Raw genomic sequence first — 94,190 nt, 5'->3', positions numbered from 1 at the left:
CATAGACATCGAATCTGCAGGGATTGAGAGGGTCTTGAGTCACCTCAAAGATCAGGCAGTCTTTTTCCGCACGAGTTAAACGAATATGGGCATCAAGCTCGCTCTTGACTATCGCAAGCTCGGAGAGAGGCACAATAATAAATCCCTGTAAAATCACTTTGCCCATATTTTATCCCTGAGTTGTGGATATTTATAATAATTGAAAATTGGCTTTCGGCATGTTAACGAGATAATATACCTCACAATATTTTTATTAAATGCAAAGATTGCCTGAGTCGTAAATACTATATAAATATGTAACTAATGTTTGTTGGTTATATGTTTAATTATCATGGATTTAAACGATTCGGCACAAATGAATTAATTTCATGGTTCTAAAATGAATACTTTAATTCGGTTTTACATGTGGAAAACATCTCATTTTAGTTCAGACTTAATATCCATCCATGCTTTTTCAAGCACCTTTTGTGATTGTTCTTCAAGTGCAATACGATAGACATTTAAATCTTTAGTTGTACCGTCTTTTTTTACTGATTCAGAATACACATCTTTAATTAAAGATTTTATTATCTTAGAGTATTCTTTATTGGGGTCAAGCATTAGATGTATCTTTGTTCTGACAGAAATTAATTGGGAGTGATATTGATAAAACGATTCATTGTTTTGAAAATCATCATCCAAATTTTTCCTAACGGCAATCATTGCAGCTATGCTAATAAGATCAGATATGTTTTGTCGTAACTCATTTATCCATGCCTGCCTTAATTCTGCTTTTTTTGCTAGGTTTTGAGCCTGCTGATTTTGTCGGCTTATTCGGCCGACTAAGATAGAAGTAAAAATACTACCAATACCAATTAAACCGGTAATGATAATCATTGGCCAATCAGGAGAAATAGATAATAATATTTCGTGGTCACCACTTGATAATATTATTTTTTCTGCGTCCATTACTTTCCTCATAAGCTAAAGATAGGAGCTTACATTAAGTTATCACTAATAAGTTGTATGTATTTCTAGTTTTCATTTGAGGTCGCTCATATTTTCTATTCGAAACGCTACCGCCCCCAAGTTACAGTTCCCGGTGTGCTGCTTTTAACCCATGTTCTGCGGATAACTCCCTTCTGACAGCGAATGCTCATGGTGTGGCTCCGGAAGCAGCTTTGTGCCGCGCTACCATGATACCGATTGAAGCCGGTGGTGGAAGGGTAGAGGGGCGAGAATCAGTGCCGGATCAATAAATTAAAACAACTTGGGTGGCAGAAACGACAAGGCCCCCGAGGTTGGGGGCCTTGTGGTGGGGCCATCACTGGCTAGGCTGGGTAGGGCAATGCCGATCAGGGCAAGTCCAGGGTAAAGCGGGCGCCGCCGAGGGGGGATTCATCGACCCGGATCTGGCCGCCGTAGCTGTGGACGATTTCGGTCACCACCGCCAGTCCTATGCCCTGACCGGGTGAACTGTCTGCCCGCACGCCGCGCTGGAAGATCTGCTCCGATTTGGCCGGGTCGATCCCCGGGCCATCATCTTCCACTTCGATACGCAGCCGCTCGAGATGGCGGCGCACCGTCACCTTCACTTCGCTGATGGCAAACTTGCAGGCGTTGTCGAGCAGGTTGCCCATCAGCTCCATCAGGTCGCCCTGTTCGCCGTGGAAGAGGGCGTCATCATCGAACTTGAAGTGGGTTTGCAGCTTCTTGTGGCGATAGACCTTGGTCAGGCTGGCCAGCAGTTTTTCAATCAGCGGCACCGGCTCGGTGCCCTTGCTGGCAAGGCGCTGGCGGCCGGTCACGGCCCGTCTGAGCTGATACTGGATCATCTGATCCATGGTGAGGATCTGCTCGTTGATGTTGTCGTGGATCTCCCGCCCCAGCTTCACTTCGCGGGTGGTGATCTGGATCAGCGCCAGCCGGGTTTTCAGGCTGTGGGCGAGATCGTTGAGGGCGTGCTGGTAGCGCTGGGTCTGCTGGCGTTCGTTCTCCAGCAACTGGTTGATGGAGTCGGTCAGCGGGGCCAGCTCCCGCTCAAAATCGCTCGAGAGGTCATCGCGCTTGCCGGCCCGGATATCGTCGATCTGACGGGCGATGGTGCGCAGTGAGCTGAGGCTCCAGAAGGTGGTGAGCAGCAGCAGCCCGGCCAGCAGCATATAGGCGAGCAGTGCCTGTTTGGCGGTCTGGTAGAGATAGGTGCGGGACTCTTCGTGATAGCGTTTGGCCGAGTCGATCATCACCACGTAGTAGGCGGTGGTGCCGCTGCCGGGATTGCGGATAAACCGCAGGCTGTAGACGAAGTAGCTCTCGCCGTTCTTGATGGTGTGCTTCTTGAAGAAGTAGTCGAGATCCATCCCCCCCAGATACTTCATCAGATCGCCGCAGATGGTCTGTTTGGCCTTGATCACCTCTGGCATATGGAGGCTCGACCAGACCAGATCGCCATCGGCGCGGCAGATCAGGGTATCGAGGTTGCGATCCCCCGCACCACGGGATATCCGCCCCAGCTCGACGTTCGACCCCTTGTCATCCGGCTCGGTGGAGGAAAACAGCTTGGCCAGGTTCTCCTGCATCCGGGCGCTGGCCTTCTGGGTCTGCTCCTCGACGTGGCCAAGATAGAGGGCGTAGACGGCAAACCCCATGATCAGCGCGATGACCAGCAGCGAGCTGAGCAGCAGTTTGATGTGCAGTGAGCTGCGGATCATCTTGATGGGACGCGGCAGATGAAACTGCATCAGTTACAGGAGAGGTTGAAGATATAACCCTGACGCCGGATGGTGGAGATGGGTTGAATCGTCCCCTCCGGATCCAGCTTCTTGCGCAGGCGGCTCACCATCACCTCGATGGTGTTGGGGTCCCCTTCGCCGTCGCCGTAGAGCTGGTCGAGCAGTTGCTGCTTGGAGACCACCTGACGGGCGTTGCGCATCAGGTACTCCAGAATGAGGTATTCAAAGCTGGTGAGCACCGCCACTTCACCGGCGATGGTCAGCTCCTTGCGGGAGAGATCCAGCTCGTAATCACCGGCCTTCACCTTCGGCGAGATAAAACCGGCGCTGCGGCGCACCAGCGCATTGAGTCGGGCCAGCAGCTCATCTTTCTGGAACGGTTTGACCAGATAGTCATCAGCACCTGCTTCCAGTCCTTCGACCTTGTCCTGCCAGTTGCCACGGGCGGTCAGCACAATGATGGGGAAGGGGATCTGCCGTTCACGCAGTTGCCGGATCAGTTGCAGGCCGTCCATATCGGGCAGACCGAGGTCGATGATGGCCACATCAATGGGATAGTCGGCGGCGTAGTGCAGTGCAATCCCGGCCTGGTCGGTGCTGTAGACCTGATTGTCGGCTTCGGTCAGCAGAGAGGAGAGGTGGTGATTGAGCAGCTTGTCGTCTTCGACCAACAGAATTTTCATGATGTGAGCGGTCATAGGGATCCAGGCTGTCAATTAGAAAGTGTATGTCGCTTCGAGTCAATTCGAATCCTAATGCATCCCGGCTGTATCGGGACTGAATCAGCGGGACTTCAGAGTTCGCACCAACTGGTCGTTTAACCATGGTCCGGGTTGTCGATGGCATGCTGGTCGGCAGCCATGCTGCGAAAGGTTTGATGTGATGAGAGAGATGGCCGGGAGGCTGCTGGCGCGACTGCAACAGCGTGAGCGCAGCGACCTCCTCTATATTGTCTGGCTCTGCTGGGGGGCAGCCTTGCTGCTCTACGTGCTGGGGTCGCCCTGTTTTCTGTGGCCAGTGGCGCCGATGCCGCTGGTTCTGCTTGTGTGGTTGGTGGAGAGAGTACGGATGTTTGGAAGAAACAAAGGTGGTGCGGCTACTGCGTCGGCCGGGGCCACTGTGATTGCAGCCGGTGCCCGCTTCAAGGGCGAGTTGCAGGTGGAGGGGGATCTGGAGGTGCGCGGTCAGGTCAATGGCACCATCCAGCTCATCGGTGGTGTGCTGCGCATCATGCAGGGGGGGAGCGTTGAGGGGGAGGTAAGTGCGCCCCACGTGATCATCAATGGTCTGCTGGAAGGCACCTGTACCTCCGCCGAGGTGGAGATCCTGGAGAGCGGCAAGATGCAGGGGATCTTCAAGGGGGGCTGTCTCTCCATCTGCAAAGGCGGCAACTTTGTTGGCCAGTCCCAGCCCTCCGTGGCCGGCAAGGCCGATCCCGTGTTGCAAGCCTTGTCTGAAAACAGTTCGTCCGGGAGCAAGCAGCCGGAGAACAAGAGCAATGTGAAAAAGCTGCCGCACGAGCCGAAAGGCAAGCCGACCGAGGAGCTGGCCAAGCAGGCGTGATGCTCTTTGCCAGCGTGCTGTTCAGGAAATGCAGAGGGGGCCACAATGGCCCCCTCTGCATTTCCCCGTTACCCGTTAGCTGCGGCGCGGCGGCAGCATATTGGTGAGGGTGTTGTCTTTGAGAATATGGTGGTGATAGAGGGCCGCCACCGTGTGCAGGCCGATCAGGGCGTAACCGATATTGCCCAGCGTCTCGTGCACCTCCTTGATCAGTCCCTTGAGATCCGGACTTGGGGAAAGCAGGGCAGGCAGCTCAAGCCCGAAGAAGGGGATGGGCTTGCCCGCGGCGCTCAGCAGCAGCCAGCCAAACAGCGGGGTGAGAATAAGAAAACCGTAGAGGGCGAGGTGGGCCAGTTTTGCCAGTTTGTGCATGACTGGGGAGAGCTCGGGCACGATACGGGGCGTCGGGCTCATCCAGCGCAGGGCCAGTCTGACAAAGACCAGGGCGAAGATAAGCAGCCCCAGCATAAAGTGCCACTCCTTCATCAGATCCCGGCCAGGGTCCCCTTTGGGGAAAATATCGCGAAATTCGATCAGGGCGTAGACGGCGATCATGGCCCACAGGGTCAGCCAGTGCAGCCCGATATTCAGGGTGCCATAACGTTGTTCACTGTTCATCAGCATAGGTTTGTTCCTTCGAAGTGCTGTCACATCCGTGTGGTATCCCCGTACTCAAACGTGTCGGGGCGAGGCCAGATCCTTTGGCGGCAACAGGCTGGCTGCCATGCTTGCCATCAACCGGCAGCCTGCGGCTGACCTCAGTCAGAGAGGAGATGCCCTCTGCTGTCTGCATGGTATCACTGGCAACCGGGGGGATAGTCTGATCAATGCCACACAATTTACAGGCTCATTAAGCCCCTTGTGACGTGAAGAAGGCGTGAAATAGCATCAGTGATGTCGGCCCGCCCAGGTTCAGGCGGGCTCGATGGCCAGCACCACGCAATCCGGCTCGCTGATGCGAAAACGGACATTGCAGTCAAACAGCCGCACCCCGTACTCCTTCTCATCGGGCTTGCCCTTCTTGTAGGCGGGGCGCGGATCTTGTGCCAGCACTTCGCTCACCAGCTGGCGCAGTTCGGGATGGGCCTTGAGCCAAGGTTGCAACTGCTGCTCGGCCTCAACACTGAAGCTCACCGCCAGCGGCGGGGTGGGGGCGTCGGGGGCAAAGCCGCCACGGGCATCCGGCAGGCTGTCGGCATAGGGAATATAGGGTTTGATATCGACGATGGGGGTGCCATCGAGCAGATCCACCGCCCCCAGCTCCAGCCACAGCTTGCCCCGCTCGCGACCGACCCCGTGCAGCTCGACCACCGAGAGCCCTAGCGGATTGGGGCGGAAGGTGGAGCGAGTGGCAAAGACGCCGACCCGCTCGTTGCCGCCAAGGCGCGGCGGACGCACCGTCGGATGCCAGCCCTGCGCCATGGTCTGGTGAAAGACGAAGCTGAGCCACAGATGGGAGAACTGCTCGATGCCGCGCAGCACATCCGGCTGATCGTAAGGGGGGAGCAGCTCGAGGCGGGCGCGGGCCGATTTGACCAGTCCGGGCTGGCGGGGGATGGCGAACTTCTCCTTGTAGGGAGAGCGAATGATCCCGAGGGTGTCGATTTCGAACTTCATGGCGGATCCTGACTGAAAACCCCGGCAATTTAGCACAGGCGGCCCCAAAACGCAGGCTTGGCCTCAATACGCCCTTTTTTGCGGCGCTGCCGTGATCCCTGTCCCATCCCGGCCAGTCGGGGGCTGTGCCATACCGTCAAGTTGCGTAGGGTGGAGGCAACTGGCGTGTCAGGATGAAATGTGCGCACTCGCGCCGAAGGGGGAGGGAGAGGGATGAAACTGCTGATTATCGGTGGCACCGGCTTTTTGGGGCGCCACCTCACCGCGCTGGCACTGGATTGGGGCCATGAAGTGACCCTGTTCAACCGTGGCCTGCACCAGCATCCGGACTGGCGCGATCTGGTGCAGCTCACCGGCGACAGGGACAAGACCCTGAGCCCCCTGCAAGGGGCCGGGTTGCAGTGGGATCTCGTCATCGATACCTGCTGCTATCGCCCCGAGCAGGCGGCGAGCCTCTCGGCGGCCTTGCTCGAGTGCTGCGCACGGCTGATCTTTATCTCCACCATCAGCGTATATCGCGATTTCTCAATGCCCGGGATGGATGAATCTGCGCCGCTGCACCTTATCCCCGAAGGCGAAATGCCCACTGACTATGGCCCGCTCAAGGTGTTGTGCGAGCAGGAGTATCGCGCCCGCTGGGACGAGCGGCTTTGCATCCTGCGCCCGGGCGTGCTGTGCGGTCCCCATGATCCTACCGGGCGCATGGCCTGGTGGATTAAGCGGGTGCAGCAGGGCGGGCCCTGGTTGCTGCCGGGCAGTGGCGAGGATCGCTTGCAGTATCTCGATGTGCGCGACTGCGCCGAGTTTGTGTTGCGCGCGGCCGAGCAGCAGTTGGGGGGCACATTCAACTTGCTCAAATCCGGTATTACCTTGAGTGACTGGCTGGAGCGGCTGAGCGCCCGGTTGCAGCCAGCCCGCCCCATCCAGCCCGAGTGGTTGCCCTGGTCGACCCTGATGGCGGCTGGAATCGAACCCTGGCAGAGCTATCCCACCCTGCTGCCCTGCGCGCAGGTGGAATTTGCCGGTTACGGCTCTATAAGCGCCGAGGCGGCCATCGTTAAGGGATTGAACTTTCGGCCGCTGGAGGAGACCGCCGCCGACCTTGCCCACTGGCTGGCCATCGAGCCTGCCGTCGGGGGGGCGGAACATGCCATGACTCAGGCCGAGGAGACTTCGCTACGGCAGCAGTTGCTGGAGCCCAGTCTGCATTAGGAGGGGGGGCATCGAGCCGCTGCTGCGGAAAATTGCTGCGATAGCGCGAACACAACGAGAGAGGGCATCCCGCGGGATGCCCTCTCTGTCTATTCATACCTGATGGCTACTGAAGATCGGCTGACGCGATTCCCCATCCCATCGTTGTCGCTCGCCGAGTTAGCGGATGGCGGCGCCTGCGGCTACCAGCAGCTCTTTCAAGATGACGCGATGGCAGCGGGACTCCTGCTCGCAGTAGCAACCGACCGAGAGGTTGGTGGTATGAGAGAGGGCGGCCAGCAGCGCCAGATCGTGCCTGGCGGCAGGTTGCGCCATCTCGGCCTTGTACTGTTTGCCAAACGCTGCCCACTGGGCGGGTGTCTCGGCTGCCTGCCCCAGCTTCATGGTCTCGCTGCTGGGGGCCAGGTTGGGAAACCAGACATCGTACCAATGCTGGCTGGCAAATTCGCTCTTGGGTACGCCGCGGGGCGGGCGGCGCACCGTGCCGATCCGCAGCCCCTCATCGGGCAGGCGCGGGCTGCCAAGGCGAACGATAGCGAGGGCCATGACAGCGGGTTACTTCTCTTCGGCCACTTTCAGCGCCTGCCCGTAGCAGATCACCTGTTTCAGGCAGCCCGGGGTGTCGCTTAATTCGGCGCACTTGTCGATGGTGACCCCGTTGCCACCCATGTCGGCGGCACGGCGGCGGGCCAGGGTGCGCGCTTCACCTGCGTTGGGCACCGGCTGGTTGGCATCGGCCTGGCAGGATTCACCCTCGATGGTGCCGAGGTAGAGGTAGTTGAGGTCAGCCAGCTCATCCTGTTCATAGATGCGCACGCTACCGGGTTTGAAGTATTCGTCAAAGTTCTCTTTATCCAGATTGCTGTTGAAGGCGTAGTTGGCACAGCCGGAGGCAATCAGGGGCATCATCAGGATCAGGCGTTTCATCGTCTCGTATCTTGTGTCGGTGATGAGGACAGTAGAAATGCGCAGGCGCTCCATGTCGGCATCTTGTTGAATAATGAGGGGGACATTATAGGGGCCAGCCGCCTGCGGCGACCAGCCCCGTTTTGCGCCCGGTTGTCAGGGTGTGACCCCTATCAGCCCTGATATCAGCCTGATATCAAACCGGAGCCAGCCTCTGATAGAGGCTGCGGTAGTAATCATCCCCCAGCAGCTCGTCATGAGGGGCGCAGAGGCGGATCTGTCCCTCTTCCATCAGGGCAATCCGGTCCATCTGCTCCATCCCCAGCAAGCGGTGGGAGATGAGCAGCAAGGTGCGATCTGCCCCGAGCCGGAACAGCAGATCCATGATCTCCCGCTCGGTCTGACTGTCGAGCCCTTCGGTCGGCTCGTCCAGCAGCCAGAGCGGCGCATCGTGCAGCAGGGCGCGGGCGATGCCGATACGGCGACGCTCACCACCGGAGAGGGGGCGGCCGCCGTCACCGAGCCAGGCGTCGAGGCCCGCCTCATCTTCCAATAGATTGGCCAGCCCGACCTGGGTCAGTACCGCAATCAGCTGCTCGTCAGAGGCGGTCGGGGCGGCCAGTTTGAGGTTGCCCCGCAGGGTATCGGCAAACAGATGCACCCGCTGGCTCACCACCGAGATGGAGGCGCGCAGCGCCCCTTCGCTGTAGTCGGTGAGCGGCTTGCCATCGAGCAGGATCTTGCCAGCCTGCGGGCTCCACTCCCGGGTCAGCAGCCCCATCAGGGTCGATTTACCGCAGCCGGTCTGGCCCAGCAGCGCCAGCTTCTCACCGGCGTGCAGTTGCAGGGTGCAGCCACGCAGCACCGGCTGAGGGTTGCCGGGGTAGCCAAAATAGAGGTCATTGATCTGCAGCGCACCAGCGGTGGCGTGGGTCTGTTCGTCGCCCCACACGGGGGCTTTTGCCTCTTGCAGGATCTCGTTCAGGCGGCGTGCCGAGGTGAGGCTGGTGGAGAGGTGCTGGAAAGCCCCCGCCAGCGGCATCAGTGCCTCGAAGCTTGCCAGGGTGGCAAAGACCATCAGCGCGGTGATGGGGTCGGGCGCAGCACCCGCTACCCCATGACCGGCCAGCCAGAGCATCAGGGTCAGGGTCCAGCCGCTCAGCAGTTGCACCGAGAAGTTGGCCAGCCCGCTCACCTTGGCCATCCGGGCCTGCGCGACGAGCAGCGCCTGTTCGGCTTGTTGCAGCTCAACCAGCGCCTTGGGGGCGGCGGCAAACATCTGCAACTCGGCCTGACCATCCAGATAGTCCACCATCCGGGTGCGCAGGGTAGATTTTTCGGCAATCAGCGCCTGACCGGGGCGACGGCCGAGGAAGTAGAACACCAGCGGCAGGGCAATCATGCCAAACAGCAGAATGGCACCCAGGGTGAGGGCGAGGCGACTGTCGAAAAACGACAGGAAGAAGACCAGTCCGGCGGTGCTGAGCAGGGCCGCGCCTATGGGGGTGATCAGCCGCAGATAGACGTGGTCCATCGCATCGATGTCGGCCACCAGCCGGTTGAGCAGATCGGCCTGGCGAAAACCGGCCAGAGTACCGGTGGAGAGCGGCGAGAGTTTCTGCCAGAACCAGACCCGCAGTCGGGTCAATACCCGGAAGGTGGCGTCGTGGCTCACGACCCGCTCACCCCAACGACCGGCGGTACGGACGATGGAGAAGAAGCGCACCCCGCCCGCAGGGGTCATGTAGTTAAAGGCATGGGTCGTCGCAACTGTCATCCCTGCCACGGCGGCGGCGGAGAGGAACCAGCCGGAGAGGGAGAGCAGCCCCATGCCGGCGGCCAGGGTCACTAGCGCCAGCAGCAAACCAATGGTGAGGCTGAGCCAGTGTTGGCGATAGAGACGCAGAAACGGCAACAGATCACTCATCGAGAGAACCTCCGGAACGTTGGGAGAGCAGGCGGGCAAAATGCCCCTGCCCAGAACTAAGTTGCTGGAAGCTGCCTTGCTCCACCAGCTGGCCGTGGGCCAGCACCATTATCTTGTCCATCTTGGTAAGCTGGTCGAGGCGGTGGGTGATCATCAGCAGGGTCTGGCCAGCCATCGCCTGCTCGAGGGTGGTCATGATGGCGCGCTCGGAGTGGCGATCCAGACTGGCGGTCGGCTCATCGAGCACCATCAGCTGGGTCGATTTGAGCAGGGTTCGCGCCAGGGCAAGACGCTGAGCCTGACCGACAGAGAGGCCGCCGGCCTGATCGCCGACCGGATAGTCGAGCCCCTTCTCCATGGCAAATTCCCACGCCTGCGCCCGTTTCAGGGCATCTTCCAGCTCGGCATCGCTGGCCGTTGGTTTGGCCAGCAGCAGGTTGTCGCGCAAGGAGGCGTGGAACAGCTGCGGGTTTTGCGAGAGCCAGCCCAGTTGCAAGCGCCACTGGCTCATGTCGAGGGTGGCAAGCTCCTGCCCGTTGACCTTGAGCTCACCACGATAGGGGGCAAAGCCGAGCAGGGCGTTGACCAGCGAGCTCTTGCCTGCGCCGCTGACGCCGATGAGGGCGGTACGTGAACCGGCTTCCAAAGTGAAGTCGATGGGGCCGACCAGCACCTTGCCCTCGGCGCTCAGCACTTCAAGTCCTTTGGCTTCTACCTTGACCGGGCTGTCGGCATGGAACGGCGCCGTGCCTGCGGCCGGTTCGCTCACCTCGGCTTCGAGGAATTCAAGTAACTGCTCGGCAGCGCCGATGGCCTGCGCCTTGGCGTGGTAGTGGGCACCCAGTTCCCGCAGCGGGGCGTAGAACTCGGGGGCGAGAAACAGCACGAACAGGCCGGTAAAGAGGGTGACCTTTACCCCATAGCTACCAAAGTTCAGATGGTCGATATAAGAGAAGCCGAAGTAGACGGCAACCAGCGCTACCGAGATGGCGGCGAAGAACTCCAGCACGGCGGTGCTCAAAAACGCCAGGCGCAGCACTTCCATGGTGCGCTCGCGAAAATCTTCCGAGGCATCGCGAATGGCGTCACCTTCTGCCTGGGTACGCATAAAGAGTTGCAGGGTGCGCAGCCCCTTCAGCCGATCGAGGAAGTGGCCGGAGAGACGGGCCAGCGCCTGAAAGTTGCGGCGGTTGGCATCGGCGGCGCCCACACCTACCAGGATCATAAAGATAGGGATGAGGGGCGCAGTGCCCAGCAGGATCAGGCCCGCCGCCCAGTTGACCGGGAACACGGCCACCAGAATGACCACCGGAATAAAGACGGCGATGGCCATCTGCGGCAGATAACGGGAGAAGAAATCCTGCATGTTTTCAATCTGTTCCAGCAACAGGCTGGCCCAGCTACCGGCCGGACGGCGCTGGATATAGGCAGGGCCGAGACGACTCAAGCGAGTGAGTACCAGCTGGCGGATGGTTTGGCGCACCGCGCTGCCCGCCTTGAAACTGGCCACTTCGCGGCCATAGGCCAGAGCGGCCTTGCCAAGCGTCACCAGCAGCAGGGTAAGAAAGAACGTGATGGATTGCTCGGGCGTTGAGCCTTCGATGATGAAGCCGTGCAACAGGGTCGCCAGCAGCCAGGCTTGCGCCACCATCAGAATGCCCTGGCCAAGGCCAAAAGCGATGGATATCGTGATCCAGCGGCGACCGTGACTCGATTGCTTGCGCAACCAGCCATAGAGACGTTTTTGCGTTTTTTTATCCATTACCACCATCCTCGCGTCGAGTGGCGCAAGACTATCCTTGCCGTTTGGCCTTGGCAACCTTGTAAATTATCTGTGTTGAAAATGTTTGATTGAAAAAGCAACCGTCTGTTCAATCCTTGTCCGAACAGATTGATTTATTGAAAAAAGTGGCAAAGGCGCCATTGCGCTCGGCGGCAAAATGCATATAGTAGGAGCCCTGACGCGGGTGTAGTTCAATGGTAGAACGGTAGCTTCCCAAGCTGCATACGTGGGTTCGATTCCCATCACCCGCTCCAAATTTCAGATGCCAGGCGGGCATCGTATAATGGCTATTACCTCAGCCTTCCAAGCTGATGATGCGGGTTCGATTCCCGCTGCCCGCTCCAGCTTCAAAACAAAAAGCCCACTCCTGAGAGTGGGCTTTTTGTTTTTCATCTGTCGTGTGCGGCGTTCGACGTCACGCTCACGGTTTCTCAGCTTTTAAGGCAAACCGCAGAGACAGAAAAGGCGCCCAAGGCGCCTTTTCAGATCAACAGCGTTGCGGGAGCTTATTCCTGCTCCAGCTCACCACAGAAACGGTAGCCTTCGCCGTGGATGGTGGCGATGATCTCCGGAGTATCGTTGACGCTTTCGAAGTGCTTGCGAATGCGACGGATGGTCACATCGACGGTACGGTCGTGGGGCTTGAGCTCACGGCCGGTCATCTTCTTCAGCAGTTCGGCACGGGTCTGGATCTGGCCCGGGTTTTCGCAGAAGTGCAGCATGGCGCGGAACTCGGAGCGCGGCAGCTTGAACATGTCGCCAGTCGGGCTGACCAGTGCGCGGCTGTTGATATCCAGCGCCCAGCCATTGAACAGGTAGCGCTCAACCAGCTTCTTCTCTTCGCCACCGGCAGCCACGTTCATGGTGCGGCTCAGCAGGTTGCGGGCACGGATGGTCAGCTCGCGCGGGTTGAAGGGCTTGGTGATGTAATCATCGGCGCCGATCTCCAGACCCAGGATCTTGTCCACTTCGTTGTCACGACCGGTCAGGAACATCAGGGCGATGTTGTCGTTCTCACGCAGCTCACGGGCCAGCAGCAGGCCGTTCTTGCCCGGCAGGTTGATGTCCATGATCACCAGATTGATGGTGTGGGAAGTGAGGGCCTGGTGCATTTCGTCGCCGTTGTTGGCTTCGAGCACGATGTAGCCTTCGGCTTCAAAAATGCTTTTCAGGGTATTGCGTGTGACCAGCTCGTCTTCGACGATCAGAATGTGTGGTGTTTGCATGAGTATTCCCAGATTCTTATCAGTTAATTATCTTAAATTTAACACTCTTTGGCGTTTCAAACCGATTTCCTGACTGATCCTGAAAATTTATTACGTCATCCTGGGTATGAGAGTCAGGTCGGAATATCGCGAATTAGGCATCAGTACCGGCAAGTATCCCTGTGCCACTTATAGGTTCCCGACAAGTCTGGTCGAGCAGAGCCTGGAAAGGTCGTCCATTACGAAAGTGGCCGCATTTTATCAGTTAACAGGAGCATAACAACACTCTTTGCCGTCAGATAGCAACTTTTTAACTCTGATTTGATATAGGTCAAACCCTGGTACAGCAGCATCATACTTGGCCTGAACCGGGTTTTCGCCCCTACAAAATGTAATGGAATGTAACATGTGATTGACATGAATTTGTGGGAAAACTACAAGAAAATCTGCTTTATCGCGCCATTTGAGCCACCAGACTGGTCTGCCTTTGCCATCATCACAGCCTGGAATCCGGCCAGTCAGTGGGTCACAGAACGACGCAATATGCGGCGGGAACGGGCGCTGTGGCGCCATCTGACAGTGGATTTGCAGGTGCCCGTGGTGGGGCCGTTTTGGGGATCAGACCCGGACGAACGCTGGCAGGAGTCATCGCTGGCGGTGGCGCTATCCCTGCCACAAGCCCGTCAGCTGGCTGCGCGTTTTGGCCAGAACGCCATCTACTGGGTGGAGGATGGCCAGCTCTGGCTGACACCAGTATTGATGGATAAATCAGCAGTTTGTCTGGACAATATTGAGTCCTTCTGGATTGCCAGAAACCTTGCCTGATGAAAGAATGAACACCTTCATGCATCTGAAAGGAATCAAATCATGCTGGATCTCCTGCCCGACCTCTGCGATCAACATGGCGACTTGCTGCAAGTGGCCGACCCGGTGTTTCAGGATTTTGGCGGCAAGGCCATCTTCTATGGTCGCGCCGTAACGCTCTCCTGTTATGAAGACAACAGTCTGGTGCGGGATCTGGTGACCCGCCCCGGTCACGGCAAGGTGATGGTGATCGACGGCGGCGGTTCGCTGCGCCGTGCGCTGCTTGGCGATCAACTGGCGGTCAAGGCGGTGGAGCAGGGGTGGGAGGGTATCCTGATCCACGGCGCGGCGCGGGATGTGGGCACCCTGGCTACATTGGCACTCGGGGTCAAGGCGTTGGCGGCCTGTCCGGTCAAGACCGAGAAGCGGGGATTGGGAGAGCTGGGGGCCGTGGTCAGTTTTGCCGGGGTGACCATCCACGAAGGGGATTACGTCTATGCGGATCGCAACGGCGTGGTGGTGAGTGCCACGCCGCTGATCTGATTCAGAAGTTGAAACCGACCCCCAGGCTCAGTGCCTGATCGGCAGTGATGGCGCTGACGCCGTAGTTGGCGGTGAGGGAGAGTCTGGGGGTCAGCAGCAGGCTGGAGTTGAGCTCCAGCAGGGTGCTGGCCTTGTTGAGATCAAGATGCTTGATCTGGCTGCCGATATTGAATGCTGGAGAGAGTTGGTAGCGTATCCCCGAACTCATATTGAAACCGGATGTGCGATTCTGGTCCGCCACCGCCGGGCCCGCTTCCATAAAGAGGGCCACATCATCCACCACCGGATACTGATAGCCGCTATTGACCAGCCAGAGATCAAAACTGTCGCTGTGATGGCTATGGCCATTGAGCAACACACCCGAGTAACTTTTGACATAGAGAGACGGGTTGGATTGCGGCTGAACCACTGCCCAGTCGGCGGCCTGTGCGGCCATGCTGGCGCAGGTTGCAAGCAGTGTGATGATGAGTGATTTGACCATTCGTTTCCCCTCCCTGGGTCCGGAACTGAGCCTAAGCATGGCACATGCCAGCTGGTAGTAAAGTGAAGGGAGATCACAATAAAATCCTTTGGCATGGGCGTCAGCCATGTTAAACAGGCTGCCGTATTGATGGCTCTAATCATTAAGAGGTGAATCCATGAACAAGAAACTGACTCTGCTGGCCGCGCTGGCACTGGGAGGCTGCGCTATGGCAACAGGTTCCAGCATGGCTCAACTGCAAGCATCCAGCTGGCAGCTGCAAGGCGCCACCGGCGATACCTTCACCCTGCAAGTGGTCGACGGCAAGGTGGCGGGCAAGGGCGGCTGCAACCGTTATTTTGGCGGTATCACCAAGCAGGGTGACGGTGTCTTGACGCTGGGCGCCATGGGCTCCACTCGCATGATGTGCATCGGCGACGCCATGAACAAAGAGACCGAGTTCCTGCAAAAGCTGGAGAAGGTGGCAACCTACTCCATCAACGGCAACCAGCTGACTCTGAGCGATGCCAACAAGGCGGCCCTGCTCACCTTTAACGCAGTGCCTGCTACCAAATAAGGCACGCGTTCGTCTGATTGCCCCGACAGCGCTGACTGTGCTGGCGGGTCAAACGCTCTGATACGCCCTCCCTCTGGAGGGCGTCTGTTTATCTGCGATGAACCCTGTGTGGCCGTCCGCAACGGTTGTTCACTTGTCGATTCCCCTTTCTGCCCGGTTTGATGCCAGAATCTCGTATCTTTGCTTCGGTACGTATCTTGATCATTTCAATGATTCTTGTATAGTTGAAATGAAAGGTTGCACCAAGGGGAGTGAAGATGAACAAAGAGATGGCCACCAAGGTCTTTGAATCGCTGGCATCCGGCATCCGGCTCGATGTATGGCGGCTGTTGGTGAAGGCCGGGCTGGAGGGGCGGGTCGCCGGTGAACTGGCCAGCGAGCTCGATATTGCCCCCAATACCCTCTCGTTTCACCTCAAGGCGATGCTCAACACCGGTCTGCTGTCGGTGGAGCAGGAGGGGCGCTTTCTGCGCTACCGCGCCAATATCCCTTTGATGCTGGATGTGATCGCCTACCTTACCGAGGAGTGCTGTGCCGGTCATCCCGAGGCGTGCGGCGTGATGCGTGCCGAGTCAGCCTGCTCCCCCCATGTTCTGCCTGCGCAGCCCTGCTGCAACAAGGAGTAATGCCATGTCCTCCATTCAGATTTTTGATCCCGCCCTCTGCTGCTCCAGCGGTGTCTGCGGTACCGAGGTTGATCAGGCTCTGGTCACCTTCGCAGCCGACCTTGCCTGGGCCAAGGAGCAGGGCGTTGCCATCGAGCGTTTCAATCTGGCCCAGCAGCCGATGCAGTTTGCCGAGACACCTGCCGTCAGCGCTTTTCTGACCCACGCCGGGGAGGAGGGGTTGCCGCTGGTGCTGGTGGAGGGGCAGGTTGTGTTGACCGGCCGTTATCCGAGCCGCAACGAGCTGGCCCGTTATGCCGGGCTGCCTGCGCCGCAAGCGGCCATCAAGGGGATCGTCAAGGGCGGCTGCTGCTCTGGCAGCGGTTGCTGCTGAGTTGCGACGCACCATTCGGGAGAGGCTATGTACCATTTTCTGACCAATCCACCGCCGTTTCTCTTCTTCACCGGCAAGGGCGGGGTGGGCAAGACCTCGCTGGCCTGCGCCAGTGCGGTGGCGCTGTGTGATATTGGCAAGCGGGTGCTGCTGGTAAGCACCGACCCTGCCTCCAACGTGGGGCAGGTGTTTGCCACCGAGATCGGCAATCGCGTCACCACCATCGCCGCTGTGCCCGGTTTGTCGGCGCTGGAGATAGATCCCCCCGCGGCGGCCAAAGCCTATCGGGAGCGGATCGTCGGGCCGGTGCGCGGCAAGTTGCCCGAGAGTGTGGTGCGCAGTATCGAGGAGCAGCTCTCTGGCGCCTGTACCACCGAGATCGCCGCCTTTGACGAATTCACCGCCCTGCTGACCGACCAAACGCTGCTGGCCGAGTATGACCACATCGTCTTTGATACGGCCCCAACCGGCCATACCATCCGGCTGCTGCAACTGCCGGGCGCCTGGAGCGAGTTTCTGGAGCAGGGCAAGGGGGATGCCTCCTGCCTCGGCCCGCTGGCGGGGTTGGAGAAACAGCGCAGCCAGTATGGCGAGGCGGTCGCCGCGCTGGCAGATGCCGCTCGCACCCGGTTGGTGCTGGTGGCGCGGGCCCAGCAATCCACTCTGCGGGAAGTGGCTCGCACCCACGAGGAGCTGGCTGCTATCGGCTTGTTGAACCAGCAACTGGTGATCAATGGCCTCTTCCCCGAAGGCGCTATTGCCGGAGATCCGCTGGCAATGGCGCTCTGGCAGCGCGAGCAACGGGCTCTTGCCGATATGCCGCAGGGGATAAAGGGGCTGGCGCAGGATCATATCCCGCTGCTGGCCACCAATCTGGTGGGGCTCGACAGTTTGCGCCAGCTACTGCAACCACAGGATGCTGGTGCGCAGGTATCACTGGCAACGTCAGCTCATCTGCCAACCCAGCCCGAGCTGAGTTCACTGGTGGACGAGCTGGCCGCCGATGGTCATGGCCTTATCATGCTGATGGGTAAGGGCGGGGTAGGCAAAACCACCCTGGCAGCCGCCGTGGCGGTGGAGCTGGCGAGCCGCGGCCTGCCGGTGCACCTCACCACCTCGGATCCTGCCGCGCACCTGAGCGAGACGCTGGCAGGTAGCTTGCCCCATCTGGAGGTGAGCCGCATCGACCCCCACGCCGAGACCGAGCGTTACCGTGCCCAAGTGCTGGCCACCAAGGGGGCTGCGCTGGACGAGCAGGGGCGGGCGCTGCTGGAGGAGGACTTGCGCTCCCCCTGTACCGAGGAGATCGCCGTGTTTCAGGCCTTCTCGCGCATCATTCGCGAGGCGGGCAAGCGCTTCGTGGTGATGGATACCGCCCCCACCGGCCACACCCTGCTGCTGCTCGACGCCACCGGCGCCTACCACAGGGAGATCGCTCGCCAGATGGGAAACAAGGGGCTGCACTTCACCACCCCCATGATGCAGTTGCAGGACCCCAAGCAGACCAAGGTGTTGATTGTGACGCTGCCCGAGCCCACGCCAGTGCAGGAGGCGGCGAGTCTGCAGGCCGATCTGCGTCGGGCCGGCATCGAGCCCTGGGGCTGGCTCATCAACCACAGCTTGCAGCAAGCTGCGGTCAGCTCGCCGCTGCTGCAACTGCGGGCCGAGCGCCAGTTGCCCCATATCGAAGCGGTCGAGCGGCAACACGCCAGCCGCTACGCCGTGGTGCCGCTGCTCGCCGAGGAGCCGGTGGGGCCCGATGCCCTGCGCCGCCTCTGCCAGCACCATTGAGTCGCCGCCCCGGCCTGCTGCCGGGGCGGCTTGAATATGCAGTTACTTGTTATAAACCCGTGTTTTGAACCAATAGAAGATGCGAAATTGCGCCGCATCGGGAGCTGTGATGTCTGCAACATGTGATGCCAAGGCCGTGCCTGCCATCGGCTTTTTTGAACGTTATCTGACCGCCTGGGTCGCCCTCTGCATTCTGGTGGGGATCGGGCTCGGGCAGGGGTTGCCGGATCTCTTCAAGGCGATCGGCGCTATGGAGGTGGCCAAGGTCAACCTGCCGGTGGGGCTGCTGATCTGGGTGATGATCATCCCCATGCTGCTCAAGATCGACTTTGGCGCCCTGCATCAGGTGAAGGGCCATATGAAAGGGATAGGCGTCACCCTCTTTATCAACTGGCTGGTCAAGCCCTTCTCCATGGCCTTCCTCGGCTGGCTCTTTATCCGCGTGCTGTTTGCCGACTGGCTGCCGGCAGATCAGCTCGACAGTTACGTAGCGGGGCTGATCCTGCTGGCGGCGGCCCCCTGCACCGCCATGGTGTTTGTCTGGAGCCGCCTCACCAACGGCGATCCCTACTTCACCCTGTCGCAGGTGGCGGTGAACGACCTCATCATGGTGTTTGCCTTCGCACCGCTGGTGGCGCTGCTGCTCGGGGTCTCCAGCATCATAGTGCCGTGGGATACCCTGCTTACCTCTGTGGTGCTCTATATCGTCATCCCGGTGATCATCGCCCAACTGCTGCGCAAGGCTTTGCTGAAAAAGGGAGAGGCCCATTTTGACGGCGTCATGACTCGCATCCAGCCCTGGTCGGTGGCGGCCTTGCTGCTCACTCTGGTGCTGCTGTTCGCCTTTCAGGGCAACGCCATCATTGAGCAGCCGCTGGTTATCGCCCTGTTGGCGGTGCCCATCCTGATCCAGGTGCTGTTCAACTCTGGCTTGGCTTACTGGCTTAATCGCAAGGTGGGGGAGAAGCACTCGGTCGCCTGTCCTTCCGCCCTGATCGGCGCCTCCAACTTCTTCGAGCTGGCGGTGGCCGCCGCCATCAGCCTGTTCGGCTTTCACTCCGGCGCGGCGCTCGCCACCGTGGTAGGGGTACTGATCGAGGTGCCGGTCATGCTACTGGTGGTGCGGGTGGTTAACGCCAGCAAACCCTGGTACGAAGCGGGGCTGAGCCGCTAACTGACAGCCGTTAACAGATGGCCGCGAACTGATGCTATCCATTTTCTATTCACTTGATTAATGAGAGACACGCAAATGAGTGCAATCACCATCTATCACAACCCGGAATGTGGTACTTCCCGCAACACCCTGGAGCTGATCCGCAACAGCGGCGTGGAGCCCACCGTGATCCACTATCTGGAGACGCCCCCCTCCCGTGACCAGCTGGTGGCGCTGATCGCCGCCATGGACATGCCGGTGCGCGATCTGCTGCGCAAGAACGTCCCCCCCTACGAGGCGCTCGGTCTGGCGGAAGATCGTTTCAGCGATGATGAACTGATCGATGCCATGCTGGCCCACCCTATCCTCATCAACCGGCCTATCGTAGTCACCCCCCTCGGTACCAAACTGTGCCGTCCGTCGGAAGTGGTGCTCGATATTCTGCCCGATCAGCAAAAAGGGGCCTTCGCCAAGGAAGATGGCGAGCAGGTGGTGGACGCGAGCGGCAAGCGCCTCAAGTAATCATCTGAGTGCTCAAGTACGGATTGAAACAGGGCCAGCGTCACGCTGGTCCTGTTTCGTTGTGTGAACAAGTTGAAAAAGTTATTCCGGCCAATCGTTTTACCGCTTTTTCTGTGACGATGATCACTGTACCATCGCCGCCCGACCTGCCACCCGGCCGCATCTCCCCCTGCGACGGCGCTGGCGTCACCCGATACATGCTGTCACCCGGAACGTGAATGACCCCAGGATGGGACCCGCCACTAACCTGTAGGTTTGTGGTCTGCGTGTCGCGTGGGTCGGCACTTCTCCCGCCGGATCGCCCGCGACGCCTGTCTGCAGACTTGCCATATGAAACTCCTCTCTTCATAGGTGCAAGATGACACTGTTATTGAGTCTGGTCGGTATGCTGGCCCTGATGTTTATCGCCTGGCTGGCGAGTGAAAACCGCCGAGCCATCCGCTGGCGAACCGTGCTGGGCGCGCTCACCCTGCAAACCGGTTTTGCTGCGCTGGTGCTCTATTTCCCCCCCGGACAAATCATGCTCGGTGCCATGAGCAATGGCGTCTCCGCCCTGCTCGGCTTTGCCGACAGCGGCATCCGTTTCGTGTTTGGCGATCTCGCCAGCAACGGTTTTATCTTCGCCGTGCGGGTGCTGCCGCTGGTGATTTTTATCAGCGCGCTGATCGCCGTGCTCTACCACTTCGGCATCATGCAGTGGGTGATCCGGGTACTGGGCGGCGCCATTCATCGCTTGCTCGGCACCAGCCGCGCCGAGTCACTGGTGGCCACCGGCAATATCTTCCTCTCGCAAGGGGAGTCGCCGCTGCTTATTCGTCCCTTCCTCGCCGGTATGACCCGCTCTGAACTCTTTGCGGTGATGACCTGCGGCATGGCCTCGGTGGCGGGCTCGGTGCTGGGCGGTTACGCCGGTCTGGGTGTGGATCTTAAATACCTGATTGCCGCCTCCTTTATGGCGGCGCCGGGTGGCCTGCTGATGGCCAAACTACTGGTGCCGGAGCAGCAGCAGGTGAGCGATCAGACCGAGATCACCCTCGACAAGAGCGACTACAGCAACGCCATCGACGCGCTGGCGGGCGGTGCCATGGGCGGCATGAAGATCGCCGTAGCCATCGGTACTATCCTGCTGGCCTTTGTCAGCGTGATCACCATGATCAACGCCGGTCTCACCACCGTCGGCGAGTGGTTCGGCTGGGCCGATCTCTCCCTGCAGCAGCTGCTTGGCTATCTGTTTGCTCCGGTGGCCTGGCTGATTGGCGTGCCCGCCAGCGAGATGATGGCGGCAGGCTCCCTGATTGGTCAGAAGGTGATCATGAACGAGTTCGTCGCCTATCTGGATTTTGCCAATATCAAGGCGGATCTGAGCGCCCACACCCAGATCATCATCATCTTCGCGCTGTGCGGTTTTGCCAATCTGGGCTCCATTGCGGTGCAACTGGGCTCCATCGGCACCATGGCACCGGAGCGCCGTCACGATGTGGCCAATATGGGCTTCAAGGCGGTGCTGGCGGCGACCCTCGCCAACCTGATGAGCGCCACCCTGGCCGGGATCTTTGTCTCCCTCTGATGAGATAAGGCCAGGCTGCACCAGTAAAAAAAGCGCCCGCCCCATCTGGGGCGGGCGCTTTGCTTTATGGGCAGGGTACTAGCGAGCGTTCGCTTCCCCCAGCCTTGGGTTGAGGGAGAGAATGCGGGTCTTGCTGACCCGGTGGCGATAGATCTCCCGCAGATAGAGCAGCGCCTTTTTCACCGATTCACGGCTGAGGCGAATATCGTTGATGGAGACGAACTTCTCCTTCTCGCGGATAAGCTCCCGATATTTCTTCTCATACATGGGCTTGATGGCGTACCAGTTGGTATCGAGGATCTTGGCCGGGTTCTCGAACTCGTTGAGCATGCTGTCGAGCAGTGTGTCGTTCCACTCCTCATTGCAGATCATCTCGATCACCGCCTTGTCCAGATGCTCATCGAAGCGATAGTGATCCTTGGCAAAGCAGCGCTTGATAAAGGCCACGATCAGGGTCAGGAAGTCATCGCTCAGGCAGGGGCTCTTGACGATCAGGGTGGTGAGGGAGATATTGGCCGACGCACCAATGACCAGTGCATAGCGCTTGAGGGTGGTATTGGGGAAGAGCCCGTTGAGGTGAGACTTGAGCCGGTTGAGATCCATATAGGAGAGTTTGTACTCCTTGGGCAGGGAGATGATCGACACCACCGATGAGCAGTTCTTGAAGAAGTGCAGCTCGTTGAGGTGGGCCGGGTCATGGCCACTTTTCACATAGTCGTCCAGATACTCCCGATAGTTGCCCGCCTCGATGGGCAGCAGACTGATCCCCTCTATGGCCTGGGTCATCTTGTTGAAGTGGGGCAGCTCGATGGAACGGGTGAAGAGATCGTCCACATTGAGCCCGTCCTCCTTGTCAAACAGGCCGCCGGGGGGGGAGATGGACTCGGCATACGCCACCGCCACCGGCCCCGCCAGACTCATAAAGAGGTCGTTGGCATCGAGCCGAATGGTCTCGCTGATGTCGATGCCCGCCCGGCGAAAGTAGTTCTCGTCGTAGTCGGTGGTGACGGCCTGGGCGGTAAGAATGTTGAAGATCTGCTGGGAGATGTACTGGTTGGCGTACTTCTCCATGGTGTTGACATCAACATGCTGGATCTCGCCATCGTCGCTCTCTTCGGCGTAGCGCATGATGTCGTTGGAGATCAGCATCATGGCATTCCAGGGTCTGATCCGCTTGAGCATGCTGGCATCGCACGCCTGCTCGTTGTCGAAGTGATAGGAGAAGTCCCACTCCTCGGCCAGATACTTGCACAGCAAACGCCCCGCGTTGATGTGCAGGGCTTCCGAGATCTCGATCCCCCGATCACAGATATTGGGCAGGATGCAGATGCCGCTGGTGAAGATGGGATCGAACATGAAGTGCTCCCCGAGGGAGAGGTGCTCCTCCTCTTCTGACGGGGGTGAAAAGGTCTTGCTCATGTAGGAGTACTGCTGGGCCAGCCCGAACTCGGAGGCCATGCCGGAGCCGGTGCCGCCCCCGGCACTGAAGATGTAGAAATAGAGACGGGACTGGTTGGCCTTGATGCCGCAGGAGTCCACCAGATAGGTATGAATGGCCTGCCACTCGGAGTTGGCGAAGTAGTGGGGGCTCTTGTTGAGGATGATCTTGGCCAGATACTGGCCAAGGATAGGGGCGTTACCTGCGCCTCCCGCGTGGATCTCCGACAAGTCCATCACCCGCATCTTGGCGTAATCACGCAAGGAGCCACCTTCGCCGCTGCGATTGGAGTGGCGGATGCGGCCATCGATGTCCTTGTCCAGATCCCCCAGCATCACCATGGGCTCGATCAGAAAGACCGGTCGGGCCCCGTTGTTTGGCAGCCGCAGGTTGCGCCGGATCCAGCTCACCGGGCCAAACTCCTTCTCCCGCTTGCGTTGCTCTTCACTGTTGAACTCATTGAGATAAAAGCTGCGGGCGTTGTAGACCAGCGAGGCGACATCCTGCGCGATGTTGGAGCCGCAGCGTCCCAGCCCCACCAGACAGACGGACGGAAAGTTGTGGGGCACGGTGGCGCCCGTTTCACTCTCTCCGATGGCGGCCGGAAACACCGCGTGGCGCAACTGTTCCAGATTGGCGAGAATGCGGGCCAGATCCCCTTCGGTGTAGTAGAGGTAACGGTTGCCTGCGTCCTGCTCATCATCCGTGCTGATAGGTAGCAGATCGATATGCTCGGTCATGAAAAAAGATCCCTCTTGGCGGCGAATGTATATAAATCAGCAGCTTTGGACTGCCCGCTAACTCTAGATGATAAAAAGCGGGGGCGCGGTGAGCGGAGGGCGAGAGTTGTGACTGTGTGATCATGGGCACAGCAACATCCCGGAAATCTGCCGGTACCCCGCTCTGGACGGATGGGGCAACGGTGCCCCATTCCCCTGAAAAGGGGGACTCCCACACTCAACAACGTGTTGGCCGCGTGCCGGATTATCCCGCTCTGAGCAGCCTGTTTCCCTTGCGCTGGCGTGGAGGAATAAACACGAAAAAGAATTTTTAGATTGGTTTTACTATTTCCAATCGATTATTTGATTGGGCAGTAACGGCATTAGCGATGTCAGATTAGGGGAGCAGGTTGGCCAACGCGCCGTCAGCCAGTCTTTATGCGGTCACACAAGGAGACACTCTGATGGAAACACTTGACCAGAAAATCGACACCATGCGAGAAGCATTTATGCAGCAGGAGCGTAAACAGGCCCACGACAAGTGGCAAGCCAGGGTCGAGGAGCTGCTACAGATACGGGGTGAGGAGAGACAACCGGAGGAGCAGGAAGAGTAGTGCTCGTTCCCGGGCGAAAGTTGAGGTAGCGAACGCTTCGTATCGGCTACCCGTTATCTACCACCGATAAAAAAACCACCGACCTTTTGCTGGTCGGTGGTTTTTTTATGGATTGCGGCTGATTGGGTGGCCTGACTTCCGGGCCGAGCAATGGGGTCACATCCAGGGCGTAGGGACGCGCCTACTTCGAATGGGTGACGGGCTCTTCGGAGAGCAACTCGTTAACGAGTCCTGCAGCCAGATGAATATTCGACTCCATCTTGTCGCCGTCCACCGCGTTCTCTTTCCACGACTCGGGGGCTTCGGGGTGTGGCCCGGAAACGGCCACCTTGCCTTTGCCGTATGAGCTGATCAGCGCGGCAATCTGATGGTTTTGAAAATGGGCGATGACCTTGACCTGCTCGGGGCTTGGCACCGGCGTAAATTGCGGGCCGGCCTGGTAATACATCTGGCGCGCTTCACCAAGCCAGCTGATTGGGAAGATCCTGGCGCTAAAGTCGCCGTCATAATCATCGGATGTGGCAGGAACAAGGCCCAGCGCCGGCACAAAGCCCTCTTCTTCAGACCAGCCGGTGGATGCCACAAAGGCACCCCCACAGATCCCGAGGTAGCGGCCACCATTCTGCAAATAGGTTTTTAACGCCGAGCGCGCGTCCGCGGTGAAGGCATTGAGGAGCGGCTCAACATCGTCCTCAGTGCCGCCAACGATAAACACCCTGGCATGATCGAGCTCTGCAGGCAGCGCTTCGATATTGGAGAGATACCTGACTGGCAACCCCACCTGCTTGACCACATCCGCAATCGCCTTCGTGCTATCCCCATCAGAAACAGGCCCGTTATAGATCAGCGCGTACTGCTCTTGTTTCGGCTGCGCAGAAGCGGCCTCTGCCATGCATCCTGTCATTAACCAAAGGCTGATAACGCTCGCAATCAGCCTGATGCTTTTTGAAAAATTCATCGCTGCCACTGTCCCTGTGATGTGAATCGAAGAGACTACTTATCACGATCTCGTTCTGCATGTCAGCCGCAGTTAAATGAACATTTCAAGTTAATGCGCTAACGCTGATTAGGCCTGCGTTCGACACACAACGAACGAGCCAATACAGAGGGACAAACCACAGGATTTCGGCCCCTGCTTCGGAGTGCGTGCAACAGCTTTCCTGTGTGACGCCTCTTCTGGCTGATGGCTAAGGATTTGAGGGGGAATACAGCAACATAAGAGGGGGCACTTCACCTTCACTTCACCGAACGGGGGTAGGGTAGGCTCACGTTTTCAGTTGGAGCTTCACCCTATGCCCACCATAGTTACCCACGCCGCCGTACCTCTCTGCCTTGGATTGGGGCTTGGCAGCCGGATTATCCCACCGCGCTTGCTGCTGGCGGGGGTTGCCATCGCCATGCTGCCCGATGCCGATGTGCTCGCCTTTAAACTGGGGGTCGCCTACGGCCATGTCTTTGGTCACCGCGGCTTTACCCACTCCCTGTTGTTCGCCTTTGCCCTGCCCACCCTTGCTATGCTGTTTCACCGCCAATTTCGGGCCAGCGCCGCCACCGTCTGGGCGTTTCTGCTGGTCTCTCTGCTCTCCCACAGCCTGCTCGATTCCCTCACCACCGGCGGCAAGGGGGTTGGCTGGCTCTGGCCGTGGCGTGACGAGCGTTTCTTCGCCCCCTGGCAAGTGATCCGGGTCGCCCCCTTCAAGCTGGAGGCCTATCTCACCGCCCGAGGTGAGGCGGTGATCCTCTCCGAGCTCTACTGGGTCTGGCTGTCGGGGGTTGTATTGATGCTGGTGTTGATGGGATGGCGGGTGTGGAGAAGGAAGTGGTAGGAGCGAGGTTTGCCAAATATTGGGCATTAATTCAACCGAAAATTGCTCTTTATATAACTGGGGGATAAATCAAATTGTGTAAAAAGAATACTCACCTTCCGGTGCATGAGCCATACAGCTGCTTGCTCAGAAAGGTGGGTGTCCTAAATTCTTACTCAACATCAATATTGACAAAGTGAAGTTCTTGAGGAGGACGCGTCTTGTTCCAAAAACGACCAAATGACCACTGTCCTTCTGGATTAAAAGAATTATCAGACGCTAGAGTAACTGAAATCCTATTTACATTCAGTACTAAACCGTCGAAAGAATCGAATCCTCCTTGAAGCCAATTCGGCCTATGTAAGGGGAATTTTTTAAACTCTACGTTATATTCTGGCTGAAAGTAAGAAATAAGGCTGGCTTCCATTGCCTCAAATAAACTGTTCATACCGCCTTTAATTAAGTTCGGTATTAATCCTGGACCAGTAATAACTATCCCTCCAGGCATCTGCGAATGAATTAGAAAACCAGGGTCATAAGCAAATATAAATAAGTTTTTATTGCCATGGCGCTGTTGAAAATCACCTTGAATTTCTACGACCTTCTCATGTGCCAGTGCGCGTTTGAAAACATTACTGTTGCCATTCGGTCCACACGCAATTCCTACGTATTCTACGTGAAAGTCAGTCAGTTCTCGATACTGATTAGGGTACTTAATAAAATGTAGAAGGTCGGGGGCTAGCATAAATCCATATTTACTCCCATCTTTGTGTGTAAATGTCATGCCCATTGGAAAACCACCACTCTCTGGTGGCTCAATTGCAACTGATAAAATTTCTTTTGGTCGAAGGTTCGAAGGGAGAGAGTAAGGTGATGTTCCATCAAAGTATAATTCAATTGGTACTTCTATTCTATCGGGGTAAGTCTGAAAAATTAAACTTGCAGAGACAATGAGTTTGTCACTATTCCAGTGAGCCTCTGTTCCAAAAAAGCTTGATGTTCTAGATGCTAGGATGTATAAGTGATAATCTCGAGTTAGTTCAGAGACTTCAATTGTATTTCCTCTATGGTCCTTATATATATCTTTTTTTCGACCATCCAGTTTTGCTTTTTTAAGCTTTGCTGCGGAGTTTGGGGAAAGAAGTATAGGGAACCCAGAGAAAAACTCCAAAGTTTGCTTCATCATCATAATAAACTCCTTGCCATATTGATTAAATGTGGGTTGCTATTTCGTGATGTTTTTTCGCCTAATCTATACGTTTATATTTCGTATAGTGTGAATATGGAGAAACTTAATTTCGTCCCTTCAATTTTCTGTGTTTTTAATTTTCTATCATTAACCCATTCATTTAACTTGGCTTCTTGTTTAAATGTTTTGTCAAATACGTTATGATATGCAGTCTCAGATGGATGAAAACCAACCATCCAAAAACTTCTAACCATACTTTCTGACTTTTTTATTTTCCTCAGTAACGCACCGTCATCGATCATTTGTTTTACGCAGTCATTGATACTTTTTGCTCGTTTGAACTCAATAAGAATTTCGCCAGGATATTTTTGATATCTCCGCTTTAACCAAAAATCAACAGTTGTAGTTCTTCTATGTTTGATGCGAGATTTCAGTCGTCTGTCGAGTGGATAAATTTTTTCTCTTCCCCAGTCAGAAACTTCGCTGTTTTGACGTTGGTATAGAAACATTGCAAATTCAATCTGTAACCACTTCTCATAGTCGTGGACTCTTTTATCAGGTGTTTCAATAAGACTTTCTATAAGTTGAAATTTATTTATGGCTGATAAGGACACGACAAAATCAGAGATCAATTTATAAATGAAATTAAAGTCCATATTTTAAACCTATCTCGTATGTTGGGCTAAAAATCGTAGGTTGGTGCTGAACGAAATGAAGCCCAACGTTTAATGCGAATATATCTGAAACTCTATTTTATGGTTTTTCCACATCCTTTTTTACTCCGCTTCGGTTGGCGAAATAATGCTCGCCTGTTGGGCTTGGCTACACGCTGCGCCAACCTACAAAAACCACGCTACCGCCCCTGAGTGACAGCTCCCAGTTCGCTGCTGTTAACCTGCGAGATAGCAACAATCGCAGCCATGGTGCGCTCCCGAGAGAGGGATTGTCGTTTGGCTATCTTAAGGGGGAGGGCTGAGTGTTGAGAAGCGGGTTTTGGCGGGAATCTGTGTTGGATCAATAAATTAGTCATTAAGACGTGCGCTAAGTGAGCAAATAGGGTTGCCGTAGACTTCCCTCACCCCAGCCCTCTCCCAGAGGGAGAGGGGGGTAAAAGAAAAGGGAGCCGGTCAGGCTCCCTTTTACATAGTTATGCGAACTGGCATATCAGGGCCACTGACAGTTGACCCCATACCCGACTTTAGCGGTTTGTCGCGGCCTTCATCCCTTCCACAAACTCTTTCAGACGAGTGAGCATATGTTCCGGATTCTGGTGGTGAGTCTCGATGATCTTCACCACGGCGGAGCCGGAGATGGCACCGGCGGCGCCAGCTGCGATGGCTTCACGCACCTGGGCCGGTTCGCTGATGCCAAAGCCGAGCAGGGCGGGGGGGGCATTGAACTCGCGCAAGGTGTTGATCAGTCCCTCCACCGGCATACCGGCCTTGGTCTCGGTTCCGGTGACGCCGGCGCGGCTCACCAGATAGGTGTAGCCATTGCCAAGCTCCGCCACCTGTTTCAGGGTCTCGGCGTCGCCATTGGGCGGGGCGATAAAGATGCTGTCGATGCCAAACTTGTCGGCGGCCGCCTTGTAGGGGGCGCACATCTGCACCGGCACGTCGGCGACCAACACCGAATCCACGCCCGCCTGCTGGCACTTCTCGTAGAAGCCGTCGATTTTGCGCACATAGACCAGGTTGGCGTAGACCAGTAGGCCAATGGGCAGCTGCGGGTACTTGGCGCGGATGCGGCCAAGCAGCTCGAAGCAGTCGTCCGGGGTGGTGTGGCTGGCAAAAGCGCGCAGAGCGGCGCCCTGAATGGTGGGGCCATCCGCCACCGGATCGGAGAAGGGAATGCCGAGTTCGAGGGCATCGGCGCCCCCTTCGACCAGCGCATCGACGATGGCCAGCGAGAGTTCAGGAGTGGGGTCACCCAGCATCACGAACGGCACAAAGGCGCCCTGATTGGCTTCGTCCAGACGGGAGAAGAGTTGTGCGTAACGGTTCATGACAAGGTTCCTTCTTTCTCGAAAATGTCGGCAACGGTGAAGATATCTTTGTCGCCACGGCCGGAGAGGTTGACGATGAGCACCTGCTCTTTTTCCGGTTCACTGCGGGCCATCTTGAGGGCGTGGGCTAGCGCGTGGGAGGACTCCAGCGCGGGGATGATGCCTTCGGATTTGGCCAGCTCCTGGAAGGCGTCCAGCGCCTCCTTGTCGGTCACCGAGGGGTACTCGGCGCGGCCGATGGCGGCCAGGTGGGCGTGCTGCGGGCCGACGGAGGGGAAATCCAGCCCCGCCGAGACGGAGTAGGACTCCTGAATTTGCCCCTGATTGTCTTGCATCAGGTAGGAGTGCATGCCAAAGAAGACCCCCTTGCTGCCGTGGCCGAGCGGCGCACCGTGTTCGCCACTCTCGATACCGTGACCACCCGGCTCGACGCCGATCAGGCGCACTGAAGGCTCATCGATAAAGTCGGCAAACATGCCGATGGCGTTCGACCCGCCGCCGACGCAGGCGATCACTGCGTCGGGCAGCCGCTCCTCTTTCTCGAAGCACTGGGCCTTGGCCTCTTCGCCGATCATCTTCTGGAACTCCCGCACGATAGTGGGGAAGGGGTGCGGGCCGGCGGCGGTGCCGAGCAAGTAGTGGGCCGACTCGTAGTTGGCAGCCCAGTCGCGCAGCGCCTCGTTGCAGGCATCTTTCAGGGTGCTGGAGCCGGAGTGCACCGGGATGACGGTGGCGCCCATCAGCTTCATGCGAAATACGTTGGGCTTCTGGCGCTCGCAATCCTTGGCACCCATATAGACCCGGCACTTGAGGCCGAGCAGGGCGCAGGCCAGCGCGGTGGCGACGCCGTGTTGACCGGCGCCGGTCTCGGCGATGATCTCGTTCTTGCCCATCCGCTTGGCCAGCAGCGCCTGACCCAGCACCTGGTTGGTCTTGTGGGCGCCGCCGTGCAGCAGGTCTTCACGCTTCAGATAGAGGCGGGTCTTGGTACCCTTGGTCAGATTGCGGGTCAGGGTGAGCGGGGTCGGGCGACCGGCATACTCGGTCAGCAGGGACTGAAACTCGGCGATAAAGGCCGGATCATCCTTGGCGTCGACGAAGGCTTTTTCCAGCTGGAGCAGGGCCGGGATAAGGATTTGGGGTACGTACATACCGCCAAATTCACCGAAAAACGGGTTGAGCAGGGTCATGGCTTCTTCCTTGTATTAGCTAAATCGAAACATCAAAAAGGGTTGCGTTACAGGTTGCGCAGTGCGCCGAAGGCGGCTGCAATCTTGTGCGCATCCTTCTGGCCCGGGGCACTCTCTACCCCGGAGTTGAAATCAAGGCCGAGGCAGCCCACTTGTGCCGCTTGCAGGGCGTTGTCGGGGTTAAGGCCGCCCGCCAGCATCAGTTTGCTCTTGTCGAGCGTGGCCAGCAGGGCCCAGTCAAACGCCTGACCGGTACCGCCGCTCTGGCTGCCCACTTTGGTATCGAGCAGCAGCCGATCGGCCGGATAGTCGAGGGCGGGCAGCGGTTCGCCGCTTTCTTTGCCGAGAGAGACGCCTACGGCTTTCCAGATCTGGCAGCCAGCGGGCAGCAGCGGCCGCAGTTCCTCGATATAGGCAGCATCTTCATCCCCGTGCAGTTGCACGGCGGCGAGTCCCAGCGCATCCACCGTCTTGGCGATGGTGGCGGGCTGGGCGTTGCGAAATACCCCGACGTAGGAGAGCGGTGCGCCCGCCATCACGGCGCGGGCGGCGGGGATGTCTACATAGCGCGGGCTTTTCGCCACAAAGATAAGACCCCCGAACACCGCGCCCGCCTGATGGGCGGCGGCGGCATCTTCGGCTCGGGTCAGGCCGCATACCTTGTTCTGGCCCAGTACCAGCTTGCGCACCGCCGCTTCCAGATCCGGCTCGGCCATCAATGACGAGCCCACCAGAAAGCCCTTGGCGTGGTGGCGCAGATCTGCCACCTGAGCGCGATGGTTGATGCCGGACTCGCTGATCACCACCCGATCGGCTGGGATGTCTTTAGCCAGCTGTTTGGTGCGGTTGAGATCCACGCTCAAATCCCGCAGATCCCGGTTGTTGATGCCGATGACCGGCGCCCCCAGCGCGATGGCGCGGGTCAGTTCTTCCTCGTTGCTCACCTCGGTGAGCACGCCAAGGCCCAGATCCTTGGCGACCGCGAACAGGGCACGATAGCCCTCGTCGGTGAGTACCGAGAGCATCAGCAGGATGGCGTCCGCCTGATAGTGGCGGGCTAGATAGACCTGATAGGGGTCAATCATGAAATCCTTGCAGAGCACCGGCTGGCTGACGCGGCTGCGTACCCGCGGCAAAAAGGCAAAATCCCCCTGAAAGAACTTCTCGTCGGTCAGCACCGAGATGGCGGTGGCGTATTTGCCATAGATGTCGGCGATCGCCTCCGGGCTGAAGTCGTCGCGGATCAAGCCCTTGGAGGGGGAGGCCTTCTTGCACTCCAGAATAAAGCGGGTGGAGCCCGCCTTGAGCGCCCCGACGAAATCCCGATCGCTTGGGGTCAGCGCGCTCTGGAAGCTATCCAGCGGCTGGGCCAGCTTGCGGGCGGCAACCCACTCCTGTTTGGCCGCCACGATTTTGCCGAGAATGGTCTGGCTGATGGAGGCCATGTTCAGAAAAGCATGGGGGGCAATACGGTCTGACATCTCGTTATCCTTGCGAAACTGGCTCTTGCCCTGCGGGCGTTCTGAATGACTGCTGTGCAACGTGGTGGCTGACATCATGCCTCCTGATGGCCCGCATCCTGATGGCTTAAAGTGGCGAGCCGGGCGGCCAGATCCGCAGCCTTGCCGCTCGCCAGCACCGCCAGCACCTCGGCCGCTGCGCTCTTGAGATCGGTCGCCTTGCCTGCCATCAGCAGCAGCGGTGCCACGTTGGCGGCGATGGCGGCGTTGTGGGCCGGGGTGCCACGCCCTTCCAGAATGGCGGCGGTGATGGCGCGGTTCTCTTCAGGCTCACCGCCCTGAATGGCGCTGACCGGATAGGTCTCCAGGCCAAAGTCAGCCGGGGTGATCATAAATTCACGGATTTCGCCGTCACGGATCTGGGCCACCTGGGTCGGGCCGTGGATGGCAATCTCGTCGAGCCCAGCGCCGTGAACCACCATACCGGTTTTCAGCCCCAGTGCCAGCAGGGTTTCTGCGATGGGACGCACCAGCTCGGGGGCATAGACCCCCATCAGCTGATAGGTGGGGCGAGCGGGGTTGATGAGCGGCCCCAGCACATTGAACAGGGTGCGGGTCTTGAGGGCCTGACGTACCGGCATGGCGTGGCGCACGCCAGCGTGGTACTGGGGGGCAAACAGGAAGCAGATGCCGAGTTCATCCAGACAGCGACGCGCCTGCGCCGGGCTCATGTCGAGCTTGATGCCCATCTTGTCGAGCAGATCGCTCGAACCCGACTTGCTCGATACCGAGCGGTTGCCGTGCTTGGCCACTTTCAGGCCGCAGGCGGCGGCGACCAGTGCCGAGGTGGTGGAGACGTTGATGGTGTTGAGGCCATCGCCACCGGTGCCTACGATGTCGCAAAACTCGTAATCCGGACGCGGGAAGTCGCGCGCTTCAGCCAAGAGAGCCTCGGCGGCGCCGGCGATCTCCTCCGGGGTCTCCCCCTTGATCTTGAGGGCAGTCAGCAGGCTTGCGAGCACGATGGGATCCACTTCGCCACGTACCACCTGACCGAAGGCGTCGCGGGTACTTTCACGGCTCAGAGACTGACCCTGATAGAGGGTGTTGAGATGTTGATGCATGTTGGTCTCCTTACCGCACACTGCTTTCTGGACGGGTGATATGGGCGAGCGCCTGGGTCAGCAGACGGGCCCCTTCCGAGGTCATGATGGATTCGGGATGGAACTGGAAGCCCAGCACCCGCTCATCCTGCTGCTCGATGGCCATGGGCATGCCCTGATAGTGGGCAATCACAGTCAGCTCTTCCGGTACATAGGTAGCGACTAGCGAGTGGTAGCGGGCTACCGGCAGCGGGCTCGGCAGACCGGCGAAGGCGCCGTGGCCATTGTGCTCAATCAGCGAACGCTTGCCGTGGACGATCTCGCCTGCCGCGCCGACGGTGCCGCCGTAGGCTTCGCACAGAGCCTGATGGCCGAGACAGATACCGAGGATGGGCACCTGACCACGAGCCAGCTTGATAAGGTCGATGAGGCAACCCGCCTCGTGGGGGGCGCCCGGCCCCGGCGAGAGCACCAGCACGGCGTCCCCTTCACAGGCTGCGATCTCGCTCATGATGCGGCTGGCCGGCAGGCTGTTGCGGTAGATCCGCACCGGATAACCGAGGGAGCGGAACTGATCAACGAGGTTGTAAGTAAATGAATCGAAGTTGTCGAGCAGGAAGATGTTAGTGGCTGTTGATCCGGTACTCATTGGCTCACGTCCTTATGTTGCTCCTGCTGGGCGCTCAGGGCTTGCAGAGAGGTGCCATGGCTGGCAGCGATGGCAGCTAGCACGGCGGCCGCCTTGGCACGGGTCTCGTCCGCTTCGGCTTGCGGCTTGGAGTCATAGACCACCCCGGCACCGGCCTGCACATGGGCTATGCCATCTTTGACAAACGCCGAGCGGATGACGATGCAGGTATCCATCTCGCCTGCGCCGTTGATATAGCCAACCGCGCCGCCGTAGCTGCCGCGGCGCTTGCCTTCCACCATGCGAATAAGCTCGCTGGCGCGGATCTTCGGTGCGCCGGTGAGGGTGCCCATGTTCATGCAGGCCTGATAGGCGTGCAGGGCGTCAAGATCGGAGCGCAAGGTGCCGACCACCTTGGAGACCAGGTGCATCACGTGGCTGTAGCGATCCACTTTCAGCAGCTCCTTGACGTAACGGGTACCCGGTTCCGAGATGCGGGCGATGTCGTTGCGGCCCAGATCTACCAGCATCAGGTGCTCGGCCACCTCTTTCTCGTCCTGACGCAGCTCCAGCTCGATGCGGCCATCGAGATCCCGGTTGATGCTGCCATCGGGGTTGAAGCCGCGGCGGCGGGTACCGGCGATGGGGTACATCTCCACGTCGCGGCTGGCGGCGCAGAATTTCACCGCGCTCTCCGGCGAGGCGCCAAACAGGGTGAAGCCCTCATCCTGCACGTAGAACATGTAGGGGCTGGGATTGGTCTGCTTGAGGCGGCGGTAGGCGGCCAAGGGGCTGGGGCAGGGCAGGGAGAAACAGCGGGACGGCACCACCTGGAAGATGTCGCCACGGCGGATAAAGCCCTTGAGCTTCTCCACCTCGGCGCAGAACTGCTTGTCGCTCTTGTCCACGCTCATGCCACCGGTCAGGGGCTGGGTGGTCAGCTCGGCGCTTAGAGGTTGCTGGCAAATCTGTTTAAAGTCGGTGAGCCGTTCGGTCAGGCGGGTGTATCTGTCTTCCACCAGGCTCTCGTCGCTGTCGCCGCCGAAGATGCAGGCCAGCAGTTGAGTGGTGCGCTCGATATGGTCGATGGTGATCAGGGTTTCGGCCACATAGAAGCAGTAGTCGGGGCAGTCGTTGCTCCCCTGTGGCACTTCGGGCAGATCTTCAAAAGAGGCGATGAGGTCGTAGGCAAAGCTGCCCGCCATAAAGAGGGCCTCTTTGCCGAGCTGGCAATCAAGCTCCCGCTGCAGGGTGCGCAGCACGTCCAGCACGCTGCTCCCCTTGAGGCGGGAATCTTCGTCCAGCTCCCGATCGGAGGCCGGGAAATCGAGCTGCAGCTCGTCATCTACAAGCGAACGAGCCACCACCACAGGCAAGCGCTCGGCCAGCAGGCTTTGTAACTGGGCGCCGTTATCGTTCAGGCTGCGAACCCGCACGGTGCGACCACGGCACTCGATGCGCAGGCAGGCGTCTACCAGCAGCAGGCTCTGTTTGCCCGCCTTGGAGTCGATCTCCACCGATTCCAGCAGCAGGTTGTTGGGGCGGCCCTGACAGAGGCGGGTATAGAGCGCCAGCGGATCGGCCACATAGGGGACGTTGAGCTTGAGGGTATCGAATTCACCCAGAGGAAGGCGATGTGTGGCTGTCATAGTGCGTTCCCTTGCGTGTGATGCGTGTTACCGATGTTCATGACGTTGAATTCCTTGAAAATTTAATGGGGCCGGGGTGGCTGGTTCAGGGGCGCCATCGCCAGGTCAGCTTGCTTGTCTGAATTCTCGGTTTCATCACAGGTCCATTTGCCGGATAATAAAAAAGCCCGCTGGGGTCAGCGGGCTTTTTCTTTGGGTTCTTAATTTGCTGTCAGATTACAGGTACAGCAACGACCACACGCCCGCATGTCAGGGAGTGTGCCACCACCAGATGGTCAGGATGGAAGTCGTTTGCATGATAAAGTCCTGTAAAAAGATGTTTGCAATGAAGTGCCTACAGAAAACGATAAAGCCGCGGCCAAGTCAAGTCGCTTTTTAGCCTTCTTTCACCGATTTGCCATGAATGGTGACCTGACCACGAGAGCGGAATAACCTGATGAGATTCGATCTTCACTGCCATACCACTGCCTCCGACGGGGTGCTGAGCCCAGCCGAACTGGTGCGCCGCGCCGCCGAAAAACAGGTCGAAGTGTTAGCAGTTACTGACCACGACACCCTCGCCGGGCTTGATGAGGTGCGTCGCACTATCGAAGCCGAGCAACTGCCGCTGCGACTGGTGAGCGGGGTCGAGATCTCCACCGGCTGGGAGCATCACGAAATTCATATCGTGGCGCTGGGGGTGGATGAAAAAAATCCGCAGCTGTTGGATTTTCTGGCCGGTCAGTTGGCACGCCGTGAGGCGCGCGCGCTGGAAATCGGGCGTCGTCTTGAGAAGTGCCTCATTCCTGGCACCTATGAAGAGGCCAAGGCGCTCGCCGGTGATGCTGCCGTGACCCGCGCCCACTTTGCCCGGGTGCTGGTGGCGCGCGGGGTGGCCGACAACATGCAGAAGGTATTCAAAAAGTACCTGAGCCGTGGCAATAAAGGGTATGCCCCGGCCGAGTGGCCCGAGATGAGTGAAGCCATCACCGCCATTCACGCCGCTGGTGGGCTGGCGGTGCTGGCCCACCCCAGCCGTTACGATCTCACCGCCAAGTGGATCAAGCGGCTGCTGGTGGCTTTCAAGGCGGCCGGTGGCGATGCCATGGAGGTCTCATTGCCTCAGCAGAGCCCGCAGGAGCGGGCCAATCTGGGCCAGTGGGCCAAGGATCACGACCTCTATATCTCGGTGGGATCGGATTTTCACTTCCCCTCCAACTGGACCGAGCTGGGCCGCCACCTCTGGCTGCCCAAAGAGGGGATGCCGGTCTGGTTGGCCTATCCCGGTCACTTTGGGCTCACCACCGAACAGCATGCCGAGCTGCTGGCGAGTCGCTAACGGCGCAAGCGAAATAGGGAACAAACCGGGCAAGAGGGGATTCCCATAGTGTGGCTGGCCTATCCCGGTCACTTTGGGCTCACCACCGAGCAACATGCAGAGCTGCTGGCAAGCCGGTAACGGCATCAGCGAAGCGGCCACAAACAGGTTAAGGTAGTGTCATGGGTCTTTGACCCGTGACCATACGAGCGGGCAGGTATTGCTGCCCCCATTGCGAGAACAAGCTATGAGTCAGCATTTTTACGTACATCCGGAAAACCCCCAGGCCCGTCTGATCGGTCAGGCGGTACAGATCATCCAGAACGGCGGCGTCATCGTCTATCCGACCGACTCCGGTTATGCGCTGGGTTGCCAGATGGGTGACAAGGGCGCGCTGGAGCGCATCTGCCGCATCCGTCGCCTCGACGCCAACCACGATTTCACCCTGGTGTGCCGCGATCTCTCCGAGATCTCCACCTACGCCAAAGTCGACAACAGCGCGTTTCGCCTAATCAAGAACAACACCCCGGGCGCCTACACCTTCATCTTCAAGGCAACCAAAGAGGTGCCGCGCCGCCTGATGAACGAGAAGAAGAAGAGCATCGGTATCCGGGTGCCGGACAACAAGATTGCCCAGGCACTCTTGGAAGCCCTCGGCGAGCCGCTGCTCTCCACCACATTGATCCTGCCGGAGTCAGAGATGGCTGAGTTTGACCCGGAAGAGATCTTCGACAAGCTGGGCAAGCAGATCGATCTGGTGGTCAACGGCGGCTATCTGGGCGAGCAGCCCACGACCGTGGTCGATTTCTCTGACGACGAGCCGGTATTGCGTCGTCGCGGTGCCGGAGACCCGACCCCGTTTGAGTGATGTCGCTGAACCGGTGACAGTTCCTTCCGCCGAGGCGGAGACTGGCGCCGCACTACCCATCGCGAAAGTCCTGGGGCAGCCCTATCACGAGCTGCCCCAGGACCTGTTCATCCCGCCCGATGCGCTGGAGGTGTTCCTCGATACCTTCGAGGGGCCGCTCGATCTGCTGCTCTACCTCATCCGGCGCCAGCAGCTCGATATCCTCAACCTGCCGATCCTGCAGATCACCGCCCAGTACATGGAGTACGTGGAGCTGATGCAGGGGCTTAATCTTGAGCTGGCAGCCGAATATCTGCTGATGGCGGCCTGGCTGGCGGAGATCAAATCCCGCCTGCTGCTGCCGAAGGCGCCGGAGCTGGAGGATGAAGATGAGGGGGAAGACCCGCGGGTGACGCTTATTCGCCGCCTGCAGGAGTACGAGCGTTACAAGGTAGGGGCGGAGAGGGTCAATGAGCTGCCACGGGTAGAGCGGGAGATTTATATCGCCGCTGCCTTGCCCCCCGATTTTGGTGCCCTCAAGCCACTTGCGCCCGATGTTTCGCTGGTTGAGCTCGCCCTTTACATGCAAAGTGTGGTAAAACGCGCGACTCATTTCGAACATCACCAGATCCGCCGCGAACAGATCCCGACCCGGGTACGCATGGCGGAGATCCTTGCCATGCTCACGCTGGGGCAGACCCTGCGCCTTGAGCAGGTGCTGCGCGCCGAAGAGGGGCGCATGGGGGTACTGGTGACGTTTCTGGCCCTGCTGGAGCTGTGCAAGGAGCAACTGATCTGGATCCTGCAGGCAGAACCGCTGGGACCAATTCATTTCGCATTGGCCGAGCAGAGCGAGGAGGGCAACCGTGGCGCTGCCCACTGAACGACTCAAGACCTTGATCGAAGCGGCGCTGTTCGTGGCCGGTCGTCCGCTCAATGTCAGCGAGCTGAAAAGCAGCGTGCTGGCCGATTATCCGGTGACCAGTCGCTATGTTCAGCTGCTGTTGGCCGAGATCAGGCAAGATTACAGCTCGCGAGGCGTCGAGCTCAAAGAGGTCGCCTCCGGCTGGCGCTTTCAGGCGCGTCAGGAGTATGCCGAAGAGCTCTCGCGGCTCTGGAGCGAGCGGGCGCCGCGTTATTCCCGCGCCGTGATGGAGACACTGACCCTGATCGCCTATCGCCAACCCATCACCCGGGCCGAGATCGAAGCGATCCGCGGGGTGGCGGTGTCGAGCCAGATAGTGAATACCCTGAAAGAGCGTGGCTGGGTGCGCAGCATCGGCCACAAAGAGGTGGCCGGTCGCCCCGAGCTGCTCGCCACCACCAGAGAGTTTCTGGATTACTTTAATCTGCAGAGTCTGGAGCAGCTCCCCGAGCTGGATCCTGAGCTGCAACCCCTGTTGCCCTCTGCGGTGGACGGGGAGAGCGATGCCCGGTGAATGGCGCCCAAGTGTACCGATTTCACCGAGATATACATTTTTCAACTGTGGCGAGTGCTCCAACCGGCGTTTGTTACAGTTAACCCCGTTGCCCCTTTCACCAGTGGGCAGCGATCAACAATCAGGTAACCCCGATGAGTGAAAAACTGCAAAAAGTGTTGGCCCGCGCGGGTCACGGCTCCCGTCGTGAGATGGAGGCCCTGATCACCGCAGGTCGGGTCAGTGTGGATGGCAAGGTCGCCACACTGGGGGATCGCGTCGAAGTGAACGCCGTGATCCGGGTGGATGGTCACCAGGTCAAGACCCGTGCCGCAGAGGAAGTGATCTGCCGCGTACTGGCTTACCACAAGCCGGAAGGGGAGATGTGTACCCGTCACGATCCGGAAGGTCGTCCCACCGTGTTTGATCGTCTGCCCAAGATGGAAGGTGCCCGCTGGATCGCGGTCGGCCGCCTCGACGTCAACACCTCCGGTCTGCTGCTGTTCACCACCGACGGTGAGCTGGCCAACCGCCTGATGCACCCGAGCCACGAAGTGGAGCGGGAATACGCGGTACGTGTCTTTGGCGAGATCACCGAAGCCATGTTGCAGCGTCTGCGCAAGGGCGTGCAGCTGGAAGATGGCACCGCCAAGTTCAACAAGATCAAACCGGCTGGCGGTGAGGGGCTGAACCAGTGGTTCAACGTCACCCTGACCGAAGGTCGCAACCGTGAAGTGCGCCGCCTGTGGGAATCCCAGGAAGTGCAGGTGAGCCGCCTGATGCGGATCCGCTACGGTGATGTCAAGCTGGACCGCGGCATCCCGCGCGGCGGCTGGCAAGAGCTGAAACTGCCAGAAGTGAACTACCTGCGCGGTCTGGTCAACCTGCCGCCGGAGACCGAATCCAAGGTCGATCTGCAGCAGGATGGCAAAACCAGCCGTCACAAGCAGGCCGCCCAGATCCGTCGCGCCGTGCAGCGTCACAAAGAGATGCAGGGCAAAGAGCCGCGCGCCCGCGCCACCACCGCCCGTCGCAAGCCGCAAGCCTCTACCCGCAACTCCGGCACCGGCAGCAAGTAAGCCGATAGCCCGTTGTGAACTGCGCGCCGTCAAATAGCGCACAGTCGGCCAAGCAAAGGCCCGCACCAGATGGTGCGGGCCTTTTTGTATCAACCCCCCTGGCTGGTAAAAGGGGGGTTGGTGAGACGTTGAGGGGAATTTCTGTCGTCTGTTTGCCCGCAGACTCGCCGCTGCGGTTGCTCTGCTCCGGTGAGCTTGTTAGCCTGTGCGGCTCTGATAGAGGAGTGAACGATGAGCAAGGTACTTGATGAGCTGCTGGCGTTGCTGGCGCTGGAAAAAATCGAGGAGGGCCTGTTTCGGGGCCAGAGCCAGGATCTCGGTCTGCGGGCCGTGTTTGGCGGACAGGTAATGGGGCAGGCCTTGTCAGCTGCCAAGCAGACGGTCGAGACCGGCCGTCAGGTTCACAGTTTTCACTCCTACTTCCTGCGTCCGGGGGATGTGACCCGTCCCATCGTCTATGACGTGGAGAATATCCGTGACGGCCAGACCGTCTCCACCCGCCGGGTCAAGGCGATTCAGGGCGGCAAGCCCATCTTCTATCTCAACGCCTCGTTTCAGGTGCCGGCTGATGGTTTCGAGCATCAGGCGCAGATGCCCACCGGCATCACCCCGCCGGAGGAGCTCAAGAGCGAGCTGGAGCTGGTGCGCCCCTACGAGAACCTGATCCCGGCCTCCCTGCGGGACAAGATCCTCTGCGAGCAGCCCATCGAGATGCGTCCGGTGACCTTGGTCGACCCTATTCGGCCGACGGTGCAGGATCCGGTGCGTCACGTCTGGTTCAAGGCTAACGGTCAGATGCCGGACGATCTGCGGGTGCACAAATACCTGCTGGCCTACGCCTCCGACTTCAACTTCCTGCTCACCTCGCTGCAGCCGCACGGGGTGTCGTACTGGGAGCCGGATATGCAGGTGGCCACCATCGATCACTCCATGTGGTTCCACCGGGATTTCCGCTTCGACGACTGGCTGCTCTACGTGGTAGACAGCCCGAGCGCCAGCAGCGGTCGCGGTCTGGTGCGCGGCCAGTTCTTTACCCGTGATGGAGTGCTGGTGGCGAGCACCATGCAGGAGGGGGTGATCCGCCGTCGCGGCAGTTAAGGCCTCAAAGCGGATAGCAAAACGGGGTAGCTTGGGCCACCCCGTTTTCGTTGCTGCGATGTGGGCGGGCGCTGCGGGATCAGCCGCCGCGCTGGTACTTGAAGCGCTTCTTGCGCCGGTAGGGATAGACATCCTCGAACACCCCCACCTTGATGTTGCTCTGCAGCATCTTCCAGTAGTTGGCGTCGAACATCTCCTTGTGCAGTTGCAGCATGATCTCGCGCACCTGTGGCTTTTGCAGCAGGAAGGTGGCGAACTCCTCGGGGAAGATGTCGTTGGGGGCCACCGAGTACCAGGGCTCGGCGCTCCACTCATCCTCGGGGTAGCGAGGCGGCGGGATCTGGCGGAAGTTGCACTCCGTCATGTAGCAGATCTCGTCGTAGTCGTAGAAGACCACCCGGCCGTGGCGGGTGACGCCAAAGTTCTTGAACAGCATGTCCCCCGGGAAGATGTTGGCCGCCGCCAGCTGCTTGATGGCGTTGCCGTACTCCTCCAGCGCGAGGCGGGTCTGCTGCTCGTCCGCCTTGTCCAGATAGAGGTTGAGCGGGATCATCTTGCGCTCGGTGTAGAGGTGCTTGATCACCAGCTTGTCGTCGCTGATGGTGAGTGCCGAGGGGGCCACCGTCTTGAGTTCGGCAAGGAGTTCGGGCGAGATTCGGTCCAGCGGAAACTCGAAGTTGGTGAACTCCTGGGTATCGGCCATGCGGCCAACCCGGTCGTGCTGTTTTACCAGCCGGTATTTCGCCTTCACCTGCTCGTGGCTCACATCCTTGGGGGGCGTGAACTCGTCTTTTATCACCTTGAACACCACATCGTAGGAGGGGAGGGTAAACACGCTCATCACCATCCCCTTGATGCCCGGCGCAATGATGAACTGATCCCGACTCTGGGCCAGATGATGGCGGTAGTGACGATAGAGCTCGGTCTTGCCGTGCTTTTGGCAGCCGATGGCGTTGTAGATCTCGTAATCGGGCTTGTGGGGCATGATCTGGCGCAGGAAGGCGACAAACAGCGCCGGTTCACGGGCATAGACCATAAAGTAGGCGCGGGCGAAGCCAAACACGATGGAGGCGAGATCCGGCTCGAAGATCACCGTGTCCACATAGATGCTGTGGCCGGTGCTGAGCAGGGGCAGGATAAAGGGGAAGACCTGATCCCGGGCCCGGATCAGCCCCACCAGATAGGCCCCTTTGTTGCGGTAGAACACCTCTTTCAAGAGTTCGATGGCAAACGGTTCATCATGGAGTATTTGTGGGCCGTTCTCCGCAAGATGGCGGTGGATGTCGACAATATCCCGCTGCTTGTCCTCGTAGGGGAGGGTGAAGCTGTAATCCCCCAAAAGCTGGCTCAGGGTCTGCGGCAGGTGGGCCAGATCGGTGCGATAGATGCGCAGCAGGGCGCTCAGGTCCGGTTTTTCGCCACGGCTGACAAAGGGGTGGATATAGAGGTTTTCGTCGCGGATATTGCGATGGCGAAAGATCCGGCGATAGACGGAGTTGAAGAAGGACTCCGCCACCTCGAAGTTGTCACAACGGGGCAGCAGATCGCTGAAGGCGCTCTTGACCCGCTTGAGCAGCTCCTGGGTGGCGTGGTGCTCCCCCATCATCTGGCGGATGGAGCTGGCGGTGGCCCCCACATGGTGGTCATAGAGGCGAATACGCTCGCGCCCGGCGAGCTGCACCCCCAGCCAGTCACTGTTCTCGAAGCGGCTCTTGCTGCCCTGGGTTATCTCGAGAAACCGGCTGTAAAACGACTCGAACCGTTGCAAGATGGTCTCGGCGACGGCCTGTTCCAATGGCTGCTGCATCTCTCTCTTCCTTGTGATCTGTCGGGCCGATAGCGCGAAGGATTGGGTGTAATTTGTTCACACGTCAGGCCACTATCGCAACATTCAAACGTCTGTTCAAGTGGCAATTTTCGGGGATAAACGGTAGATTGCGCCCCTGTTTTGGTGATGGTTTAGCGACTGTTTGCTGTCTGTTTGAGAGGCCGTCCGGCCTGTGAGGAAACCCGATGAAGCTCTATTTTGTCCTGGTGGCACCTGCCCGACCTGCGAACGTGGGGGCGGCTGCCCGCGCCATGAAAACCATGGGATTCGATGCCATGCGACTGGTGGCTAGCCGGGTACACGAAGAAGAGGAGGCGAGCTGGGTGGCCCACGGCGCCCAGGAGATCCTGGCTCAGGCCGAGGCGTTCGAGACTTTGCCCGAGGCGCTGGCGGACATGGATCTGGTGATCGCCACCACTGCCCGTGAGCGCGGTCGCTACCAGCACTACCTCACCCCGGGGGAGATCCGCGAGCAGATCCGCAGCAAACCTTCACTCAACAAGGTGGCCATCGTCTTTGGCTGCGAGGAGTCGGGACTCTCCAACGAGCAGCTGGCCGAGGTCGATCTCATCAGCTATCTGCCCCTCAAGGTGAGCTACCCCTCCCTCAATCTGGGGCAGGCGATCATGCTCTACGCCTACGAGATGAGTCAGCTGATGGATGAGCTCAATGCCGACGGCGGCGCGGCAGTAGCAGAAAATTTTGATAACGCCGGGCAGGTTCGGGTGCTTAAATGCAAAACAGCAGAATTGCTGGGTGAACTCGGAGTTTCGCAGGATGAAAAACTGCATCAGTGGGTGATGGACCGGGTACCCATGCTGCCGCAGCGGGATTTGAACATGCTCCACCTGCTCTGCAAAGACCTTGCGCGCAAACTTGGCAAAGAGGTTTAAGTTGACAGCCTATCGCCCGCCGCGGTATTGCTAAAAGCCAGCTTCGTCAACGAGTGTTCGTCATGCAGTTATTCACCAACGTCATCACCACCACCATTATTACCGGTACCACCACAGGTGGCACTGGGGCCGGTTGATGCGCTGACGAACAAGCACAGAAATCAGAAAAGGCCCGTACCCACCCAGTACGGGCCTTTTTGTTGGATTGGTTTTTAGATTGAATTTCATAGATTTACAGGGAGAGAAAGCGATGAGAGTGTTGAAATTTGGCGGGTCTTCACTGGCCGATGCAGAGCGTTTTTTACGGGTGGCCGATATCGCGGTCAACACCCACGGCCAATCTCAGGTAGCCCTGGTGCTGTCTGCACCTGCCAAGGTGACCAATCATCTGGTGGCGCTGGTGGAACAGACCAGTCGCGGCATGGATGCCAGTTCCACCCTGTTTGAAGTCAACGGCATCTTCTCCCGCCTGCTGGCCGGGTTGAAGGCGGCCTATCCGGCGCTCGATGACAAGGCGCTGCTGGCCCGTCTCACCGCCGAGCTGGATCAGGTGGAGCGGCTGATGCAGGGCATCCGTCTGCTGGGCCTCTGCCCGGACAACGTGCAGGCGCGCATTCTGAGCCGTGGCGAGAACCTCTCCATCGCCTTTATGCACGAGCTGCTGCGGGTGCGCGGTCTGGATCTGGAGCTGATCGTACCGGAAGAGCTGCTGGTCACCGACGGCGGCTATCTGGAAGCCCATGTCGATATCGAAGCCTCCCGCCTGCGCTTTGCCGCCAAGGGTCTGCGTAGCGATTGCCTCTACCTGATGCCGGGCTTTACCGGTGGCAGCGACAAGGGTGAGACCGTGCTGCTGGGTCGTAACGGCTCCGACTACTCCGCAGCCGTATTGGCCGCCTGTGTCGATGCCGAGTGCTGCGAGATCTGGACTGACGTCGAAGGCTGCTACAGCTGTGACCCCCGTCTGGTACCGGATGCCTACCTGCTGAAAACCCTCTCCTACAAGGAGGCGATGGAGCTCTCCTACTTCGGCGCCAAGGTGCTGCACCCGAAAACCATCGCGCCGGTGGCCCAGTTCCATATTCCCTGCCTCATCAAGAACAGCTTCAACCCGCAAGGGCCGGGCACCCTGATTGGTCCCGAGAGCGGCGATGATGACCTGAAAGTGAAGGCCATCTCGGATCTCTCCGGCATGTGCATGTTCAACGTCTCCGGCCCCGGCATGAAGGGGATGGTCGGCATGGCCGGTCGTATCTTCTCAGCCGTCTCCCGCGCCGGGGTCAGTATCGTGCTGATCACCCAGTCATCTTCCGAGTACAGCGTCAGCTTCTGTATCCACAGCTACGACCAGGATAAGACTCGCAAGGTGCTGGAGCGCGAGTTCGAGCTCGAATTCAAAAACCAGCTGCTGGAGCCGCTGGATATCATCAGCGATCTGGCGATCATCTCCCTCATCGGTGACGGAATGCGCACCAGCAAGGGGATGGCGGCCCGCTTCTTCACCTCGCTGGCACAAGCCTCCATCAATATCGTCGCCATCGCGCAGGGGTCGAGCGAGCGCTCCATCTCCGCGGTGGTGCGGGATCGCAAGGTGGCGGAAGCCATCAAGGCGTGCCACCAGAACTTCTTTGGCAGCCAGCAGTTTATCGATCTCTTTGTGGTCGGGGTCGGCGGCGTCGGTGCCGCGCTGGTGGATCAGATTGCCCGCCAGCAGCCGGTACTGGCCGAGCAGGGCACTGGCCTTCGCGTGGTCGGCATCGCCAACAGCCGCCAGATGGCGGTCAACAAGGATGGCTTGAACCTCGCCAACTGGCGCGAACAGCTGGTGGAAGCCCGCGACAGCTTCTCGCTGGAAGGGGTGAAAAAGCTGGTGGAAGATAGCCACATCATCAACCCGGTGATCGTTGACTGCACCTCCTCCGAGGCAGTAGCCGTCCAGTATGCCGACTTCCTCGCCGCCGGTTTCCATGTGGTTACCCCGAACAAGAAGGCCAACACCGGCTCGCTCGATTACTACAAGGCGCTGCGCCGCACTGCCCGCCAGACTCGCCGCAAGTTCCTGTACGAGACCAACGTCGGTGCGGGCCTGCCGGTTATCGAGAACCTGCAGAACCTTATCAAGGCCGGTGACAAGCTGCGTGCCTTCGATGGCATTCTCTCCGGTTCCCTCTCCTTTATCTTCGGCAAGCTGGACGAGGGGATGGCCTTCTCCGAGGCGACCAAAATCGCCCGCAGCAACGGCTTTACCGAGCCGGATCCCCGCGATGATCTCAACGGTATGGATGTGGCGCGCAAGCTGCTCATTCTGGCTCGTGAAGCCGGCATGGCGCTGGAGCTCTCCGATGTGGAAGTGGAGCAGGCGCTGCCGCCGGGCTTTGACGCCAGCGGCGATGTAGAAGCCTTTATGGCTCGCCTGCCGGAGGCTGACGGCTGGTTCCGCGACCAGTTCGCAGCCGCGCAAGCTCAGGGCAAGGTGCTGCGCTATGTGGGCTCCATCGAAGGTGGCAAGTGCAAGGTCGCCATCAAGGCGGTCGGCGCCGACGAGCCGCTGTTCAAGGTCAAAGACGGGGAGAACGCACTCGCCTTCTTCTCCACCTACTACCAGCCGATCCCGCTGGTGCTGCGCGGCTATGGCGCCGGTACCGAAGTGACCGCGGCGGGCGTCTTTGCCGACGTGCTGCGCACCCAGAACTGGAAGCAGGAGCTATAAGCATGAGTTCAGAGATGAACCCCTATATGGCGGAAGGCGCCATGGGTAATGACAGAAGCGTGGTCGCCTACGCGCCTGCCTCCAGCGCCAACCTGAGCGTGGGATTCGATGTACTGGGGGCGGCGCTCGCCCCCGTTGATGGTTCCCTGCTCGGCGATCGGGTGCAGGTGAAAGGGGCAGATGTGCCGTTCGCCCTCTCTGCCGTGGGCCGCTACGCCCACAAGCTGCCGGACGATCCGAAAAAGAATATCCTCTACGACTGCTGGGTCGCCTATGGCGAGGCGCTGGAGAAGCGCGGCCTTGGCCTCAAGCCGCTCGAAATGGTGCTGGAGAAGAACCTGCCGGTCGGCTCGGGTTTGGGCTCCAGCGCTTGCAGCGTGGTGGCGGCGCTGGAGGGCCTCAACGCCTTTCACGGCGCGCCGCTCAATGAACACGACCTGCTGCTGCTGATGGGGGAGATGGAAGGCAAAATCTCCGGCTCCGTTCACTACGACAACGTGGCCCCCTGCTATCTGGGCGGCATGCAGCTGGTGCTGGAAGAGCACGGCGTTATCAGTCAGGGTATTCCGGTGTTCGATCAGTGGTACTGGGTGGTCTGCTACCCGGGTACCGTGGTTTCGACCGCTGCTGCCCGCGCCATTTTGCCGGCCCAATATCGCCGTCAGGATTGCCTCACCTATGGCCGTCGCCTGGCTGCCTTTGTCCACGCCAGCTACACCGGGCAGGAGGGGCTGGCGGCGAGCGTCTTGAAAGACGTGATTGCCGAGCCCTACCGCGCGGCGCTGATCGAAGGCTTTGCCGAGGTGCGGGCGCAGGCGGCCCAGAACGGGGCGCTGGCCACCGGCATCTCCGGCTCCGGCCCCACCGTGTTTGTGGTGATGAAGGATCTGGCGCAGGCCGAGCGGATGAAGGATTGGATGGAAGCACATTTCGTGCAGAACGAAGATGGATTTGCCCGGGTCTGCAAACTGGACATGGCCGGGGCACGGGTAACAGGAAGCGAGCTATGAATCTCTACAACATCAAGGACAACAGCGAACAGGTGAGCTTCGCGCAGGCGGTGCGTCAGGGCTTGGGTCGCGAACAGGGGCTCTTCTTCCCCGAACAACTCGAACCGCTCGCCGATGTGGATGCCCTGCTGGATCTGCCGCTGGCCGAACGCTCTGCCCGCATCCTGAGCCACCTGCTGGGGGACGAAGTGCCCGCCGCCAAGGTGAGCGAGCTTGTCAACGCCGCCTTCACCTTCCCGGCGCCGCTGGTGAAGCTCAAGGACAACACCTATGCCCTCGAACTGTTCCACGGCCCGACTCTGGCGTTCAAGGATTTCGGCGGCCGCTTTATGGCCCAGTGCCTCGCGGCGTTTAGAACCGTCTCTGCCGAAAAGAGTGACAAGATCACCATCCTCACCGCCACCTCCGGCGATACCGGCGCCGCCGTGGCCCACGCCTTCTACGGGCTGGAGGGGATCGAGGTGGTGATCCTCTATCCCAAGGGCAAGATAAGCCCCTTGCAGGAGAAGCTCTTCTGCACCCTCGGCGGCAATATCCGCACCATCGCCATCGACGGCGACTTCGATGCCTGTCAGGCGCTGGTAAAACAGGCCTTTGACGACGAGGCGCTGAAAAAGGCCATTGGCCTCAACTCCGCCAACTCCATCAATATCAGCCGTCTGTTGGCGCAGGTTTGCTACTACTTCGAAGCGGTGGCCCAGTTGCCCAAAGCCTCCCGCGCCAAGGCGGTGATCAGCGTGCCGTCCGGCAACTTTGGCAACCTCACCGCAGGCTTGATTGCCAAGGCGCTGGGGCTGCCGGTGAAGCGCTTTATCGCCGCCACCAACGCCAACGATACCGTGCCGCGCTACCTGAAAACCGGTCAGTGGGAGCCGCACCAGACAGTGGCAACCCTGTCGAACGCCATGGATGTGAGCCGCCCCAACAACTGGCCGCGAGTGGAAGAGCTCTGCCGTCGCAAGGGTTGGGCGCTGGAGACCCTGGGTTCTGGCATGCGTAACGACGCCCAGACTCGCGATGCCCTTAAGTGTTTGCACCAGCAGGATTACCTCTGCGAGCCTCACGGCGCCATTGCCTGGGATCTGCTGGGGGAACAGCTGGCCGAGGACGAAGTGGGGGTGTTCCTCTGCACCGCCCATCCAGCCAAGTTCAAGGAGTCGGTGGACGAGATCCTGAATCTCGATGTGCCGCTGCCCGGCCCGCTCGCCAAACACGCCGAACTGCCGCTGCTCTCTGTTAATTTGCCTGCGGAGTTTGCCCGGTTAAGGGCGTTTTTGGTGGGTTAAGCTGCTGAGCTGAGATAATCGATAGAAATAAAAATCCCCCGGTAAACGGGGGATTTTTTTACATAGATAGATTGGTTTTAAACATGTTTTGAGATTTTTTAATTAAATTGGGGTAAGAAATACTACGCCCACAACCTTACGGTATTTGAAGAATACCATACAATATCATTTTCTGTGCTTATTAGTAAAAAAATCATTTCCTCTAAAAAAACCAGCAAAAACTCTTCCAAAATTAGCTTGCAGCCGAGAGGGTAATTCTGACTGGATATATGAAGTTCAGTTTCTTTATTATGAACTATCGAACATCTAGTTTGATATGTGACTCTTGATATAAAATCACAGAAGCTTCCTTCTGTAATAGCATTCATATCTTTAATTGTTAGTGATCTTAAAAAGTTATCAATTTCGCCTTGATTCGCATGGTTATGTGTTAAAAAATCTACCCACAGTTGATGAGAATATACTTTGAAAGTATTATTTCCAAATCGCATGTTAAATACACGTTTAAATAACTTGTTCAATGCTCTTGATTCATCAACATCGACAGACTTATAAAGTCGCTTGAAGTCTCTTATTGAAAACATCGAGCCAGGTGTAGATCTTTCAAGGCTGACTATTGGCTCCTTGAACATAAAGTTTTCTATTACATGGAATATTGAAAGATATTTCGATAGAACATCACTCCTATTATTGTATTCGCCTAGTATACCTATTACATCCATAAATTGGAGGTATTTTTGACTTGGACAATATAGATTCAATGAAGAGTTAGATGGTTTTTTTGAATAAATTGGCGAGGGTATTATCTCAAGTCCAGATGAAGCCATGTGAATTTTTAATAAGGCTAAAATGTTTTCCTTGGTAACGCCGTTGTCATGATGTCTTTTTGAATAAAACAGCAATTGCTGTGAATTAATAAAATCAATGCTCGCGGCTGCCATCAGTAATGAGTACCAACACTCAATATTTGTATTAGTATTGACTAATTCATTAACTGACTCTTTTGAAGAGGGGGAGAACCAAGCAACTGTTTTCTCTATATCTAATACATTGGATATATAGGCGGATATATTGAAATTCTGCTGCGTCTCAGTATGCCAAAGTTCTAATGCAACATTCTCATCCGGGATTACTGAGCTATTATGAAAAATATTTTCCGATATGGTTATTATATAATCCATTTTGAATGAGTTAAGACCTGGATAGGTTTGGAATTTATCATGAAAATCAGAAATTAGTTGTTTTAATAAATCGTAATCATCATATATTGATAATTCTCTCTTACATTTGGCTAGCTCCCTTTTTTCTTTGGAAAGCTTTTCTGTTAGGTCATCGAATAAGTTCTTATCCTCATCCCCAAGCAAATTCCAATATGCTTCCATCTGCTCAACGTTCTCGCATAGCTGATGGAGCTCCTCTAGCAGGAGACAGTATAAGGCATCAACTTTTTTCATTCGAATACCCCTGAAAATACACGATCCCAATCAATAGGATTATCCATGTTACTTTCTAGAAAGTCAGATAAAGCATCATAGATATTTTTCTTATTGACATTTCCAATGTTTACTTTAGATAGATCAACATTGTTTCTGCAGCGCTCGTAATCTTCTAGGTTTAATTTCTGAAAGTTTGCACAGAGAGAATTAATTAAAAATGACAAGTCTTGCTCAGTTTTTGATTTTTTTCCTAATGCAGCAAAGACCGATACCAATGATACTTCTCTACCTATCCATTGAACACCTATATCATTAAAACATTCGTCTGCCGCTTTGTCTAATTTATATATTGATTGGATGAATAGCTCTAAGAATGAATATGTGAACAACGTGGACAACTCATCTAGCTTTGTCTCATCATCTTGTATTTTTGAAATGAAGTTGGTATTTGTTGATATAGGTTTGCATTCAATATAGGAGATTAGAGAGGATATTAAGTGAGAGAAATGATAGATTCCAACCTCACGTGTTTTGCTAAACTCGGCACTTGATATGTTTTTTTCCCTTACAATTCTCACATCGCCGGATTTAACCCCCTCAAAAATTGGTAATAGATTTTGGAATAATAACTCAAGTTGATGTTTTATATTGACAGGTTTATGTCCTGCATTTAGTACTAACATCTTTCTTACTTCATCATCCGGTGATAAACCACTCCATATTTCAAACCACTGGTAGTTATCAACAAAACAACTATTTAGTTCATCGCCACCATGTTTCTCATAATAATCTTTTATTGCAATGAAAATGTTTCCTGATGAGCCTATCTCAGATAATTCATTTCTAAACATTCTTTTTATTTGAAAGTCGCTAATATCACTGGTTATGTATGCTTTCTTTTCCAAAAAAAGATTTTTGGTCTCAAAAATAACCTTTAATCTATGTGTTCGCTGTAAACCATCCAATATCTTAAAATCTCTAACATAACCATTTTCAATGCTTTCCGCGCTCTCATCTGTTATGAGAGTGATAGATGGTATATGCCCTTTATTTAATACGGTGTATACAAGTCTATCTAGGTATGAGTTATTTACAATAGATCGTTGTATTTCATAATCGTCATAATTATTAGGGATGTGTGATATATAGTTTTCCAGCGATGAGCGCAATAGAAAACAAGTGCTGTTCTTTTCACTTTTCTTGTCTAGAATTTTGAATTTCATATCTTTACCAATATAAAGTGTGGGGTAGGGAGGCTCTTATATTCTAATAAGAAGAGTAAAATCTGGGACACCCACATTATTGGGTGAGGCGTAACGCCACCAAATCCCACGCTACCGCCCGTGGATTACAGCTTCCAAATTGCTCCATTAACCAGCGGGGCAGCAGCCCATCGCAGATGAATAGGCACCAGATGGCTATGTTAAGCCAATCGAATCTGGTCGCACCAGTCAAAAAGTGACGTAAGTGTCAGTAATGACTGATTTTTTGCGCTGGCTCAATAAAAGGATGTGGCCGGAGGCGGGATTCCCATGACCCTTGATTTTATTGGAGTTGGCGTGCGTGGGTTGGAATAACGTGGCTGGCTTGCCGCTGAGGAGGGGCTGGCTGGGGGCAACCCAGCTCCGGCAATCGGCGCTATAGTGCGGGCGATGGTTGCCCTGTGCTCCGCTCCCAAGCTGGCGAGGCGGGGGATCTGCGACAACAATCAGCTGTTGCAATCACAGCCATTTGCAACACACCGTCATGCAAATATGACCATGCAAACACATCACCAGATAGAGAGGAGATCACCCATGAAGCGTACCATCCTGTTCGGCCTGCTCTGCGGCAGCGTGCTGCTGGCCAATCCGGTCTTTGCCAACGACGCAGCCCAGTTGCAGTGCGAGGCGCAGGCTGCGGCCAAAAAGCTAAACGGCGCCGCCAAGACCAGCTTTGTCGGCAAGTGCGTGAAAGATGCCGCTGGCGCCGCGACCGGCGAGTGCGAGAAGGCGGCCGCCGACAAGAAGCTGGCCGGTGCGGCCAAGAACAGTTTTATCCAGAAGTGCGTGAAGACGGGCGCGGCAGTGGATCCGGCGGCCAAGTGCGAGAAGGCGGCGGCCGACAAGAAGCTGGCTGGCGCGGCCAAGAACAGCTTTGTCCAGAAGTGCGTGAAGGATAGCGCCGCCAAGTAAGGCATTTTCTCATCCGGTGTGTTTGCGGGGGGCCATCAGGCCCCCCGCGCTTTTTGGGCGCACTGATGGCGCAACGCACAAGCCTTGTATCGGGACGGCAATAGCGACACTATTGACTCCTTTTATGGGTTCCGCAGAGGCGCAGCCATAACCTGCCGTGACCGGACGAGGGGTTGGTGAGCCCCATTTGTGCGGGATTACGCGCGATAAGGGAGCAAAGCAGGATGATGGAAGGGATGGAATGGCGCTGGCTCAATGAACCGGCCCAGTGGCACAAGACAGAGGGCGGTTTGCAGGTGGTGACAGACCAGCAGACCGATTTTTGGCGTAGCACCTGGTATGGCTTCGAGCGCCACAGCGGCCATGTCTATGGCTGCGAGGTGGCGGGTGAGTTTACCTTTCAGGTCTGCGTCGAGGGGGAGTTCACCACCCTCTACGATCAGGCGGGGCTGATGCTGTTGCAAGACGACGCGCACTGGCTCAAGGCTGGCATCGAGTACAACGACGATCAGCCGATGATCGGCAGCGTGCTGACCAATCCGCGCTCTGACTGGGCCACCGGCATTTTCCCCGGTAATCCGCGCCGCTTCTGGCTGCGGTTGACCCGGCTGGCCGATTGCCTGCGTTTGCAATACTCCACCGATGGCAAGGTGTGGCCGCTGCTGCGCCTCGCCCCGTTTCCGCCAAGCGAGCGCTGCTTTATCGGGGTGATGTGCTGCACACCGGAGCGGCAGGGACTGGCGGTGCGTTTCTCTGATTTGCGCCTCACAGCGCCCCTTGGCAAGGCGCTCCATGATTTGAGCTAGGTCAGCGGTTTTGCCTGCGACATTGAGCCAATAAAAAAGCGCCCGCAGGCGCTTTTTTCATTTGGCTGGTAGAGCCTCAATTAGCTGATCAGGCTGGCCCACAGGTCATATTCGTCGGATTCGTCGATCCGCACCTTGACCATGTCGCCCGGCTTGAGGCCGGTTTCGCCGTTGAGGTAGACCAGACCATCGATCTCCGGTGCATCGGCAAAGGAGCGGCCAGTGGCGCCCTCTTCGTCCACTTCGTCGATGATAACGGTCATCTCCTGACCCACTTTGCGGGCCAGCTTGCGGATGGAGACCTGCTGTTGCAGCTCCATAAAGCGCTGGAAGCGCTCTTCCTGAATCTCTTCCGGTACCGGATCCGGCAGCTCGTTGGCCAGCGCCCCTTCGACCGGGCTGTATTTGAAGCAGCCGACCCGATCCAGCTCCGCCTTGTCGATAAAGTCCAGCAGCATCTGGAAATCTTCCTCGGTCTCGCCCGGGAAGCCGACGATAAAGGTGGAGCGCAGGGTGATCTGCGGGCAGATCTCGCGCCACTTCTGGATCCGCTCCAGGGTGCGCTCGACCGTACCCGGGCGCTTCATCAGTTTCAGGATGCGCGGGCTGGCGTGCTGTAGCGGGATGTCGAGGTAGGGCAGTACCTTGCCATCGCGCATCAGCGGGATAACGTCATCCACGTGCGGGTAGGGGTAGACGTAGTGCAGGCGCACCCAGATGTCGAGCTTGGCCAGCTCTTCGCACAGGGCGACCATGCTGGTCTTGACCGGCATGCCGTCGTAGAAACCGGTGCGGTGCTTCACATCGACGCCGTAGGCGGAGGTGTCCTGGGAGATCACCAGCAGCTCCTTCACGCCCGCCTCTTTCAGGCGCTTGGCTTCGGCCAGCACGTCGCCGATGGGGCGGCTCACCAGATCCCCGCGCATGGAGGGGATGATGCAGAAGGTGCAGCGGTGGTTGCAGCCTTCGGAAATCTTCAGATAGGCGTAGTGGCGCGGGGTCAGCTTGACGCCGTGGGCTGGTACCAGACTGGTGAAGGGGTTGTGCTGCGGCTTCTCCACATATTTGTGGACGTGACCCAGCACCTCTTCATAGGCGTGGGGGCCGGTGATCTCGAGCACCTTGGGGTGGATCTCGCGGATCTGATTCTCTTTGGCGCCAAGGCAGCCGGTGACGATCACCTTGCCGTTTTCGGCCAGCGCTTCGCCGATCGCTTCCAGCGACTCTTGCACCGCGCTGTCGATAAAGCCGCAGGTGTTGACGACGACCAGCTCGGCATCGTCATAGCTGGGCACCACATCGTACCCTTCGGTACGCAGCTGGGTCAGGATGCGTTCTGAATCGACCAGGTTTTTGGGGCAACCCAAGGAGACGAATCCTACTTTGGGGGCCTGTTTTGTGTTGGACATCGCTCAATCACTCTTAGGTGGCTCTTCTTTAAGGGCGCGGATTTTACCGGAATGGTTAACCAAAAACTATACAGCCAGCATGGCAGAACCGAACAATATCTCCGACCAGGCAAGATTGGGCCGCACCAACAGTCGCTGATGGCGCGCCCTTGGTGGGGCTATTGCCTCTGCCGTGCAGGCTTGTTGTGGGGACGCTGCTTTGTTGATTTTTCTGTCAATTTTGACGCTGTGGCGGGGAGAGCGTCAAAGGGAGTCACTATACTTCCATCACGGGGTCCCGTTGGAGAAGGCGATGGAAAGTTCATTTGGCGAAAAAATGCAGAGCGTACATGCCACGCTCAGGCAGCGCTTTGACAAGCTGAGTCGGGTGGCCATCGCGATTTACGATCCCCATACCGATCAGCTCAAGACCTTTGCCCACAGCACCGAGGGGCCTTCGCCACTGGTGCAGTATGAGGTGAAGCTGAGCGATGTTCCCTCCCTGAGTTATCTGGCGGAGCACAAGCTGCCCCGGGTGCTCGGCAATCTGGATGCCCTGCGTGGCTCGGCGTCAGAGCACAGCCGCAAGGTGCTGGAGGCGGGTTATGCCTCCAGCTATACCGAGCCGCTGCTGTTCAACAGCAAGCTGTTTGGCTTTCTGTTTTGCGATGCCATGGAGCCGGGATACTTCGAGGAGCCGATCCGCAGCGAGCTGTCGGCCTATGCCCAGGTGCTCTCGGCCATCATTGCGGTTGAGTTTTTCTCCATCCAGACCCTTGGCGGCGCGCTGACCACGGCGCGGGAGTTCAGTCGCTATCGGGATGAGGAGACCGCCAACCATCTGCACCGGATGTCGGCCTACTCCCGGCTGATCGCCAAGACGCTGGCCCCGACTTGTGGGCTGAGCGATGAGGAGGTGGAGTTTATCTACCTCTTCTCCGAGCTGCACGACATCGGCAAGATCGCGGTGCCGGATGCCATTTTGCTCAAGCCGGGCAAGCTGACACCGGAAGAGTTCGAGATCATGAAGATCCACCCCGGCAAGGGGCGGGAGATGATCAGCCTGATGATCAACGAGTTTGGTCTCGATGGCATTCATCATACCGACATGCTGACCAATATCATCGCCAGCCATCACGAACGCTTTGACGGGACCGGCTATCCGCTGGGGCTGGCGGGGGAGGCGATCCCGCTGGCGGCACGCATCGTGACGGTGGCCGATGTGTTTGATGCCCTGACCAGCGAGCGCCCCTACAAGAAGGCATGGCCGTTCGAGACGGCGTTTGCCTATCTGGAGGAGCATGCCGGCAGCCAGTTTGATCCCGCCTGTGTCGCCGCAGCCCTGCACAACAAGGTCGAGTTTTATGCCATCTATCAGCAGTATCAGGATCCGGCCTGCTCTGCGAGCGTGGCGGCCAGCGGCGCCGAGCCGAGTTGAGCGTGTGTGATGAGCTTAAGGGGCAATACGGAGGATCATGCATGAATGGAAAGCGTAACAAGAGAGGGGGCACCAGCAGGTGCCCCCTCTCTTTTATGCGCCTCTCGATTCCACGCGCCCTTATTTTGCCGACCTTATCTCTGCGGCTATGGCGTTTACGGTCAGGTTACTTTTTGGGCGTCGGCTCGCTGATCTGGTAGAAGTGATCCGCGCAGGCGCTGGAGCAGCCGCAGGGGCGTACCTCTTTATCTTCCCGCTTCTGGGCAAGCTGGTATTGGCGCCACCAGATGATGGTGCCCATGGCCAGGATCAACACGAACGAGGCGAGCAGGCTTAACAACCAGATGGACATGGTCTCTTCTCCTTGATGGTGATGACATGCACGGCGATGGCATCAGTGATGATGGCAGCAACCGCCCTGCTGGTTGGCGCCTTCACTGCCATGACAACAAGTATGGCCTTGTCGTGAGCTCTCTACCTGATTGCCACTACTGGCGCAACAGTGATCGGAGCCACTGTTGCAATCACCATGACAATGGCTATGACTCTGGCCTGCGCCGACGGGCTGGATGGCACGGATAGTCGCCTTGCTCTGATGACGGCGAGACGGACGCCCCTGACTGGCCTCGGTGAGAAGTTGCAGATTGGCGGGGGCCAGCAGCGCGGGCAGCGGCAGGCGGGCAGAGCGGCACTGCAGCACCCGGATATTGGCCGCCAGCAGGCGACCCAGCATCCGCTCGCCGATATTGCGCACCACCACCTGACCCACCTGATAATGGGCGAGGGCGTCGAGCAGCGCTTGCTTGCCGTGGCAGCCTTCGGCGGCGGCCGGGTTGGTCAGAGTGGCGATAACGTTCCCTTCGGGGTTAAGAATTTGCAGCTGCTCGGCACGGGTAAAGTGGCCAGCCAGCAACCCCTGACTCAGCATCAGGGCGCTGTTGCTGGGGTTGGTGGTCATGGTTGTGACAGCATTCATGTCGGCTCTTCTCCACTGGTTGGGTGGTCGGGCTCGGCGGGTTGCATCATCAATGCCTTGCCCAGACTCAGACACTCCACCACCTTGTAGCGCCCTTTTTTCAGGATATTGGCCAGGGTCTGGCGGGAAACCCCCATCACCAGGGCGGCCTCCTGCTGCTGCATTCCTTGAAGGTCGACGAGGCGCAGTGCCTCGAACTCGTCAGGGGCCAGCGTGACCTGTTCCAGCTGATGCATGGGGCGGCCGTTGGGTTTGAAGCAGCTGTTGGCGGGGCGGCCACAGATCTGGCGGGCAATCTTGGGTCTTGGCATGGTGGCTCCTAATTAGCATAAGCCATTTATACGCTCATATGTAGCATATGCCAATAATTTTGTCGGGTGTAGAGAGCTGTGCCAGTGCTGTTTACGGCAGAGAGGGGTAAAGAGGGGGAATACGTACAAAAGCAGTGAAGGTGGCAGAAACGACGCAGGCCCGAACAGAGGTTCGGGCCTGCGGTTTTGCAGAGGATGGTCGGGCCTTCCCGGCGAGCTTATGCCTGTTCGGCCTCGGCCACGGGGGCGGCACTCTCGCTACTGTTGGCGAAGCGATCCGCCCACAGGGCAATCACGCCGTCACCGGTGACGTTGCAGGCGGTGCCGAAGCTGTCCTGCGCCAGATAGAGGGCGATCATCAGGGCGATGGAGGCTTCACCAAAGCCGAGCATGGAGGTGAGCAGGCCCAGTGCCGACATCACGCCACCACCCGGGGCGCCCGGGGCGGCGATCATGATCACCCCCAGCATCATGATGAAGGGGAGCATGGTTTCGATGCCCGGAATGGCCAGATGCTCGGAGAGGAACATCACCGCGGTGGCACAGGTGACCAGGGTAATGGTGGAGCCACAGAGGTGAATGGTGGCACACAGCGGCACGGTGAAGTTGGCGATACCGTCGCTCACCCCGTTGTTCTTGCTCGATTGCAGGGCAACCGGAATGGTGGCGGCGCTCGACATGGTCCCCAGCGCGGTGAAGTAGGCGGGCAGCATGTTCTTGATGAGCTGGGCCGGTGAGCGGCCAAGGGCCAGACCGGTACCCACGAACAGTACGGAGAGCCAGATCCAGTGCATCAGGATCGCCATCACCAGCACCACGCCGAAGGTTTTCAGGGTGGCGAATACGGTGCCTTCTACCGTCATCTCGACAAAGACGCCGGCGATATAGAACGGCAGTAGCGGAATGATCACCTTGGCCAGCAGGCGGTCGATGATGTCACGACCCTGATCGGCGACCCGGCGCAGATCGGTGGCCTGGGTGGCGCTGATGCCAATGCCAAACACGAAGGCGGCGGCCAGTGCCGACATCACGCCAAACAGCGGCGGGATCTCCAGATTGACGTAGGAGGCGAGCTTGACCGCCTCGGCGGTAGTGGGCTCGGCAGCGGTGGTCAGCTGCGGGATCAGGTGGCTAGCCACGGTAAAGGCGAATAGCCCTGCCAGAATGGTGGAGCAGTAGGAGAGGGCCACGGTTTTGCCCAGCAGCTTGCCGGAGTTTTTCGGCAGGCTGGCGATGCCGCTCATGATAAAGAACAGAATGATGAGCGGAATGGTGAAGGTGATGAGCTGACCTATCACTGTCTTGGCCGTAAACAGCACGCGCGCCACCCACTCAGGGGCGTAGAGACCGAGCAAGAGACCGGCAAGGATGCCAGCAATGAGTTTCAGGACAAGTTTCATAAGGAAATCCGGAGTTGGTTGTATTGTCTGTTTTGTTATTAAAATTTGATATTAATCACACTTTTTAACACGTAAGCCGTGTTATGTCTGCCTTTTCTGCGTTAACGCCGAGTTAAATATTGTCGAAAGCCAGGATCGCCGACTAGCTGTCGGCTTGGCGTTGAACTGGAAAATCCGTGATGAATTAGCCCGTTAGGTGGCCTGATGATCGCCACGTAGCAACATGACGTACTGGTTGGTGTGTTGACTTGAGGAATCTGACGTACTGGCTGATACGGCTTCCATCGGCGCCAGTTGCAGCGCTATCCCGGATGTGGTGACCAGTTGCTGTAGCTGAGCGTGACTTATCTTGCCGCTTGGGGGCAGGGGGAAGCAGATCGGAGCACCCGCTTTGAGCAGGGTCGCCAGCTGTTGCAACAGGGGGACAAGAGTGGCCACGTCGCTATCAAGCGGGCGGCTCAGCCAGATGCCATCGTAAGGGAGCACCGAGTACATCTTCACCAGCGGGCAGACCCGCACTGCTTGTCCGGATTGCTGCGAGGCAACTCTGGCGTCGGCCAGTACCGCTTCACAGGCGGTGACCACATACCCTTCCGCACGCAGCCAGCAGAGATCCTCCCCCATACCGCACTGACCATTGAGCAGGTGAGCACCGGGTTTGAGGTGCGCCACAAAGGCAGCCCGAGCGTGGGCGTGCTGGTCGTTAAATGGCCGGGAAGCGGGCATGGCGTCAGAGTGTGGCACAGGGGTTACCTCAAGCAGGGGGCGCACAGGGTAACAAATCGGGGCCTGACTGCCAAAGCGCGCGGTCAGGCCCCGATTTGGGTGGGTGGGAGTTGCCGGAGCCGGTTAGCGGCCGCAGGCAGGCCCGTGGGGCTGGGCCAGCATGGTGAACATGCTCTCTATCATAAAGGCTGATTCGCCCTGCAGGTCGATCCGCCCCGGAAAGTGGAGCCAGTTGATGATGTAGCCATCCAGAGTGCAGTGGAGCAGGGTGGCGGCGCGCTGCAGGTTGAGGTTGGCGGGCAGCTGCCCCCGTCGTACCGCATTGGCCAGGGTGGTCTCCAGGTCCCGAAAGAAGTTGGCGGACTGGCTGCGGATATGCTCGCGCAGTGAGATGGCTTCCCCCTCCAGCGATTCGAGATTGAACAGTATGGTGAACATCTGCCGTTGGGCCGGATTGTGAATGAAGCTGTGGAGCACCCCTTCGAAGAAGAGGCGCAGTTGCCCCAGCGGATCCGGCTCATCTGGGGTGAGGCAGGCATCGAGCTGGTGGGCGAGGGGGCTGCAGAGCTCCTGCCAGAGCGAAATGAAGAGTTCATCCTTGTTCTTGAAGTGCCAATAGATGGCCCCGCGGGTCAGGTCTGCCGCCCTGGCGATGTCGGTCAGGCTGGTCTTGGCCAGGCCCTGAGAGCAGAACAGATCCAGCGCCGTGCTCATGATGTGGCAGCGGGTTTGCTGCGCCTCTTCTTTGGTTCGTCTGGCCATCGAAATTTGTGCCTCATGCAAGCAAAAAGTCACTTACATACATTTATGAATGTATGTATATTGCCTCATCTTTCGACTATTTACCAACAGGGCCCATGCGGCCCTGATTGTTCATTGACTGGCAAAGGCTCAGGTGTTTCATGCATAAACATATTCTTGCTCGTTCAGTTGGTCTTGCCTTGCTGGCTACAGGCTTGCTGGCAGGTTGTGGTGACAAGGGGGGCGCACCCCAGGGACAGGGCGGCATGCCGCCCGCGGCGGTCAACGTGGTGACCCTGCAGAGCGGTCCGCTGATGTTGACCACCGAGTTGACCGGTCGCAGCGCCCCGTTGCGGGTGGCCGAAGTGCGTCCGCAGGTGAGCGGCATCATCCTCAAGCGCCTCTTTACCGAGGGAAGCGATGTGAAGGCGGGCGACCTGCTCTATCAGATCGATCCGGCTGTCTATCAGGCGGCAGTCGCCAGCGCCAAAGCCAATCTGGCCAAGGCCGAGGCCAACGAGCAGAGTGCCCGCCTCAAGGCGCAGCGCTATCAGGAGCTGCTCAAGGTCAAATCCATCAGCCGTCAGGACTATGACGACGCCGACGCCAGCTGGAAGCAGGCCAAGGCGGAGATCATGGCGAGCAAGGCGGCCCTGCGCACTGCCGAGATCAATCTCGGTTACACCCGCATCACAGCCCCCATCAGTGGCCGCATCGGTAAATCCGCGGTGACCGAGGGGGCGCTGGTGACCGCCCAGCAGGCTGACAGCCTGACCGCCATCCAGCAGCTCGATCCCATGTATGTGGATGTGCGTCAGTCCACCGCTGATCTGCTGCGCCTGAAGCGACTGGTCGCCGAGGGCAAGCTGACCCAGGACGAGCAGAAAGGGGCCAAGGTGACCTTCCAGCTGGAAGATGGCTCCACTTATGGCGAAGAGGGCTCGTTGCAGTTCTCCGATGTGACCGTGGATGAGACCTCCGGCATGGTGACCCTGCGGGTGATTGTGCCCAATCCTCACCAGCTGCTGCTGCCCGGCATGTTTATGCGCGCCACCCTGCAAGAGGGTGAGCGGGCGCAAGGGCTGCTGGTGCCGCAAACTGCCGTGACTCGCACCCCCAACGGCGGCGCCACCGTGATGGTGGTAACCGCTGACAACAAGGTGGAGCTGCGCAACGTGCAACTGAGCCGTGTCGTCGGCAGCAACTGGGTGGTGGAGTCAGGGCTCACCTCCGGCGAGCGGGTGATCGTGGCTGGCTTGCAGAAAGTACGACCGGGCGCCGTGGTCAATCCCGCCGAGCAGGGTGCTGATGCACCGTCTGCTCAAGCTGCGTCCAACACCCCGGCCAACAAGTAGGATGGAGTAGTCGCTTCATGGCTCGATTTTTTATAGACAGACCCATTTTTGCCTGGGTGATCGCGCTGGTGATCATGCTGGCGGGCAGCCTGGCCATCATCAAGTTGCCTGTCGCCCAGTATCCGAGCATTGCGCCGCCCGCTGTCGGTATTTCTGCCAGCTATCCGGGCGCATCCGCCAAAACGGTGGAAGACTCGGTGACCCAGATCATCGAACAGAACATGACCGGGCTGGATCACCTGCTCTACATGTCCTCTCAGTCTGACTCCGCGGGGCGGGTGTCGGTGACCCTCACCTTCCAGCCGGGGACCGATCCCGATATTGCCCAGGTGCAGGTGCAGAACAAGCTGCAGCAAGCGATGTCGCTGCTGCCGCAAGAGGTTCAGCAGCAGGGGATCCGGGTACAGAAGACCTCCAGCAGCTTCCTGATGGTCGCGGCCTTCATCTCCAGCGATGGCTCGATGAACAACGACGATCTGGCGGACTATGTGGTCTCCAACATCAAGGAGCCCCTGAGTCGTCTGGACGGGGTAGGGGATATCACCTTGTTCGGCAGCCAGTACTCGATGCGGGTGTGGCTCGATCCCAACAAACTCAACCGGGTGCAGATGACCCCGGGGGATGTGCAGGCGGCCATCAAGGCGCAGAACGCCCAGGTGGCGTTCGGCAAGCTGGGTGGCACCCCGTCGGTGGAAGATCAGCAGTTCACCGCCACCATCATGGGGCAGACCCGTCTCTCTACCGTGGAGCAGTTCAACGACATCCTGCTGCGGGTGAATCAGGATGGCTCCAAGGTGCGGCTGAAAGATGTGGCCCGGGTCGAGCTGGCGGGTGAAAGCTATGACGCCGATGCGCTCTACAACGGTCAGTCTACCGCCGCGGTCGCCATCAAGCTGGCGACCGGCGCCAACGCGCTGGATACCGCCGAGAAGGTGCGTGCCAAGCTCAATGAGCTGTCGGATTACTTCCCGGCCAATATGGAGATCGTCTACCCCTACGACACCACGCCGTTTGTGAAGATATCCATCGAGGAGGTGGTGCAGACCCTGATCGAGGCGATCTTCCTGGTGTTCTGCGTCATGTATCTGTTCCTGCAGAACTTCCGCGCCACCCTGATCCCGACCATTGCGGTGCCTGTGGTGCTGCTCGGTACCTTCGGGGTGATGGCGGCGTTTGGTTTCTCCATCAACACCCTCACCATGTTCGGTATGGTGCTGGCTATCGGCCTGCTGGTGGATGACGCCATCGTGGTGGTAGAGAACGTAGAGCGGCTGATGAGCGAGGAGGATCTCTCCCCGCTGGAAGCGACCCGCAAATCGATGACCCAGATCACTGGTGCGCTGGTGGGGATCGCGTTGGTGCTCTCCGCCGTGTTCGTGCCGATGGCCTTCTTTGGCGGCTCGACCGGTGCCATCTATCGCCAGTTCTCGCTGACCATCGTCTCGGCCATGGTGCTGTCGGTGCTGGTGGCGTTGATCCTGACTCCGGCCCTTTGTGCCACCCTGCTCAAGCCGATGAAACATGGCGAGTTTGGTGCCAAACGCGGCTTCTTTGGCTGGTTCAACCGCGCCTTTGATGCGGGTACCAACCGCTATCAGAGCGGCGTGCGCAAGGTGATCAAACAGGGCGTGCGCTACAGCCTGATCTACGGTGCCATGCTGGCGGTACTGGCAGTGCTCTTTATGCGGATGCCTACCTCCTTCCTGCCGGAAGAGGATCAGGGGGTCATCATGTCCATGGTGCAACTGCCGGTGGGGGCCACCAAACAGCGCACCGAGGTGGTGCTGGCAGACATGCGCGACTACTTCCTGAAAAACGAGAAGGATAACGTTGATTCTGTGCTGACCGTATCGGGCTTCAGCTTCGCCGGTAGTGGCCAGAACGCGGGTATGGCCTTTATCAAGCTCAAGGACTGGAGCGAGCGCAAGAGCCCGGAACGCAGCGCCAATGCCATCATCGGCCGCGCCATGGGCTATCTGTTCAGCATCAAGGAGGCGCAAGTGTTCGCCTTTAACCTGCCTCCGATCCCGGAGTTGGGTACGGCGACCGGTTTTGACTTCTTCCTGCAGGATCGCGGCGGTATCGGTCACGACAAGCTGATGGCGGCGCGTAACCAGCTGCTCGGTATGGCGGCGCAGGATCCTACCTTGGTGCGAGTGCGTCCGAACGGGATGGAAGATACGCCGCAGCTCGATATCAAGATCGATTACGAGAAGGCGCTGGCGCAGGGGCTATCCATCGCGGATATCAACAACACCCTGGCTACCGCTTGGGGATCGTCCTACGTCAATGATTTCGTTGACCGTGGCCGGATCAAGAAGGTCTATATGCAGGCGGATGCCCCCTTCCGGATGAACCCGGAAGATCTGAAACTCTGGTATGTGCGCAACAGTGCCGGTCAGATGGTGCCCTTCTCCGCCTTTGCCAGCACCGAGTGGAGCTTCGGCTCACCGCGTCTTGAGCGTTACAATGGCGTACCGGCGATGGAGATCGTCGGTGAGGCGGCGCCCGGTAAGAGTACCGGTGATGCGATGGCCGCCATCGAGCAGATGGTGAAACAGCTACCGGAAGGGGTGGGTATCGAGTGGACCGGGCTCTCCTTCCAGGAGCGTCAGGCCGGTTCACAGGCACCTGCGCTCTACGCTATCTCCTTGCTGGTGGTGTTCCTTTGTCTGGCGGCCCTCTACGAGAGCTGGAGCATTCCGTTCTCGGTGATGCTGGTAGTACCGCTCGGGGTTCTGGGGGCCATTGTGGCTGCCACCCTGCGCGGGCTGGAGAACGATGTCTACTTCCAGGTCGGCCTGCTCACCACCATAGGCCTGTCGGCGAAGAACGCGATTCTGATCGTGGAATTTGCCAAAGAGCTCTACGACAAAGGGATGGGCTTGGGTGAGGCGGTGGTGGAGGCGGCACGCCTGCGCCTGCGTCCGATCCTGATGACCTCGCTCGCCTTTATCCTCGGGGTGCTGCCGCTGGTGATCAGCTCCGGCGCCGGTGCCAGCAGTCGTAACGCCATCGGTACCGGCGTGATGGGGGGGATGATCAGCGCCACCGTGCTGGCCATCTTCTTCGTGCCGCTCTTCTTTGTGTTGGTGATGCGCTACTTCACTAGCCACAAGAGTAAAGAGGCGCGCATGGCTGCAGCAGTTGAGTCAAAAGGTGACTGATGGCATGCAGGTTTAGCTAATTTGAACAGAGTTCAATAAATCGCCAACCTGCTTTGGTTTGGCTGATAAAAAACAGGGCAACCCTATGGGTTGCCCTGTTTTTTGTTCAAAAGAGCAACAGACGAAACTAGGTAACAACTTGAAGCTCATGTGATGGGTAAGCATTATGCGATGAGTGGTTTCAAGTTAACCCTTCTCAGGCACACTTTTAGCTGTTCATCTTCGGGGAAAACGGGATAGAATTTGGCATCAAATCGGGCTGAATCGGTGTGGCAAGCAGTTTCCATTAGCTACTGTTTACCTTATCCACACCGCCAAAAACACAATAATGCTGGAGGACATGATGACCAACAGCGTGGGCAATGTGGTGAAAAGCAGCAAACTGGGGGCTGTAACCCAGTGCGGTAGCCATGACATCTTTGAAGTGTTGTATGAAAAGCAACCAGTTAGTGCTTGTTGCTATCTGGAATAGTTTTGACCTCTTTGTTGGGGGGAACGGGGCTGCTGCTATGTTTTACTGATAAAATCTCGTGAGGTGCACTGCAGTTGCTTTCTCCATCATGTCGCCACCGATTATGTCAATAAGAGATAAGTATCTCATTAGGTTTTATATTGAGGTCACAAGCGAAATAATTTCAACGGAATAACCGTCGAGCTTGAGCAGAGATCGCATTGTTGGATTTTTTTTTGGTTCAATAATTAAAAGTGTAATGCTGTAAAACTCAGAGATTAATAATTCTAGTTATTTATTAAACCTAATTGGTTAACTATCACATAAAGTTATTTTTGATTGAGTTGGTTTTTAGGCACATTTTTGATGGGTATAAAATAATATGGGTAAAAAAATAAAAATAGCGGTTGTCGGTTGTGGTCGTATATCAAAAAACCACTTTGGCTCTATCGAGCAGCTTTCTAATGAGTATGAACTGGTAGCTATTTGCGACAATAATGATGAAGTATTAGAAGCACATCGCAAGCAATATCAAGTACCAGCTTACGCATCATTTGATGAGTTGTTGGAAAATGAAAAGCTCGATCTTGTTACGCTTTGTACACCGAGTGGCATTCATGCTAGTCAAACAATCAAGGCTGCAAAGGCTGGTGTACATATTATCACCGAAAAGCCCATGGCCACCAAGTGGGAAGATGGCTTGGCGATGGTTCGTGCATGTGATGAAGCCGGTGTTCGCTTATTTGTTGTTAAACAAAATCGCCGCAATTCAACCCTGCAACTGCTCAAGCGTGCAGTAACAGAAAAACGCTTTGGAGCAATTCATATGGTACATATGAATGTATTCTGGACAAGACCACAAGAGTATTATGACCGTGCAGCATGGTCTGGTACTTGGGATATGGATGGTGGCGCTTTTATGAACCAGGCGACTCATTATGTAGATTTATTGCATTGGCTGATTGGGCCAGTTGAAAAAGTGCATTCAATGTTGTCAACACATCGGGATATCGAGGTGGAAGATACTGGTGTCGTTAACTTGAAATGGCGCAACGGCGCTCTTGGTTCGATGGCCGTTACCATGTGCACCTATCCAAAAAATTTGGAAGGCTCTATCACCATTCTTGGAGAAAAAGGCACTGTACGTATTGGTGGAGTGGCCGTTAATGATATTCAAGAATGGAGTTTTTCTGAACCCAAAGACTATGATGCAGAAATTTCAGCAGCTAATTATCAAACTACATCAGTATATGGGTTCGGTCACCCGCCTTATTTTCAGAATGTGGCAGATGTATTGCGTGGCAAAGCGGAACCAGAAACCGATGGACGTGAAGGGTTAAAATCACTTGAGTTGCTTATCTCTATTTATCGTTCAGCAAGAGACAATAAAGAAATTGGTTTGCCTTTAAACGTATAATAGTAGGATTTTGAGATGAATCTGGAAAACTTGAAGATCGGTATAATAGGTTTGGGTTATGTTGGTTTACCGCTGGCAGTTGAGTTTGGCAAAAAATTTGCGACATTGGGATTTGACATAAAAACAGATCGAGTCAATGAACTACGTAGTGGCCAAGATTCAACATTGGAATGTTCAGCTGAAGAGTTGCTAGAGGCCACTCACCTTAGCTACACAGATTGTCTCGATGATATCAAGCATTGTAACTTTTATATTGTTACTGTACCGACTCCTATCACAGAGGAAAATACACCAGATCTGACACCATTGGAGAAAGCATCTGAAGCACTTGGAAAGATCATTAAACAAGGTGATATCGTAGTTTTTGAGTCAACTGTATACCCTGGTGCAACCGAAGAAGTATGTTTACCGATTATTGAAAAATTATCTGGTCTGAAGTTTAATCATGATTTTTATGCAGGTTATAGCCCAGAGCGGATCAATCCGGGTGATAAGGTTAATCGTCTAACTACTATTGTAAAAATTACTTCTGGCTCAACACCAGCAGTGGCTGATTTGGTTGATAAAGTGTATCGCCAGATTGTAATAGCAGGTACTTACAAGGCCTCCTCCATCCGTGTAGCAGAAGCAGCAAAGGTTATTGAAAATACACAACGTGACCTTAATATCGCTGTTATCAATGAGTTTGCCAAAATTTTTAATCGGTTGGGTATTGATACTGAAGAAGTGTTAAAAGCTGCTGGAACAAAATGGAACTTCTTGCCTTTTAAACCAGGGTTGGTTGGTGGCCATTGTATCAGTGTTGATCCCTATTATTTGACCCACAAAGCCCAAGAGGTGGGATATCGTCCGGAGGTTATTTTAGCTGGTCGTCGCATCAATGATGGTATGGGTGAATATGTTGCAACGCAACTTGTGAAAAAAATGGCTCGTAATAAAATAAATATTGATGAGGCAAAAGTTTTGGTTATGGGATTCACCTTTAAAGGGGACTGTCCAGATGTGCGTAATACCAAAATAATTGATATCATCAAAGAGCTCAAAGAGTTTAATATGTCAGTTGATGTTTATGACAGTTGGGCGGTAAAACATGAAGTCCAAGAGGAATATGGAATTATTCTGATTGATCAGCTTGAGCCTGCTAAATATGATGCCATTATTCTTGCTGTAGACCATAGTGAGACCAAAGAGATGGGAGCTGCAGCGATTCGAGCATTGGGTAAACCAGCCCATGTGTTATATGACGTTAAATATGTACTGCCATTGGGCGAATCTGATATCCGCCTATAAATTACATTGCTTTCAATAATATAATATGGCTCGTGTAGATATAAATATTAGCGCGGGTCTATATATTCTACTGTATGGGTAGCAATAATGAATTACTTTAAACACGATACCGCTATTGTTGATGACGGCGCGCGAATCGGTGAGGGCAGTCGAGTGTGGCACTTTGCTCACATTTGCGGTGGCGCCCAGATTGGTGCTGGTGTATCACTCGGCCAGAATGTTTTTGTCGGTAATAAAGTGACCATTGGTGACCGTTGCAAGATCCAAAATAATGTATCGGTTTATGACAATGTATATTTAGCTGAAGGGGTATTTTGTGGCCCCAGCATGGTGTTTACCAATGTGTATAACCCGCGTTCACTAATTGAGCGCAAAGATCAGTATCTTGATACCCAAGTGGGTAAGGGAGCAACGTTGGGTGCAAACTGCACAATAGTGTGTGGTGTGACTATTGGTGAGTTTGCCTTTATCGGCGCGGGGGCAGTTGTGAACAAAGATGTTCCTGCTTATGCAATGATGGTGGGTGTACCAGCTAAACAAAAAGGTTGGATGAGTGAATTTGGTGAGCAGCTAGACTTGCCATTGAGCGGAGACGCTGAAGTGATTTGTCCTCATACAGGTGCTGTTTATACCCTCAGTGGTGACACTGTGATTAAAAAACATCAGTGCTAATAAATAATTCTTCGATGTAAATATATTTACAAGTTGCTGAATATTCACTTGGCTATCAGTCTAGGAGCTAAAAATGCAGTTTATTGATTTGGGTGCGCAGCAGGCGCGAATTAAAGAAAAAATTGATGTCGGAATTCAGAAAGTACTCGCCCATGGTCAGTATATTTTGGGGCCTGAGGTGGCTGAACTAGAGCAAAAGTTAATTGCATATACTGGCGCTAAGCACTGTATCACGGTTGCTAATGGTACTGATGCATTGCAAATCGCCCAAATGGCATTAGGTGTTGGCCCAGGTGATGAAGTGATAACCCCTGGATTTACTTATATCGCTACCGCAGAAACCGTCGCCCTTTTAGGGGCTAAACCGGTTTATGTTGATGTCTGCCCGAAAACTTACAATTTAGACCCGGCTAAACTAGAAGCGGCTATTACGCCAAGAACCAAAGCAATTATTCCAGTAAGTTTGTATGGTCAATGTGCTGACTTTGATGTAATTAATACGATTGCCGCCAAGTATGGCATACCAGTGATTGAAGACTCTGCGCAAAGTTTTGGGGCCAGCTACAAAGGTAAAAAATCGTGCAATTTAAGCACCATTGCCTGTACCAGTTTTTTTCCTACTAAGCCATTAGGCTGCTATGGTGATGGCGGTGCTATTTTCACCAATGATGACGAGCTGGCATTGGTGATGCGCCAAATTTCTCGTCATGGACAGGACCGCCGTTATCACCACATTCGAGTTGGTGTCAATAGTCGATTAGATACTCTACAAGCAGCAATTCTTCTGCCAAAACTTGAGATTTTGAATGAGGAAATCGAGTTAAGAAATCAGGTCGCCAATACATATACGAGTTTATTAAATGATGCAGGTGTTTTCTCAACCCCATTTGTGGAAGCACATAATATCTCGGCTTGGGCGCAATATACCATCAGTGTTAAAAATAGAGCTGAAATTCAGCACATGCTGCAAGAGGCTGGCATTCCAACTGCGGTACATTATCCAATTCCCTTGAATAAACAACCAGCAGTTGCTGATAGCAGTATTCAATTGCCGATAGGCGATGAAATTGCAGAAGAAGTGATGAGTTTACCTATGCATCCTTATATGGGACATGATGAACTTGAGAAAATAGTTAAGGCTGTTAAATTAAATTATGCATAAAAAGAGTGTTTACAATAGCATGAGTTATGGTTTTATTCTGATAATCATATCTCTCTTTGTTATGCTTTTGATTAAGTCTGATGTTAAATATAAAACTGTATTATTATCAGAAGATGGCAACTTTCTTTTTTACAATAACCCGGTTGGTGTGAAATATAGGAATGGATTTCTTATATCTTACCTAAAACGAAATGGAGAGGTTATGTTGAAGTATATGGAAAGTGGCAAGGTAATAAAAAGGGTTGTTGTACATAACTATAAAAACAGAATAACTAATAATGTAGGCGGTGCTGATGATCATGCTGCCCCAGCAGTTATCTATGACGAGAGAAGGAATAGAATACTTGTAGCAACCGCATATCATGGTGACCCTATGTATATTTATGAGGTTGATATAGATAAGGCTGTTGTTAGTCTTGTTTCAGAATGGAATGGACTTTATACATATCCTAGATTTATCAAGCATGATAAAAATGTAATTCTTACAGCAAGAAATCAAAGTAAAGCTTATGAAGGTGATTTTGTATATAGGAGTTCAATTGATGGATTTAAAAATGAGCATGTCATAGCTCATTCAGGTAAAAATAGTGTTATATATGCCGGAACGCCAGATATAAAAAAGGATGATTTATATTTCACTTATTCAACACATAGCTATCAAGAGAAAAGGTTGAAAGGGTTTAATATTTCTAGATATAATCTTAAGAATAATGAGACTATCAGTACTTGTGATTTATCACAGCATATTGATAGAGATTACTTCTCTAATCGCCCGACAGGGTTGAAAATTGTTGGGAATGAGATTTTTTTTGGAACGTCATACTTTTTAGCGCCAGTATCTTATTCGTCAGCGGAAAGTGAAAATTATTCAGGGGTAAATACAGTAAAAGTATTTAAAGCGAATCTGAATGATTGCGAGTCTATAGATGTATTACATGTTAATAAAAATGTATCGATGCCTTATTATGATGTTGATGTGGCAATAAATAATAAAGGTAAGTATTTGTATTTTGATGAAAAAAATGCAGTGACGAATGATGGCTATTATGGATGCTTTAATCAAAATAAAATGATGTATCCAAATTTCGTTGATAATATTGGGGTTATTTATGCGACTATGAATGCCAGATATAGTATTCGCAACTTTAATAACTCTATTTATGGATGTCTTATTCAGTGAGCCAAGCGAAAACTTTTAGAAATGATATTCAGGCGCTGAGAGCTATAGCGATACTATCTGTAATAACTTTTCATTTAAACCCAGCTTGGTTGCCTGGAGGTTTTATTGGTGTCGACGTTTTTCTGGTGATTTCTGGGTTTTTGATTACTAGCATTTTGCTGCATAAAAGATCCGGAGTGGATTTCAGTCTTACTGATACTCTGAAGTATTTCTATGTGAGTCGCTTTAAGAGGATTGTTCCAGCATACCTTTTGATGCTGATAATAGTAGCTCTAGTGGCAGCAGTATTGTTTCTACCAAGTGATTTCAATACGTTTCGAAAAGGGTTGGAAAAAGCCGCTTGGTTTACCAGTAACAGTTATTTTGCAAGCTTTGGTGATTATTTTGCACCGGCTAACTATGAGCAGCCACTACTGCACACATGGTCATTAGCTGTAGAAATTCAGTTTTATCTTCTGGCTCCTTTTCTGGTGTTGCTACTTCCTGTTAAGTGGCTTAAGTGGGGGTTTACGGGGTTATTGGTTGGTTTAACAGGGTTTGCAGAATATCGGCTACGATTCATAGGGGCGGAGCAAGCCACCTATTATAGCCTTTATGCACGTCTACCAGAGTTTTTTGCTGGTGGTTTAGCTGCGTTATGCGCTCTAAATTCCCAGAGTTTTGGGTATTACAAATGGTTTAGTACTGTTGGATTGCTATTAATTTGTATTGCAGCGATGGTTCAGCCGCAGTTAGGCCCATTTCCTGGTATTACGGTATTGTTGCCAGTGGTGGGCAGTGTATTGTTGCTTATCCAGCCAGCCAACCAAAATTTGGTTGAAAAGTTACTCAGTAGCAAAATATTAGTGTGGATTGGTGCTTTATCTTACTCTCTTTATTTATGGCATTGGCCAGTGCTAGCTCTATTGCGCTACTACACCGGTTGTGAAGTGCTCAATGTTGAGTTCACTCTACTATTTATTGGGCTGACATTGCTACTGTCGATAATTTCTTATTATGGAATCGAAAGTGCCTTTAGAGGTTCCTATCTAGCTAAAAAGCAGCTTGTTGCTTGGTTGCTTTTGGTTTTAAGTGTACTTGGCACTTCACAGAGTATGGCGAAAGTGAATGCTGTGTTAACACCTGAACAATTACCAATTGAATATCGCCGCTATGCAGATCCTGCCACGATTTGCCATGGCAAACTGGTGGGGGATTGTTTAAAGGGAGACTTAAACAGCAATAAAGAAATATTGGTATTGGGCGATTCACATGCTGCGATGCTCAATCACTTCTTTGATTATCTTGGTAAAGATTTAGGCTTTAAAGCACGAATTATTACAGCCAGTAGCTGTGTAACAATTCCTGGATTTGATTATCAAAGATTGCCAGATTGGGCGCAACCTGCTTGTCAGAGACAAATTCAAGAGGCAAATAAATATATAGACAATGCTGGGTTGATTATAGTTGCTGGAATGTGGTCTTATCAATTTGAATTTGATAGCTTTTATTATTCATTAAATGAATTTATCAAATCCAACCATTATGTACCTATTTATTTTATGCCTCAGATTCCCCTGTTGGATGGAAATCATCATAGGGTGAGGAGGTTCGCTAGCTTAGGTTTGCAAAGTGTAGTTTCTATTGATGCCGATTACATTAAAGCAAACGAGCTTTTGCACAGAATGATCATGCCATATACAGGTATAAATATGGTAGATAGTCAGGTTAGTGAAAAGGTTTGGTTTTCAAAGGTGTCTGACCTTTATAGTGATGAAAGCCATTTGAATGAAAATGGTGCTGTAGAGTATGCTCAAATCAACCTAAGCGTTTTTCAATCACTAATTGAAGAGTACTTTAAATAGTAGTTTATAGAGTATGAGCATCTAAGGAAAATATGGGTAGTTATTGGAAAAATGTTAGTGTTGTATTTTCTGGTGCGGTTGTTGCTCAGATAATACCAATTATTGGCGCGTTATTCATAGCTAGAATTTATACGCCATCTGATTACGGTGCATATTCATTGTGGTTAGCAGTTGTTTTCATTCTTGGCGTAATATTTACACTCCGTTATGAAGCTGCATTGGCTTTAGAAGGGGATGGTGAAGAACGTTCCAGCGCTGTCGTTGCTACATTAATTACAACATTGTTAGTCGGTGTGCTATTCTCAGCTATTTTGGCGATCACTTGCGTAGTATTTCCATCTTTGCTTCAACAATTTTCTTATCTGGCACTTATTAGTTTTATACCTGCCGGAGTTTTGCTATCATTTAATATGGTGTTGCAAGGTTGGGCTGCAGCAGATGGACGTTATAATCAGCTTAATATACTGCGTTTAATCTTTGCGAGTTCAGTAACTTTGCTTCAAATCGTTGCTGGTATGTTTTTTGCTGGCGAGCTTACTCTGTTGTTAATGCATACATTAGGTCTATTTATTTCATTCTGCTTTGCTCTATGTCTATATCCTATTCCAATAAAATCGATTAGATCCATTAGATATACAATGATCTCATTTTGGCAGCGAAGAAGGCGATTTCCAATTTTTTCTTTGCCTGCTGATCTCACTAGCACAGTAACAGCACAGCTCCCTTTAATCATTGTTACGTCAAGATTCGGAAGCGAAATTGGCGGGCTTCTTGCCTTAACACTTAGAATTCTCAGTGCTCCGCTTGGAATTTTAGGAAAGGCTGTGCTTGACGTATTTAAACGTTATGCCGTTGTTGAGATGAACGAAACGAGAAGTTGTAAGAATATCTATATAAAAACATTTAAGATCCTGTGTTTAGGTTCAATTGGGCTTATAGTTGGTGTTCTACTCTTTGCAGAGTGGTTTTTTATACTTGCATTTGGTTCTGAATGGGCTGATGCAGGCTTGTACGCGATCTGGCTCTTACCTCTATTTGCACTTCGGTTTGTTGCAAGTCCATTGAGTTATACGATTTATATAGTAGAAAAGCAAAGTTGGGATTTGGTTTGGCAGGTTAGTTTGCTAGTTGTTACTCTTTTGGCATTATCTATAAGTGGTGATTTCCGCTCTGTTATGTTGGTTTATACTTATGCTGCTTCACTAATGTATTTAATTTATTTGTATTTAACATATAGGCTAAGTAAATGATTCCAGTGTATAGGGCTTGTGTTGTTTTTCTTGTTTTCATTTTTTTTGTTGGTTTGATGTTTATTTATGTGGATTTTATTCAAATTTCAAATGCATATCTTGGGTATAGGGAGCTGATATTTGATGCTAAATATTTTTTATGGTTGCTTGTTTTTTTGTTATTGACTCTTCCGTTTCTTTCTAGTCGTTTTAAAACACCTTCAGATGTTTATATTTTCTTTCATATTATTTTTGTTGTTTTGCCATTCTCGTTGCTTGCTTTGTCAGGAACGAATCATTTAAGTTGGAGTGTTTTCTTATTTTTTTTATTGATCATATTTCCGGTTTATCTTATAAGAATTTTACGTGGGTTGAACTTAAAATTTATCCATATTCCAAGAATCATTGATAGAGATTTTGCATATTTCGTTATCTTGGCTGTCACATTTGTACTGGTAGGTTTGGCATTCATGAATGCACCTCAGTCATCTAGCCTAGATATCAATTCTGCATATATTCGAAGAATAGAGGGGCGGTCATCATACCCAGTTGGGAGTTTATTAGCCTATTCGAATTCTATAGTTATGAACGGTTTTCTTCCTCTGCTTGCTTTTTGGGCTGGAGTTAAAAGAAGTAAATATCTACTTTTAGCCCCAATCATTGGTTGGTTGTCATTTTATTACTTGATTGGTACTAAGGCACCTATTTTATACATCGCTTTTTCGTTTTTTTTGGGTGTTGTTTTGTTATCTAAGTCTTATCGTTTGGCTGTATTGATAATATTGATGGCTTTGGTTACCTTATTGATTGTTTCTGTTCTTGAGTTGTATTTTTTTGATTATTCATATTTAGCTGACTATTTTTTCAGGCGCGCTTTTACTGTTCCAGCTTTTTTGATTTCTACGTACTCGGATTTTTTCGCTGTCTTTCATATTTCTGAATGGTCATATCATTCTGGTTTATCAAGTGAAAAGCCTGTTTCATTATTGATCGGCGAAGATTTTATGGGTAGGGAAGGTCTTAATGCTAATACAAATACATATGTGTATGCTTTTATATCCGATGGTTTGTTTTCTTATTTTTTTGTATGTTTGGTTGTTGCGATGACTTTTGTTATTATGGATTTGCGTTTCAAAGCAAGAAAAAGCCCTGAAATGGTATATTGTGGTTTTATCTTTGGCATTCTTTTGCTTGAACAATATGTGGGTACCGTTTTTCTTTCGTCTGGTTTTTTTGTGGTTTTACTAGTTTCTCTTTTAATAAAAGATAAGCAATATTATGATTAAGATTCTAGATTACGGTATGGGTAACTGCGGTTCCATCAAAAATATGCTTCGCTATCTCGGAACAGATGCAGAGATTGTTAACCAGCCAAATTGCCTCAATGATGCAACTGCTATCATTTTGCCGGGTGTTGGTTCTTATGATCATGGTGTCAAACATTTGGAGCCTTTCAAGACCATGTTAGAGCAAAAGGTATTGCATGAGAAAATACCTTTCTTGGGCATTTGTCTTGGTATGCAGCTTGTTCTCGAAAAGAGTGAAGAAGGGAAATTACCAGGCTTGGGCTGGATTAAAGGTGAGGTCAAACGCTTTGACTTTTCTAAGCTCACAATCGAACAACGCCACGTAGTCCCTCATATGGGATGGAATGAAATTTTTCCCGCTGAATCACCAGAGATTTTGCAACCATTTGAAGCAGATCGCCAAGATCGCTTTTATTTTGTTCATTCATATCATGCGGCAAATGTACCAAGTGAGAATCAATTGGCCATCTGTCATTATGGTTATGAATTTACTTGTGCCATTCGCAAAAATAATATCTTCGGTGTTCAGTTTCATCCTGAAAAAAGTCATAAGTTCGGCAAACAGCTTTTCAAACAGTTTATAGAGTTAACATAATGCTAAAGAAACGTGTTATCCCTGTTTTGCTATTGCAGAATGGTGGCTTGGTTAAAGGTGAAAAATTTAAAAAGCATAAGTATGTAGGTGACCCTATTAATGCGGTAAGAATTTTCAACGAAAAGGAGGTCGATGAATTGGCTTTCGTTGATATTTCCGTTGGCGTTAATTGTAGTGAGCCTGACTATGAACTAATTGGTGACATGGCCTCCGAAGCCTTTATGCCAATTGCTTATGGCGGTGGTATTCGGCGTGTTGATCAGGTTGAGACATTATTTCGCCTTGGCGTCGAAAAAGTCATTATCAATAGTGAGTTTCATTTTAATCCAGAGTTGGTTAAAAAATGCAGTCAGATCGCTGGTGCTCAAAGTATTGTTGTTGCAATTGATGTTAAAAAAAGTTTGTTTGGTCGGTATGAGGTTTATATCCAAAACGGCACCTATAAAACAGGTGCTTGTCCAATTGAGTATGCAAAAAAAGCACAGCAATATGGAGCAGGCGAGATTATTTTGACGTCTATTGATCGCGAAGGGTCAGCGCAGGGTTTAGATCTTGATTTAGTCAAAAAAGTCACCTTAGCTGTTGAAATACCTGTAATTGTACAAGGTGGAGTTGGTGGTTTAGAGCATATCAAACAAGCCGTTAAAACGGCTGGTGCCTCTGCTGTTGCTGCGGGTACTTACTTTACTTTTCATGGGAAGCATAAAGCGGTACTTTTGACTTATCCTGCTTATCAAGAGCTTGAAAATTTATTTTTAGATTGAGGTTTTATGACTAACAATACCTATAAAATGTGTACTCGTTGTGTGATGGATACTACAGATCCTCAAATTACATTTGACGAGCAGGGTGTCTGCAATCATTGCCATGAATTTGATAATGTAACCAGTAAGCGTTGGTTTCCGAACGAAGATGGAAAACGGCAGCTTGAGCAGATATTCAGTAAAATTAAAAACGAGCGTAAAAACTTCGAGTATGACTGCATTCTTGGTTTAAGTGGTGGACTTGACAGTTCGTACCTTGCGTTGGTCATGAAAGAATATGCTATGCGTCCTTTGGTTGTTCATGTTGATGCAGGCTGGAACAGTGAGCTGGCAGTATATAATATTGAGAAAATCGTCAAATATTGCGGCTATGATCTGCATACTCATGTGATGAACTGGCCCGAAGTCCGTGATTTGCAATTAGCTTACCTTAAAGCGGGAGTTGCGAATCAAGATGTTGTCCAAGATCATGCTTTTTTTGCATCGCTTTATCACTTCGCAGTCGATAACAAAATTGATTATGTTATTAGTGGTGGCAATTTAGCGACCGAATGTGTGTTCCCACAAAGTTGGCATCATGCAGCTATGGATGCAATTAATCTAAAGGCTATCCATAAGAAATTCGGAAAGTTACCATTAAAAGATTATAAGGTAATCAGCTTTTTGCAGTATTACTTATATTACCCTTTTATAAAAAAGATGAAATCAGTGCGACCACTGAATTATATGCCCTACACAAAAGAAATAGCACTAGCGGAATTACAAGAGAAAGTCGGTTACAAGCCCTATGGTCGTAAACATGGTGAGTCACGCTTCACCAAGTTCTTCCAGAATCATTATTTGCCGACGAAATTTAATATGGATAAGCGTAAACTACATTTATCAAGTATGGTGTTATCTGGCTTAATGTCGCGAGAGCAGGCATTGGAAGAATTATCTAAGCCGCTTTATGATGAAAATGAGTTACGTGAAGATAAGCATTATATTGCTAAGAAGCTAGGCATTACTGTTGAACAGCTTGATGAATATGTTATTTCTCCAGGCCATGATTACTCAGAATACCCAAATTGGGATTCCCGTTATGCATTTATGAAGAAAGTTCAGTCTTTTGTATCCAAGGTCTTAGGTCGTAATGTCAAAAACTACTCGTAAAATCGCCCACCTAACCTCTGTCCACCTTCGCTATGACACCCGTATTTTCCTAAAGGAATGTACAACCCTTGCTAAAAATGGATACTCGGTATCACTGATCGTAGCAGACGGTAAGGGAGATGAAACCAAAAACGATGTGTCTATCTATGATGTGGGTTCATCCAAAGGTCGTTTGGATCGTATTCGTAATGCACCTGGTCGTGTGTTGACAAAAGCTTTGGACTTGGATGCAGATATCTACCATCTGCATGATCCTGAATTAATCCCCATTGGTTTGAAACTCAAAAAGCACGGCAAGGTGGTGATTTTTGATGCCCATGAAGATGTACCCAAGCAGTTGTTGGGTAAACCCTATCTAAATAAGCCTGCCAAGTGGTTGCTGTCTAAAACCTTTGCTATTTATGAGCATTGGGCCTGTCGTCAGTTGGATGCCGTTATTGCAGCGACCCCTTATATTCGTGATAAGTTTATTGCAATGGGGGTGCGTTCTGTGGATATCAACAACTATCCACTATTAGATGAGTTCTCAACTGATGAGGTAGATTGGTCGCAGAAAAAAGCACAGGTCGGCTATGTGGGCGGCTTAGGGCGAATTCGTGGTATTCACGAGATGGTTCAAGCGATGGCATTGGTTGAATCTGATGTCCGCTTTGCGATGGGGGGGAGCTTCTCGGAAGCCAGCTTTGAACAGGCAGTGAAAGCCGAAGCGGGGTGGGTCAAAACTGATCACCTTGGTTGGTTGGATCGTACAGGGGTTAAACGAGTGTTGAATGACTCCGTTGCCGGTCTGGTTACTTTGCATCCGGTGATTAACTATCTCGACTCTTTGCCTGTCAAAATGTTCGAGTATATGGCAACGGGCTTACCGGTTATTGCTTCGAACTTTCCTCTCTGGAAAGAAATTATTGAAGGCAACCAGTGTGGGCTGTGTGTTGATCCACTGGCTCCTCAAACGATAGCAGAAGCGATTGACTACCTAGTTACTCATCCCATTGAGGCCGAACAAATGGGACGTAATGGCCAGAAAGCGGTGCAGGAAAAGTACAACTGGGGTATCGAAGAGCAAAAACTACTTAATTTCTATAAATCCATATAAGTGACAAAGATGCAAAGAATTCTTACCATCATAGGCGCACGCCCACAGTTTATTAAAGCTGGCGTTGTATCGCGCGCTATTCAGCAAACCTATGGTATTGAAGAGATTATGCTGCATACTGGCCAGCATTTTGATACCAATATGTCGGATATTTTTTTCAACCAACTTAATATTCCACAGCCGCATATTCAGTTAGATATTCACGGTGGTAGCCACGGTGACATGACCGGGCGTATGCTGAAAGAAATTGAACAGGCCTTGTTAACCCATAAGCCAGATCGTGTCTTGGTGTATGGAGATACCAACTCAACACTTGCTGGCGCGCTTGCGGCAGCAAAACTGCATATACCTGTGGCGCACATTGAAGCAGGCTTGCGCAGCTTTAATATGCAAATGCCGGAAGAGATTAATCGTATCCTCACCGATCAAGTGAGTGACTTACTCTTTTGCCCAACGGACACGGCAGTGCAAAATCTGAATAACGAAGGCTTTGCAAACAAGCAGGTACAGGTATTGAAAGTTGGCGACGTAATGCAGGATGCTGCGCTCTTATTTGCCAAAAAAGCGGTTGCACCAGCAGGTGAGCTGCCAGATGAGTTTATTTTGGCTACGTTACATCGTGCTGAAAACACAGATAGCCCCGAGCGCTTGGCGAATATTGTGAATGCACTGAATCAACTTCATCAGACTTTAGCACCTGTTGTACTCCCTTTACACCCACGGACACGTAAACTGATCGCCGAACAAGGTCTTGAGTTGAACGTTCATTTGACTGATCCCGTCGGTTATTTTGAGATGGTCTGGCTACTAGATCACTGCCAGTTGGTACTGACAGATAGCGGCGGTGTGCAGAAAGAAGCGTTTTTCTTTGGTAAGGCTTGTGTCACGATGCGTGACCAAACCGAATGGGTAGAGCTGATAAAAGCGAGAGCCAATGAGTTAGTTGGTGCTGACACTACAAAGATTATTGAAACCGCGACTCGTAATCTTGGACGGAAAATCCAAGATACACATAATATGTATGGTGGCGGGAAAGCTGCGCAGCAGATTGTGGATGTTATCCTGAAGGCTAGTATATGAGTAAAACAGTTTGGATAGTTCACCAGTACGCGTCTACGCCAGAAACGGGCATGGGGGGGCGTCATTATTACTTGGGGCGTGAACTAGCAAAGCAGGGGTATAAGGTATATTTGATTGCCTCTGCTTCACACCATCTGTTACGTGAAAAGCCAGTTTTAAATCAGCCATTTAAAATAGAAACGCTGGAAGAGGGTTTCTATTTTGTGTGGGTTAATATGCCTGATTATACAGAAGCACACAGCAAGCAACGTGCTTTTAATTGGTTTTTATTCCCTTGGCAGATTCAAAAGTTGGCACGAAAAATTGCTGATAAGCCGGATGCTATTTTATCTTCTTCTCCCTCACTTATTGCTTTTTTAGGCGCTCAACGACTGGCTAAAAAATTCAAAGCCCGTTTGGTTTTTGAGGTGCGCGATATCTGGCCGTTGACCTTGACTGAAATTGGTGGTTATTCACCTAAGCATCCTTTTATTCGTTTGATGCAGTGGGTGGAAGATAAAGCCTATCGTGACTCTGATGCGGTTGTATCTAATCTTAAAAATTCTGTTGAACATATGGCTGGCCGTGGTATGGCGCGTGATAAATTCAGTTGGGTGCCTAATGGGTTCTCTTTAGATGAAGTGAATCAAAAAATCCCACTCAATCATACTGTTGCCGCTCAGCTTCCAAAAAATAAATTTATCATTGGCTATACAGGAACGCTGGGCGTGGCTAACGCGTTGCAAACGCTAATTGAAGCAGCTGAGCGATTGCAGGAATATACTGAGATTGCCTTCGTGTTAGTGGGTGCGGGAAAAGAGAAAGCAGCTCTCCAGTCTTTGGTTGCAAAGAAACAATTGCGTAATATATTATTTATTGACCCCATTCCAAAAGTTGAAATTCAGTCTATTTTGAGCGAGTTTGATGCTTGTTACATCGGACTTACAAAAGACCCATTATTCAGATTTGGTGTCTCACCTAACAAACTATTTGATTACCTTTATTCAGGTAAGCCGATTGTTTACGGTATTGAGTCTGGTGAGTATAAGCCAATCGAAGAAGCTAAGGCGGGGCTGCAAGTCCCGGCCCAAGCCCCAGATAAACTGGCTGATGCTGTCTTAAATCTTTATCAGATGCCAGCAGAGGAAAGGTTGGCTATGGGTGAAAATGGCCGTAAGGCTGCACTTAATCAGTATGAGTATGGGCAACTGGCTAATCAATTGATAAAAGTGTTGTTTCACTAAGTGCCTTCTGACAAGGTAATCTCATGAACATCCTTGACTTTAAAGGTACATGCTTTCAGAGAAAAATCATCAACATGCCTATGTTTAAAGAGTGAATTCCATAGATTTGTTGTTCTGTTGGATAACGTTATCACACAACAAACAATTAACCGATGAGCATTTTCAGATTTTTCTAATATCTCCATAGACAAAATGAGGGTTAAACGATGAGTAACCTACACCCATTTATGCATTTTGACGTCATACCGGATTACCTTTAATACCAAGTTTGAAGTGAAACGACATTGACAGCGATTGTTAAACATAAAAGGGTGATGTCCAGAGTGCCTTTTGAAGGTGTTGGGAAGCCTTTATTTACGAGAATGTTCATGATTTTTACGTATAGTTCTGAATTTTATAGGTAGATAATGAAAAGGGTATTTGATTTCCTGATTTCACTCGCGGCGCTCATTGTTTTATCCCCAATCACTGTGCTCGTTGCTTGGAAAATACGTTTAAATCTTGGCTCCCCAGTGCTTTTTCGCCAAATCAGGCCAGGTTTAAATGGTCAGCCTTTTGAGATGGTCAAGTTTCGGACTATGAAAGATGCTGTGGATGCCAATGGTAACCCGTTGCCGGATTCCGAGCGTATGACTCCATTTGGCGATAAACTGCGACACTCAAGCCTTGATGAGCTCCCTGAGCTATGGAACGTACTCAAAGGCGAAATGAGCCTAGTTGGGCCCCGCCCACTGTTGATGCAATATTTGCCGCTTTACAGCAAAGAACAAGCTCGTCGCCATGAGGTGCGCCCCGGAGTTACTGGTTGGGCACAGATCAATGGCCGCAATACCCTGAGTTGGGAAGATAAATTCAAACTGGATGTGTGGTATGTGGATAATCACTCATTTTGGTTAGACATTAGAATCTTGCTACTAACGGTCAAAAAAGTGTTTGTTAAAGAGGGGATTTCGGCTGATGGTCACGCCACCATGATGCCTTTTACTGGTAATCAGACAAAGCAGGATTTTCGTGATGATTAAATGTGCCATTTTAGGGGCGAGTGGTCATGGCAAGGTGATTGCTGAAATGGCTGAACTCAATGGTTTTAATCACATAACTTTTTTTGATGATCGCTTTCCTGCATTAACCCAGATGGCACATTGGCCAGTTAGGGGGGGCTCTGTTGATTTAGTGACATCGGTATTGGATTTTGATTTAGTTGTTGTGGCAATTGGCAACAATGCGATTAGATTGAAAAAGTTGCTGTGGTTACAGCAAGCAGGTGCAAAGCTCAAACCATTGGTGCACCCCAAGGCGACGGTGAGTCGTTACGCCCATCTTGGTGATGGCACTGTTGTGATGGCTAATGCAGTTATCAATGCGTTTGCGTCAGTCGGTATTGGTGGCATTATTAATACCAACGCGAGTGTTGACCATGATTGTCTGTTGGCTGCTGGTGTTCACATCAGTCCTGGTGCAAATTTAGCTGGTGGGGTCAGTGTTGGCGAGCAGAGTTGGATTGGAATTGGTTCACAAATTAAGCAAATGACCTGTATCGGTAATCAAGTTACGGTAGGTGCTGGTGCGACTGTAATCCGTGATGTCCCTGATTTTCAGACCGTTATTGGTACACCAGCCATGGCAATTTAACATCAAATCTTTTCTCAAGTTGTGTTGTAAGGAAAACATCGTGCTGAATACTGCTTTTTCCCCTTGGCCTTCTTTTACCCAAGAAGAGGCTGATGCTGTTAGTCAGGTGATTTTGTCTAATAAAGTTAACTATTGGACGGGTACGGAGTGTCGCGACTTCGAAAGAGAATTTGCGGCGTGGGTGGATACTGATTATGCGATTGCGCTTGCAAATGGCACCTTAGCTTTAGATGTTGCCCTTAAGGCATTGGGGGTCGGTGCTGGGGATGATGTTATTGTTACCCCGCGGACCTTTTTGGCCTCGGCTTCCGCAATTGTGACTGCCGGAGCCAATCCTGTTTTTGCTGATGTTGATCTTAACAGTCAAAACATTACTGCTGAGTCGATTGCCAATGCGCTTACTCCAAATACCAAGGCCGTGATTGTCGTGCATCTGGCGGGTATGCCTGCGGATATGGATCCGATCATGGCGCTGGCTGCAGAGCATGGCTTTTATGTGATTGAGGATTGTGCTCAAGCCCACGGAGCTAAGTACAAAGGCCGCAGTGTTGGCTCGATTGGCCATGTTGGTGCTTGGAGCTTCTGTCAGGATAAAATCATGACCACTGGCGGTGAGGGTGGCATGGTGACGACTAGTGATAAGGCTCTGTGGCAAACGATGTGGTCTTATAAAGATCACGGAAAAAGTTACGATTCGGTTTATCATAAGCAACATGCGCCGGGTTTTCGCTGGGTACACGATAGTTTTGGCACTAATTGGCGCATGATGGAAATGCAGGCTGTGCTTGGTCGTATTCAACTTAAAAGAATGGCGGATTGGACAGCCAGACGTATCGCCAATGCTGCTCAGTTAGATGCTGTTGCGGCTAATTATCCGTTGCTAAGGTTGGTTGATGTACCGACTAATGTCATTCACGCAGAATATAAGCACTATTTCTTCGTCAATGATGGCTATTTGGCAGAAGGCTGGAGCCGCGATCGAATTATTGATGAAATAGTCGCACGTGGTGTACCCTGTTATCAGGGTAGTTGTTCAGAGGTGTACTTGGAAAAAGCTTTTGATAATACTCCATGGAGACCTCTGCATCGCTTGCCAAATGCAAAATTATTGGGAGAAACCAGTTTGATGATGTTGGTGCATCCTACCTTGAACGCCGATGAAATGTTGCGTAGTTGCCAAGCTCTGGCTGCTGTGCTGGCATTAGCAAGTCGTTAAATTTTTTATTGGCGATGTTGTCAAGTGTTAACATCGCCATTTACATAGCTCGGTGAATTTATGTTGACGACTTTTATTGGTATGCCACGTTTATATAAACGGATTATTAGTGTCTTCGTGGACTTAACATTGCTAACGTTGGCTTTTTGGGGCGGCTATTGGGTACGGCTGGATGCCAATCTTCCATTACAGAGCGCACAGCACTGGCAAATGCTGGTGTTGCTGCTGCCGATCACCATCGTTGTCTTTATACGGTTAGGACTGTACCGAGCAGTATTACGCTATGTCGGTTTCAAAGTGTTGTGGACGGTGTCACTTGGCGTCCTACTCTCCACAATGTCGTTGGTCATGCTAGCATTTTTTATGGAAGTTCCACTTCCTCGTACGGTATCGGTTATCTATTTTGCTTTTTCGGTGTTGCTGATCGGTGGTGTGCGGTTGTTTTTCCGGGCGCTGGTACAACGTAGTGGTCAGCAACGGGTGGCGGTGCTGATTTATGGTGCAGGGTCTTCCGGGCGGCAGCTGCAACTGGCGTTGAATCAAGGGCGAGAGTATCTGCCGGTGGCGTTTGTCGATGATGATCCTGCGTTGGTTAAAACAATGATCCAAGGGGTAAACGTTTACAGTAATGACGCCATCGAGGCGTTGATCGAGCGCTTTGATATTAAAAAGATCTTGTTGGCCATGCCTAGTGCTTCGCGTAGTGTCAGGCAAGCGGTTATCAATCGGCTGGAACAGTGCCCATGTGAGGTTCTCTCTATTCCTGGTATGGCAGATTTGGTTGAGGGGAATGCTCATATCGATGAGCTTAAAGAGGTCAGTATTGAGGATTTGTTGGGGCGTGATGCAGTTGCCCCGATCCCTGAACTAATCAATGCCAATATATCCAGCAAACGGGTAATGGTGACGGGAGCGGGCGGTTCTATCGGTTCTGAATTATGTCGTCAGATAATCCGTTGTAAACCTGCGCGGCTAGTGTTGTTTGAGCTTTCTGAATATGGACTATATGCCATTGATAAAGAGCTGCAAGAAATAAGTCAGCAAGAAGGGTTGCAGGTTGAGATAGTGCCATTGCTGGGGTCGGTGCAGCGGCAACATCGCTTGCAAGCTGTTATGAGTACCTTCCAAATCCAGACTATTTACCATGCCGCTGCTTACAAGCATGTCCCCCTGGTTGAATACAACGTGGTGGAGGGGGTGCGCAATAATGTGTTTGGCACACTTTATTGTGCACAGGCAGCTATCAGGGCCAAGGTTGAAACCTTTGTGCTGATTTCGACTGATAAGGCGGTGCGTCCCACTAACACCATGGGTACCACCAAACGATTGGCCGAACTGGTGCTGCAATCGTTGGCCGCTGCGCAGCAGCAAACCCGCTTTTGTATGGTGCGTTTTGGTAATGTTCTGGGCTCGTCAGGTTCTGTTGTACCACTGTTTCGTAAGCAGATCCGCGATGGTGGCCCTTTGACTTTGACCCACCCAGACATCATTCGTTATTTCATGACCATTCCTGAAGCGTCACAGCTGGTGATCCAGGCTGGTGCCATGGGGCAGGGAGGTGATGTGTTTGTGTTGGACATGGGAGAGCCGGTCAAGATCATTGATTTGGCGCACCGGATGATCCGTTTGAGTGGCCTGAAGCTCAAGAGCGACAAATACCCCACAGGTGATATCGAGGTTAAGATCACCGGATTACGCCCCGGTGAGAAGCTGTTTGAAGAGTTACTAATTGGTGATCAGGTTGAGGGCACTGCCCATCCCCGAATTATGAAAGCCTCAGAGTCGATGTTGCCATGGGCACAACTGCGGGCGTTTTTGGCCGAGCTCGATAGCGCGTGTTTCCGCTTTGATTATGAGCAGATCCGTAGCCTGTTGTTAAGTATGCCAACCGGTTTTAATCCTACCGACGGGATCTGCGATCTGGTGTGGCAGGCAAAAAATACTTTGTCGCATGAACCGAACCTGAGTGTGGTTGAGGACATTGATTTTTTTAATTCAGAGAGTCATCAGCCGATGCATTAAGCAGCGGCCTTATAGCATGCAAGTGTTCGAATGAATGGCGGAGCAGACAGATGAACAGAAAAGCGACATGTCGATTATCAATGATGGTTAATGGCCGTGGGCATGTTCTGCTCCTGTTATGGACGATGATATATCAGGGGGCTCCTAATTACATGCCCTGTCAGTTGGCCTCCCATGGCTGAGATTCCCGCCTGGATATGTTGAAAATTCTCGTTACCGGTGGCGCAGGTTTTATCGGCTCTGCCGTGGTGCGCCATATCATCCGTGATACCCAGGATGCCGTTATCAATCTCGATAAGCTCACCTATGCTGGTAATCTGGAATCCTTGGCCGATGTATCGACAAGCGAGCGTTATGCGTTTGAGCAGGTGGATATTTGCAATCGCGCTGAGCTGGAGCGGGTGTTTGCCCTGCACCAGCCGGATGCCGTGATGCATCTGGCCGCCGAGAGTCATGTTGATCGCTCCATCACAGGCCCCGCCGACTTTATCGAGACCAATATCGTCGGCACCTATATGTTGCTGGAAGCGGCACGTGCCTATTGGAACGGTCTGGACGAGGTGCGCAAGGCTGCCTTCCGCTTCCACCATATCTCCACCGACGAGGTGTATGGGGATCTGCCCCATCCGGATGAAGTGGCCCCCAGTGTGGCACTGCCGCTTTTCACCGAAACTACCCCTTATGCCCCCAGCAGCCCCTATTCTGCCTCCAAGGCTTCAAGTGACCATCTGGTGCGCGCCTGGCGCCGTACTTACGGCCTGCCGACCATCGTCACCAACTGCTCCAACAACTACGGTCCTTATCACTTCCCCGAGAAGCTGATCCCGTTGGTGATCCTCAATGCGCTGGATGGCAAGCCACTGCCGGTGTACGGCACGGGTGACCAGATCCGTGACTGGCTCTATGTGGAAGATCACGCACGCGCGCTCTACAAGGTGGTGACCAAGGGCGTGGTCGGGGAAACCTATAACATCGGCGGTCATAACGAGAAGCAGAATCTGGAGGTGGTACACACCATCTGCGATCTGCTGGACGTGATGGTGCCGAAGGTGGGCTCTTATCGTGAGCAAATCACCTATGTGGCGGATCGCCCCGGCCACGATCGCCGCTATGCCATTGATGCGACCAAGATGAGTGCCGAGCTGGATTGGCAACCGCAAGAGACCTTTGAATCCGGTATTCGCAAAACCGTGCAGTGGTATCTGGATAACCAGCAGTGGGTGAATAACGTCAAGAGCGGCGCATATCAATCCTGGATTGAGCAGCACTATTATGCGATTGAAAAGAACGATGGGGAGCTTGCCTGATGCATATTCTGCTGTTTGGCAAAAACGGCCAGGTAGGCTGGGAGCTGCAACGCGCACTGGCGCCGCTCGGGCGTATCACTGCCGTTGATTTTGACTCCACCGACTATTGCGGTGATTTCAGCAATCCGGCAGGGGTTGCCGAAACGGTACGTCTGATCAAGCCGGACGTAATTGTCAACGCCGCAGCCCATACCGCAGTCGACAAGGCCGAAAGCGAGCGGGAGTTTGCCGAGCTGCTCAACGCGACCAGCGTGGCAGCGATAGCCAAAGAAGCGGAAGCATTGGGTGCCTGGCTGGTGCATTACTCCACCGACTATGTGTTCGATGGCAGCGGTGAGCGCCCCTGGGTGGAAACCGATGCAACCGCCCCGCTCAACGTCTATGGCGAAACCAAGCTGGCGGGTGAGCAAGGGGCCGCGCTTTGTTCCCGTCACCTGATCTTCCGCACCAGCTGGGTTTACGCCGCCCGTGGCGCCAACTTTGCCAAGACCATGTTGCGCTTTGGCAAAGAGCGTAGCGAGATGTCAGTGATCAATGACCAGTTCGGCGCTCCGACCGGTGCCGAGTTGCTGGCCGATTGCACTGCCCATGCTCTCCGCGTGGCGCAGCGCAAACCCGAGGTCGCAGGGCTGTACCATCTGATTGCCTCCGGTACCACCACCTGGTTTGACTACGCCCAATTGGTGTTTGCCAAAGCCAGAGAAGCCGGGGTTGAACTGGCTGTCACGCAACTCAATGCAGTGCCGACCAGCGCCTTCCCGACTCCGGCCAAACGCCCCCATAACTCCCGCCTTGATACCGGCAAATTCCAGCGCACCTTCGATCTGGTGCTGCCGGAGTGGACCGTCGGTGTGGAGCGGATGTTGACCGAGATCCTCGGCAAGTAAATTACTGGCCTGGGATGTAGTGACTGCCTCCCTGGCTGGCAGGGATAAAACGTAAAAGGTGTGGCCACAAGCCACCCTTTTCTTTTGCAATTTAAAAATAAGAAACAAGCATCATGACCAAACGTAAAGGCATTATTCTGGCCGGTGGCTCGGGCACCCGTCTCTATCCAGTCACCATGGCGGTGAGCAAGCAGCTGCTGCCCATCTATGACAAGCCTATGATCTACTACCCGCTCAGCACCCTGATGCTGGCGGGGATTCGCGATATTTTGATCATCAGCACGCCGCAAGATACTCCCCGCTTTGAGCAATTGCTCGGTGATGGCAGCCAGTGGGGTCTGAACTTGCAATACAAGGTACAGCCAAGTCCGGACGGGTTGGCACAAGCCTTTATTCTGGGTGAAGAGTTCATCGGGTCAGACCCCTGTGCATTGGTGCTGGGGGACAACATCTTCTACGGTCACGACTTGCAGAGGCAACTGGAGGCCGCAGCGGCCAAAGAGAGTGGCGCTACCGTCTTTGCCTACCATGTGCATGACCCCGAGCGTTATGGGGTGGTGGAATTTGATAAAGAGGGTACCGCTATCTCTCTGGAGGAGAAGCCACTGGAGCCAAAGAGCAACTATGCGGTCACCGGCCTCTATTTCTATGACAACAGTGTGGTGGAGATCGCCAAGAGCCTGAAGCCGTCCCTACGTGGGGAGCTGGAAATAACAGATCTCAGCAATCACTACCTTGCAACAGGGCAATTGACGGTCGCCATAATGGGGCGCGGCTATGCTTGGCTTGACACCGGCACTCACGAAGCCCTGATTGAAGCGAGTAACTTTATTCAAACTATCGAAAAGCGTCAGGGATTAAAGGTCGCGTGTCCAGAGGAGATCGCCTTACGCAAGGGATTTATCGATACCGATCAGTTGCGCGCACTTGCTATCCCGCTGGCAAAAAATGAATATGGTCAATACCTGCTTCGACTACTGGTCACGCAGCCTGATGGGGGGGGGGGGGCATAAGTGGAAGCTCTCAAGCTACTACCCTAGCAATCAAAAATCAGTAAGTGATCACTTGGTTCTTTTTTCGCATGGATTTATCAATGCAATATCGTACAACATCGCTGGCAGGAGTGATGATCCTTACGCCTACTACTTTTTCGGATCATCGCGGTCAATTTCGTGAGTGTTTTCGTCAAGATGAGTTTGAACAGTACTGTGGCCATTACCCACTGGTGCAAGACAATCTTAGTCGTTCAGTTGGGGGAACATTGCGTGGTTTGCATTACCAACGCAATCGACCACAGGGTAAATTGGTACAGGTTATCAGCGGGACTATTTTTGATGTGGCAGTAGATATTCGGCCAGCGTCGCCCACGTATGGACAATGGTTGGGTTGTCGATTAAATGCAGAACTTGGTGAGCTTGTATGGATCCCACCCGGGTGTGCGCACGGTTTTTATGTGCTAAGTGACTGCGCTGATGTTTTTTACAGATGCAGCGATTATTATCATCCTGGTGATGAAGCTGCTATTCGTTGGGATTGCCCTAATTTGGCGATAAAGTGGCCATTATCTGAGCAGTGGCCCTTATCGCTATCTGACAAAGATCACCAGGCCCCCTGTTTTGTTGGTGCCCCTTAATTGTGTCCCTGTTGTAATATTTTTAACATTGATAATTAAGAGAGAAGAGATGAGCGAAAAAACGCAGGTTATTCCTAACCAGTGGGTCCAAGCACCTGTATCAGATGAGATAGATCTACGAGAGCTGGTGTTGGAGCTGTGGCGCCACAAATTTTTGATACTATCGGTGACCTTGTTGTTTGCCGTCGCAGGTATTGGTTACGCCATGACCGCACGTCAGGTATGGACCAGTCAGGCTCTTATTTCGGAGCCCTCAGTTTCCCAAGTTGCTGCACTGCAGTTGGCTGTGGACAAAATACAAGCAATCATGTCCAGTAACAGTAATGATGTTCCTCCATCGGGGTCTGCTTTTTCATCGCTTGAGCAGCGAGCCATTTACCAGAGCTTTATTTCGGCTTTTAATAGCATGAATAATAAGCGAGAATTTTTAATGCAAGAGGGCATTTACGCAACAGAGATGGAGAGAGGGGGGATCTCAGATAAGCGTAGTGAACGTGCACTAATGAGTAAGTTAGCTGAGTCCATATCTGCTAAGGCTCAGGATAAAACAAGCCAAGATATGACATTAAGTTTTTCTGCTGAAACGCCTGAACTTGCTCTGCAGCGATTGGTGAAGTACATGGACTTTGTCCAGCAGCAGCAACTTAAACGCAAAAATGTAGAATTGCAATCTATATGGCAAAACAGAATAAAAGCTCTGACTGCACAATATGATAGTGTCAAAGCTGATACTCTGCTGAAAAGACAGGAGGAGCTTCAGCGGGTTGGATATAGTCTGCGTATTACTAAGGCTGCTGGTGTGGATGCGCCTCTTGAGAAATTTGATAGCCATGAGATTTTTAACATTCAGTTAGGTACGAAAGGCTTAGCTGAAAAACTGAACATATTGAATGAGATTAAAGATCCTGAACTGCTTAACCCGGACTTAGGAAGGATTCGTCTACAGTTAAGTAGTTTAAAAGCCTTGAATCTTCAAGATGCTGAGTTTACATCGTTTAACATGATCGATTCACCAGAAGAACCGTTTACTCGTGATAAACCCAAGCGTCCATTAATTGCTGTATTGGCCACTCTGCTTGGTGGCATGCTGGGTGTTGCTATCGTGCTAATACGCCATGCTTTTCGTCGGCCAGAAGTGGCGTAATGCTAGTGGTTGATTGAGTGGAGGGGGCAATAGGCTCCCTTTCTTTTTATCTATCTCTTCGGTGCCCTTTCAATGTTGGGTTGGCCTAAGGAGCAGGGCTGTGACGTTAACGAGAATCATGATGACTTTAAGCATGCTCTATTGGTTGTTGGGCATGCACTTCTTTATGCATAACCCAGGAGGTGCAGGGCTGTATCTGCCCTTTAACGCATGGGGATGGGTGTTTGCCTCGCTGGCTATTGGATTGGGATTGTGGCAAGTAACGTTACGCCAGCGTCTGTTCTTTTCCCCATTACAAGCGGGCTTATGGATAGGGGCACTCTTGCTACTGTTGCCGATGTTCTATCTAGGTTTTGCACTCAAGGATTATGCCATTCCCCGATTGCTAGGGCTTTTTGCTGGTCTGCTGTTTTTGTTTGGACTCTATCAATGGCGCTTTGATAAGTTGCTGCGTGATCGCTTGCTCTATCTCATCCTGATTGCGATCGCGATGGAGGCATTACTGGGTCTGGTGCAATTCTACCTCTTAACGCCAGGTAACTGGATTGGTTATGACACCAAAGCCAATCGCCCATACGGGATCTTTCAACAGCCAAACGTGATGGCGACGTTTATGGCAACTGGCCTTGCCCTTGCTATCTGGCTGGAATTACGCCGAGAGGGTGGTCGGTTGCTGATGGCGTTGCGTTATGGCGTCATTCTATCTGCAGCACTGCTGCTCGTTGTTTTGCAATCTAGAGTAGGGCAGTTAGGCGGTCTGCTAGCTCTGATTTTACTGATGCCTCAGCTTTATCGACAGCGGTTGCTATGGCGGATATTGGGTCTGGTTATTTTGGCTGTAGCGATTGGCCTGTTGTCACAATATTGGCTGGCTGGAGCAAAACGCGGATTAGAGATCTATCAGTCCGGTGGTATGCGCTCTATTTACTGGCCTTACGCGGCAAAATTGATTGCACAGGCTCCCTGGAGTGGATGGGGATACGGCAGTTTTGAATCTGTTTTTCTTCATCACTACATGGCTGATAAAGCACTGAATCCGTCCATGGTGCAGATTGAGTACAATCTTGACCACCCCCACAACGAGTTTCTCTATTGGGCGGTTGAGGGCGGTATTGCCTCCATGGTCGGTATGGTGATCATGGGAGGTGCATTATTATGGCGTCTGGCGAGTGTGCGCAGGGTACATGCTATGGGGCTGCTTGCCTTGGTTACCCCGATATTGCTTCATACCCAGACGGAATACCCTCTCTACCATGCGATCGTGTTATGGTGGCTGTTGCTGACGCTGATCTATATCATCGATACCGAGATTGAGGAGACCAACCTGGCGAGTCAGGGTTTCTCATCATGGTGGGATATGGAGTGCCGCCCATGGCTGTTACTGCGATTTATGGCGATCGCTATCCCGCTGCTGGTCGTTCCCTTTATGCTCACAGCAATTCATACCGCATGGGTAGTCACCAAATATGAACGGGGTGGGTATAAAGAGCCGACCTTGCTACTTGATATCGTCAATCCCATGGCTTGGTTGACCCGAGTCGAGTTTGATGTGAACTCAGTTCGTCTGATGGTGGGCTTGCAGACAAATAACAAGACCGAACTGGAAGCTTATCTGGAGTGGGGGCAGGCATTCGTACGCCATACACCGCGTGCCAACATATACGCCAATATGGTGATCGCGCTTAATGCATTGGGTCGTACAGAGGAAGCCAATGCGATGCGGGCAGAAGCACTTAAGCTCTATCCAACCGAGCCCCTTTTAACTGGGTCTGCTTCACAGGCAGTGATTACCGGTGTTGATCAATCAGGCAAGAATATAACCAAAAATAAATAGTGCTATTTGGCTACATAGAAAGCCAGCCCTTAAAAACGGCTGGCTTTTTTATTGTTTACCTTCTGGACTGCCAGTATCCGAACAGTCTGTTTTCAGACGCACACGTCTGTCAAACGGGCTATGAAAAGCATATTTGAAATGTCATTCGCTGTTCTCAAGCAATTGATTAATATGAAATTTTATTGGTGGTGCCGAATGGGTTGATAGTCAGTTGGGATATCCCCTTATCATCGGGGGACGGGACAGGTTCTAGACGTGTGCATTGCTAAACAGATAGGCATAGTCTTGTCACATGATGTTGAACGTATGGTAGAAATGTTCGCTCAGGCTTATAAGTCAGGTTACCGAGTTAGTTTTGTTGGATGCTGAACAGGAAATTAATGAGTCTTGAAATACCGATGTTTCTTGAACACAAGATGGCAATCACCTCTCTACCCAGAAGATCTGCATTCCAGCCAGTTTGTTATTGATAGTGGCAAGCATTCGATCATTATGGTGAAATTTAAGAAAAAAAGAACGTTAATATAGAAAAACTGTATGTTCTCGAGAATTGTCCATGCTATTCTGAAACAGTTATCCCTGTAACCGACTTTTTTGTGAGGAAATAATGAACGAGTTTCTGAAAGTTCTGCTGAACATTCGCAGTCTGCGTGCGGCTATTCGTGAGCTGCCGTTTGAGCAACTGCTGGAAGCTAAAGAGAAGTTTGACTTGGTTTACCAAGAGCGCGCCGATTCTGTTGAACAGGAGCGTGCTGAACAGGAAGAGCGTCAGCGCAAGCTGAATGAATTCACCGAAATGCTGCAGCAGGCTGGTATTGATCCTCGCGAGCTACTGGCGACTGCCGCTGCTCCGGCTGCTGCGACTGGCGCTGCCAAGAGCAAGCGTGCTCCGCGTCCGGCTAAATACAAGTACGAAGAAGATGGCCAGGAAAAAACCTGGACCGGTCAAGGCCGTATGCCGAAAGCCATTGCTGCTCAAGTAGCACTGGGTAAAGACCTGAACGATTTCCTGATCTAATTCGTCAGGTTCAGAGATTGAATAATGCCGCCCTTGGGCGGCATTATTTTTTGCCTTTTCACTCGTGGTTATCCAATCCGCCTCTCCATCCAACTGTTATCAACATCCTCGCTTGTATCCTTTTTACCGTCGTTTCACAGCACTGTTACTTTGCTCAATATCACTCATTGTTTGCGATTAATTTTGTCGTGCAGGATTAACTGCGTGATATCGCTTTTTGTATGCGTCGTGCAGATATGCGCTTCGGATATGTCTCTCATGATTCACGGGGCGCCGCTTGGCAAGAGCCGAGCTCTCTGCTGATGGAATATCCGGTAACCGTTATCTCCGATCAGGGTGCGTGAGGGATAGAGAGAGTCGCAAAGTATGGCCGGGATATTCAGGGTCGCCGATGCATGTAATTGGCTGCGCTGCCATGACTGCCCCTGATAATGGGTAATGAAGTTCGGCTGCAGTGTGGGAGAGGAAATTCTGTATGGTCTATGGCGATGATATTCCCCACTCTACAGGC

General features: G+C 53.7%; 84 protein-coding genes and 2 tRNA genes. 55 read left to right on the top strand and 31 right to left on the bottom strand.

Annotation, left to right across the window (positions count from 1 at the left end):
- Positions 1-417: 417 nt before the first annotated feature.
- The 3 genes from ACB040_RS13185 to ACB040_RS13175 all read right to left on the bottom strand — a co-directional run bounded on the left by ACB040_RS13185 (position 418) and on the right by ACB040_RS13175 (position 3,394).
- A complete protein-coding gene (locus ACB040_RS13185) occupies positions 418-948 on the bottom strand; it encodes a hypothetical protein (RefSeq protein ID WP_236290036.1) in 531 nt (176 codons plus the stop codon).
- A 386-nt stretch (positions 949-1,334) separates the two neighbouring features.
- Positions 1,335-2,720, bottom strand: coding sequence for an ATP-binding protein (locus ACB040_RS13180; RefSeq protein ID WP_005338217.1), 1,386 nt, complete (start codon positions 2,718-2,720; stop codon positions 1,335-1,337).
- Positions 2,720-3,394: a response regulator transcription factor gene (locus ACB040_RS13175; RefSeq protein ID WP_040066247.1), complete on the bottom strand. Its 675-nt coding sequence runs from the start codon at positions 3,392-3,394 to the stop codon at positions 2,720-2,722. The genes ACB040_RS13180 and ACB040_RS13175 overlap by 1 nt, the downstream gene beginning before the upstream one ends.
- Positions 3,395-3,593: 199 nt before the next feature.
- Here ACB040_RS13175 and ACB040_RS13170 point away from each other — a divergent pair, with 199 nt between their 5' ends.
- Positions 3,594-4,274: a polymer-forming cytoskeletal protein gene (locus ACB040_RS13170; RefSeq protein WP_371155125.1), complete on the top strand. Its 681-nt coding sequence runs from the start codon at positions 3,594-3,596 to the stop codon at positions 4,272-4,274.
- Between the two features lie 75 nt (positions 4,275-4,349).
- Here ACB040_RS13170 and ACB040_RS13165 read toward each other — a convergent pair whose 3' ends face one another.
- Together ACB040_RS13165 and tsaA are read right to left on the bottom strand one after the other, a co-directional pair.
- Positions 4,350-4,898, bottom strand: a complete 549-nt coding sequence (locus ACB040_RS13165) for a cytochrome b (RefSeq protein WP_064341216.1) — start codon at positions 4,896-4,898, stop codon at positions 4,350-4,352.
- A 288-nt stretch (positions 4,899-5,186) separates the two neighbouring features.
- A complete protein-coding gene (gene tsaA, locus ACB040_RS13160; RefSeq protein WP_064341217.1) occupies positions 5,187-5,891 on the bottom strand; it encodes a tRNA (N6-threonylcarbamoyladenosine(37)-N6)-methyltransferase TrmO in 705 nt (234 codons plus the stop codon).
- Positions 5,892-6,104: 213 nt separating this feature from the next.
- On the opposite strand from tsaA, the gene ACB040_RS13155 reads away from it, so the two are divergent.
- Positions 6,105-7,103: an NAD-dependent epimerase/dehydratase family protein gene (locus ACB040_RS13155; protein WP_064341218.1), complete on the top strand. Its 999-nt coding sequence runs from the start codon at positions 6,105-6,107 to the stop codon at positions 7,101-7,103.
- Between the two features lie 159 nt (positions 7,104-7,262).
- Here the strand turns inward: ACB040_RS13155 and ACB040_RS13150 are convergent, their stop codons facing one another.
- The 4 genes from ACB040_RS13150 to cydD all read right to left on the bottom strand — a co-directional run bounded on the left by ACB040_RS13150 (position 7,263) and on the right by cydD (position 11,698).
- Positions 7,263-7,649 carry a DUF488 domain-containing protein gene (locus ACB040_RS13150; protein ID WP_201904017.1) on the bottom strand — a complete coding sequence of 129 codons (387 nt, stop codon included), beginning with the start codon at positions 7,647-7,649 and terminating at the stop codon, positions 7,263-7,265.
- Between the two features lie 9 nt (positions 7,650-7,658).
- Positions 7,659-8,030, bottom strand: coding sequence for an Rcs stress response system protein RcsF (rcsF, locus tag ACB040_RS13145; RefSeq protein WP_371155121.1), 372 nt, complete (start codon positions 8,028-8,030; stop codon positions 7,659-7,661).
- Between the two features lie 175 nt (positions 8,031-8,205).
- The gene (cydC, locus tag ACB040_RS13140; protein WP_371155119.1) at positions 8,206-9,936 is read right to left on the bottom strand and encodes a cysteine/glutathione ABC transporter ATP-binding protein/permease CydC; all 1,731 of its coding nucleotides are present in this window, start codon (positions 9,934-9,936) and stop codon (positions 8,206-8,208) included.
- Complete coding sequence (cydD, locus tag ACB040_RS13135) at positions 9,929-11,698, bottom strand: cysteine/glutathione ABC transporter permease/ATP-binding protein CydD (RefSeq protein ID WP_371155117.1); 1,770 nt, start codon at positions 11,696-11,698, stop codon at positions 9,929-9,931. Before cydD ends, cydC begins: the two co-directional genes overlap by 8 nt.
- Positions 11,699-11,899: 201 nt before the next feature.
- Here cydD and ACB040_RS13130 point away from each other — a divergent pair.
- Together ACB040_RS13130 and ACB040_RS13125 are read left to right on the top strand one after the other, a co-directional pair.
- Positions 11,900-11,973: transfer RNA gene (locus tag ACB040_RS13130), tRNA-Gly, on the top strand.
- Between the two features lie 15 nt (positions 11,974-11,988).
- A tRNA-Gly gene (locus ACB040_RS13125) sits at positions 11,989-12,063 on the top strand.
- 162 nt (positions 12,064-12,225) lie between these two features.
- Here ACB040_RS13125 and arcA read toward each other — a convergent pair.
- A complete protein-coding gene (arcA, locus tag ACB040_RS13120; RefSeq protein ID WP_005338193.1) occupies positions 12,226-12,945 on the bottom strand; it encodes a two-component system response regulator ArcA in 720 nt (239 codons plus the stop codon).
- A gap of 396 nt (positions 12,946-13,341) precedes the next feature.
- On the opposite strand from arcA, the gene ACB040_RS13115 reads away from it, so the two are divergent.
- Positions 13,342-13,749 (top strand): DUF3293 domain-containing protein, encoded by a 408-nt coding sequence (locus ACB040_RS13115; protein ID WP_371155115.1) that lies wholly within the window; start codon positions 13,342-13,344, stop codon positions 13,747-13,749.
- Between the two features lie 42 nt (positions 13,750-13,791).
- Positions 13,792-14,271 (top strand): putative 4-hydroxy-4-methyl-2-oxoglutarate aldolase, encoded by a 480-nt coding sequence (locus ACB040_RS13110; RefSeq protein ID WP_043818759.1) that lies wholly within the window; start codon positions 13,792-13,794, stop codon positions 14,269-14,271.
- A 1-nt stretch (position 14,272) separates the two neighbouring features.
- On the opposite strand, the gene ACB040_RS13105 is transcribed toward ACB040_RS13110, so the two are convergent.
- Positions 14,273-14,752: a hypothetical protein gene (locus tag ACB040_RS13105; protein WP_338774271.1), complete on the bottom strand. Its 480-nt coding sequence runs from the start codon at positions 14,750-14,752 to the stop codon at positions 14,273-14,275.
- A gap of 157 nt (positions 14,753-14,909) precedes the next feature.
- Here ACB040_RS13105 and ACB040_RS13100 point away from each other — a divergent pair, with 157 nt between their 5' ends.
- From ACB040_RS13100 to ACB040_RS13070, 7 genes are all read left to right on the top strand, one after another.
- Positions 14,910-15,308, top strand: a complete 399-nt coding sequence (locus ACB040_RS13100; protein ID WP_005338183.1) for an META domain-containing protein — start codon at positions 14,910-14,912, stop codon at positions 15,306-15,308.
- Between the two features lie 257 nt (positions 15,309-15,565).
- Positions 15,566-15,934: a helix-turn-helix transcriptional regulator gene (locus ACB040_RS13095; protein ID WP_005338181.1), complete on the top strand. Its 369-nt coding sequence runs from the start codon at positions 15,566-15,568 to the stop codon at positions 15,932-15,934.
- A gap of 4 nt (positions 15,935-15,938) precedes the next feature.
- A complete protein-coding gene (gene arsD, locus ACB040_RS13090; RefSeq protein ID WP_371155112.1) occupies positions 15,939-16,307 on the top strand; it encodes an arsenite efflux transporter metallochaperone ArsD in 369 nt (122 codons plus the stop codon).
- Between the two features lie 27 nt (positions 16,308-16,334).
- On the top strand, positions 16,335-18,098 hold the full coding sequence (arsA, locus tag ACB040_RS13085) for an arsenical pump-driving ATPase (RefSeq protein ID WP_371155110.1): 1,764 nt from the start codon (positions 16,335-16,337) through the stop codon (positions 18,096-18,098).
- Positions 18,099-18,207: 109 nt separating this feature from the next.
- On the top strand, positions 18,208-19,272 hold the full coding sequence (gene arsB, locus ACB040_RS13080) for an ACR3 family arsenite efflux transporter (RefSeq protein ID WP_005338173.1): 1,065 nt from the start codon (positions 18,208-18,210) through the stop codon (positions 19,270-19,272).
- Between the two features lie 75 nt (positions 19,273-19,347).
- Positions 19,348-19,773: a glutaredoxin-dependent arsenate reductase gene (gene arsC / locus ACB040_RS13075; RefSeq protein ID WP_080741219.1), complete on the top strand. Its 426-nt coding sequence runs from the start codon at positions 19,348-19,350 to the stop codon at positions 19,771-19,773.
- A 358-nt stretch (positions 19,774-20,131) separates the two neighbouring features.
- Positions 20,132-21,340 carry a NupC/NupG family nucleoside CNT transporter gene (locus ACB040_RS13070; RefSeq protein WP_371155107.1) on the top strand — a complete coding sequence of 403 codons (1,209 nt, stop codon included), beginning with the start codon at positions 20,132-20,134 and terminating at the stop codon, positions 21,338-21,340.
- 78 nt (positions 21,341-21,418) lie between these two features.
- Here the strand turns inward: ACB040_RS13070 and ACB040_RS13065 are convergent, their stop codons facing one another.
- On the bottom strand, positions 21,419-23,518 hold the full coding sequence (locus ACB040_RS13065; RefSeq protein ID WP_103251343.1) for a hypothetical protein: 2,100 nt from the start codon (positions 23,516-23,518) through the stop codon (positions 21,419-21,421).
- 443 nt (positions 23,519-23,961) lie between these two features.
- Between ACB040_RS13065 and ACB040_RS13060 the strand changes: the two genes are divergently transcribed.
- Positions 23,962-24,111, top strand: a complete 150-nt coding sequence (locus tag ACB040_RS13060; RefSeq protein ID WP_005338159.1) for a hypothetical protein — start codon at positions 23,962-23,964, stop codon at positions 24,109-24,111.
- Positions 24,112-24,292: 181 nt separating this feature from the next.
- Here the strand turns inward: ACB040_RS13060 and ACB040_RS13055 are convergent, their stop codons facing one another.
- Positions 24,293-25,069 (bottom strand): BPL-N domain-containing protein, encoded by a 777-nt coding sequence (locus ACB040_RS13055; RefSeq protein WP_371155105.1) that lies wholly within the window; start codon positions 25,067-25,069, stop codon positions 24,293-24,295.
- Between the two features lie 334 nt (positions 25,070-25,403).
- Here ACB040_RS13055 and ACB040_RS13050 point away from each other — a divergent pair, with 334 nt between their 5' ends.
- Positions 25,404-25,937, top strand: coding sequence for a metal-dependent hydrolase (locus ACB040_RS13050; RefSeq protein ID WP_371155103.1), 534 nt, complete (start codon positions 25,404-25,406; stop codon positions 25,935-25,937).
- A 151-nt stretch (positions 25,938-26,088) separates the two neighbouring features.
- On the opposite strand, the gene ACB040_RS13045 is transcribed toward ACB040_RS13050, so the two are convergent.
- The 8 genes from ACB040_RS13045 to ACB040_RS13010 all read right to left on the bottom strand — a co-directional run bounded on the left by ACB040_RS13045 (position 26,089) and on the right by ACB040_RS13010 (position 35,140).
- Positions 26,089-27,105, bottom strand: coding sequence for a hypothetical protein (locus ACB040_RS13045; protein ID WP_371155101.1), 1,017 nt, complete (start codon positions 27,103-27,105; stop codon positions 26,089-26,091).
- Positions 27,106-27,176: 71 nt separating this feature from the next.
- On the bottom strand, positions 27,177-27,761 hold the full coding sequence (locus ACB040_RS13040; RefSeq protein WP_371155099.1) for a hypothetical protein: 585 nt from the start codon (positions 27,759-27,761) through the stop codon (positions 27,177-27,179).
- A 542-nt stretch (positions 27,762-28,303) separates the two neighbouring features.
- Positions 28,304-29,110 (bottom strand): tryptophan synthase subunit alpha, encoded by an 807-nt coding sequence (gene trpA / locus ACB040_RS13035; RefSeq protein ID WP_371155097.1) that lies wholly within the window; start codon positions 29,108-29,110, stop codon positions 28,304-28,306.
- Positions 29,107-30,300, bottom strand: a complete 1,194-nt coding sequence (gene trpB / locus ACB040_RS13030) for a tryptophan synthase subunit beta (RefSeq protein WP_005338139.1) — start codon at positions 30,298-30,300, stop codon at positions 29,107-29,109. The genes trpA and trpB overlap by 4 nt, the downstream gene beginning before the upstream one ends.
- Positions 30,301-30,347: 47 nt before the next feature.
- Positions 30,348-31,856, bottom strand: coding sequence for a bifunctional indole-3-glycerol-phosphate synthase TrpC/phosphoribosylanthranilate isomerase TrpF (trpCF, locus tag ACB040_RS13025; protein ID WP_371155095.1), 1,509 nt, complete (start codon positions 31,854-31,856; stop codon positions 30,348-30,350).
- The gene (trpD, locus tag ACB040_RS13020) at positions 31,856-32,884 is read right to left on the bottom strand and encodes an anthranilate phosphoribosyltransferase (protein WP_335843919.1); all 1,029 of its coding nucleotides are present in this window, start codon (positions 32,882-32,884) and stop codon (positions 31,856-31,858) included. The genes trpCF and trpD overlap by 1 nt, the downstream gene beginning before the upstream one ends.
- Positions 32,885-32,894: 10 nt before the next feature.
- Positions 32,895-33,512, bottom strand: coding sequence for an aminodeoxychorismate/anthranilate synthase component II (locus ACB040_RS13015; protein ID WP_013723977.1), 618 nt, complete (start codon positions 33,510-33,512; stop codon positions 32,895-32,897).
- Complete coding sequence (locus ACB040_RS13010; RefSeq protein WP_371155093.1) at positions 33,509-35,140, bottom strand: anthranilate synthase component 1; 1,632 nt, start codon at positions 35,138-35,140, stop codon at positions 33,509-33,511. The genes ACB040_RS13015 and ACB040_RS13010 overlap by 4 nt, the downstream gene beginning before the upstream one ends.
- A gap of 436 nt (positions 35,141-35,576) precedes the next feature.
- On the opposite strand from ACB040_RS13010, the gene ACB040_RS13005 reads away from it, so the two are divergent.
- The 6 genes from ACB040_RS13005 to tesB all read left to right on the top strand — a co-directional run bounded on the left by ACB040_RS13005 (position 35,577) and on the right by tesB (position 40,879).
- On the top strand, positions 35,577-36,458 hold the full coding sequence (locus ACB040_RS13005; protein ID WP_150390479.1) for a PHP domain-containing protein: 882 nt from the start codon (positions 35,577-35,579) through the stop codon (positions 36,456-36,458).
- 226 nt (positions 36,459-36,684) lie between these two features.
- Positions 36,685-37,305 carry an L-threonylcarbamoyladenylate synthase gene (locus ACB040_RS13000; protein WP_021231208.1) on the top strand — a complete coding sequence of 207 codons (621 nt, stop codon included), beginning with the start codon at positions 36,685-36,687 and terminating at the stop codon, positions 37,303-37,305.
- On the top strand, positions 37,298-38,167 hold the full coding sequence (locus ACB040_RS12995; RefSeq protein ID WP_371155090.1) for a ScpA family protein: 870 nt from the start codon (positions 37,298-37,300) through the stop codon (positions 38,165-38,167). The genes ACB040_RS13000 and ACB040_RS12995 overlap by 8 nt, the downstream gene beginning before the upstream one ends.
- Complete coding sequence (scpB, locus tag ACB040_RS12990; protein WP_005350230.1) at positions 38,151-38,723, top strand: SMC-Scp complex subunit ScpB; 573 nt, start codon at positions 38,151-38,153, stop codon at positions 38,721-38,723. Before ACB040_RS12995 ends, scpB begins: the two co-directional genes overlap by 17 nt.
- Positions 38,724-38,857: 134 nt before the next feature.
- The gene (rluB, locus tag ACB040_RS12985; protein ID WP_005347347.1) at positions 38,858-39,781 is read left to right on the top strand and encodes a 23S rRNA pseudouridine(2605) synthase RluB; all 924 of its coding nucleotides are present in this window, start codon (positions 38,858-38,860) and stop codon (positions 39,779-39,781) included.
- A gap of 231 nt (positions 39,782-40,012) precedes the next feature.
- A complete protein-coding gene (gene tesB / locus ACB040_RS12980) occupies positions 40,013-40,879 on the top strand; it encodes an acyl-CoA thioesterase II (RefSeq protein WP_005338122.1) in 867 nt (288 codons plus the stop codon).
- A 79-nt stretch (positions 40,880-40,958) separates the two neighbouring features.
- Here the strand turns inward: tesB and aceK are convergent, their stop codons facing one another.
- Complete coding sequence (aceK, locus tag ACB040_RS12975; RefSeq protein ID WP_058059117.1) at positions 40,959-42,686, bottom strand: bifunctional isocitrate dehydrogenase kinase/phosphatase; 1,728 nt, start codon at positions 42,684-42,686, stop codon at positions 40,959-40,961.
- A gap of 206 nt (positions 42,687-42,892) precedes the next feature.
- Here aceK and ACB040_RS12970 point away from each other — a divergent pair, with 206 nt between their 5' ends.
- The 4 genes from ACB040_RS12970 to thrC all read left to right on the top strand — a co-directional run bounded on the left by ACB040_RS12970 (position 42,893) and on the right by thrC (position 48,606).
- Entirely contained in the window at positions 42,893-43,600 is a 708-nt protein-coding gene (locus tag ACB040_RS12970) for a tRNA/rRNA methyltransferase (protein WP_371155087.1), read from the top strand.
- A 250-nt stretch (positions 43,601-43,850) separates the two neighbouring features.
- On the top strand, positions 43,851-46,310 hold the full coding sequence (gene thrA / locus ACB040_RS12965; protein ID WP_371155085.1) for a bifunctional aspartate kinase/homoserine dehydrogenase I: 2,460 nt from the start codon (positions 43,851-43,853) through the stop codon (positions 46,308-46,310).
- A gap of 2 nt (positions 46,311-46,312) precedes the next feature.
- The gene (thrB, locus tag ACB040_RS12960) at positions 46,313-47,320 is read left to right on the top strand and encodes a homoserine kinase (protein ID WP_371155083.1); all 1,008 of its coding nucleotides are present in this window, start codon (positions 46,313-46,315) and stop codon (positions 47,318-47,320) included.
- Complete coding sequence (gene thrC / locus ACB040_RS12955; protein ID WP_371155081.1) at positions 47,317-48,606, top strand: threonine synthase; 1,290 nt, start codon at positions 47,317-47,319, stop codon at positions 48,604-48,606. Before thrB ends, thrC begins: the two co-directional genes overlap by 4 nt.
- 122 nt (positions 48,607-48,728) lie before the next feature.
- Here the strand turns inward: thrC and ACB040_RS12950 are convergent, their stop codons facing one another.
- Together ACB040_RS12950 and ACB040_RS12945 are read right to left on the bottom strand one after the other, a co-directional pair.
- The gene (locus ACB040_RS12950) at positions 48,729-50,060 is read right to left on the bottom strand and encodes a hypothetical protein (protein WP_371155079.1); all 1,332 of its coding nucleotides are present in this window, start codon (positions 50,058-50,060) and stop codon (positions 48,729-48,731) included.
- On the bottom strand, positions 50,057-51,265 hold the full coding sequence (locus ACB040_RS12945; RefSeq protein ID WP_371155077.1) for a hypothetical protein: 1,209 nt from the start codon (positions 51,263-51,265) through the stop codon (positions 50,057-50,059). Before ACB040_RS12945 ends, ACB040_RS12950 begins: the two co-directional genes overlap by 4 nt.
- Positions 51,266-51,838: 573 nt before the next feature.
- Between ACB040_RS12945 and ACB040_RS12940 the strand changes: the two genes are divergently transcribed.
- On the top strand, positions 51,839-52,216 hold the full coding sequence (locus ACB040_RS12940) for a hypothetical protein (RefSeq protein ID WP_005338113.1): 378 nt from the start codon (positions 51,839-51,841) through the stop codon (positions 52,214-52,216).
- Positions 52,217-52,440: 224 nt separating this feature from the next.
- Complete coding sequence (locus tag ACB040_RS12935) at positions 52,441-53,022, top strand: DUF1349 domain-containing protein (protein ID WP_371155075.1); 582 nt, start codon at positions 52,441-52,443, stop codon at positions 53,020-53,022.
- Between the two features lie 80 nt (positions 53,023-53,102).
- Here ACB040_RS12935 and rimO read toward each other — a convergent pair whose 3' ends face one another.
- Complete coding sequence (gene rimO / locus ACB040_RS12930; RefSeq protein WP_021231199.1) at positions 53,103-54,431, bottom strand: 30S ribosomal protein S12 methylthiotransferase RimO; 1,329 nt, start codon at positions 54,429-54,431, stop codon at positions 53,103-53,105.
- A 292-nt stretch (positions 54,432-54,723) separates the two neighbouring features.
- Between rimO and ACB040_RS12925 the strand changes: the two genes are divergently transcribed.
- Positions 54,724-55,848 (top strand): HD domain-containing phosphohydrolase, encoded by a 1,125-nt coding sequence (locus ACB040_RS12925; RefSeq protein WP_371155073.1) that lies wholly within the window; start codon positions 54,724-54,726, stop codon positions 55,846-55,848.
- Between the two features lie 166 nt (positions 55,849-56,014).
- Here ACB040_RS12925 and ACB040_RS12920 read toward each other — a convergent pair whose 3' ends face one another.
- The 6 genes from ACB040_RS12920 to ACB040_RS12895 form a co-directional block, all read right to left on the bottom strand.
- Positions 56,015-56,200, bottom strand: a complete 186-nt coding sequence (locus ACB040_RS12920; RefSeq protein WP_139740605.1) for a hypothetical protein — start codon at positions 56,198-56,200, stop codon at positions 56,015-56,017.
- 42 nt (positions 56,201-56,242) lie between these two features.
- Complete coding sequence (locus ACB040_RS12915; RefSeq protein WP_371155071.1) at positions 56,243-56,824, bottom strand: NifB/NifX family molybdenum-iron cluster-binding protein; 582 nt, start codon at positions 56,822-56,824, stop codon at positions 56,243-56,245.
- Positions 56,821-57,135, bottom strand: coding sequence for a DUF134 domain-containing protein (locus ACB040_RS12910; protein ID WP_005338107.1), 315 nt, complete (start codon positions 57,133-57,135; stop codon positions 56,821-56,823). Before ACB040_RS12910 ends, ACB040_RS12915 begins: the two co-directional genes overlap by 4 nt.
- Positions 57,136-57,353: 218 nt before the next feature.
- Entirely contained in the window at positions 57,354-58,535 is a 1,182-nt protein-coding gene (locus tag ACB040_RS12905; protein WP_371155069.1) for a dicarboxylate/amino acid:cation symporter, read from the bottom strand.
- A 192-nt stretch (positions 58,536-58,727) separates the two neighbouring features.
- On the bottom strand, positions 58,728-59,279 hold the full coding sequence (locus tag ACB040_RS12900; RefSeq protein ID WP_371155067.1) for a hypothetical protein: 552 nt from the start codon (positions 59,277-59,279) through the stop codon (positions 58,728-58,730).
- 105 nt (positions 59,280-59,384) lie between these two features.
- On the bottom strand, positions 59,385-60,023 hold the full coding sequence (locus tag ACB040_RS12895; protein ID WP_371155065.1) for a TetR family transcriptional regulator: 639 nt from the start codon (positions 60,021-60,023) through the stop codon (positions 59,385-59,387).
- 140 nt (positions 60,024-60,163) lie between these two features.
- Between ACB040_RS12895 and ACB040_RS12890 the strand changes: the two genes are divergently transcribed.
- The 27 genes from ACB040_RS12890 to ACB040_RS12760 all read left to right on the top strand — a co-directional run bounded on the left by ACB040_RS12890 (position 60,164) and on the right by ACB040_RS12760 (position 93,679).
- Positions 60,164-61,357 carry an efflux RND transporter periplasmic adaptor subunit gene (locus ACB040_RS12890; RefSeq protein ID WP_021231193.1) on the top strand — a complete coding sequence of 398 codons (1,194 nt, stop codon included), beginning with the start codon at positions 60,164-60,166 and terminating at the stop codon, positions 61,355-61,357.
- Positions 61,358-61,374: 17 nt separating this feature from the next.
- Entirely contained in the window at positions 61,375-64,524 is a 3,150-nt protein-coding gene (locus ACB040_RS12885; RefSeq protein WP_371155063.1) for an efflux RND transporter permease subunit, read from the top strand.
- A gap of 833 nt (positions 64,525-65,357) precedes the next feature.
- Positions 65,358-66,392 carry a Gfo/Idh/MocA family protein gene (locus tag ACB040_RS12880; RefSeq protein WP_371155061.1) on the top strand — a complete coding sequence of 345 codons (1,035 nt, stop codon included), beginning with the start codon at positions 65,358-65,360 and terminating at the stop codon, positions 66,390-66,392.
- Between the two features lie 15 nt (positions 66,393-66,407).
- A complete protein-coding gene (gene tviB, locus ACB040_RS12875) occupies positions 66,408-67,682 on the top strand; it encodes a Vi polysaccharide biosynthesis UDP-N-acetylglucosamine C-6 dehydrogenase TviB (RefSeq protein ID WP_371155059.1) in 1,275 nt (424 codons plus the stop codon).
- Between the two features lie 87 nt (positions 67,683-67,769).
- Positions 67,770-68,354, top strand: coding sequence for an acyltransferase (locus ACB040_RS12870; RefSeq protein ID WP_371155057.1), 585 nt, complete (start codon positions 67,770-67,772; stop codon positions 68,352-68,354).
- Between the two features lie 73 nt (positions 68,355-68,427).
- Positions 68,428-69,516, top strand: a complete 1,089-nt coding sequence (locus ACB040_RS12865) for a DegT/DnrJ/EryC1/StrS family aminotransferase (RefSeq protein ID WP_371155055.1) — start codon at positions 68,428-68,430, stop codon at positions 69,514-69,516.
- Positions 69,517-69,718: 202 nt separating this feature from the next.
- Positions 69,719-70,696, top strand: coding sequence for a hypothetical protein (locus ACB040_RS12860; RefSeq protein ID WP_371155053.1), 978 nt, complete (start codon positions 69,719-69,721; stop codon positions 70,694-70,696).
- A complete protein-coding gene (locus ACB040_RS12855) occupies positions 70,693-72,540 on the top strand; it encodes an acyltransferase family protein (protein WP_371155051.1) in 1,848 nt (615 codons plus the stop codon). Before ACB040_RS12860 ends, ACB040_RS12855 begins: the two co-directional genes overlap by 4 nt.
- 32 nt (positions 72,541-72,572) lie before the next feature.
- Complete coding sequence (locus ACB040_RS12850) at positions 72,573-73,790, top strand: lipopolysaccharide biosynthesis protein (RefSeq protein WP_371155049.1); 1,218 nt, start codon at positions 72,573-72,575, stop codon at positions 73,788-73,790.
- A complete protein-coding gene (locus ACB040_RS12845) occupies positions 73,787-75,055 on the top strand; it encodes a hypothetical protein (RefSeq protein ID WP_371155047.1) in 1,269 nt (422 codons plus the stop codon). The genes ACB040_RS12850 and ACB040_RS12845 overlap by 4 nt, the downstream gene beginning before the upstream one ends.
- Positions 75,048-75,671 carry an imidazole glycerol phosphate synthase subunit HisH gene (hisH, locus tag ACB040_RS12840; protein ID WP_371155045.1) on the top strand — a complete coding sequence of 208 codons (624 nt, stop codon included), beginning with the start codon at positions 75,048-75,050 and terminating at the stop codon, positions 75,669-75,671. Before ACB040_RS12845 ends, hisH begins: the two co-directional genes overlap by 8 nt.
- Positions 75,671-76,435 (top strand): AglZ/HisF2 family acetamidino modification protein, encoded by a 765-nt coding sequence (locus tag ACB040_RS12835; protein WP_371155043.1) that lies wholly within the window; start codon positions 75,671-75,673, stop codon positions 76,433-76,435. Before hisH ends, ACB040_RS12835 begins: the two co-directional genes overlap by 1 nt.
- 6 nt (positions 76,436-76,441) lie before the next feature.
- Complete coding sequence (locus ACB040_RS12830) at positions 76,442-77,587, top strand: N-acetyl sugar amidotransferase (RefSeq protein WP_371155041.1); 1,146 nt, start codon at positions 76,442-76,444, stop codon at positions 77,585-77,587.
- Positions 77,568-78,683, top strand: coding sequence for a glycosyltransferase family 4 protein (locus ACB040_RS12825; RefSeq protein WP_371155039.1), 1,116 nt, complete (start codon positions 77,568-77,570; stop codon positions 78,681-78,683). Before ACB040_RS12830 ends, ACB040_RS12825 begins: the two co-directional genes overlap by 20 nt.
- Positions 78,684-78,692: 9 nt before the next feature.
- Positions 78,693-79,763 carry a non-hydrolyzing UDP-N-acetylglucosamine 2-epimerase gene (wecB, locus tag ACB040_RS12820; RefSeq protein ID WP_371155037.1) on the top strand — a complete coding sequence of 357 codons (1,071 nt, stop codon included), beginning with the start codon at positions 78,693-78,695 and terminating at the stop codon, positions 79,761-79,763.
- Entirely contained in the window at positions 79,760-80,986 is a 1,227-nt protein-coding gene (locus tag ACB040_RS12815; protein ID WP_371155035.1) for a glycosyltransferase family 4 protein, read from the top strand. Before wecB ends, ACB040_RS12815 begins: the two co-directional genes overlap by 4 nt.
- Positions 80,987-81,393: 407 nt before the next feature.
- Positions 81,394-82,008: a sugar transferase gene (locus ACB040_RS12810; RefSeq protein ID WP_335820663.1), complete on the top strand. Its 615-nt coding sequence runs from the start codon at positions 81,394-81,396 to the stop codon at positions 82,006-82,008.
- The gene (locus tag ACB040_RS12805) at positions 82,001-82,618 is read left to right on the top strand and encodes an acetyltransferase (RefSeq protein WP_338774341.1); all 618 of its coding nucleotides are present in this window, start codon (positions 82,001-82,003) and stop codon (positions 82,616-82,618) included. Before ACB040_RS12810 ends, ACB040_RS12805 begins: the two co-directional genes overlap by 8 nt.
- 40 nt (positions 82,619-82,658) lie before the next feature.
- Entirely contained in the window at positions 82,659-83,834 is a 1,176-nt protein-coding gene (locus tag ACB040_RS12800; protein ID WP_338774342.1) for a DegT/DnrJ/EryC1/StrS aminotransferase family protein, read from the top strand.
- A 60-nt stretch (positions 83,835-83,894) separates the two neighbouring features.
- The gene (locus ACB040_RS12795; RefSeq protein ID WP_338774343.1) at positions 83,895-85,856 is read left to right on the top strand and encodes a nucleoside-diphosphate sugar epimerase/dehydratase; all 1,962 of its coding nucleotides are present in this window, start codon (positions 83,895-83,897) and stop codon (positions 85,854-85,856) included.
- 200 nt (positions 85,857-86,056) lie between these two features.
- Entirely contained in the window at positions 86,057-87,163 is a 1,107-nt protein-coding gene (gene rfbB / locus ACB040_RS12790) for a dTDP-glucose 4,6-dehydratase (RefSeq protein ID WP_259588932.1), read from the top strand.
- Positions 87,163-88,050 (top strand): dTDP-4-dehydrorhamnose reductase, encoded by an 888-nt coding sequence (rfbD, locus tag ACB040_RS12785; protein WP_259583728.1) that lies wholly within the window; start codon positions 87,163-87,165, stop codon positions 88,048-88,050. The genes rfbB and rfbD overlap by 1 nt, the downstream gene beginning before the upstream one ends.
- 113 nt (positions 88,051-88,163) lie before the next feature.
- On the top strand, positions 88,164-89,063 hold the full coding sequence (rfbA, locus tag ACB040_RS12780) for a glucose-1-phosphate thymidylyltransferase RfbA (RefSeq protein ID WP_371155031.1): 900 nt from the start codon (positions 88,164-88,166) through the stop codon (positions 89,061-89,063).
- Positions 89,064-89,143: 80 nt separating this feature from the next.
- Positions 89,144-89,683, top strand: coding sequence for a dTDP-4-dehydrorhamnose 3,5-epimerase (gene rfbC / locus ACB040_RS12775; RefSeq protein WP_259583726.1), 540 nt, complete (start codon positions 89,144-89,146; stop codon positions 89,681-89,683).
- 49 nt (positions 89,684-89,732) lie between these two features.
- Positions 89,733-90,827 carry an LPS O-antigen chain length determinant protein WzzB gene (locus ACB040_RS12770; protein WP_259583725.1) on the top strand — a complete coding sequence of 365 codons (1,095 nt, stop codon included), beginning with the start codon at positions 89,733-89,735 and terminating at the stop codon, positions 90,825-90,827.
- Between the two features lie 118 nt (positions 90,828-90,945).
- Positions 90,946-92,661, top strand: coding sequence for a Wzy polymerase domain-containing protein (locus ACB040_RS12765; protein WP_371155029.1), 1,716 nt, complete (start codon positions 90,946-90,948; stop codon positions 92,659-92,661).
- Between the two features lie 607 nt (positions 92,662-93,268).
- Entirely contained in the window at positions 93,269-93,679 is a 411-nt protein-coding gene (locus ACB040_RS12760; protein WP_005344269.1) for an H-NS family nucleoid-associated regulatory protein, read from the top strand.
- Positions 93,680-94,190: the final 511 nt, after the last annotated feature.

Origin of the sequence: Aeromonas sp. S11(2024) (assembly GCF_041402345.1) — a bacterium.
GTDB classification, from domain to species: domain Bacteria; phylum Pseudomonadota; class Gammaproteobacteria; order Enterobacterales; family Aeromonadaceae; genus Aeromonas; species Aeromonas veronii.
This window is presented reverse-complemented; position numbering and strand designations above follow the sequence as displayed.

Coding starts and splice junctions, on each gene's coding strand:
- ACB040_RS12795 (WP_338774343.1), top strand. CDS start 83,895: ATGTTGACGACTTTTATTGGTATGCCACGTTTATATAAACGGATTATT.
- ACB040_RS13055 (WP_371155105.1), bottom strand. CDS start 25,069: ATGAATTTTTCAAAAAGCATCAGGCTGATTGCGAGCGTTATCAGCCTT.
- aceK (WP_058059117.1), bottom strand. CDS start 42,686: ATGCAGCAGCCATTGGAACAGGCCGTCGCCGAGACCATCTTGCAACGG.
- rluB (WP_005347347.1), top strand. CDS start 38,858: ATGAGTGAAAAACTGCAAAAAGTGTTGGCCCGCGCGGGTCACGGCTCC.
- ACB040_RS13180 (WP_005338217.1), bottom strand. CDS start 2,720: ATGCAGTTTCATCTGCCGCGTCCCATCAAGATGATCCGCAGCTCACTG.
- ACB040_RS13065 (WP_103251343.1), bottom strand. CDS start 23,518: ATGACCGAGCATATCGATCTGCTACCTATCAGCACGGATGATGAGCAG.
- rfbC (WP_259583726.1), top strand. CDS start 89,144: ATGCAATATCGTACAACATCGCTGGCAGGAGTGATGATCCTTACGCCT.
- thrB (WP_371155083.1), top strand. CDS start 46,313: ATGAGTTCAGAGATGAACCCCTATATGGCGGAAGGCGCCATGGGTAAT.
- tviB (WP_371155059.1), top strand. CDS start 66,408: ATGAATCTGGAAAACTTGAAGATCGGTATAATAGGTTTGGGTTATGTT.
- ACB040_RS12925 (WP_371155073.1), top strand. CDS start 54,724: ATGGAAAGTTCATTTGGCGAAAAAATGCAGAGCGTACATGCCACGCTC.
- ACB040_RS12860 (WP_371155053.1), top strand. CDS start 69,719: ATGTTGAAGTATATGGAAAGTGGCAAGGTAATAAAAAGGGTTGTTGTA.
- ACB040_RS12805 (WP_338774341.1), top strand. CDS start 82,001: ATGATTAAATGTGCCATTTTAGGGGCGAGTGGTCATGGCAAGGTGATT.
- rcsF (WP_371155121.1), bottom strand. CDS start 8,030: ATGAAACGCCTGATCCTGATGATGCCCCTGATTGCCTCCGGCTGTGCC.
- arsD (WP_371155112.1), top strand. CDS start 15,939: ATGTCCTCCATTCAGATTTTTGATCCCGCCCTCTGCTGCTCCAGCGGT.
- thrC (WP_371155081.1), top strand. CDS start 47,317: ATGAATCTCTACAACATCAAGGACAACAGCGAACAGGTGAGCTTCGCG.
- ACB040_RS13170 (WP_371155125.1), top strand. CDS start 3,594: ATGAGAGAGATGGCCGGGAGGCTGCTGGCGCGACTGCAACAGCGTGAG.
- ACB040_RS13175 (WP_040066247.1), bottom strand. CDS start 3,394: ATGAAAATTCTGTTGGTCGAAGACGACAAGCTGCTCAATCACCACCTC.
- tsaA (WP_064341217.1), bottom strand. CDS start 5,891: ATGAAGTTCGAAATCGACACCCTCGGGATCATTCGCTCTCCCTACAAG.
- ACB040_RS12770 (WP_259583725.1), top strand. CDS start 89,733: ATGAGCGAAAAAACGCAGGTTATTCCTAACCAGTGGGTCCAAGCACCT.
- ACB040_RS12940 (WP_005338113.1), top strand. CDS start 51,839: ATGAAGCGTACCATCCTGTTCGGCCTGCTCTGCGGCAGCGTGCTGCTG.
- ACB040_RS12905 (WP_371155069.1), bottom strand. CDS start 58,535: ATGAAACTTGTCCTGAAACTCATTGCTGGCATCCTTGCCGGTCTCTTG.
- ACB040_RS13040 (WP_371155099.1), bottom strand. CDS start 27,761: ATGGACTTTAATTTCATTTATAAATTGATCTCTGATTTTGTCGTGTCC.
- ACB040_RS12915 (WP_371155071.1), bottom strand. CDS start 56,824: ATGAATGCTGTCACAACCATGACCACCAACCCCAGCAACAGCGCCCTG.
- arsB (WP_005338173.1), top strand. CDS start 18,208: ATGTCTGCAACATGTGATGCCAAGGCCGTGCCTGCCATCGGCTTTTTT.
- ACB040_RS12810 (WP_335820663.1), top strand. CDS start 81,394: ATGAAAAGGGTATTTGATTTCCTGATTTCACTCGCGGCGCTCATTGTT.
- ACB040_RS13010 (WP_371155093.1), bottom strand. CDS start 35,140: ATGACAGCCACACATCGCCTTCCTCTGGGTGAATTCGATACCCTCAAG.
- ACB040_RS12950 (WP_371155079.1), bottom strand. CDS start 50,060: ATGAAAAAAGTTGATGCCTTATACTGTCTCCTGCTAGAGGAGCTCCAT.
- ACB040_RS13015 (WP_013723977.1), bottom strand. CDS start 33,512: ATGAGTACCGGATCAACAGCCACTAACATCTTCCTGCTCGACAACTTC.
- ACB040_RS12885 (WP_371155063.1), top strand. CDS start 61,375: ATGGCTCGATTTTTTATAGACAGACCCATTTTTGCCTGGGTGATCGCG.
- ACB040_RS12815 (WP_371155035.1), top strand. CDS start 79,760: ATGAGTAAAACAGTTTGGATAGTTCACCAGTACGCGTCTACGCCAGAA.
- ACB040_RS12760 (WP_005344269.1), top strand. CDS start 93,269: ATGAACGAGTTTCTGAAAGTTCTGCTGAACATTCGCAGTCTGCGTGCG.
- ACB040_RS12970 (WP_371155087.1), top strand. CDS start 42,893: ATGAAGCTCTATTTTGTCCTGGTGGCACCTGCCCGACCTGCGAACGTG.
- wecB (WP_371155037.1), top strand. CDS start 78,693: ATGCAAAGAATTCTTACCATCATAGGCGCACGCCCACAGTTTATTAAA.
- ACB040_RS12825 (WP_371155039.1), top strand. CDS start 77,568: ATGTCAAAAACTACTCGTAAAATCGCCCACCTAACCTCTGTCCACCTT.
- cydD (WP_371155117.1), bottom strand. CDS start 11,698: ATGGATAAAAAAACGCAAAAACGTCTCTATGGCTGGTTGCGCAAGCAA.
- trpD (WP_335843919.1), bottom strand. CDS start 32,884: ATGCATCAACATCTCAACACCCTCTATCAGGGTCAGTCTCTGAGCCGT.
- tesB (WP_005338122.1), top strand. CDS start 40,013: ATGAGCAAGGTACTTGATGAGCTGCTGGCGTTGCTGGCGCTGGAAAAA.
- ACB040_RS12935 (WP_371155075.1), top strand. CDS start 52,441: ATGATGGAAGGGATGGAATGGCGCTGGCTCAATGAACCGGCCCAGTGG.
- ACB040_RS13185 (WP_236290036.1), bottom strand. CDS start 948: ATGGACGCAGAAAAAATAATATTATCAAGTGGTGACCACGAAATATTA.
- ACB040_RS13150 (WP_201904017.1), bottom strand. CDS start 7,649: ATGGCCCTCGCTATCGTTCGCCTTGGCAGCCCGCGCCTGCCCGATGAG.
- ACB040_RS12945 (WP_371155077.1), bottom strand. CDS start 51,265: ATGAAATTCAAAATTCTAGACAAGAAAAGTGAAAAGAACAGCACTTGT.
- ACB040_RS13155 (WP_064341218.1), top strand. CDS start 6,105: ATGAAACTGCTGATTATCGGTGGCACCGGCTTTTTGGGGCGCCACCTC.
- cydC (WP_371155119.1), bottom strand. CDS start 9,936: ATGAGTGATCTGTTGCCGTTTCTGCGTCTCTATCGCCAACACTGGCTC.
- arcA (WP_005338193.1), bottom strand. CDS start 12,945: ATGCAAACACCACACATTCTGATCGTCGAAGACGAGCTGGTCACACGC.
- ACB040_RS12880 (WP_371155061.1), top strand. CDS start 65,358: ATGGGTAAAAAAATAAAAATAGCGGTTGTCGGTTGTGGTCGTATATCA.
- ACB040_RS12910 (WP_005338107.1), bottom strand. CDS start 57,135: ATGCCAAGACCCAAGATTGCCCGCCAGATCTGTGGCCGCCCCGCCAAC.
- rfbA (WP_371155031.1), top strand. CDS start 88,164: ATGACCAAACGTAAAGGCATTATTCTGGCCGGTGGCTCGGGCACCCGT.
- trpA (WP_371155097.1), bottom strand. CDS start 29,110: ATGAACCGTTACGCACAACTCTTCTCCCGTCTGGACGAAGCCAATCAG.
- trpCF (WP_371155095.1), bottom strand. CDS start 31,856: ATGTCAGCCACCACGTTGCACAGCAGTCATTCAGAACGCCCGCAGGGC.
- ACB040_RS13060 (WP_005338159.1), top strand. CDS start 23,962: ATGGAAACACTTGACCAGAAAATCGACACCATGCGAGAAGCATTTATG.
- ACB040_RS12895 (WP_371155065.1), bottom strand. CDS start 60,023: ATGGCCAGACGAACCAAAGAAGAGGCGCAGCAAACCCGCTGCCACATC.
- ACB040_RS12920 (WP_139740605.1), bottom strand. CDS start 56,200: ATGTCCATCTGGTTGTTAAGCCTGCTCGCCTCGTTCGTGTTGATCCTG.
- ACB040_RS13070 (WP_371155107.1), top strand. CDS start 20,132: ATGACACTGTTATTGAGTCTGGTCGGTATGCTGGCCCTGATGTTTATC.
- ACB040_RS13005 (WP_150390479.1), top strand. CDS start 35,577: ATGAGATTCGATCTTCACTGCCATACCACTGCCTCCGACGGGGTGCTG.
- ACB040_RS12890 (WP_021231193.1), top strand. CDS start 60,164: ATGCATAAACATATTCTTGCTCGTTCAGTTGGTCTTGCCTTGCTGGCT.
- ACB040_RS13000 (WP_021231208.1), top strand. CDS start 36,685: ATGAGTCAGCATTTTTACGTACATCCGGAAAACCCCCAGGCCCGTCTG.
- rfbD (WP_259583728.1), top strand. CDS start 87,163: ATGCATATTCTGCTGTTTGGCAAAAACGGCCAGGTAGGCTGGGAGCTG.
- ACB040_RS12765 (WP_371155029.1), top strand. CDS start 90,946: ATGATGACTTTAAGCATGCTCTATTGGTTGTTGGGCATGCACTTCTTT.
- ACB040_RS13115 (WP_371155115.1), top strand. CDS start 13,342: ATGAATTTGTGGGAAAACTACAAGAAAATCTGCTTTATCGCGCCATTT.
- hisH (WP_371155045.1), top strand. CDS start 75,048: ATGATTAAGATTCTAGATTACGGTATGGGTAACTGCGGTTCCATCAAA.
- ACB040_RS12870 (WP_371155057.1), top strand. CDS start 67,770: ATGAATTACTTTAAACACGATACCGCTATTGTTGATGACGGCGCGCGA.
- ACB040_RS13100 (WP_005338183.1), top strand. CDS start 14,910: ATGAACAAGAAACTGACTCTGCTGGCCGCGCTGGCACTGGGAGGCTGC.
- ACB040_RS13050 (WP_371155103.1), top strand. CDS start 25,404: ATGCCCACCATAGTTACCCACGCCGCCGTACCTCTCTGCCTTGGATTG.
- ACB040_RS12845 (WP_371155047.1), top strand. CDS start 73,787: ATGATTCCAGTGTATAGGGCTTGTGTTGTTTTTCTTGTTTTCATTTTT.
- ACB040_RS13165 (WP_064341216.1), bottom strand. CDS start 4,898: ATGCTGATGAACAGTGAACAACGTTATGGCACCCTGAATATCGGGCTG.
- ACB040_RS12835 (WP_371155043.1), top strand. CDS start 75,671: ATGCTAAAGAAACGTGTTATCCCTGTTTTGCTATTGCAGAATGGTGGC.
- ACB040_RS13095 (WP_005338181.1), top strand. CDS start 15,566: ATGAACAAAGAGATGGCCACCAAGGTCTTTGAATCGCTGGCATCCGGC.
- ACB040_RS13105 (WP_338774271.1), bottom strand. CDS start 14,752: ATGGTCAAATCACTCATCATCACACTGCTTGCAACCTGCGCCAGCATG.
- ACB040_RS12865 (WP_371155055.1), top strand. CDS start 68,428: ATGCAGTTTATTGATTTGGGTGCGCAGCAGGCGCGAATTAAAGAAAAA.
- thrA (WP_371155085.1), top strand. CDS start 43,851: ATGAGAGTGTTGAAATTTGGCGGGTCTTCACTGGCCGATGCAGAGCGT.
- arsA (WP_371155110.1), top strand. CDS start 16,335: ATGTACCATTTTCTGACCAATCCACCGCCGTTTCTCTTCTTCACCGGC.
- ACB040_RS13045 (WP_371155101.1), bottom strand. CDS start 27,105: ATGATGATGAAGCAAACTTTGGAGTTTTTCTCTGGGTTCCCTATACTT.
- arsC (WP_080741219.1), top strand. CDS start 19,348: ATGAGTGCAATCACCATCTATCACAACCCGGAATGTGGTACTTCCCGC.
- rimO (WP_021231199.1), bottom strand. CDS start 54,431: ATGTCCAACACAAAACAGGCCCCCAAAGTAGGATTCGTCTCCTTGGGT.
- ACB040_RS12830 (WP_371155041.1), top strand. CDS start 76,442: ATGACTAACAATACCTATAAAATGTGTACTCGTTGTGTGATGGATACT.
- ACB040_RS12850 (WP_371155049.1), top strand. CDS start 72,573: ATGGGTAGTTATTGGAAAAATGTTAGTGTTGTATTTTCTGGTGCGGTT.
- trpB (WP_005338139.1), bottom strand. CDS start 30,300: ATGACCCTGCTCAACCCGTTTTTCGGTGAATTTGGCGGTATGTACGTA.
- ACB040_RS13110 (WP_043818759.1), top strand. CDS start 13,792: ATGCTGGATCTCCTGCCCGACCTCTGCGATCAACATGGCGACTTGCTG.